This window comes from Acinetobacter kanungonis (genome assembly GCF_009939195.1).
GTDB lineage: Bacteria > Pseudomonadota > Gammaproteobacteria > Pseudomonadales > Moraxellaceae > Acinetobacter > Acinetobacter kanungonis.
On record NZ_JAACKC010000001.1, the window covers coordinates 749,729 to 865,071 of the forward strand.

101 protein-coding genes and 3 pseudogenes (2 of these 104 running past the window's edge) are annotated in these 115,343 nt (G+C 42.5%); 31 read left to right on the top strand and 73 right to left on the bottom strand.

Features of this window, described 5'->3' with window-relative positions; genetic code table 11:
• On the top strand, positions 1-46 hold the 3' end of the coding sequence (locus GWK51_RS03325) for a 1-aminocyclopropane-1-carboxylate deaminase/D-cysteine desulfhydrase (RefSeq protein WP_161932643.1). It extends 824 nt beyond the left edge of the window; 46 of the gene's 870 nt are visible here — the last part of the coding sequence; its start codon lies beyond the left edge, outside the window; the stop codon is at positions 44-46.
• A 64-nt stretch (positions 47-110) separates the two neighbouring features.
• Positions 111-1,310: a BaiN/RdsA family NAD(P)/FAD-dependent oxidoreductase gene (locus tag GWK51_RS03330; protein ID WP_161932644.1), complete on the top strand. Its 1,200-nt coding sequence runs from the start codon at positions 111-113 to the stop codon at positions 1,308-1,310.
• Positions 1,311-1,397: 87 nt separating this feature from the next.
• Here the strand turns inward: GWK51_RS03330 and GWK51_RS03335 are convergent, their stop codons facing one another.
• From GWK51_RS03335 to eat, 6 genes are all read right to left on the bottom strand, one after another.
• Positions 1,398-1,547, bottom strand: coding sequence for a hypothetical protein (locus GWK51_RS03335; RefSeq protein WP_161932645.1), 150 nt, complete (start codon positions 1,545-1,547; stop codon positions 1,398-1,400).
• 152 nt (positions 1,548-1,699) lie between these two features.
• Positions 1,700-1,855, bottom strand: coding sequence for a hypothetical protein (locus tag GWK51_RS16445; RefSeq protein ID WP_171519125.1), 156 nt, complete (start codon positions 1,853-1,855; stop codon positions 1,700-1,702).
• Between the two features lie 65 nt (positions 1,856-1,920).
• Positions 1,921-3,603, bottom strand: coding sequence for a mechanosensitive ion channel (locus tag GWK51_RS03340; protein WP_161932646.1), 1,683 nt, complete (start codon positions 3,601-3,603; stop codon positions 1,921-1,923).
• A gap of 613 nt (positions 3,604-4,216) precedes the next feature.
• Positions 4,217-5,038, bottom strand: coding sequence for an ethanolamine ammonia-lyase subunit EutC (gene eutC / locus GWK51_RS03345; protein WP_161932647.1), 822 nt, complete (start codon positions 5,036-5,038; stop codon positions 4,217-4,219).
• A gap of 14 nt (positions 5,039-5,052) precedes the next feature.
• Positions 5,053-6,438 carry an ethanolamine ammonia-lyase subunit EutB gene (locus tag GWK51_RS03350; protein ID WP_161932648.1) on the bottom strand — a complete coding sequence of 462 codons (1,386 nt, stop codon included), beginning with the start codon at positions 6,436-6,438 and terminating at the stop codon, positions 5,053-5,055.
• Between the two features lie 12 nt (positions 6,439-6,450).
• Positions 6,451-7,896, bottom strand: coding sequence for an ethanolamine permease (gene eat / locus GWK51_RS03355; protein ID WP_161932649.1), 1,446 nt, complete (start codon positions 7,894-7,896; stop codon positions 6,451-6,453).
• A 250-nt stretch (positions 7,897-8,146) separates the two neighbouring features.
• Here eat and GWK51_RS03360 point away from each other — a divergent pair, with 250 nt between their 5' ends.
• On the top strand, positions 8,147-8,569 hold the full coding sequence (locus tag GWK51_RS03360) for a hypothetical protein (RefSeq protein ID WP_142769351.1): 423 nt from the start codon (positions 8,147-8,149) through the stop codon (positions 8,567-8,569).
• Positions 8,570-8,649: 80 nt separating this feature from the next.
• Here GWK51_RS03360 and GWK51_RS03365 read toward each other — a convergent pair whose 3' ends face one another.
• A complete protein-coding gene (locus tag GWK51_RS03365; protein WP_161932650.1) occupies positions 8,650-9,411 on the bottom strand; it encodes a ferredoxin--NADP reductase in 762 nt (253 codons plus the stop codon).
• A gap of 85 nt (positions 9,412-9,496) precedes the next feature.
• Between GWK51_RS03365 and gigC the strand changes: the two genes are divergently transcribed.
• Positions 9,497-10,375, top strand: coding sequence for a LysR family transcriptional regulator GigC (gigC, locus tag GWK51_RS03370; RefSeq protein WP_100242498.1), 879 nt, complete (start codon positions 9,497-9,499; stop codon positions 10,373-10,375).
• Positions 10,376-10,425: 50 nt separating this feature from the next.
• Here the strand turns inward: gigC and GWK51_RS03375 are convergent, their stop codons facing one another.
• From GWK51_RS03375 to ndhC, 16 genes are all read right to left on the bottom strand, one after another.
• Positions 10,426-11,184 carry a cold shock domain-containing protein gene (locus tag GWK51_RS03375; RefSeq protein ID WP_161932651.1) on the bottom strand — a complete coding sequence of 253 codons (759 nt, stop codon included), beginning with the start codon at positions 11,182-11,184 and terminating at the stop codon, positions 10,426-10,428.
• A gap of 103 nt (positions 11,185-11,287) precedes the next feature.
• Positions 11,288-11,581 (bottom strand): cold-shock protein, encoded by a 294-nt coding sequence (locus GWK51_RS03380; protein ID WP_161932652.1) that lies wholly within the window; start codon positions 11,579-11,581, stop codon positions 11,288-11,290.
• 83 nt (positions 11,582-11,664) lie between these two features.
• On the bottom strand, positions 11,665-12,300 hold the full coding sequence (gene upp / locus GWK51_RS03385; protein ID WP_100242495.1) for a uracil phosphoribosyltransferase: 636 nt from the start codon (positions 12,298-12,300) through the stop codon (positions 11,665-11,667).
• Positions 12,301-12,422: 122 nt separating this feature from the next.
• Positions 12,423-13,916, bottom strand: coding sequence for an NADH-quinone oxidoreductase subunit NuoN (nuoN, locus tag GWK51_RS03390; protein ID WP_100242494.1), 1,494 nt, complete (start codon positions 13,914-13,916; stop codon positions 12,423-12,425).
• 3 nt (positions 13,917-13,919) lie between these two features.
• A complete protein-coding gene (nuoM, locus tag GWK51_RS03395; protein ID WP_171519141.1) occupies positions 13,920-15,527 on the bottom strand; it encodes an NADH-quinone oxidoreductase subunit M in 1,608 nt (535 codons plus the stop codon).
• A gap of 7 nt (positions 15,528-15,534) precedes the next feature.
• Positions 15,535-17,424 carry an NADH-quinone oxidoreductase subunit L gene (gene nuoL, locus GWK51_RS03400; RefSeq protein ID WP_161932654.1) on the bottom strand — a complete coding sequence of 630 codons (1,890 nt, stop codon included), beginning with the start codon at positions 17,422-17,424 and terminating at the stop codon, positions 15,535-15,537.
• Entirely contained in the window at positions 17,421-17,729 is a 309-nt protein-coding gene (nuoK, locus tag GWK51_RS03405) for an NADH-quinone oxidoreductase subunit NuoK (protein ID WP_044740950.1), read from the bottom strand. Before nuoK ends, nuoL begins: the two co-directional genes overlap by 4 nt.
• Positions 17,729-18,247, bottom strand: a complete 519-nt coding sequence (nuoJ, locus tag GWK51_RS03410; RefSeq protein WP_171519142.1) for an NADH-quinone oxidoreductase subunit J — start codon at positions 18,245-18,247, stop codon at positions 17,729-17,731. The genes nuoK and nuoJ overlap by 1 nt, the downstream gene beginning before the upstream one ends.
• Positions 18,247-18,789 (bottom strand): NADH-quinone oxidoreductase subunit NuoI, encoded by a 543-nt coding sequence (gene nuoI, locus GWK51_RS03415; RefSeq protein WP_100242490.1) that lies wholly within the window; start codon positions 18,787-18,789, stop codon positions 18,247-18,249. The genes nuoJ and nuoI overlap by 1 nt, the downstream gene beginning before the upstream one ends.
• A gap of 18 nt (positions 18,790-18,807) precedes the next feature.
• Positions 18,808-19,824 carry an NADH-quinone oxidoreductase subunit NuoH gene (nuoH, locus tag GWK51_RS03420; RefSeq protein WP_100242489.1) on the bottom strand — a complete coding sequence of 339 codons (1,017 nt, stop codon included), beginning with the start codon at positions 19,822-19,824 and terminating at the stop codon, positions 18,808-18,810.
• Between the two features lie 3 nt (positions 19,825-19,827).
• Positions 19,828-22,506 carry an NADH-quinone oxidoreductase subunit NuoG gene (gene nuoG, locus GWK51_RS03425; RefSeq protein ID WP_161932656.1) on the bottom strand — a complete coding sequence of 893 codons (2,679 nt, stop codon included), beginning with the start codon at positions 22,504-22,506 and terminating at the stop codon, positions 19,828-19,830.
• A gap of 11 nt (positions 22,507-22,517) precedes the next feature.
• Entirely contained in the window at positions 22,518-23,849 is a 1,332-nt protein-coding gene (gene nuoF, locus GWK51_RS03430) for an NADH-quinone oxidoreductase subunit NuoF (protein ID WP_161932657.1), read from the bottom strand.
• Positions 23,846-24,355, bottom strand: a complete 510-nt coding sequence (gene nuoE / locus GWK51_RS03435) for an NADH-quinone oxidoreductase subunit NuoE (protein ID WP_016166025.1) — start codon at positions 24,353-24,355, stop codon at positions 23,846-23,848. Before nuoE ends, nuoF begins: the two co-directional genes overlap by 4 nt.
• A 13-nt stretch (positions 24,356-24,368) precedes the next feature.
• On the bottom strand, positions 24,369-26,156 hold the full coding sequence (nuoC, locus tag GWK51_RS03440) for an NADH-quinone oxidoreductase subunit C/D (protein ID WP_100242486.1): 1,788 nt from the start codon (positions 26,154-26,156) through the stop codon (positions 24,369-24,371).
• Positions 26,157-26,243: 87 nt separating this feature from the next.
• Positions 26,244-26,921: a NuoB/complex I 20 kDa subunit family protein gene (locus tag GWK51_RS03445; protein WP_016166027.1), complete on the bottom strand. Its 678-nt coding sequence runs from the start codon at positions 26,919-26,921 to the stop codon at positions 26,244-26,246.
• 6 nt (positions 26,922-26,927) lie between these two features.
• Positions 26,928-27,476 carry an NADH-quinone oxidoreductase subunit A gene (gene ndhC / locus GWK51_RS03450; RefSeq protein ID WP_142769358.1) on the bottom strand — a complete coding sequence of 183 codons (549 nt, stop codon included), beginning with the start codon at positions 27,474-27,476 and terminating at the stop codon, positions 26,928-26,930.
• Between the two features lie 529 nt (positions 27,477-28,005).
• Between ndhC and GWK51_RS03455 the strand changes: the two genes are divergently transcribed.
• Positions 28,006-28,362 (top strand): hypothetical protein, encoded by a 357-nt coding sequence (locus tag GWK51_RS03455; protein WP_100242484.1) that lies wholly within the window; start codon positions 28,006-28,008, stop codon positions 28,360-28,362.
• Between the two features lie 89 nt (positions 28,363-28,451).
• Here GWK51_RS03455 and bfmS read toward each other — a convergent pair whose 3' ends face one another.
• Both bfmS and bfmR read right to left on the bottom strand, forming a co-directional pair.
• Entirely contained in the window at positions 28,452-30,113 is a 1,662-nt protein-coding gene (gene bfmS, locus GWK51_RS03460; RefSeq protein WP_161932658.1) for a sensor histidine kinase BfmS, read from the bottom strand.
• A gap of 33 nt (positions 30,114-30,146) precedes the next feature.
• Positions 30,147-30,863 carry a response regulator transcription factor BfmR gene (gene bfmR, locus GWK51_RS03465; protein WP_016166031.1) on the bottom strand — a complete coding sequence of 239 codons (717 nt, stop codon included), beginning with the start codon at positions 30,861-30,863 and terminating at the stop codon, positions 30,147-30,149.
• 587 nt (positions 30,864-31,450) lie between these two features.
• Between bfmR and GWK51_RS03470 the strand changes: the two genes are divergently transcribed.
• From GWK51_RS03470 to GWK51_RS03480, 3 genes are all read left to right on the top strand, one after another.
• Positions 31,451-34,285 carry a ribonucleoside-diphosphate reductase subunit alpha gene (locus tag GWK51_RS03470; RefSeq protein ID WP_161932659.1) on the top strand — a complete coding sequence of 945 codons (2,835 nt, stop codon included), beginning with the start codon at positions 31,451-31,453 and terminating at the stop codon, positions 34,283-34,285.
• 129 nt (positions 34,286-34,414) lie between these two features.
• Positions 34,415-34,543, top strand: coding sequence for a preprotein translocase subunit YajC (locus tag GWK51_RS16575; RefSeq protein ID WP_100242481.1), 129 nt, complete (start codon positions 34,415-34,417; stop codon positions 34,541-34,543).
• Positions 34,544-34,686: 143 nt separating this feature from the next.
• Entirely contained in the window at positions 34,687-35,970 is a 1,284-nt protein-coding gene (locus GWK51_RS03480) for a ribonucleotide-diphosphate reductase subunit beta (RefSeq protein ID WP_161932660.1), read from the top strand.
• Between the two features lie 66 nt (positions 35,971-36,036).
• On the opposite strand, the gene GWK51_RS03485 is transcribed toward GWK51_RS03480, so the two are convergent.
• From GWK51_RS03485 to GWK51_RS03545, 11 genes and pseudogenes are all read right to left on the bottom strand, one after another.
• Positions 36,037-39,699, bottom strand: a complete 3,663-nt coding sequence (locus tag GWK51_RS03485) for a type I secretion C-terminal target domain-containing protein (protein WP_456236802.1) — start codon at positions 39,697-39,699, stop codon at positions 36,037-36,039.
• Between the two features lie 259 nt (positions 39,700-39,958).
• Positions 39,959-40,501 (bottom strand): annotated as a pseudogene (locus GWK51_RS16800) (Ig-like domain-containing protein); the annotation flags it as partial.
• Between the two features lie 1,329 nt (positions 40,502-41,830).
• Complete coding sequence (locus GWK51_RS03505) at positions 41,831-42,778, bottom strand: OmpA family protein (RefSeq protein ID WP_161932665.1); 948 nt, start codon at positions 42,776-42,778, stop codon at positions 41,831-41,833.
• A gap of 417 nt (positions 42,779-43,195) precedes the next feature.
• Positions 43,196-44,434 (bottom strand): HlyD family type I secretion periplasmic adaptor subunit, encoded by a 1,239-nt coding sequence (locus GWK51_RS03510; RefSeq protein ID WP_142769364.1) that lies wholly within the window; start codon positions 44,432-44,434, stop codon positions 43,196-43,198.
• A gap of 32 nt (positions 44,435-44,466) precedes the next feature.
• Positions 44,467-46,755 (bottom strand): type I secretion system permease/ATPase, encoded by a 2,289-nt coding sequence (locus GWK51_RS03515; protein ID WP_161932666.1) that lies wholly within the window; start codon positions 46,753-46,755, stop codon positions 44,467-44,469.
• Positions 46,756-46,845: 90 nt separating this feature from the next.
• Entirely contained in the window at positions 46,846-48,102 is a 1,257-nt protein-coding gene (locus GWK51_RS03520; protein WP_161932667.1) for a TolC family protein, read from the bottom strand.
• 640 nt (positions 48,103-48,742) lie between these two features.
• Entirely contained in the window at positions 48,743-48,979 is a 237-nt protein-coding gene (gene acpP / locus GWK51_RS03525) for an acyl carrier protein (RefSeq protein WP_016166057.1), read from the bottom strand.
• An 87-nt stretch (positions 48,980-49,066) separates the two neighbouring features.
• The gene (gene fabG, locus GWK51_RS03530; protein ID WP_100242237.1) at positions 49,067-49,801 is read right to left on the bottom strand and encodes a 3-oxoacyl-ACP reductase FabG; all 735 of its coding nucleotides are present in this window, start codon (positions 49,799-49,801) and stop codon (positions 49,067-49,069) included.
• A complete protein-coding gene (gene fabD / locus GWK51_RS03535) occupies positions 49,798-50,784 on the bottom strand; it encodes an ACP S-malonyltransferase (RefSeq protein WP_100242236.1) in 987 nt (328 codons plus the stop codon). Before fabD ends, fabG begins: the two co-directional genes overlap by 4 nt.
• A 160-nt stretch (positions 50,785-50,944) precedes the next feature.
• Complete coding sequence (gene rpmF, locus GWK51_RS03540; protein WP_004922151.1) at positions 50,945-51,130, bottom strand: 50S ribosomal protein L32; 186 nt, start codon at positions 51,128-51,130, stop codon at positions 50,945-50,947.
• Positions 51,131-51,204: 74 nt separating this feature from the next.
• Positions 51,205-51,762: a YceD family protein gene (locus GWK51_RS03545; RefSeq protein ID WP_100242235.1), complete on the bottom strand. Its 558-nt coding sequence runs from the start codon at positions 51,760-51,762 to the stop codon at positions 51,205-51,207.
• A 97-nt stretch (positions 51,763-51,859) separates the two neighbouring features.
• On the opposite strand from GWK51_RS03545, the gene GWK51_RS03550 reads away from it, so the two are divergent.
• From GWK51_RS03550 to rluB, 5 genes and pseudogenes are all read left to right on the top strand, one after another.
• A complete protein-coding gene (locus GWK51_RS03550) occupies positions 51,860-52,522 on the top strand; it encodes an elongation factor P hydroxylase (protein ID WP_161932668.1) in 663 nt (220 codons plus the stop codon).
• 77 nt (positions 52,523-52,599) lie between these two features.
• Positions 52,600-53,217, top strand: coding sequence for an L-threonylcarbamoyladenylate synthase (locus GWK51_RS03555; RefSeq protein WP_161932669.1), 618 nt, complete (start codon positions 52,600-52,602; stop codon positions 53,215-53,217).
• A 343-nt stretch (positions 53,218-53,560) separates the two neighbouring features.
• Positions 53,561-54,352, top strand: a complete 792-nt coding sequence (locus tag GWK51_RS03560) for a segregation and condensation protein A (RefSeq protein ID WP_216071671.1) — start codon at positions 53,561-53,563, stop codon at positions 54,350-54,352.
• On the top strand, positions 54,349-54,933 hold the full coding sequence (gene scpB / locus GWK51_RS03565) for an SMC-Scp complex subunit ScpB (RefSeq protein WP_161932670.1): 585 nt from the start codon (positions 54,349-54,351) through the stop codon (positions 54,931-54,933). The genes GWK51_RS03560 and scpB overlap by 4 nt, the downstream gene beginning before the upstream one ends.
• A 41-nt stretch (positions 54,934-54,974) precedes the next feature.
• Positions 54,975-55,859, top strand: a pseudogene (gene rluB / locus GWK51_RS03570) (23S rRNA pseudouridine(2605) synthase RluB); the annotation flags it as partial.
• A gap of 277 nt (positions 55,860-56,136) precedes the next feature.
• Here the strand turns inward: rluB and GWK51_RS03575 are convergent.
• The 6 genes and pseudogenes from GWK51_RS03575 to GWK51_RS03600 all read right to left on the bottom strand — a co-directional run bounded on the left by GWK51_RS03575 (position 56,137) and on the right by GWK51_RS03600 (position 65,573).
• Positions 56,137-57,873, bottom strand: a complete 1,737-nt coding sequence (locus GWK51_RS03575; protein WP_161932671.1) for an ABC transporter ATP-binding protein — start codon at positions 57,871-57,873, stop codon at positions 56,137-56,139.
• Positions 57,874-57,886: 13 nt separating this feature from the next.
• A complete protein-coding gene (locus GWK51_RS03580; protein ID WP_161932672.1) occupies positions 57,887-59,029 on the bottom strand; it encodes an ABC transporter permease in 1,143 nt (380 codons plus the stop codon).
• 7 nt (positions 59,030-59,036) lie between these two features.
• Positions 59,037-59,975, bottom strand: coding sequence for an ABC transporter permease (locus GWK51_RS03585; protein ID WP_161932673.1), 939 nt, complete (start codon positions 59,973-59,975; stop codon positions 59,037-59,039).
• A gap of 11 nt (positions 59,976-59,986) precedes the next feature.
• Complete coding sequence (locus tag GWK51_RS03590) at positions 59,987-62,002, bottom strand: M3 family metallopeptidase (protein WP_161932674.1); 2,016 nt, start codon at positions 62,000-62,002, stop codon at positions 59,987-59,989.
• 24 nt (positions 62,003-62,026) lie between these two features.
• A pseudogene (locus tag GWK51_RS03595) lies at positions 62,027-63,748 on the bottom strand (ABC transporter substrate-binding protein); the annotation flags it as partial.
• 100 nt (positions 63,749-63,848) lie between these two features.
• Complete coding sequence (locus tag GWK51_RS03600) at positions 63,849-65,573, bottom strand: ABC transporter substrate-binding protein (protein ID WP_161932799.1); 1,725 nt, start codon at positions 65,571-65,573, stop codon at positions 63,849-63,851.
• Positions 65,574-66,359: 786 nt separating this feature from the next.
• Between GWK51_RS03600 and GWK51_RS03605 the strand changes: the two genes are divergently transcribed.
• From GWK51_RS03605 to GWK51_RS03630, 6 genes are all read left to right on the top strand, one after another.
• The gene (locus GWK51_RS03605; RefSeq protein WP_171519126.1) at positions 66,360-69,041 is read left to right on the top strand and encodes a TonB-dependent receptor; all 2,682 of its coding nucleotides are present in this window, start codon (positions 66,360-66,362) and stop codon (positions 69,039-69,041) included.
• Between the two features lie 163 nt (positions 69,042-69,204).
• The gene (locus GWK51_RS03610; RefSeq protein WP_161932676.1) at positions 69,205-69,912 is read left to right on the top strand and encodes an energy transducer TonB; all 708 of its coding nucleotides are present in this window, start codon (positions 69,205-69,207) and stop codon (positions 69,910-69,912) included.
• A gap of 28 nt (positions 69,913-69,940) precedes the next feature.
• The gene (locus GWK51_RS03615; RefSeq protein WP_161932677.1) at positions 69,941-70,813 is read left to right on the top strand and encodes a MotA/TolQ/ExbB proton channel family protein; all 873 of its coding nucleotides are present in this window, start codon (positions 69,941-69,943) and stop codon (positions 70,811-70,813) included.
• Between the two features lie 16 nt (positions 70,814-70,829).
• The gene (locus GWK51_RS03620; RefSeq protein ID WP_161932678.1) at positions 70,830-71,255 is read left to right on the top strand and encodes an ExbD/TolR family protein; all 426 of its coding nucleotides are present in this window, start codon (positions 70,830-70,832) and stop codon (positions 71,253-71,255) included.
• Between the two features lie 21 nt (positions 71,256-71,276).
• On the top strand, positions 71,277-71,699 hold the full coding sequence (locus tag GWK51_RS03625; protein ID WP_161932679.1) for an ExbD/TolR family protein: 423 nt from the start codon (positions 71,277-71,279) through the stop codon (positions 71,697-71,699).
• 262 nt (positions 71,700-71,961) lie between these two features.
• Positions 71,962-73,086: a hypothetical protein gene (locus tag GWK51_RS03630; RefSeq protein WP_161932680.1), complete on the top strand. Its 1,125-nt coding sequence runs from the start codon at positions 71,962-71,964 to the stop codon at positions 73,084-73,086.
• A gap of 55 nt (positions 73,087-73,141) precedes the next feature.
• Here the strand turns inward: GWK51_RS03630 and bioD are convergent, their stop codons facing one another.
• The 5 genes from bioD to GWK51_RS03655 all read right to left on the bottom strand — a co-directional run bounded on the left by bioD (position 73,142) and on the right by GWK51_RS03655 (position 77,771).
• Positions 73,142-73,783: a dethiobiotin synthase gene (bioD, locus tag GWK51_RS03635; RefSeq protein ID WP_161932681.1), complete on the bottom strand. Its 642-nt coding sequence runs from the start codon at positions 73,781-73,783 to the stop codon at positions 73,142-73,144.
• Positions 73,780-74,559 (bottom strand): malonyl-ACP O-methyltransferase BioC, encoded by a 780-nt coding sequence (bioC, locus tag GWK51_RS03640; RefSeq protein ID WP_161932682.1) that lies wholly within the window; start codon positions 74,557-74,559, stop codon positions 73,780-73,782. Before bioC ends, bioD begins: the two co-directional genes overlap by 4 nt.
• Before the next feature lie 9 nt (positions 74,560-74,568).
• A complete protein-coding gene (locus GWK51_RS03645) occupies positions 74,569-75,726 on the bottom strand; it encodes an 8-amino-7-oxononanoate synthase (RefSeq protein ID WP_161932683.1) in 1,158 nt (385 codons plus the stop codon).
• A complete protein-coding gene (gene bioA, locus GWK51_RS03650) occupies positions 75,723-77,006 on the bottom strand; it encodes an adenosylmethionine--8-amino-7-oxononanoate transaminase (RefSeq protein ID WP_161932684.1) in 1,284 nt (427 codons plus the stop codon). The genes GWK51_RS03645 and bioA overlap by 4 nt, the downstream gene beginning before the upstream one ends.
• Positions 77,007-77,093: 87 nt before the next feature.
• The gene (locus GWK51_RS03655) at positions 77,094-77,771 is read right to left on the bottom strand and encodes an alpha/beta fold hydrolase (RefSeq protein WP_161932801.1); all 678 of its coding nucleotides are present in this window, start codon (positions 77,769-77,771) and stop codon (positions 77,094-77,096) included.
• A gap of 302 nt (positions 77,772-78,073) precedes the next feature.
• On the opposite strand from GWK51_RS03655, the gene GWK51_RS03660 reads away from it, so the two are divergent.
• Positions 78,074-78,646, top strand: coding sequence for a peroxiredoxin (locus tag GWK51_RS03660; RefSeq protein ID WP_161932685.1), 573 nt, complete (start codon positions 78,074-78,076; stop codon positions 78,644-78,646).
• A gap of 67 nt (positions 78,647-78,713) precedes the next feature.
• Here GWK51_RS03660 and ftn read toward each other — a convergent pair whose 3' ends face one another.
• Positions 78,714-79,178, bottom strand: coding sequence for a heteropolymeric bacterioferritin subunit Ftn (gene ftn, locus GWK51_RS03665; RefSeq protein ID WP_100242220.1), 465 nt, complete (start codon positions 79,176-79,178; stop codon positions 78,714-78,716).
• Between the two features lie 571 nt (positions 79,179-79,749).
• Here ftn and GWK51_RS03670 point away from each other — a divergent pair.
• Complete coding sequence (locus tag GWK51_RS03670; RefSeq protein ID WP_161932686.1) at positions 79,750-80,817, top strand: SDR family oxidoreductase; 1,068 nt, start codon at positions 79,750-79,752, stop codon at positions 80,815-80,817.
• A gap of 273 nt (positions 80,818-81,090) precedes the next feature.
• Here GWK51_RS03670 and ligA read toward each other — a convergent pair whose 3' ends face one another.
• The 5 genes from ligA to GWK51_RS03695 form a co-directional block, all read right to left on the bottom strand.
• Positions 81,091-83,133 (bottom strand): NAD-dependent DNA ligase LigA, encoded by a 2,043-nt coding sequence (ligA, locus tag GWK51_RS03675; protein WP_161932687.1) that lies wholly within the window; start codon positions 83,131-83,133, stop codon positions 81,091-81,093.
• Between the two features lie 90 nt (positions 83,134-83,223).
• Positions 83,224-84,183, bottom strand: coding sequence for a cell division protein ZipA C-terminal FtsZ-binding domain-containing protein (locus GWK51_RS03680; protein ID WP_161932688.1), 960 nt, complete (start codon positions 84,181-84,183; stop codon positions 83,224-83,226).
• 1 nt (position 84,184) lies between these two features.
• Positions 84,185-87,637 carry a chromosome segregation protein SMC gene (gene smc, locus GWK51_RS03685; RefSeq protein WP_161932689.1) on the bottom strand — a complete coding sequence of 1,151 codons (3,453 nt, stop codon included), beginning with the start codon at positions 87,635-87,637 and terminating at the stop codon, positions 84,185-84,187.
• Positions 87,638-87,647: 10 nt separating this feature from the next.
• Positions 87,648-88,343, bottom strand: coding sequence for a GntR family transcriptional regulator (locus GWK51_RS03690; protein ID WP_100242215.1), 696 nt, complete (start codon positions 88,341-88,343; stop codon positions 87,648-87,650).
• A gap of 156 nt (positions 88,344-88,499) precedes the next feature.
• Positions 88,500-89,309, bottom strand: coding sequence for a sulfite exporter TauE/SafE family protein (locus GWK51_RS03695; RefSeq protein WP_161932690.1), 810 nt, complete (start codon positions 89,307-89,309; stop codon positions 88,500-88,502).
• Between the two features lie 28 nt (positions 89,310-89,337).
• Between GWK51_RS03695 and GWK51_RS03700 the strand changes: the two genes are divergently transcribed.
• Entirely contained in the window at positions 89,338-90,096 is a 759-nt protein-coding gene (locus GWK51_RS03700; RefSeq protein ID WP_161932802.1) for a biotin--[acetyl-CoA-carboxylase] ligase, read from the top strand.
• Positions 90,097-90,105: 9 nt separating this feature from the next.
• The gene (locus GWK51_RS03705; protein ID WP_161932691.1) at positions 90,106-90,852 is read left to right on the top strand and encodes a pantothenate kinase; all 747 of its coding nucleotides are present in this window, start codon (positions 90,106-90,108) and stop codon (positions 90,850-90,852) included.
• A gap of 64 nt (positions 90,853-90,916) precedes the next feature.
• On the opposite strand, the gene ffh is transcribed toward GWK51_RS03705, so the two are convergent.
• A complete protein-coding gene (gene ffh / locus GWK51_RS03710; protein ID WP_161932692.1) occupies positions 90,917-92,326 on the bottom strand; it encodes a signal recognition particle protein in 1,410 nt (469 codons plus the stop codon).
• A gap of 138 nt (positions 92,327-92,464) precedes the next feature.
• Between ffh and GWK51_RS03715 the strand changes: the two genes are divergently transcribed.
• Positions 92,465-93,274 (top strand): cytochrome C assembly family protein, encoded by an 810-nt coding sequence (locus GWK51_RS03715; protein ID WP_016165316.1) that lies wholly within the window; start codon positions 92,465-92,467, stop codon positions 93,272-93,274.
• 164 nt (positions 93,275-93,438) lie between these two features.
• On the opposite strand, the gene GWK51_RS03720 is transcribed toward GWK51_RS03715, so the two are convergent.
• Genes GWK51_RS03720 through GWK51_RS03730 form a run of 3 tightly spaced genes read right to left on the bottom strand, consistent with a single transcriptional unit; the run spans position 93,439 to position 96,229 of the window.
• Positions 93,439-94,140 carry a GAD-like domain-containing protein gene (locus tag GWK51_RS03720; protein ID WP_161932693.1) on the bottom strand — a complete coding sequence of 234 codons (702 nt, stop codon included), beginning with the start codon at positions 94,138-94,140 and terminating at the stop codon, positions 93,439-93,441.
• Entirely contained in the window at positions 94,140-95,828 is a 1,689-nt protein-coding gene (locus GWK51_RS03725; RefSeq protein ID WP_161932694.1) for a polymorphic toxin type 15 domain-containing protein, read from the bottom strand. The genes GWK51_RS03720 and GWK51_RS03725 overlap by 1 nt, the downstream gene beginning before the upstream one ends.
• Positions 95,828-96,229 carry a hypothetical protein gene (locus GWK51_RS03730; RefSeq protein WP_161932695.1) on the bottom strand — a complete coding sequence of 134 codons (402 nt, stop codon included), beginning with the start codon at positions 96,227-96,229 and terminating at the stop codon, positions 95,828-95,830. Before GWK51_RS03730 ends, GWK51_RS03725 begins: the two co-directional genes overlap by 1 nt.
• 78 nt (positions 96,230-96,307) lie before the next feature.
• Between GWK51_RS03730 and GWK51_RS03735 the strand changes: the two genes are divergently transcribed.
• Positions 96,308-97,030 (top strand): hypothetical protein, encoded by a 723-nt coding sequence (locus GWK51_RS03735; protein ID WP_216071672.1) that lies wholly within the window; start codon positions 96,308-96,310, stop codon positions 97,028-97,030.
• Positions 97,031-97,157: 127 nt separating this feature from the next.
• The gene (locus GWK51_RS03740) at positions 97,158-98,093 is read left to right on the top strand and encodes a tRNA dihydrouridine synthase (RefSeq protein ID WP_328703725.1); all 936 of its coding nucleotides are present in this window, start codon (positions 97,158-97,160) and stop codon (positions 98,091-98,093) included.
• A gap of 56 nt (positions 98,094-98,149) precedes the next feature.
• Here the strand turns inward: GWK51_RS03740 and GWK51_RS03745 are convergent, their stop codons facing one another.
• The 13 genes from GWK51_RS03745 to GWK51_RS03805 all read right to left on the bottom strand — a co-directional run bounded on the left by GWK51_RS03745 (position 98,150) and on the right by GWK51_RS03805 (position 106,111).
• On the bottom strand, positions 98,150-98,596 hold the full coding sequence (locus tag GWK51_RS03745; RefSeq protein ID WP_161932696.1) for a YybH family protein: 447 nt from the start codon (positions 98,594-98,596) through the stop codon (positions 98,150-98,152).
• Positions 98,597-98,931: 335 nt separating this feature from the next.
• The gene (locus tag GWK51_RS03750; RefSeq protein WP_100242202.1) at positions 98,932-99,267 is read right to left on the bottom strand and encodes a YegP family protein; all 336 of its coding nucleotides are present in this window, start codon (positions 99,265-99,267) and stop codon (positions 98,932-98,934) included.
• 210 nt (positions 99,268-99,477) lie between these two features.
• Positions 99,478-99,852: a 5-carboxymethyl-2-hydroxymuconate Delta-isomerase gene (locus tag GWK51_RS03755; RefSeq protein ID WP_161932697.1), complete on the bottom strand. Its 375-nt coding sequence runs from the start codon at positions 99,850-99,852 to the stop codon at positions 99,478-99,480.
• 115 nt (positions 99,853-99,967) lie between these two features.
• The gene (locus tag GWK51_RS03760) at positions 99,968-100,312 is read right to left on the bottom strand and encodes a zinc ribbon domain-containing protein YjdM (protein WP_161932698.1); all 345 of its coding nucleotides are present in this window, start codon (positions 100,310-100,312) and stop codon (positions 99,968-99,970) included.
• 123 nt (positions 100,313-100,435) lie between these two features.
• On the bottom strand, positions 100,436-100,786 hold the full coding sequence (locus GWK51_RS03765) for a DUF488 domain-containing protein (RefSeq protein WP_161932699.1): 351 nt from the start codon (positions 100,784-100,786) through the stop codon (positions 100,436-100,438).
• 35 nt (positions 100,787-100,821) lie between these two features.
• Positions 100,822-101,166 carry a DUF2004 domain-containing protein gene (locus GWK51_RS03770; RefSeq protein ID WP_100242198.1) on the bottom strand — a complete coding sequence of 115 codons (345 nt, stop codon included), beginning with the start codon at positions 101,164-101,166 and terminating at the stop codon, positions 100,822-100,824.
• A gap of 9 nt (positions 101,167-101,175) precedes the next feature.
• Positions 101,176-101,625, bottom strand: a complete 450-nt coding sequence (locus GWK51_RS03775; protein WP_161932700.1) for an SRPBCC family protein — start codon at positions 101,623-101,625, stop codon at positions 101,176-101,178.
• A gap of 109 nt (positions 101,626-101,734) precedes the next feature.
• Positions 101,735-102,103, bottom strand: coding sequence for a ribonuclease E inhibitor RraB (locus tag GWK51_RS03780; RefSeq protein WP_161932701.1), 369 nt, complete (start codon positions 102,101-102,103; stop codon positions 101,735-101,737).
• Positions 102,104-102,185: 82 nt separating this feature from the next.
• On the bottom strand, positions 102,186-102,851 hold the full coding sequence (locus GWK51_RS03785) for an RluA family pseudouridine synthase (protein ID WP_161932702.1): 666 nt from the start codon (positions 102,849-102,851) through the stop codon (positions 102,186-102,188).
• A 126-nt stretch (positions 102,852-102,977) separates the two neighbouring features.
• The gene (locus GWK51_RS03790) at positions 102,978-103,679 is read right to left on the bottom strand and encodes a DUF1003 domain-containing protein (protein ID WP_142770079.1); all 702 of its coding nucleotides are present in this window, start codon (positions 103,677-103,679) and stop codon (positions 102,978-102,980) included.
• Positions 103,680-103,775: 96 nt separating this feature from the next.
• Positions 103,776-104,018, bottom strand: a complete 243-nt coding sequence (locus GWK51_RS03795) for a DUF6868 family protein (RefSeq protein ID WP_161932703.1) — start codon at positions 104,016-104,018, stop codon at positions 103,776-103,778.
• A 41-nt stretch (positions 104,019-104,059) separates the two neighbouring features.
• Positions 104,060-104,617, bottom strand: coding sequence for a DUF4256 domain-containing protein (locus GWK51_RS03800; protein ID WP_161932704.1), 558 nt, complete (start codon positions 104,615-104,617; stop codon positions 104,060-104,062).
• Between the two features lie 606 nt (positions 104,618-105,223).
• A complete protein-coding gene (locus GWK51_RS03805; RefSeq protein ID WP_161932705.1) occupies positions 105,224-106,111 on the bottom strand; it encodes a DMT family transporter in 888 nt (295 codons plus the stop codon).
• 426 nt (positions 106,112-106,537) lie between these two features.
• On the opposite strand from GWK51_RS03805, the gene ygfZ reads away from it, so the two are divergent.
• The 3 genes from ygfZ to GWK51_RS03820 all read left to right on the top strand — a co-directional run bounded on the left by ygfZ (position 106,538) and on the right by GWK51_RS03820 (position 110,646).
• The gene (ygfZ, locus tag GWK51_RS03810; RefSeq protein WP_161932706.1) at positions 106,538-107,263 is read left to right on the top strand and encodes a CAF17-like 4Fe-4S cluster assembly/insertion protein YgfZ; all 726 of its coding nucleotides are present in this window, start codon (positions 106,538-106,540) and stop codon (positions 107,261-107,263) included.
• A gap of 449 nt (positions 107,264-107,712) precedes the next feature.
• On the top strand, positions 107,713-109,065 hold the full coding sequence (locus GWK51_RS03815; protein ID WP_161932707.1) for an OmpP1/FadL family transporter: 1,353 nt from the start codon (positions 107,713-107,715) through the stop codon (positions 109,063-109,065).
• Positions 109,066-109,404: 339 nt separating this feature from the next.
• Positions 109,405-110,646, top strand: a complete 1,242-nt coding sequence (locus GWK51_RS03820) for an OmpP1/FadL family transporter (RefSeq protein ID WP_161932708.1) — start codon at positions 109,405-109,407, stop codon at positions 110,644-110,646.
• 61 nt (positions 110,647-110,707) lie between these two features.
• On the opposite strand, the gene thrH is transcribed toward GWK51_RS03820, so the two are convergent.
• On the bottom strand, positions 110,708-111,325 hold the full coding sequence (gene thrH, locus GWK51_RS03825; protein ID WP_100242187.1) for a bifunctional phosphoserine phosphatase/homoserine phosphotransferase ThrH: 618 nt from the start codon (positions 111,323-111,325) through the stop codon (positions 110,708-110,710).
• Positions 111,326-111,526: 201 nt separating this feature from the next.
• On the opposite strand from thrH, the gene GWK51_RS03830 reads away from it, so the two are divergent.
• Together GWK51_RS03830 and GWK51_RS03835 are read left to right on the top strand one after the other, a co-directional pair.
• On the top strand, positions 111,527-112,258 hold the full coding sequence (locus GWK51_RS03830; RefSeq protein WP_161932709.1) for a phosphoadenylyl-sulfate reductase: 732 nt from the start codon (positions 111,527-111,529) through the stop codon (positions 112,256-112,258).
• Between the two features lie 176 nt (positions 112,259-112,434).
• Positions 112,435-113,814 carry a WS/DGAT/MGAT family O-acyltransferase gene (locus GWK51_RS03835; protein ID WP_161932710.1) on the top strand — a complete coding sequence of 460 codons (1,380 nt, stop codon included), beginning with the start codon at positions 112,435-112,437 and terminating at the stop codon, positions 113,812-113,814.
• Between the two features lie 59 nt (positions 113,815-113,873).
• Here GWK51_RS03835 and GWK51_RS16450 read toward each other — a convergent pair whose 3' ends face one another.
• Both GWK51_RS16450 and rng read right to left on the bottom strand, forming a co-directional pair.
• On the bottom strand, positions 113,874-114,047 hold the full coding sequence (locus GWK51_RS16450; RefSeq protein WP_374531483.1) for a PA1571 family protein: 174 nt from the start codon (positions 114,045-114,047) through the stop codon (positions 113,874-113,876).
• 141 nt (positions 114,048-114,188) lie between these two features.
• Positions 114,189-115,343: the 3' portion of a ribonuclease G gene (rng, locus tag GWK51_RS03840; RefSeq protein WP_161932711.1), read on the bottom strand. Its footprint extends 300 nt past the window's final position; 1,155 of the gene's 1,455 nt are visible here — the last part of the coding sequence; the start codon falls outside the window, past its right edge; the stop codon is at positions 114,189-114,191.

Genomic DNA, 115,343 nt, shown 5'->3' on the forward strand with positions numbered 1-115,343 from the left:
AGTGATTCATACAGGTGGACTACAAGGTCGTTTAGCACAACTTTAGATAGTCCTGAAAAAGCAAAAAAGATGGTCTATAATGCCCTGCTTTATTCTCCCGTGAGTATGCCATGTCCACAAATCAATATGATGTCTTAGTTTTAGGTGCAGGTGCATCTGGGTTAATGACAGCCTATATGGCAGCTCAACGTGGACGTAAAGTGCTGGTGGTTGAAAAAGCCAATAAAGTCGGCAAAAAAATTCTAATGTCGGGGGGCGGTAAATGTAACTTTACCAACCTGTATGTCGAACCAAGCAACTTTATTTCACATAATCCACACTTTGTAATTTCTGCCCTAACCCGCTATACCAACTGGGATTTTATCGGCTTGGTGTGTACCTATGGCATTGAATACGAAGAACGTAAGCACGGTCAGTTATTCACCCTGAATGGCGCTAAAGAAATTTTAGCCATGCTATTGGCGGAATGTGAAAAAACAGGGCTGGTCGAGATTAAAACCAATTGCGAAGTCAAAGCCATTACTGCACTGGATGATCAAGGTTTTCAGACTGCGACCACGCTGGGATATTTTGAAACCGAATCTGTAGTGATTGCCTCAGGCGGTTTATCCATTCCAACCCTAGGCGGTTCGGGAATTGGTTATGACATTGCCAAGCAGTTTGGACATCATGTCTATCCAACCCGCGCAGGTTTAGTGCCGTTTACTTTCTCTGATCATTTCAAAGAAGTCACCACCAAACTTAGTGGTAATGCGGTCGATGCGACTTTATCCAATGAATTGAATAGTTTTACCGAAGCACTGCTGTTTACTCACCGTGGACTGAGTGGACCAAGCTCGCTGCAACTCTCAAACTATTGGGATGTCGGACAAAGTTTTAAAATCAACTTTTTACCTTATCTCGACGTGCTTGAATTCTTAATGCAGAAGAAAAAGAGCCAACCGAAAGTGCTACTCCGCACCCTTTTTGCCGAACATTTGCCAAAGAGTGTGGTGGCTGAACTACAAAATCTGATCTGGTTAGAACAAGCCGAAACAGCGATTGGCAATCTCAGCGATGAAAAGCTACAACAGATTGCCAACCGTTTACAAGCCTTTGAAGTCAAGCCATCTGGTACTGAAGGTTATCGTACTGCGGAAGTGACTTTAGGTGGTGTAGATACCACTGAGGTTTCATCCAAGACCATGGAAAGCAAAAAGCAGAAAGGACTGTACTTTGTCGGTGAAGTACTCGATGTGACTGGGCATTTAGGCGGTTTCAACTTCCAATGGGCATGGTCATCAGCCCATGCAGCATCACAATACGTTTGATCACTTAAAACGAAAACAGGCAGAGTCATTGACCCTGCCTGTTTTCGTTTTCTAGTGCATAGAATTATCTATGCATGAATTCCACGATTATTCTAAATAGTCAGTACGCAATAAATTCACTTGCGAATTAGTATCTACACGCTCAATCGCTTTTTGCATTTGGTTTAAACACTGTTGTTGTGTGTTAGTCGCAACTTCGGCCACTAAATTTAAGCGTGACAAGAATATTTTTAACATGATGATCCCCTTCATTATTGTTGTTTCTACGTCCAAGTATGCTTGCAGAATATGTCAGCAGTATTAAACTAAATACACGTTTATGCTGAATATTTTCTATAACTATAAATAGCACAGTAAAATTTAAAATGCGACTCTCTCAGCATAAAGTATTAGAACCATTGTTCCTCTGAATCTTCTACTTCCGCTGCTTGCTGCGGCTTCACCTGTGTTGCAAAAATAAATTTGTAAGCGCTGGCTAAAAATCCAAAGGTAATTCCCGCAATAATGATTGGGGCAATGATTTTATTAGGTGCTTTATTTTTCATTGTCTATCCTCATTCCAAAAGATCGATCTGCCTAAGCATGATCGATCTGAATAAAATTGAACACGTTATTTCGGGTCATTTTTTGGCTGAACATCCACATCCTGTTCGGCTTCACCCGTAGAACCATAAGGATTATTCAATGGTTTTTGCTCAGGGTCGACCAGCAACTCATCAGGAACCACCTGCTCACCTTGAGACGGCGATTGAGATTGCGACGTTGTCGAACTGGTCATCATCGGTTCTGTTTTTAGCGTCTGATCTGTATTGTGTTGTTTCGCCTGTTTTTTGGCACAGTCTATCAAATCGCTAAGAATGCGTTCCGCAGGTTGACGTCCACCTAAACCGAAGGCTAAGGCAAAGGCGACAGCCACGGCTCCCAGCGTTAAACCAAAAGCAAGATTAACAATGGAGTCGGCAATGCCCATGGCTTTTAAACCCATGGCAATCACCAGTCCCATAATCAGCACACGCACCAAATTGGCTAACCATAGCGAACTTTGATATTCACCACGTTGCACAATATTGGCCACCAGATTTGCCAGCCAGAAACCAATCACCAAGATGACTGCACCCAATAGAATATTGGCACCAAACTGAATAAACATGGAGATTAAAAGACTGACTTGCTCTAGCCCCAAACGGTTCGCAGCTTCGGATACTGCAAACAGCATGGTGAAAAATACAATCAGATAACCCACGATACATGAAATTTTGGTCGAACCCAGAAAGCGCTGAATATCCAGTTTTGCTGGAATGTCGTCGACACCTGTTCCTGCCACCACATCTACCACCAAATTGGCGACAAAACGTGACACCACATAGGCAATAATCAGAATCAGACCCGCTGCAATAATCTGCGGAATCGCATTCATAATTTCGTACAACATTGCAGTTGCAGGTTGTGAAATGGAATCAATTCCGAGTGCTTCAAAAGCAATGATCAGTGCCGTAATAATCACGATGGCAAATACAAATGAACCCAGCACTTGCGCCAAGTTCGAGTTTTTAAACAGCCCGATTTTTTGTGCTTGGCTTTGCAGATCTAGACTACGTACCAATCCCTCTAAAATGCCGCGGACAATCTTCGCCAAAATATAGCCAACAAAGACAATCACAATGGCAATAAACAGATTTGGTAGATAGGAAATAACTTCATTCAACATATTTTGAATTGGGAACAGCAAGCCCGTCAAACCTAAAATTGACAGCACAATTGGAAGAAATAATAACAAAATCAACCAATAGACAATCTCGCTGATGTTCTGACTGATGGGACTGACACCGACATCTTCACTCAGTTTTTCATCCAGTTGCGTCCGATCCAGTAGCTTTTTCAACCCGACTTTCACTAAATTGGCAAAAATCCAGCCAATAAAAGCGACCGCAGCCGCAGCCAAAAGCTGAGGAATAAACAATAAGAACTGTTGAATCATGTTACTGAATGGACCACTGACACTGGTCAGGTTCAAGGCATTTAACGCACCAATCACGGCGATCAACAGCACAATCCAAAACACAATTCTGGAAACGATATTTTCAATATTGGAACGGTGCCCTGTCGCACCTGAGAGTTTTTGATTGGTGCCCAATTTGGACAAGACCTTCTTCACCGCAGCGGCAATGACCAAGGCAATCACCCAGCCGATCAGCAAAATCGCAACTGCCGCCAAAATAGGATAGAACTGGTCCCAGAAATACCAGCCATGCATTTCAGGATTTCGCATCCCACCGTCAAAAAAATCATTCATGTGATCTTCCCTCTTTTTTATTTCTGCAAATTTTTCAGCTCATTTAAGGCTAAATTGTTATCTTGATTTAAAAGTCACGAGGTACTTATCCACCTTAGGATTTGTACTTTTTTTAATCAACACACATATGCATAATTACAACAAAAGGGAACACCCCAATAGCAAAAAGCCCCAACTGGTTCAGTCAGAGCTTTTGTATCATCAAATTTAGAAACTTAAAAATATGCGTTTAACTCAAGAAAATTCACCGTGAATACTTGCATCGAACCCCATCCTCGTTTTCAAGGACAATCCCCGTTGCACATTCCTAATTTGGCGTTCCGCTTGAGAGCATGTACACCACAAGTGCTAAGAAAAAGATACCGACTAAGATAAGCATGTACACTGGTAAGCGTTTTTTTTGTCTTATTTCTTCAGCACTCGTGACATGAGGCGGTTTATTGAAATCATGTACCATGGTCCCCTCACTATGTTCATCCCTTGTTGAATTTTTATACTATCAACAAAAAATATAAAGTTGTGTGAAGAAGCATTATGAGATCGTGAGCGCTTGTAAATCATTTGTAGATCAAGCAGCTTCATGAATTATCACCGCTGACTTTAGTCACTTATTTCAAAAAATACCATACGGTAATTGCACTTGCCCCTGCTCAATCACCATTTCATGCTCATCTTTTAAATCGACCCCAGAAAGCTGCAGTTGTTCAGACTTGCGCATCAATGCCATTAAGCGTTGCACGGCGGTCACTTCATCCAGTCCTGCAGGGCGGACATTGGAAATACAGTTGCGCATGGCATCATGACACCCTTTTTGGGCTTGCCAGGTATAGTAGATGCCCATGCTATCTGGCGAGCTCAACCCGGGGCGTTCCCCAATCAGCATCACCAGCATTTTCGCCTGCAAGATTTGTGCAATTTCATCGCCCAAGGCAACGCGGCTGCCCGTCGCAATGACCACAGGTGCAACTGTCCAGCCTTGCTGTACACACGCGGCTTGCAGTTTGACAAGCAAACTGACGGCATTATCTTCAATTGCCCGTGCAGACAAACCATCACCTGCCACAATCAAGACATCAAAGGGCTGTTGACCTGTTTCGAATTGCATCGTTTTAAGCATTTGCCTTGAAACTTCGGATAGCTCTCGTCCTAAATCGGGACGTTTCAGATAGGTGTCTTTATCTAGCGCACAACTGCTGACCTGTACGAATGTGATCTGCTGTTGTTGCAACTGCTGACTTAACATCTCCAGATCTAGCGGTTTTAATACGGCATCTTTGGCTTGGGCATGTGCCAATTGAAACTCTAACAGTGGACGCGTCGGCAGGCTGCCCCCTGTCCGCCCCAACGCAATTCTGGCATCGGTAAACTGTTTCAGTTGTTCCCAACTGTTTTTCTCAAACCGCGGGGTATATTGCACATCATAATGTAGTTTCATCAAGCTCCCCCAAACTATGACAGCAGCAAGCGCGAGAATTTTTCGGGCATCTGCTGTGGCCATTCCAGCAGTGAAGATTGCTGTTTCAAAATGCCTTGCTGTTCTAACCAGTATGCAAATTCAGGTGCGGGCGATAGCCCCAACAACTGGCGAATATAGAGGGCATCATGGAAAGAAGTGGTTTGATAATTCAGCATCACATCATCTGAACCCGGAATGCCCATAATAAAGTTAATCCCCGCATTGGCTAAGAGGGTCAGCAATACATCCATATCATCCTGATCGGCATCGGCATGGTTGGTATAACAAATATCACAACCCATTGGCACCCCCAGTAACTTGCCGCAGAAATGATCTTCCAAACCTGCCCGAATAATCTGTTTACCGTTATAGAGATATTCTGGACCAATAAAACCTACCACGGTATTGACCAGAAAAGGATGATATTTACGTGCCACTGCATAAGCTCGGGCTTCGATGGTTTGCTGATCTACCCCATGATGGGTTTGGCTGGACAATGCACTGCCCTGACCCGTTTCAAAATACATGACATTCTGACCCACCGTACCCCGTTTTAAGCTCAGGGCTGCTTCATATCCTTCTTGCAATAACGCTAGATTAATCCCAAAAGCGCTATTGGCTTGTTCCGTGCCTGCAATGGACTGGAACATCAAATCAATCGGCACATTTTTATTGGCCAGTTGAATACCCGAGCTGACATGGGTCAGCACACAAGACTGGGTAGGGATGTCGTATTCATGAATAATGTAATCCAGCAGCTTGAGCAGTTCTGACAGATTCTGCAAGTTATCTGTGGCAGGGTTAATGCCAATCACGGCATCGCCATTGCCATACATCAAACCATCCAAAATGCTGGCAGAAATTCCCAGTACATCATCGGTCGGATGATTGGGCTGTAAGCGGGTCGAGAGGTGCCCTTCCAAGCCAATGGTATTGCGGAATTGGGTAATCACACGGCATTTTTTCGCCACCAGAATCAAATCCTGATTACGCATAATCTTGCTGACGGCTGCCACCATTTCTGGCGTTAAACCCATCTGTAGCGCAGTCAATTTTTCAGTCGTAGCATCCGCACTCAATAACCAATTCCGCAGATCTCCCACCGTGAAGTGGGAGATAGGATAAAATGCCTCGGCATCATGTTCATCTAAAATTAATCGGGTCACTTCATCCTGTTCATACGGAATCAAGGCTTCGTTCAAAAACTGTTTTAAGGGGACATCTGCCAAGCACATTTGCGCCGCGACACGTTCCGTCGCATCTTGCGCAGCAATGCCTGCTAACTGATCTCCCGAACGTTCAGGTGTGGCTTTGGCCATGAGTGTTCTCAAATCTGCAAAAACATAATGCTGATGTGCGACATTAATCCGATAGCTCACTCCCCACACTCCTTAGCTATTTAATTCTTGTTCTGCGGCTTGGATATTGGCAAATTCTTCTTCTGGGGTGCCTGCGACCAAATGATGACGGCTGTAGATCAAGAAATACAGGATAAACACCGCATAAATGGCTGCCGCCATAAACCAGACTTTCGGATCCACCACAAAGCCTGCAACCGTCGCAATTGCCGCCAAAACCAAAGCAATTGAAGCGGTCACAATCCCGCCAGGTGCTTTGTAGGGACGGGGCAGATTCGGTTTGGCAATTTTCAATTTAATGTACGCCATCATCATCAATACATAGGAAATGGTAGCACCAAAAACTGCCATCAAAATCAGTAAATCCCCCTCTCCCGATAAAGACAGCATAAACCCAATCACCCCAGGAATAATGATGGCTAAATGAGGTGCGTGGTTTTTATTTGTTAATGAAAGTTTCTTTGGTAAATAACCTGCACGGGACAGGGCAAAAATCTGACGGGAATAAGCATAAATAATCGAGAAGAAACTGGCGATCAAACCTGCCAGACCCACAAAGTTAACAAAACCTGCCAGCCACGTATTTTCCCCATACACCACTTTTAAGGCATCAACCAAAGGTGCCCCTGATTCTTTCAGGCTATCCGCGCCTGCTGCACCTGCGCCCAAGAACAAAATTGCCAAAGCAAACACCGCTAAAATCAGCATTGAACCGATCAAACCACGCGGTAAAGATTTATGCGGCTCCTTGGCTTCTTCTGCCGCCAAAGGCACGCCTTCCACCGCTAAGAAAAACCAGATGGCATAAGGCACAGCCGCCCAAATCCCCAAATAGCCCAAAGGTAAAAAGGCACTTGCCCCAGCCGCATCGGCTTTAACAGGAATATCCAATAATTTCTGACTGTCAAAATGAGGGAACATTGCTGCAATAAAGACCAACAATGCCACGGCTGCCACTGCAGTTATGATGAAGATAATTTTTAAGGCTTCCCCTGCACCTTTTAGGTGAATCCCCATGAAGAATAGATAGCAGAGTAAATAGACGAACCATCCGCCAATCCCAAATAGAGATTCACAATAGGCACCGATGAATACAGCAATGGCTGCGGGTGCGATGGCATATTCAATCAGAATCGCAGTGCCTGTTAAATAGCCACCCAAAGGTCCAAAGGCAGTCCGTGCAAAGCTATAGCCTCCACCTGCCGTCGGCAGCATGGTCGACATCTCCGACATGGCTAAACACATACATAAATACATAATTGCGACAATGATGGTGGCAATGAACATGCCGCCCCAGCCACCTTGTGCTAAGCCAAAGTTCCAGCCAGCAAAGTCACCCGAAATGACATAGGCAACCCCAAGCCCAATTAACAGTAACCACCCTACCGCGCCTTGTTTGAGTTTGCGCTGTGCAAAATACTCACTATTGGCATGATGATGGGGATTAGCTTCTGCAACGACACTTTTAACATTTGACATAAGCACCTCGACCTCGCTAGATACTTAAATCCAATGCATAAGCTGTACCAGTTTTGACTTTTAGGTCAAAATGATTTGGATTTATACGAGAAATCAGTGTCTTATCTTAGATGCCAAAATTCGCGCTTTTTCCTCGCGTGTGAATGACTCAGGGAAGCCCAGCACCCACAAAGAATATGTAACCAATCTGCCGCATGAATGTGAAATTGGAGTATAATCACGCACCTCGTTTTGAATGCTCCTAATCCTTATGGCGTATAGTCAACAGAGTGTCACACTTGATCTTGACACCGACGTCACACATCAATGTGCACTACACTACACACGTGATCAGCATCTGATTGGTATTATTGAATTTACCAAGCCAAGCTATGTGCTGAAATGGGGTGATTTAGAATATTTCCGTCGTCGTACCGAAGAATTTTCCGTCATGCCATTCCCAGAATGTGTGAATGCCATGATTGTGGATATTCGTAATATCGCCGCATTTCTGGACAATGAAGTTCCGATTCTGCCGTGGCGTTTAGTGGAAGAAGAATGCCCTGTCCGTTTAGTGGTTCCGCATGACCGTTTGGAATATTATGCGGGCTTCTTTGAACCAACATGGCTCAGCACTGATTTAGACAGTGCCATCTATGAAATCCGAGATTTCATGGATATGTTTGTTCACTAAGTTTAAGCAATAAAAAAATCCTCCATTTGGGAGGATTTTTCATTTTAGACTCAGCCATTCCATCTGAATGACTTTGGCACTTACCAGTAATTTTCGACCGCAATATTGCCTTCACCACGGCGATTCATGGTTAAACCGCGTGCTTTTAATGCTTCTTTGGTGTCTTCCACCATTTGCGGATTACCACACAACATCACATGACTGGTTGCAGGATTCAACTGGCAGCCAACTGCCTGTTCAAGTGCACCATTCTCAATCAATATCGGCAAACGCTCATGTAAAGCCGCTTGCGGATCACGGGTCACAATCGGCACAAATTTAAAGCCTGTATGCCCTTCACCAAAAGTCTGCGCAATCTCTTGAATACGCTCTACATAAGCCAATTCGGAAGCAGTGCGAACACTATAGACCAAATGAATATGTTGATATTTGCTCCATGTGTCAAAGTCTTGCAGCATGGACACAAAAGGCGCCAAGCCCGTGCCTGTCGCCAACAGCCATAAGTCCTGAGGCAATGGCAACTGATAACGGGTCAGCGTCAAGAATCCGTAAGGGATTTTCTCTAAATACAGTTCATCGTCCACTTGCAAGTGTTGCAAGTTGGAGGTAAAGGCCCCATCGGGTACCACGATTGAAAAGAATTCCAAGGTTTCGTCAAACGGTGAGGACACAATTGAATACGCACGAACCACCAATTCATCCCCGACTTTTAAACCAATACGGGCAAATTGACCTGCGGTAAACTTAAAATGTGCAGGACGTGTCATGGTGAAACTAAATAAAGTATTGGTCCAACGCTGAACAGATAAAACCTTTTCTACGCTAAATTTTTCAATTGACATGATTTCGACGTGGCATCAAAGACTGCGCTCATGTTAGCATGACAATATAATTTATTAATATTTTTTAAATGTTAAGGCTACATTCATGCGCATGACTTTACGCCAATTGGCTGTTTTTGTAGCAGTCGCTCAGGAAGGCACCGTGACTAAAGCCAGTGACGCGGTGAAGTTGACTCAAAGTGCTGCAAGTATGGCACTGGCAGATCTGGAAGATGGTTTAGGGGCGCCACTGTTTGACCGCTTAGGTAAACGTCTGCAATTGAATGATTTAGGTCGCTTTCTTTTGCCTCAAGCCCTTGAAATTCTGGGTCGCTGTGAAGCCTTTGAACAAGCGGCTAAAGGCGAGTTACAAAGTATCGATTTGCGTTTAGGGGCAACCTTAACCATTAGCGATTACTTAATGCCTGACCTGATGGCCAACTTTTTACAAATTCAACCGCAAGCACATTTACAACTGCAAGTTGGCAATACTCGCCAGATGATTGAAGCGGTAAATCAATTCCAGTTGGATTTAGCCCTGATTGAAGGTTCTTGTCATTTACCCCAATTGCAATGCATCCATTGGCGTGATGATGAACTAGCGGTATGTTGTGCACCAGATCATCCTCTGGCTCGTTTGAATCGCGAATTGAGTCCTGCCGATTTTGATCATGTCGAATGGATTTTGCGTGAAGAAGGTTCAGGTACACGTGAGGTGTTTGACAATGCCATCTTGCAAGACTTGCCTGATGCCAATATTCGTTTAACACTTGGGCATAACGAAGCTATTTTAAAGATTGTGGCAGGTGGTTTGGGTATGTCCTGTATCTCGAAGCTTGCCATTGAACCGTTACAAGAGAAAGGCCAATTGGTGGTGCTCAATACCCCATTCTGGCAACTTTCCCGTCCTTTATTCATGTTAGTACATCGTCAAAAGTATCAAGGACCAGGCTTAAAAGCCTTTATGAAATTCTGTGAAGGTTAATCCGCTAGTGTAAAAATACTCCCAGCTGGGAGTATTTTTATGCTTGCTATTTAACGATGGAATTGACGTTCACATGGAATTCCATCCTCATCTCCATCCATTTCAGTACTTGGGCAATTTCTTAAGAAAAATACAGCTTCTTCATAAGAATGCATTTGGCTACAATGAGTTCGTCCATCACATGTGAATTTGGAAACCTGTTCGCTCTTTTGCACCGCGGCCAGTTTTGATGTTTCTAACGGTGCGGATGAGGTGGCACTCACCTGCTGTGTATTCACGGCATAGCCCACCGTATCTAAATTCTTACGCCCCTGCGCTGACAGAATTCGATCAGGCAAATGACCCAAAGCCTCTCGCTGTTGCTCCACAATTCGCTTTTGTTCTTGAATAAGTTGTTCCGCTTTTAACTTTTTGGCGACACGATAATCCTGAACTTTTTGATAGGTCACAAAACCTAATCCAGCAATCACAATCAGAACCAATAAAATAATGTATTTTAAGTGTGATCTTGGTTTCTTGGGCAGAATGATTTTCTCTGCAGGCGGCACCGATTGGTAACTAAAGCTCTGCTTCTCAAAAAGTAGTTGATCATCCTCTGGTTTTAAATCAAGCCGCACAATATCGGATGCCTTAAATTTTCCTTGCTCTTCGACAATGCGGAACTTGAGCTGCTCTCCCTCATTCGGCTTGATGTGCCAGCTCGGGAAATCCTTAATGTGGAAAAAGACATCTTGTGGCTCATCCTCAACCTGAATAAAGCCAAAGCTACGTGCAGAGTTGTAGTGCTTGATCTTCCCCTCTAGAAACATAATACGCCCTAAACTTTTTATTTTTTTCTATTCTAATCAATAAAAAAGAGACCCTAAAGTCTCTTTGTTTAATTCGAAAAAAAATAATACCCTTGCTTCGTGATCAACGTCTAAAGTTTGTCAATAAAGCAGAAGTAATCGATTTATTGTGCGTAGACACTTTTGATTTCTTGGCTTTCGCAGAGTTATCTTCTACACGCTCAATTTTAATGGCTTTCAGCTTATTGCCATTTTCAACCACTACAAATTTTACGCGTTCGTTACGTTTCGGCTCACCATCGGCAAGCGGAAAATCAGAGATATGAAAGAAAATATCCTCTTCAGACGTCGCGATAAAACCGTAACCTTTATCTGCGTTGTATTGTCTAATTTTTCCTTGTTGAAACTCAGACTTCATTCATTTTCCCCTTTTCTGGAAATAAGCGAGCTAGCACATAAAAAAGAGGCTATCACAGCCTCCCATTTAGGCTATAGCCATCCTTAATCTTTTTGTACCGAACCAAAGATTTTATCACCTGCATCGCCTAAACCAGGCACAATATAACCTTGCGCATTTAGACCTTCATCCACTGATGCAGTAAAAATCGTCACATCTGGATGTGCATCTTCAACTTTTTTAATGCCTTCTGGTGCCGCAACCAAAACCATCACGCGAATGTCTTTACAACCGCTGGCTTTCAATACATCAATCGCTGCAACCAATGAAGAACCTGTAGCAAGCATTGGGTCAATGATCATCGCAATACGGTTTTGGACATCTGGAACCAATTTTTTATAGTAAGTACGCGCTTCTAAAGTCTCTTCATCACGCTCTAAGCCCAATACTGAAACTTTGGCACTTGGAATCAGGTTTAAGAAACCATCCAACATACCAATACCCGCACGTAAAATTGGCACAACCGTGATTTTTTTACCAGCAATGCGTTGGGTTGTCACTTTACCCGCCCAACCATCAACCTCATGATCCACCACTGGTAAATCTTTAGTGGCTTCATAGGTCAGCAACATGGTCACTTCCTGAGCCAATTCACGGAAATTCTTGGTACTAATATCAGCACGACGCAATAAGCCAAGTTTATGACGAATCAGTGGATGACGAATTTCATGAATAGCCACGGGAGTACACCTAAAAAGATAAAAACATAATTCCTATTATTATAAATGTTTTTTATAAATCTTATAAGAAAAAAAAGCCCCCGACTGGCGAGGGCTTTTTGATTAACACGATAATTTTACAATTATTGACGCGTTAACATGAAATGTAATGGCGATAAAATCTCAGCTTGCAATGCCATTTTGATAATTGGATCTGGATAGATACCGATCACCAATACAGCCAATGCCGCAAGTAATACCATAATACCACCCACTTTTTGACCCCAATGATCAACCGCGTCAATACGTGGCGTATCTGGTGGTGTCATGTACATTACCACCATTACACGAAGGTAGTAGTACAAACCAATACCTGAACCCACCACAATCATGGCAGCCAAGAACCAGTGCTGAGTCGTTACTGCAGCCATCACCACCAAGAACTTACCAATGAAGCCAGCAGTTAATGGAATACCCGCTAAAGACAACATCATGACAGTTAGCGTTGCAGTTAACACTGGACGACGCCAGAATAAACCACGGTAATCCGCCAAACTTTCTGCTTCATCAACATTGTTGTATGGGCTAGACATCAGCGCGACTGCACCGAATGCACCAATCGTCGTTAACACATAAGTGATTACGTAAACTGATACGTTGCCTAAGCTTGCATAGGTCATGCTGATTAAACCAATCAGTAAGTAACCGAAATGTGCAATCGATGAATAACCGAGAATACGCTTCAAGTTCACTTGACGTACTGCCAAGAAGTTACCCACTAGAATTGAAAGCACAGCAATAATCGTAATGATTGTTACAAGTGACTCGACCAACATTGCACCAGAAGTCAGTAAGAAACGGACAAACAAACCAATGGTCGCAACTTTCGCAGCGGTTGCAAGGAAGGTTGCAATCGGTGCTGGTGCACCTGCATAAACGTCTGGCGTCCATTTGTGGAATGGAGCCAATGAAAGCTTAAAGCCTACTGCAAAAATAATCAGTGCTAAACCAAGGAGTACCATTGGTTGACGGATATTTTGCATTAATGCTTGGAAAGATTCATAGAAAGACAATGAACCGGTATAAGCATAAATATACGCCATACCCATTAACAACATTGCCGAAGCTGTTGCAGAAAGCACGAGGTATTTAATACCCGCTTCTAATGAGTTTGCACGCTGATGCGTATACGCCAACATACCGTAAACAGGAATCGACATTAACTCTAAGCTAATGAAGAAAGATGCATAGTGCGAACTTGCCACCATTAACATTGCGCCCGCGACCGAGCACAGCATTAAGATATACAGTTCTTCACGGTTATCTTTATAAGTTTCGATATAAGCATGTGACAACGTACAGCATGCAAGCGAAGCAATTAAGATGACCAATTGATAGAGCATGGTGAACGGATCCACCATGAACATGCCCATCACGTTTGATGGTGCAAATTGCCCACCAAACATGTTCAATAAAATATTTGCCGCAGCAAGGTTTAAGCCGACCACAGAAGCTGTTGCGATTAAATTATGGTTACGTTTAATCGAAGTGAGAATCATCACAACGACCGCGGTCAACGCCACGATCATTACAGGAGCTAATGGCATAAGCTCAGAAAAAGACATTGTGAAGTTCATGGCTTATTGCATCTCCACATTTTCGAGTTGAACAGATGCTTGATGCACAACGTCAACGACTTCTTGAACTGGAATATAGCTGTTTGCTAACCACGCCATGCTTGAATTTGAAATATCAAGGAAGGTTTGTGGGTAAAGACCAAGCCAAAGCAGACCAAATGCACAAATGAGCAAGATACCAACTTCACGCGCATTCAAATCTTTAAGTGGATTTGCATAATGTTGTTTTTGCTCTTCATTTGGCGTACCAAATAAAGCTTTGTGAATCAAAATCAGACCATAAAGACCAGCGAATACTAAGCTGATTGCAGCCAAAATCGTGAATACAGGGAACTTCGCATAAGAACCCATCAAGATCAGGAACTCACCAATGAAGTTACCTAAACCTGGAATACCGACTAATGCTGCCACGAAGAACATAAGGAAGAATGAAAGGTATTGGAATTGACCACGAATACCACCCATCAAACGCATGTCACGTGTATGTAAGCGCTCATAAACCTGACCACACATAATGAACAGTGCAGCAGAAGATAAACCATGCGCCAACATCATGATCATCAGACCTTGGAAGGTCAAAATGTTACCTGCATACAATGCAAGTAAGATGAAGCCCATGTGAGAAATTGAAGTATAAGCCAACAGACGCTTCATGTCGGTTTGCTGGAAAGCACACCAAGCACCGTAGAAAATACCAATTAAACCCATGATGATTGCGATGTCTGCAAACTGTGCAGAAGCCGCTGGGAAGAACGGAATAACGAAACGAAGTAAACCGTACGCAGCTGTCTTAATCAAGATACCCGCTAAGTCTACAGAACCTGCTGTAGGTGCTTGCGCATGTGCATCTGGTAACCAGCCGTGTAATGGAAACACAGGAAGTTTTACTGCGAAACCTACAAACAAACACAACATAAATGCATAAGCAACCGCTGGAAGCTGAGCATCAAGCGTATTCGCTACACCTAACAAGTAGTTGTAATCGAAGCCGATCATACCTGTCATCATGTATCCATAAACCACAAGGCCTAGAATACCAATCAGCATGATTAAACCAGCAACCTGCGTATAGATGAAGAACTTGGTTGCAGCGTAAACACGTGATTTACCATCTGCACCACGATGTCCCCAAAGTGCAATCAAGAAGTAGATTGGAACAAGCATCATCTCCCAGAAGAAGAAGAACAAGAACATATCAATCGAAATGAATACACCGATGACGCCGCCCAATGACCATAAAAGGTTCAAATGGAAGAAGCCTACGTTCTTTTGAATCTCGCCCCAAGAACAACCAACTGCCAAAATACCCAACAGCGCAGTCAAGCCCACCATCAATAATGATAAGCCATCAATTGCTAAGTGAATATTGATGCCGAGGGTTTGAATCCACGGCAAGAAAAACTCTGCAGACCATGTTGGGACTTTTGCACCCAATTCATAGCTGTAAGTACCCGTTTGCCATAAAGCGACAGTTAAGCCCAAAGTAACGAGCATACCCACGAGCGCAATATAGCGTGGTAGTTGTTGGTCGAGCTTGTCGACCAACCAACATAAAAAACCTGCAATGAACGGTACGAGGATCAGCGCGGGCAAAACCATGTTGTTTGTGATTTCCATCTTATTTCCCCACTACCTGAATCACAACTAAGATCATCAGTAGAACCACAATGCCCAGTGACATGCTCGAAGCGTATTCACGCAATGAACCTGTTTGACGAGAGCTTGTAAAGCCGTTACCAGCTTTCACAATTGCAGGTAATACCAGCCATAAACCATCAATTGGGTCACGGCCACAAATCTTAGCAATCAGTAAATATGGTTTTACGAAAATCAGGTCATACAAAGTATCGAAACCGAGTGCATTACGACAAATATTCGCCAAACCTGCACCCAATGAAGTTTTCGCAAAACTTTTCACTGCACCGTAAGCAAAAGCAAATAAGATCACACCAATCACAAGACCAGCAAGCGCAATACCCACGGCCATATGTTCTGCACCGTGTACACCCGCTTCCATCGCTTCTGGAATAATGACCGCTGGAATTTTTGCAGCATTCAAAATGCTTTCTACAGGTGCTTTAAGTGCTGCACCAACGAAAGTTGAAAGCGTTGCTAAAATTGCCAAAGGACCCCAGTAAGTCACGCCTTTGATTTCGTGATATGGCGTATTTTCTTTTCCAAAGAATACAACCCAGATTAAACGGAATGTATAGATTGAAGTTAAGAAAGCACCTGCAACACCTGTCCAGTATAAGCAGTCATATAATGCAACCGCCTGACCTTTCATCCATACTGCACCCAAGATTGCATCTTTCGAGAAGAAGCCAACCGTGATGAATGGAATTGCAGCCAACGCACCGCCACCAATCGCGAAGCAAGCAAACAGGAATTTATTCTTGTAGAACAAACCGCCCATTTTGAAAATGTTTTGTTCGTGATGGTAAGCCAAGATCACTGCACCAGAAGACAAGAATAATAATGCCTTAAAGAATGCGTGAGTCAGCATGTGGAACAGACCCGCTTGGTATGCTTCAGCACCGACAGCCATAAACATATAGCCCAACTGACTCATGGTTGAGTAAGCCAAGATACGTTTGATATCGGTTTGAACCAATGCAGCAAAACCAGCCACCAACAAGGTCACAGCACCCGTAATCGAAATGAACATCATCACTTGAGGCGCCATTTCAAATACAGTGAACATACGGCAGCAGAGATATACACCCGCTGTTACCATTGTCGCTGCGTGGATCAATGCAGATACTGGTGTAGGACCAGCCATCGCATCTGCCAACCATGTTTGCAGTGGAATCTGTGCAGATTTACCTGCAGCACCAAGGAACAACATCAATGCTGTCCAGATGGCCATCGATGAACCTTGCGTTAATACTGTAGGCGCCGCAGCAACCACTTCAGCAATGTTTAATGTACCGAACTGTTGGTAGATTAAGAACAATGCAATCAGTAAGAACACATCACCAACACGCGTTACTGTAAATGCTTTGATTGCCGCAAAACCATTTTCTGGGTTTTGGTAGTAGTAACCAATCAGCAAGTACGAGCACAGACCTACGCCTTCCCAACCTAAGAATAACAATGCCAAGTTATCGCCAAGAACCAGCAACAACATGCTTGCAACGAATAGGTTGAAGTAAGAGAAGAAACGTGCAAAGTCTTCTTCACCACGCATGTACCATGAGGCAAAGATGTGAATCAGGAAACCGACACCTGTAATCATGCCCATCATCAACAATGATAAGCCATCTAAGTGCAAGCTAATGCCTGGTGCGAAATCGCCAACTTGGAACCAAGTCCACAAGTGTTGTACTTGTGGCGCAGAACCATTGTTAACGAAATCCATCCCCGCAATAAGGGCAAATAAAGCAGATAAACCTACAGCCCCAACGCCAATAATCGCTGCAACTTTCTCAGGTAAATTCTGGCGCCCCGCCGCTAATAACACAAAACCGATTAGCGGGAATAAAACTGTTAAATATAAATAACTCATCCGCGCATCTCACTAGCAGCATCCACATCCAAATGATGGAAGCGATGATAAAACTGAAGGACGATCGCAAGACCGATACAAGCCTCTGCCGCAGCAAGAGTCAAAATCAGAATGAACATGACTTGTCCATCTGGTTGTGCCCATGCGCTACCCGCCAAAACGAATGCCAACGCAGCGGCATTCATCATAATTTCAAGGCTCATTAACATAAATAATAGGTTGCGTCGCACCATTACACCGTAAAAACCCAGTGCAAAAAGAATGGTTGCAACGATCAAACCATGTTCTAAAGGGATGTTGCCCATTATTCTTTGTCCTCTTCTGCACTTGGCTCACGTTTACCTAAGTGGAATGCTGCAACCAGTGCTGCAAGCAATAACATCGCGGCAACTTCTACCAATAATAAGTAGTGAGTAAAGAGTGCTTGACCAACGACTTTCGGACCAACAATTTCAGTGCCCATTACAGGACCTGCTGTGGTGTAGTCTGAGCCTAACATCCAAACCAAAACCAGGCCCATCAGGAAGCTCATAAGTGCTGGATAAGCCCAAGCAGATGATGTTAACCATTTGCGCTCTTGATCAACGGTATGTTGACCAAGATTCAGCATCATCACCACGAACACGAATAACACCATGATCGCGCCAGCATATACGATAATTTCCAGTGCACCCGCAAATGGTGCACCGACAATCATGAACATTCCTGCAACAGCAAGCAAAGACACGATCAAGCTAAGTAACGCATGTACAGGGTTCGCGTTAGTAACTACACGAACCGTAGAAACGATGGCCACGAGTGCCATCAAATAAAACGGCCACATCATGGTAATAGACTCCGTACATCAACAGGTGCGCTTTCACGTTGCGCCTGACCTTTTTCTTTACCTGTTACAGCCATACCTGTAACACGATAGAAGTTGTAGTCTGGGTATTTACCAGGACCTGAGATGAGTAAGTTTTCTTTCTCATATACAAGGTCTTGACGAACGTACTCACCTAATTCGAAATCAGGTGTCATCTGAATTGCAGTGGTTGGACACGCTTCTTCACACATCCCGCAGAAAATACAACGCGAGAAGTTAATACGGAAGAATTCTGGATACCAACGACCATCTTCTTTTTCCGCTTTTTGTAGTGAAATACAGCCAACTGGACACGCAACAGCACATAAGTTACATGCTACACAACGCTCTTCGCCATCTGGGTCGCGCGTCAATACAATACGACCACGGAAACGTGGTGGTACGATTTCTTCAGCTGGTACTTCTGGATATAAAATCGTGTCACGTTTACGCGTCACGTGGCTGAATACCATCCACAATGAACGTACAATTGACCCAACTCCAGCTAGAAACTTATACATTTTGTTCTCCCTGCTGTCTTAGGCCTGATTCATCAGAATCACAGCACCAGTCACAAGTAAGTTGACCAATGCCAATGGCAAGCAAATTTTCCAACCAAAGTTCATTACTTGGTCATAACGTGGACGCATTAAAGAACCACGCGCCAATACAAACATCATTACGAAGAATGCTGTTTTGATAATGAACCAGAATGCTGGTGGAATGAACGAAATCTCAAGGTTGAATGGCGCTAACCAACCACCGAAGAATAAAGTCACGATAAGTGCAGAGATTAAAACGACGTTGACGTATTCCGCAACGAAGAACATCCCCCATTTCATACCGCCATATTCGACGTGGTAACCTTCAGCCAATTCTTGTTCTGCTTCTGGTTGGTCAAATGGATGACGGTGAGTTACCGCAACACCTGCAACCACAAAGATCATGAAGCCTAAGAATTGAGGAATAACAAACCAAACATCACGTTGTGCTTCTACAATTTCACGCATGTTGAATGAGCCTGCAATTGCAACCACACCCATGAGTGAAATACCCAAGAACACTTCGTATGAAATTGTTTGCGCAGCTGAACGCAGACCACCGAGTAATGCATATTTGTTGTTTGAAGCCCAACCACCAAATAACACTGCATACACTGCAATCCCTGCCATTGCCATAAAGAACAATAAGCCGATGCTCATGTCTGCTACACCCATATAAGGGCTAATAGGAATGACCATGAACGACAGGACCGCAGTTGCCATCGCAACTGCTGGTGCTAAACGGAAGGTTAATTTGTCCGCAAATTTTGGTGTCCAGTCTTCCTTAAACATGATTTTCAGCATGTCGGCAACGATCTGGAACATACCGCCAGGACCTACACGGTTTGGACCGTAACGGTCTTGCCATAAGCCGAGCAAACGACGCTCGACAAATGACATCAATGCTGCAATAAGAACCACCACCAATAAAATGACAATGGCTTGAATCACAGAGTACGCAATCGGCCAGTTCTCAGCCCAGAGCGGTGTTTGACGTATAATTTCTTGATTCATGAATTACACTCCTACCGCGACTGAAACTGGTTCTGCTAAAGAAACAGTCGGTGCAAGACCAATTGGATAACCGATATAACCTGCTGGTAAATACTCAATAACTTGAACTGGCAAGCTAATGCTTGTTTCACCCGCTTTCACCGTCATTTGCTGTCCATCTTGAACATTCAAACGTGCTGCATCTTGTTCACCCATTGCAAACACGGCTTCAGGAATACGCGATTCCATTGCTGGTGTTTTAATGGTGAATTCGCCTGAACCAAAAATATGGTGCATCGGCACAAGACGGAAGCTTTCAGGGTTAACTACAACCGCTGAAGGTGCAACATAGCTACGTGCTGGACGTTTCGGTAAACGGTCGAATAAACGCACGCCCGAATCACCACCTTTTAAGTGACCGCCAACATTGTCTTGGAATTTATTCCACGCTTGTGGAGAGTTCCAACCCGCTGACCATGCAAATGGCACAAGTGCAGACGGAGTTTGCGTACCCACATAACCTTCCATCGAGAATGTTAATGCTGAGTCAATGTCAGTTGGCTGTTTTGGCTCGTGAATCGACAATGGTGCACGAATCGCAGTACGACCAGAATAACGACGTGGTTCACGCGCAACTTTCAAGCCATGAACACGGAAGCCTGCATCTGGTGCAACATCTTGAATTGCTTGTAATGCTGGAACGTTTTTCGCAACCGTTTCAATCACATCATCAAGTAAAGTCCAAGAAATCGCCTTACCTTTCACACCAGTTTCAATGGCATGTAACCAGCGCCAAGATTCTTTAATTGCATATTCAGGTTTGTAGTAACTTGGGTCATACACTTGGTAGAAACGTTGTGCACGGCCTTCTTGCGATACGACAGTACCATCACCTTCAGCGAAGCTTGCAGCAGAAAGTACAATTGAAGCTTTCTTCACAGTTTCAGTTTCAGAGTGATCAAGTACAATCACTTCTTTGCCTGAAAGCGCAGCATTTACTTGAGCTGCTGGCAAACGACGGTAAAGATCATTTTCAACCACAATCACGGTGTCATAGTCTTGCGCAAATGCTTGCTCTAAGCTTTGACCACCCAAAATTGCCAAGCCCATTGAGTTCACTTCAGGAACGGTCAAGGTCAAGCCAGCGTTACCTAGGTTTTGCGCCACTTGTGCAGCCGCTTCCATGATCGCTGGATCTTGCAAGCTAGTACCTGAAATCACCAATGGTTTTTTCGCTGCTTTTAACGTGTCTGCAATGGTTTGTGCAAATGCTTTGGCATCGTCAGCAAGACCAGTAACTGTTTCACCTTTCACTGCAGCAGCAACCGCAAAACCTAAACGCGCGATGTCATTTGGAGAAGCAACCACTTCACCTGTCACGACGTCAGATAGACGGGTTTGCGTTGCAGCCAAGATATAAATTGGAGATTTTGCATCTTGTGCAATACGTTGCACAGGCTCAGCCAACCAATCTTGGGTACGACGTTCTGCCGCCATTTCTTTAGCTTTGTTTTTCGCCGCTTGACGAACAGACAACGCCATACGTGGTGCAGTTTGAGTTAAATCTTCACCCAAAATCAATACAGCATCATAGCTTTCAATTTCACGCATGTTCGGGTTGTAAACACCCTCGGTTTGCATGATTGAAGCAGCCAATTCAACCAAGTTTTGCTCTTTTTGAGACATACCCGTTGAATAGTTGTCTTGACCGACCAACTCACGCAGTGCGTAGTTAGATTCAAGTGATGCACGTGGAGAACCAATACCCAAAACTTTTTTACCTTGGATATTTGCAATCACGGTGTCTAATGCTTGGTCTACAGAAACAGCAGTTGCTTCAGCACCATCACGGAATTGTGGTTGACGCGGACGATCTGCACGGTTGACATAACCTGTACCGAAACGACCTTTGTCACACAAGAAGTATTGGTTGACTTCACCGTTGAAACGGTTTTCTACACGACGTAATTCACCATAGCGTTCACCTGGAGAGATGTTACAGCCTGAAGAGCAGCCTTGGCATACGCTTGGCGCATACTGCATGTCCCATTTACGGTTATAACGTTCAGAGTGAGTCTTATCAGTGAATACACCTGTTGGACATACTTCAGTCAAGTTACCTGAGAATTCAGATTCTAAAGTCCCTGATTCTGGACGACCGAAGTAAACGCGTGATGCATTGGCATAAACACCAAAGTCCGTACCGCCAGCGTAGTCTTTGTAGTAACGAACACAACGGTAACATGCGATACAACGGTTCATTTCGTGTGAAATGAATGAGCCAAGCTCTTGGTTGTAGTGTGTACGCTTGGTGAAGCGGTAACGACGACGGTCATGTTGCGTCATTACAGTCATATCTTGTAAATGACAGTGACCACCTTCTTCACAGACTGGACAGTCGTGCGGGTGGTTGGTCATCAAGAATTCAACAATCGAAGCACGGAAATCAGTTGCTTCTTTGTCTTCAATCGAGATGTAGGTATTGTCAGATGCAGGTGTCATACATGACATGACCAAACGACCACGCGTATCTTCTGGATTCGCGTATTGGGTCACAGCACATTGACGGCATGAACCGACAGAACCTAAGGATGGATGCCAACAAAAATATGGGATGTCGATGCCAAGGCTTAAACATGCTTGCAGCAAGTTTTCTGAGCCGTTGACTTCATACGATTTTCCATCGACATGAATTGTAGCCATAGTCGAATTCCTTAAGCTTGTTCTACGTTGCTAGTTCGAGCAGCGGCATCAACCACTTTTGCATCAAACTCGCTACGGAAATATTTAAGTGCGCCCATTAATGGTTCCATTGCACCTGGAGCATGTGCACAGAAAGTTTTACCAATCCACAACTTACGCGTTAGCTCTTGTAAATGATCGATATCTTCTTTTTTACCTGTACCATCTTCCAATGCTTTAAGCGCTTTAACCGCCCAAGGTAAACCATCACGACAAGGCGTACAGAAACCACATGACTCACGCGCAAAGAATTCTTCTAAGTTACGTGTAGCAGAAACCATACATTGAGTTTCATCAACCACCATGAGTAGACAGGTACCTAAACGTGAACCTGCTTTCATGATGCTTTCGGCATCCATCGGAAGGTCAATGTGTTCAGCTGCCAAGAAGTCAGTCGATGCACCGCCTGGTAACCAAGCTTTTAATTTAAGGCCATCGCGCATACCGCCAGCATGCTCTTCAATCACTTCACGTGCAGTCGTACCAAATGGAAGTTCCCATAAACCAGGGAATTTCACCTTACCTGATGCACCATAAATTTTGGTGCCTGGATCTTTCGATTTGCCTGCAGATAAGTTGATATACCACTCAGGACCACGCAACATGATTGCTGGTAAGTTGTTGTAGGTCTCTACGTTGTTGACAATCGTAGGACGACCCCAAGCACCTGCAACTTGCGGGAATGGTGGTTTGGTACGTGGGTTGGCACGGCGACCTTCAAGCGAGTTAATCAATGCAGTTTCTTCACCACAGATATAACGACCCGCACCCGTATGCACGTGCATTTCGAAGTTCCAGCCAGTTCCGAGGATGTTTTCACCCAAGTAACCTTTGGCACGGATTTGCTCTAATGCTTCATTTAAATATTGAGCAGCTTCGATGTATTCACCACGGATGAAGATATAACCATGCGTTGCTTCAAGGGTATAACCCGCAATCAACATCCCTTCGATCAATTGATGAGGAAGTTTTTCCATCAACAAACGGTCTTTGAAGGTACCTGGTTCCATTTCATCGGCATTACAAATCAGGTAACGAGGACCTGAGTTGTCATTTGGCGCCATCAGTGACCATTTGATCCCTGCTGGGAAACCTGCACCACCACGACCTTTAACGGTTGCAGCCTTAATGACTTCAAGCACGTCTTTCGGTGGCATGGTTAATGCTTTTTTAAAGCCTGCATAACCTTCAAGCGCTTCGTAGTCATCTGCACTACGAACAAACTCTTGTTTACTCAAACGCCAAGTTAATGGATGAGTTTCTGGGTTACCGTCGCCATAAATTGGTTTTGGTTCGGTATTCATACATACTTCTCCAATAACTGTTTCACTGAAGTCACTTCAACCAGACCGTGAGTGTCTTCATCAATCATCAAGGTAGGACCTTTGTCACAGTTACCTAGGCAGCAAATTGGCAACAAGGTAAAACGACCATCTGCAGTCGTTTGACCAAATTGAATGCCCAATTCACGTTGGAATGCTTCAGCCAAAGTTTCTGCACCCATCAAGAAGCACGCAATCGAGTCACAAAGCAAAATTACGTGACGACCTACAGGTTGACGGTAGATACGGTTATAGAATGTTGCAACGCCTTCAAGATCTGCAACGCTCATGCTAAGCATTTGAGCAATTGCATTCATTTGCGCATCATCTACCCAACCATTACGGCGTTGTACACACTTCAGCGCATCAAGACAGGCTGCACGTGGGTACGGATAGTGATCAATGTGATGTTCGATATCGTGAATTTCTTCCGCAGTCAAAATTCCTTCAACGTTCACACGTGGCTTTTTATCAGTCAAAATCATCATAATGCGTTACCCCTTAGCGATCCACGTCAGCCATTACGACGTCAATTGTCGCTAAATAAATGATCAAGTCAGATACCAGACTGCCGTTAATCACTGAAGGCATTTGCTGTAAATGGGTGAAAGTTGGTGTACGAATACGGGTACGGTAACTCATGGTCGACTTGTCAGAAGTCAAGTAGTAGTTACTTGCACCTTTCACCACTTCAGCCATCACAGACGCTTCACCAGCAGGCATTACAGGACCCCAAGATACGCTTAAGAAGTGCGTAATCAAGGTTTCAATATCTTGTAAAGTCTTGTCTTTTGGTGGTGGAACAGCCAATGGGTGATCCGCTTTATATGGACCAGATGGCATGTTATCCAAGCACTGTTTGATGATTTTCAATGACTGTTCGATTTCACGGTAGTGAACGATAACACGCGCATATGCGTCGCCTTCGTACTCTACTGGCACTTCGAAGTCATAGTTTTCATAACCACTGTACGGACGGTATTTACGAACGTCAAAGTCGATACCAGTTGCACGAAGACCTGTACCTGTTACACCCCAAGCCAATGCAGATTTTGCATCGTATTGCGCAACATTACGGGTACGACCTTCAAATACAGAGTTTTTCAGCGCTGCAGTGTGGTATTCCTTCAAACGTTTCGGCATCCATTCGAGAATTTCACGAATCAGATGCTGCCAGTTGTTTGGAAGATCATGTGCTGTACCACCGATACGGAACCATGCTGGATGCATACGGTAACCGGTGATCGCTTCAATTGCGTCATAGATTTTTTGACGGTCAGCGAACATATAGAATACAGGGGTCATACCACCCGCATCCTGAATTGCAGTACCGATATATAACAAGTGGTTATTGATACGGAACAATTCAGACATCATGACACGGATACATTGCGCACGATCTGGAACCGTAATTCCTGCAAGCTGCTCAACACCCATCACGTATGGCATGTTTTGCGCACAACCACCTAAGTAGTCAACACGGTCTGTATACGGAATGAATGAATGCCAAGTTTGACGTTCAGCCATCTTTTCCACACCACGGTGGTGATAACCGATATCAGGCACACAGTCTTTTACTTCTTCGCCATCCAACTGCAAGATTACACGGAACGCACCGTGCGCAGATGGGTGGTTAGGACCCAAGTTCAGGAACATGAAGTCTTCGTCAGCATTACCACGTTTTAGACCCCAATCTTCCGGGACAAAACGCAAGTGTTCTTGCTCGAAGTCTTGTTTCGCTTGGTTTTGCATGTACGGTGTATATTCCGTCGCACGTGCAGAGTATTCCTTACGTAGCGGGTGACCTTCCCAATAAGTCGGTAACAAAATACGACGGAGCATTGGATGCCCTTCGAAATTGATGCCGAACATATCGTAAGCTTCACGCTCATACCAGTTTGCATTTGGCCAGATATTGGTTGCTGTAGGAATATTGAGATCGCTCTCATTCAAAGCAACTTTAATACGAATATCCGTATTGCGCTCTAATGACAATAAGTGATAGAACACTGTAAAGTCAGACGCAGGCAAACCGTCACGGTGAGTACGCAAACGCTCATCTACCGCAGACAAGTCAAACAGCATCACGTAAGGACGTGACACTGTACGCAAGAACATGAGAACTTCTTGTACACGTGCGCGCTCAACCCAGACCGTTGGAAAATCTTCACGAGTCGTTTGCACATAGAAGTTCTCACCAAATTTGGTTTTGAGCTCTTCTATAATTGCAAATGCTGGGCGTGAATCAACTGCTGTTGATTCTGGCATAGCAATGTCAGTTTCAGCCATTGGCTTGGCTTCCTATTTAATACAAATTCAGTCAACCTTAACGACAACTACACCCATCTCGGGTGCATCAAACATTCATCGTTAAAATTATTTAATTTCATCCATAGAGCGTAAGTTCTTCACCGCAATACGCTGTGCATTCTTACGATCGCGTTCTGGCATCATCTTTGGCTTATACACTGGCTGAAGATCATCACCAATTACGGCAGATAGCGGACGACGCTCTAATTGAATTTGGTCCTGTAGCAACATTAATGCTTGGATTAATGCTTCTGGACGAGGTGGGCAACCTGGGATGTACACATCGACAGGAATGATTTTATCGACACCTTGTACTACTGAATAGATGTCATACATGCCACCTGAGTTCGCACAAGCACCCATTGAAATCACCCATTTAGGTTCTAACATTTGCTCGTACAAACGCTGAATAACAGGCGCCATTTTTACAAAGCATGTCCCTGCGACAATCATCAAGTCCGCCTGACGCGGTGAAGCACGAATTACCTCGGCACCGAAACGTGATAAGTCATGCACACCTGTTAAGGTCGTTGCATACTCTACGTAACAGCAAGATGTACCAAAGTTAAACGGCCAAACTGAGTTCTTACGTCCCCAGTTTACTGCTGTGTGTAACACATCCTCTAAACGAGTCATGAACACATTCTTATTCACTTCTTCTTCAAGCGGATCGGTAACGATCTGGCGCTCCTGAAGTGGATATTGATCAGCATTCGGATTCGCACGGGTTAAGGTATATTTCATCCCGAGTTACTCCTTGTCAGATGAGGCAGTCGGTGATTTTGGTTTCACGCGACCAGATGATTGAGCTGGAATATGACCAGTTGGGTCTGTTACCAATTCTTCAATAGAGTTAAAACGTGTAATGTCAGCAATGTTCATATTAGGAGAGCCAACTTTAATCGCTTTACCAGCAGCTTTACGACGATCTGTAGGTGCCCAATTTAATGCACCAACTGACACTGCATAAACCAATGCAATCAATAAATCGACCACAAAAATTACAACAGTTGTAAAACCTAACCAGCCTACTTCACGTACAGAGGTAGACCATGCGTAAAGATAAAGCGCTTCTAAGTCAAAAACTACGAAGAAAATAGCAACCAAATAGAATTTTGCAGACAAGCGAATACGTGCACCACCTGCACCCACTACGCCTGACTCAAACTGCTCCTGCTTAGCACGGCCCCATGACTTACCCCCAAGGAGTAATGGAACTGTGAGCATAAAAGCACAAAGAAATGTAACGCCGATCACGAAGGCAATAATTGCCCATTCGTATGGAGTAATGGCACTCATGCGGGGATAACTCCTGGCAGGCCTATTTATTAACAAAGAATGTATGTATTGGCCTTCAAATACACCAAACACAAAATTAATCCCGCCAATTGTACCTGATTTATGATTTCACTTGCTAGTTTATAGGTCTTAGTCTTTTGGATGATTTTTTGAGCTTTTTTCAGTATTTCCACAGATAAAACACTGAAACACACCCCATTATCGCTTTATTGAATTAAAAAATAATTTTTCATCATTTTTTTCAACATTACTTCCATTTGATGTGGTTTTCTGCCCTGCAAATTTCTGCTGAAATGCTTTATTTTTCTCATAAGAGCTTGGATAAGATAACCACAAATTGTTTACGCACAATTCAATACAACAGCGTTAAAAAAACATAAAATAGAATAAAAAGCACGCCAGCCAAATGCGGCAAACTTAGAAAAAGTGTAATTTCATTTACAACACTGCTACACGACAAAATTACCTGATGATCACGATTATGGTATTCCTATATCATCATGTAAAACAAATAATAAGGAGCAATTATATGAATCTAGAATTCACTCACAAACCCAATTATTACTTGTTTGCACAACTGCTTATCCGTCATATTGAAAACTACATTTTCAAACATCCAGATGCGAACAATGCAATATTTGATCTCCGTGATATCTATGAGTTATTTCGCCAAGATCGTGCCTCGACCACCACCAACCTAGATGGTATTTTTGATATTGTGGATGATTACAAAGTAGAAACCCTGAATGGCGATCAAAAACTAATTGTTGGTCATTCCATTGATACACTTAATAATTCTTTATTGGTCGATTTTAATCAGGAAGCCCTTGCAAGCTTAAAAAGCGGCAAACCAGTTATTGAACCCGATGCCAGCATTATCGATTGATTATAAGCCCTGCAAGATAAAAGCCCAGCTTATTCCCTCGCAAGAATAAATCTGGGCTTATCTCTAACACTAATTTAAAAACATTCCGCTTAACTACCCGAACCTTCCTTAGTACCAAGTTTTTTCTTGGTATTGCTCTTGGCAAAGCGTTTTGCAGGCCAGCTCATGGTAAATCGTGCACCTTTTAAGTTCGGACTCGCATCAACTTCAATACGACCACCAAACCAGTATGCAATACGACTCACAATCGAAAGTCCCAGCCCATAACCACCCGAAGCACGGGTACGACTATCATCTAAACGCGCAAAAGCCTCAAAGATACGTTTACGATCTTCTTCTGGAATACCCGAACCATCATCTTCAACGCAAACATAAGCCATGCCCGCCTCATTCACCCCACCGCTGATTACAATTTTGTGGTCGCAATAACGCACCGCATTACCGACCAAGTTTTGTACCACCCGATGCAAGTAACGACGCTCAGCATCTGCCACTACACTAGGCAATGGCGCTTTGACTATAATCTCTTTTTGGGTTTTGAGTGCTTCCGTTTCAGTTGCGACTTGCTCAAGCACTTCCGCCAGTACGATTTTCTCAAAATCGAGTGAAGGCGTACCCTGCTCCAACTTGGCATATGTCATGATTTCATCAATTAAGGTATTCAATGCCTCAATGTCTTTATCAATCATGTCGACTTGCTGAATGCGATATTCGTAATCGTCTTCTTCCGCCAGCATTTCCATACCAAAACGGATTCGCGCCACTGGGGTACGCAACTCATGCGAAACCGCCCGCATTAACTCGCGCTGCGCCTCAATCAAGCGTTGAATATGATCCGACATGCTGTTATAGCTGGATGCCAAACTCGCCATTTCATCCGTACCATCCACAGGTAAACGCAAACTTAAATCGCCCGACTTCATACGATTTAACGCGTAGTTCACCTCACGAATTTTACGCTGCATCGGCAGAATCAGACCATAGACTCCTAAACTCAACACAAACAGACTCAGCAAGGTGATACCTGCTGCCAACTGGAATGGCATCCAGTTAAACAAAGGCACAGGACCCAACACCAACACTTCTGATGGCGAACTTGGAATTGGAGAAACAATCGAAATGGTTGTACCGCGTACGGTTGCACTGTCACGGTACAAGATAATACTGTGATCTAATCTTAAACGTCCGATTTGCTCGGAATCTAAAGGTAAATTCTGTACCTTTTCAATTTCAATCGGATATGAGAAGTGCTTTTGAATTTTCGCCAGATATTCTTTTTCCTGACCTGGGTAATACACCAAATAATCCAGAATAAAGATTGGCAATGCCTTCATCTGACGCTCACCAATTTTATCTACTTTGACATAGAGATAATGATTGGTGTCATTTTTCAGTCCGATAATAATGTAGGCAATTGAATTTTGCGCATCATAACGCACTGCTGCTTTTTGCTGACTAATGCGTTTTTGTTCCGCTCGCGACAAATCTACCTTATTGGCATCGACATAATAAATTGGCAATTCCAACAAGTCAGAAGCATCTGAAATCCAGTCGACTTTCTGCTGAACGGTTTGCTGACGTGCAATCCCCTCACTGATAATAAAGGAAATGCCATCAGTTAAAGACTCACGATATTCTTGCGCGCGCTGATAGTTAATGATTTGCACCAAGAGGTAACCAAACAGCGCCACGATTGCAACCAGCACAACCAGACCTGCATAGATGCGCAAGAATATACTGTGTTTAAACACGCAAATGTCCTGTGTTAATAAAAAAGCAGTGAATTACATTCCGTTGGTTTCTTTCACGAAAAGATAACCTTTACTACGCACAGTCTTAATTCGTTTTGGATTTTCTGGATCATCGCCAATTTTGGGACGAATACGAGAAATACGCACATCGATTGAACGGTCTTGACCATCGTATTCAATCCCACGCAGACGCTCGAAAATGTCTTCACGCGATAGAATGCGGCCCGCATTCGAAGCCAATAACCAAAGCAAGTCATATTCTGCACTGGTGAAATCAACCAGTTCACCATTTAAAGTGACAGAACGACCACCGTTATCAATCACCAAGTCATCAAATTCAATACGCTGTGCCACTTCATCTTCTGGTGCTTTGTCTGTACGACGTAACAAGGCACGGATACGCGCCAATAACACACGCGGCTGAACAGGTTTAGCCACATAGTCATCTGCACCCATTTCCAAGCCAAGCACCTGATCCATATCTTCAGTACGAGCAGTGAGCATTAAAATTGGTTGATGATAATGAGGGCGCACTTCACGACAAATGGTTAAACCATCTGCACCTGGTAACATGACGTCGAGCACCACCAAATCTGGTTGCTCTGCAATAATACGACGAATGGCACGATTACCATCTGGCTCAACCCCAACTTCCAATCCGTTACGGATTAAATATTCTTGGGTTAAACGCGCAAGACGCTCATCATCTTCAACAATTAAAATTTTCGGTAACTTTTCTTCTTGGCTCATAAACTGCCCCTTCAATAGGATGAAGCGTATCTTTTAAAAATCCGACAGATACGACGTAATATAATTTTGCAATATACACACGTTTACATTGTAAACAAGATGCCATTCACCAAACTGATACATCTAAGTAGCTTTTTGTAATATTTTTTAATCGTTGAATTAATTGGCTTTTTAAGATTGTAATTTTTGCAGCACTTGCCATCACATCTCGTTACAAAACGACGATTAATTCACCAAATCAAGCTATTGGTCAGAAACTGACTGATCAATTTTATTCTTTTTTACTTATCCACAAGTTTATCTATAAGCAGATAAATAGAGCTTTGCTATGCTATGCCCTTGTCTAATAAGGCTTAAACTAGAAAGACAAAAACAGGGAAATTTGAGCTATCTTTTTTTGACAAATATCAGAAAAATTTTTAGTAAAATGTCAATATTGATCTACCCTCAATTTTCCCGTATCTTGTGTTCAATTCAATCTTAAACCACTAAGTCTTGTGTTTATTCCTCAAACACTGTGGCACACTTTTTGCCCAGTTCAAATGGTCCATAAACATAACAATAGATGACAATGGAGCTATGCTGACATGAGCGTAATCACATCCACCCCTGGTCAACTTCAGGTGATTAAACGAACTGGTGACGTTGCAGCTTTTGATGCCGAAAAAATTTCTGTCGCAATTGGCAAAGCCTTTTTAGCGGTAGAAGGACAACAAAGTGCCGACTCTAGCCGTATTCATGATCGCATTTCACAACTTACTGAAATGGTCATGAATACTTTTAACCGTCGTTTACCTTCTGGCGGTACGATTCATATTGAAGAAATCCAAGACCAAGTGGAATTGGCTCTCATGCGCACTGGCGAACAGAAAGTTGCGCGCTCCTATGTCATTTACCGTGAACAGCGTGCGTCTGCTCGTCAGCAAACAGGTGCACACCATCACCCGACATTACAAATCACAGCACAAGACGGTCAACTTAAGCCTTTAGACTTGAGCGCGCTCCAAGCGAAAGTAACTAAAGCAGCTGAAGGTTTAGAAGGCATCGATGCACAAGCGATTATCGATGAAACAGTAAAAAACCTTTATAACGGTGTAAAAGAGTCAGACATCTCAACCACAATGATGATGGCGACACGTACCCGTATTGAACAAGAACCAAACTACACTTACGTGACCGCGCGTTTATTACGTGATGATCTTGTTGCGACTGGTTTAGAATTCCTAGGTCTTTCGACCGACACTTTAGAAAATGATGCGCTTGAAGCATTCTTGAAAAAAGGTGTTGAGTTAGAACTTCTTTCAGCAGACTTGCTTGACTTTGACCTTGCGAAGTTAGCAGCAGCGATTCAACCAGAACGTTCAAACCAGTTCACCTATTTAGGTCTACAAACTTTATTTGACCGTTACTTCATCCATTCAAATGGTATTCGCTTCGAACTTCCACAATTGTTCTTCATGCGTGTATCGATGGGTCTAGCGCTGAACGAAGAAAACCGTGAAGAACGTGCTATCGAGTTCTACAACTTATTGTCGAGCTTCGATTATATGGCGTCTACTCCGACGTTATTTAACTCAGGGACTTTACGTCCACAATTATCAAGCTGTTATTTAACAACGATTGATGATGACTTGTTTGATATTTATGGCGCAATGCGTGATAACGCCATGTTGTCTAAATGGGCAGGAGGTTTAGGGAATGACTGGACGCCAGTACGTGCCTTGAACTCTTATATCAAAGGTACAAACGGTAAATCACAAGGTGTTGTACCGTTCCTAAAAGTTGCCAACGATACTGCTGTTGCAGTTAACCAAGGTGGCAAGCGTAAAGGTGCAGTGTGTGCCTACCTTGAAACTTGGCACTTGGATATTGAAGAATTCCTAGAACTTCGTAAAAACACAGGTGATGACCGTCGTCGTACCCATGACATGAACACAGCGAACTGGGTTCCAGACTTGTTCATGCAACGTGTATTTGAAGATGCTGAGTGGACACTGTTCACCCCTTCTGAAACACCAGACCTACACGACTTAATGGGCGTAGAGTTTGCTGAGCGTTATGCGTACTACGAATCTGTAGCAAAAGAAAACAACATGCTACACAAGAAAGTACGTGCAAAAGACTTATGGCGCAAAATGCTGTCTATGTTGTTTGAAACAGGTCACCCGTGGATCACATTCAAAGACGTATGTAACTTACGTTCACCACAACAACACGTTGGTGTCGTACACTCATCTAACTTATGTACTGAAATTACGTTAAATACCAATAAAGACGAAATTGCAGTATGTAACTTGGGTTCAATCAACCTTGTACAACACGTTCAAGGCGGTGTATTGGATCGTGAGAAACTTGCTCGCACCATTAAAACAGCAGTCCGCATGCTCGATAACGTAATCGACATTAACTACTACGCTGTTCCACAAGCGAAAAACTCGAACTTGAAACACCGTCCAGTGGGTATGGGTATCATGGGCTTCCAAGATGCTTTATATGAAATGGGCATGGCGTATGGTTCAGATGCAGCAGTAGATTTTGCTGATGAATCAATGGAAGTGATTAGCTACTACGCAATCCAAACATCTAGCGACTTGGCTGTGGAACGTGGTGCTTACTCAACATTCAAGGGTTCATTGTGGGATCAAGGTATTCTGCCAATCGACTCATTGAACAAAGTTGCTCAATCACGTCCTGAACGTATGTTCGAAGTAGATCGTACACAACGTTTAGACTGGGATTCTTTACGTGCGAAAGTACAAAAAGATGGTATGCGTAACTCAAATGTGATGGCAATTGCTCCAACGGCAACCATCTCGAACATTTGTGGCGTGTCTCAATCGATTGAGCCTACCTTCCAAAACTTGTATGTGAAATCTAACCTTTCTGGTGAATTCACTGTGATTAACCCGTACTTGGTACGTGCGTTAAAAGAACGTAGTCTTTGGGATTCAGTCATGGTCAATGACTTGAAACACTTCGAAGGTTCGGTACAAAAGATTTCACGCATTCCAGAAGAGTTAAAAGCAATTTTTGCAACTGCGTTTGAAGTTGAGCCACGCTGGATTGTAGATGCTGCTTCACGTCGTCAAAAATGGATTGACCAAGCGCAATCGCTGAACCTTTACATTGCTGGTGCAAATGGTAAGAAACTTGACATCACCTATAAGATGGCATGGTTACGTGGTTTAAAAACCACTTATTACCTCCGTGCATTAGGTGCGACTTCTGCAGAGAAATCGACCATTAACACGGGTGCATTGAATGCAGTTAAACCAACTACTGTTGCAGCAGCTCCTGTTGCAGCAGTAGCGGAAGAAAAGCCTGCTGCAGCACCTGCAGCGGAAGATGAAGGTTTTGAACAAGCGGCTCCAGTGCCAATGGCATGTTCAATTGACAATCCTGATTGTGAGGCTTGTCAATAATAACCTCCCCTAACCCCTCCTAAAAGGAGGGGAATTACACCAAACTTATCGAGGTGTGAAAGTCCCACTTTCTTAAAGAGGGATTTAGGGAGATTAAGAGTTTTGAAAGAAATTTAAAAGGAAAAGACCATGCTCCATATGACTCATAACTACATGTTAGGACTCGCGGTTCTGGTTTTTTCCTTTGTTTTCTTTTACGTGCCAATGGTCTACGCGTTTGTAGCCATTCGCCATCAGAAGCGTAAGCAAAATAAGTAGTGGGGACACTTGCTCTACCGAACAAAATTAGAGCATTTATCGACAAAACTTAATTTTGCTTACACAAATTGAGCGTATAGTAGGACATCTTCTTGGTTGAGATGTCTTCATAAAAGATATAAAGCAACGAAGAGAGAATTGATATGTCTATCCTAAGTTGGGACGATTTAGAAGATGATTCGCAAAAACCGGCTGCACCTGAGCACAAGTCTGCGCCCGTCGAACCGCAAAAAGCGCCTGCTGCGCCGTTGGTATCTGATGCAGAGCAACCACAGAAGAATGTGGCAGCTCCACAATCCGCTGGAACCCGTCCAGTGCGAGCAACAGATTCAGCCGATCCGTTGGCAAGAGCATCTGCTTCCCTAGAAACTTTGGACGTTGCGCCTGGTCTTGAAGAACTTGAGATGGGTGCACAGCGTGTACAAGTTGACGACAAAGCCATGATTAACTGTCGTGCTGACTTAAACCAGCTTGTACCGTTCAAATACGAATGGGCGTGGCAGAAATATCTAGATGGTTGTGCAAACCACTGGATGCCGCAAGAAGTCAACATGAACCATGACATCGCACTTTGGAAGTCTGAAAATGGCTTAACTGAAGATGAGCGTACCATTGTTATGCGTTCTTTAGGTTTCTTCTCGACTGCGGATTCATTGGTTGCAAACAACTTGGTATTGGCAATTTACCGTCATATTACCAACCCAGAATGCCGTCAGTACATCTTACGTCAAGCTTTTGAAGAAGCGATTCACACCCACGCTTACCAATACTGTATCGAATCTTTAGGGATGGATGAAGGCGAAGTCTTCAACATGTACCGTGAAGTTCCATCTGTAGCGCGTAAAGCGGCTTGGGGCTTAAAGTACACTCAATCTTTAAGTGATCCTTCGTTCAAAACAGGTACACCTGAAAACGACCAAATTTTGCTTCGCAACTTGATCGCGTTCTACTGTGTTCTTGAAGGTATTTTCTTCTACTGCGGTTTCAGCCAAATTTTGTCGATGGGTCGTCGTAACAAGATGAACGGTGTTGCAGAGCAATTCCAATACATCTTGCGTGATGAATCGATGCACTTGAACTTTGGTATCGATATGATTAACCAAATCAAGATTGAAAACCCGCATCTTTGGACGGCTGAATTCCAAGAAGAAATCATTCAGATGATTCTTGAAGGCACCATGCTTGAAATTGAATATGCACGTGACACAATGCCACGCGGTGTATTAGGCATGAATGCAGGCATGATGGAAGAGTACTTGAAGTTTATCTGCAACCGTCGTTTAAGCCAGTTGGGCTTACCTGAACAGTTTGCTGGTGTGAACAACCCATTCCAGTGGATGTCAGAAATGATGGACTTACGTAAAGAGAAGAACTTCTTTGAAACTCGCGTAACAGATTACCAAACTGGTGGCGCGTTAAGCTGGTAATTAATTTATAAAAAATCCCGCCTTGATGGCGGGATTTTTTTAATCTAATCAATCATGAAAAATGACTTATAAAATAATCTGTTGATTGGTAATTAACTCAATCAAAGTGGTATCAACACCTTTTAGAACTACCAAATCAGTAGACTGATACTGCCCACCTGCTCCGTCACGATCAATACGAATGGTTGTATCAGTTCCATCGCTATTCACACTTAAATAGTCACTTAATGAAGCAGCACTACCATCACCTGAATAATCCACCAACAAATCACTGATATCGATTTTGTCGGCTTGGTCATCCGTAGTTGTATTTCCTAAATGGAAGTCTAGCCATGTATCTGTTCCATTGCCACCAGCATTATCGCTTTCCTCTCCATCCAGAACTTGGAACATAACGGTATCTGAGCCAGAACCACCTGTAATCGTGTCATTTCCAGCTTCGCCAAGAATTCGATCATTGCCAGCACCGCCATCAATAATATCATCCCCCAAACCGCCGAAAATCACATCATTACCTGAGCCTGCATTTACAGTATCGTCACCCGATCCAGCACGAATCCAATCATTAAAGTTACTACCAGTAATGACATCATCGCCATCATAGGCATAAATTCTTTGTCCCATAGATGCAGCAGATTGATCTATTAACTCACTGATATTTGTACCTTCAGTAATAAATTCATGATTATCCCCCAAGTCATTGATCACATTGGCACCTAATAAGTTAGTACCTGAATCAATATACTCCGCCCCATTAGTATCTGTGACCGTCATGGTCATAGACTTCAATACATTCAAACTTAAGGTACTACTATTCAGTAAAGTTCCACTCTCGTTAGCCAACTGAACTGTTGCCAATAATTCATTTAATTTAACATTATCAATTGCTCCACCATCCAGCGCCGTCACGGTTAAGGTATAAGAATAGTTAAGTAATGAAAGCGTTCCATCTGTAGATGAATAACTCAATTTCAATCCAAATTCTTGCGCCAACCGCTCAGAGGCTTCTAAAGTCAATTTGGTGAGGCCAACATTCACAATGGGCTGATAGGTTATTTCTACTTTTTCAATATTATTATCTAAATCAAAAGCACCAAAGACCTGCTGATCTAAATCAATAAGTCCTAATGCTCCAACATCAATAATACCCAATAAGTCTCGATCGGCATAAAATCCGAACGGTGCTGAATTATCTGATGGATCTACCAAATCAGTTTCCGGCTCTACCATTGTGCTGTCTAAATTCACAGTCGTTGTAGATGAACCATCACTCAACTTGGTTGCTACATCTAAGTCATTATCAATGGCTGTAAAATCAATTTCCAAAGACTCTTGCGAACCAACTGAGCCATAAAGATCATCAACAATTAATTTTCCTTTAGACAATAACTCTTGAATTATCTCTGCATCCGTTCGCGTATCAGCAGCATAATCGACACCTGACAAAATAATTTTCTGATCAACTTTGCTACTTTCAGATGCATCATAACCACCTGTGAACTCACCTGTAGTACTGATCCAAATTTCGGTTTGATTGTTTACCGTTTCAAAGTGAATATATGCAGCGAGATTACCAACTAAATTTCCTATTTTGCCTTCGCCTTGTAGCAAGCCAGATAAATCTAGAACATCTCCGCCAATCGCAGCACTGGCTGTATTAAAATCTGTAATGGTATCTATTGTTGGATCCGCTGTTGCCCCCCCATCACCTTGCTCCCAAACAAAGACATCTGTGCCGTCATTACCTGTTAATTCATCATTACCAGTTCCACCATAAATCAGATCATTACCATTGCCAGCAACAATCGTATCATCCCCACTACCACCACGAATTAAATCATTCCCCGAACCACCAGTGAGCGTATCGTCTCCAGCATAGCCATAAATGCGCTGGCTGGTCGTTTCTGCTGATTTATCGATTGATTCACCTCCAGCAGTTCCTTCGGTCAGGAATCCACTGGTATCTGAACCTAATAAATTCCCCAGCAATGAAACATTTGCTATATCCGTGCTCACCTCTGTATCGGACTGTGCCAAAGAGTCCACCACATTAAGTGTATAAGTTGGAGCTAAACTTAAATCAGCAATATCACCTAAGAATGCATCATCTACAGTAATTGATGCTAACAACTCATTAAAAGCCTGAGTCGAAACAGGATCAGAATTTGTTAGTGTAAACGTGATTGTTTGACCATATACATAACCACCAGAACCATCTGAAATAAAAGATTCGTCACCAATAGTGATTGTTATACCCAGTTCTGTTGCTAAATCTTGAGATGCAGTTAATCCATAAGAGGTTAAGCCTAGAGCACTTAATAAACCGCCAAGCGTTCCACCAAGAATATTAATGACCGCCCCAAGACCGATAAAATCAATCGCATCACCTAAAGGCAATACTATTGTATCGTCTGGGTCGAAGATTGTTATTAGGTTTGGAATTCCTGTATCAATATTTAATGCATTAATTAATGCATCACCCAAATTCGTCGTTAGGCTTAAAGAAACTGAGGTAATATCATTATTGGCATCAGCAACCGTAAACTTCTGGTTTGCAGTTAAATCAATTAAATCAAGTGCATTCAATCCAACAGAGCCTAACAAACCACCTTGATCGGCAATCATGGCCGTCGGAGCAACTTGAGCTGGTTCTGTCCCGATACCTTCGCCTGTACTTTCTACAGAATACTCACCTGTTTGAAAGTTGATTCGGATTGAATCACCAAAATTAGTGGTTAAGCTTAAAACCCCATCTTCAAAACTATAATTATCTGGGTCAAATTGCGTTGTTGATCCTGTATAAGTAATTGAATCTGCCAAAGCATCGTAGGTATAAATAACTCCATTAATCGTCGCTGTAGTTAAATGTCCACCATCAGCACCAAATGAATCTACTGCATTACCAAAGTAAATGGATGGTGTATCTCCAAAATCATAAGTCACATTTTCTGCAAGAATTGGTACATCATCGATGACATCTACACTAATTTTCTCTAGAACAGGACTACCACTATCTTCCAAAGTAAAGATTAAGCTTTCGACATCCCCTGCATGATCAATACTGTCGAGTAGCTCGACCTGATAACTCCAAGCATTTGATGAGCCAGTTAAAGTCACTATCAACACATCATTTTGTGTAGTGGAACCAGTTAAGGTTTTTCCATCAGAAGATAATGTCCAAGTGATTGGATTACCTTGACTGGATAAAGAAATATTAGGCACTACCAATGCTAAATCTGTATATGTTCCAGTTAACTGACTTGTTACCTCAGCCGAGCCTTGGCTAGTTAATAAAGCCTCATCCAAAGTTACAGATAGTGTTGTTAAGTCTAAAGTATAGGATTCTGTTGTATTTACTGCTGTTGGATTACCTGCAGCATCGTGAACTATAGCACTAGCCTCTATAGTTAAATCACCATCATCTACAAGCTCACTCCCTGGCACAGCGACACTCCAAACTCCTCCACTTTGGATTTGTGTAGTATAGATTTGATTATTAATTGTCAGTGTCACCTCATCACCAATTTGATATTCACCACTCACTGAACCACTAACGTTAATCGTACCGACTGCCTCTGATAGTGTTATAACGTTGTCACTGGTAATTGGGTTGATATCTATGCTGGCTATTGGCTCAATCACATCAACGGCAAAGTCCACTTCATTACTTGGATCACTGCTGTTCCCCGCCNGCATCACTGATTTGGGCCACAACACTGTAATCGCCATCTGCTGGGATTTGTGTATTCGGGATGGTGATGTCCACACTGCCTGCAATCAGATCTCCTGCTGTCACGGTATGTGTCACCGTGCTGCTGCTCAGATCTGGATTGGTGATGGTCAGGGTGATGGTATCGCCCTCTTCAGTTCCTGCCGGCAGGCTGACATTGGTTTGGATGCCATCCGAAAGTTCATCGGCATTGACGTAACCATCGGCTGCTTCGGTAATGGTCAGGANTTGGTGTAGTCAAGTTAATGATCAAACTACCCGTATCTGTACCCTCATTACCCGCCATATCAGTCGCAGTCACAGTGATTGGATAGGTCGCTTCCGCTAGACTTGGCAAAGTATTATCCACCAAAGTCCATGTGCCATCACCATTATTGGTTGCAACATAGTTATTACCATCGACAGTTACAACTACCGTAGCTGTTGGATCATCAACTGTTCCTGTCAGTGCTGGTGTTTGGTCATTAGTAATTAGATCATTCAAGCTGACTACTGGGGCAATAATGTCTGCTCCAAAACCATCAGTGCCATCAAGANATCTTGAGTAAAGGTCGCTGTCCAAGTGATATTATCTGTCGTGGTCAGTCCTGTTAAGCTCCCACCAGTCACTGTAATATCACTGCTATTAAAGCCTGTCACCGCTTCACTAAAGCTGAATGTGATCGTTGTGCTTTCACCTGCAGCAAGATTTAAGTCTGCTGCACTGATCTCTAGGGTTGGGGCAATAATGTCTGCTCCAAAACCATCAGTGCCATCAAGAGCATCACCTGTGCCTAGGTTACCTGCAAGGTCAGTATACGTATTGTCTGCCACACCGATGCTTGGCGCTGTCGCTGTACCNACCTGCAGCAAGATTTAAGTCTGCTGCACTGATCTCTAGGGTTGGGGCAATTAAATCCGCACCTTGAGTATCCGTTTCATCAGTTAATGCTGTATCGCTATCACTGGCTGTATTGTCATACGCATCTGTGCCAGTCGAAGTTACCTCACTACCATCTTTCACCGCGTCAGGACCAATGGCAACGATACCTGTAGTTGGATCAATCACCACGTTAGCAGGTGTGTTATCTAAACTCCAAGTACCATCTTCACCTTTAGTTGCCGTTAAGGTCACAGGATTATCTGATTCATCTGTATAAGTAATGACCTGTTTAACATTATCCTCACCCGGTTTAACAGCAACAGCACCCGTCGCCAATGCAGTAACATCAGGAGCATCCGCAGATGTTGGTGTGCTGTCATCCACCTTGGCTGTATCACTATCAGTCGCGGTATTATTACTCGAATTGGTCCCTGCAGAAGTCACAGTACTGCCATCTTTCACCGCCTCCATACCAATAGTGACTTCACCCGTGGAAGGATTAATCGTTACCCCAGTAGGTGTTTGATCGAGGCTCCATGACCCATCAGAACCCTTGGTTGCCGTTAAGGTTACAGGGTTATCTGATTCATCCGTATAAGTAATGACTTGTTTTACATTATTTGAACCTGGTTTAACCGTAACTTGACCACCATCTAAAGCAACAACATCAGGTTTGTCTGCAGATGGAGTAGATGTCCCGCCTCCACCACCTCCACTGCCCCCTCCAGCAGCAGCCAATCCAACAATCGGAATCAATGCCAACAACCAATAAGGATTAAATTCATATGCCGCAGACGTTAAAGCTTCTCCACCGAGAGCCTGCCCCGCACTCATTTGATCTGCGAGCATACTGACCGCATTTTGTTGCAAACCACTTTCTGGGACATAGGCATAGTAATTGCCATTTTCATGCAGACCGATCAATAGATTGGTAGTATTGCCATCCGTTCCGTAATAGCCTTGAATAATCAAGTCAGGATCAAGCGCACTATCCCCATCCGCTTCAAAGCTAATATATAAATCATCACCCATTCGCTGAATCTTAATATTTTCTGGTGCAAATTGAGTGGCATCATCAATCAGCTCGTAATTGATGCCTTTTTGAGCTTGAATCGTAACTGGCTGGTCATGGGTTTTCGTGACTTGAAATGCCGAAATAATGGTTTTCGCATCATGCAATTTTATTGTTACTGTTTGATTTGGCATGTTATTTATCCTTTTCTTATAGCTTGATTCTAAAAATAGTGAATAAATGAAGGGAGCGAGTCTTATTCAGCTTTCATTCCGTAGGTAATAATTTCTACGCGCCTATTCGGTAAATCACACTGCTCACGTGCTGCCTTATCTTTTGCGTATTTCTGCTCACAATCCTTGACCAGCAGCTCTTGTTCGCCACGCCCTTCAACCAAAATATTCTTTTTCACGACGCCATTTTGAACCAAGAGCATGCGTACCGTTTCCGCACGACGCTGCGACAATTGCTGATTGGAGTTTTCAGACCCCACAGGATCTGTATAACCAATCACTGCAATATGGCTAATCGACGCCTGATCACGGGTAATTTCTGCTGCAATTGAAGCAATCTCTTCACGACCTTTCGGTGTTAAATCATTCGGTCCAGATTTGGCATAACCAAAAACCGTGCTTGCCTCCAAGGTATATTTCTTCAACTCTGATTTCACAGGCACCTGAACATAAACTGGCTGAGCACATGCTTCGACCTCTCTTACCCGAGAAACAGTGTTCACTTCTTCTTTTAAATTAGATAAAAGCGCTTGCGCCTGACTCTCGCTCACGGCTTGAAGTTGAATGTTCTGACCCGTTCCATTCACTAAGCGGAAATATTGCGTAGTTCCCTCAGTGAGGTTTTGCTGAGCATTCAGATTTCGGGCACTAATATAATTAAAATCACTCTTGGTATACGCTGCATTGATTCGCGTTGGGTTCGCGCACAACTGAACCGCCTTAAACCCACCTGGCAATAAAGATGTTAAATAATGCCCATTCACAAATACATTTGCAGCAGGACCCATTAAACCCTCTTTATCACGAATAAAAACAACCTGTGTTTGACCTGATTTAATGAGTTTAGGCTGAGTATAAGTATTAGAACCAAATAGATTCCAATGCTCTAATGGCGGTTGTTTGTTTACAGATGAGCATCCCACCCAAAACACCGAACAACCCAGAATTAATATTAATCTTTTTGACTTCATACTCATGACCTCTTTTATTTATATCTCAATATTATTCACCCTAATCTAGGATGGTTATTCTTAATTTCAACATAAACCCTTATAAAAAATAAGTATTTATGCAATTTTTTTATAATACTTAATTAAAGAGAATATAAAAAATTGAGCAAAAAACAATAGCTTTAATCAGGTTTTTTTGAATAACATGAACCAGTTCACAAATAAAATTTAAATTCTTATAATTATTTTATTTTTATTATTTAAAACAAAAAAACCATATTTTAAATATGGTTTTAAGCATTTATTTATTATCAAAAACATAAAACATATATTTTAAATCTATATTATTTTAACCACTCGACATTATTTTAACCATAGCTATGGACCATTTATATCGATAACAAAAAGCTTAATATTTTTTGTTTTAGCTAATATCGACTATCGCTCTTGTAGTGCTTGTTTCATACGCGTAATCGGTTTAATCAAATATTGGAATATGGTTTTTTCTCCTGTTTTAACGTCGACGCTGGCAATCATGCCGGGAATAATCGGCATCGGTTGACCATTTTTATCCGTCAGCGAATTCTGATGCGTTTCGACCAGAATGCGGTAATAGGCTTCTTCAGGATTGAGATTCAATTCACTCGGGCGAGTTTTATCTCTCAGTGTATCTGGGCTAATGAGCGTAACCTTACCCTCCAAGCCGCCATACAAGGCATAGTCATAAGCCGTAATTTTGACAATCGCGGCAAGCCCAGGGTGCACAAAAGCAACATCTTGCGGACGGATATAGGCTTCGACCAGCAGCTTGTCATTCAAAGGCACAATTTCCATGATGTCTTGCCCGGCCTGAACCACCCCACCGACCGTGTTGATCTTGATGTTTTTAACAATCCCTTTTAAGGGTGCTCGAATCAGGGAACGATCTACTGGATCTGCCCGCATCGCCATATTTTCTTTGGCTTGCGCAAGTTCAGACTCGACTCGCACCAACTCATTATTGGCATCCGCTGCATATTGATTGCGCTTTTCATCAATTTGCAGTGCCAAATCGGAAGACTGGCGTCGCATACGCAGCAACTCCACCTCAGACATCACTCCTTCTGCCACCATCGGTGCGGTGATGGCAATTTCACGATCCAACATAGCCTTGCTGGTTTGCAAGCCTGCAACCGCTTCATCCACTGCACGTCGACGCGCAGTATAGGCCGCACGCTCACGATGTTTTAGTGACTCGCTAATTCCAGTCGGAAATTGAATCGAAGTTCCATAAGATTCTGCTCTTAAGCGTGCCGACATGGCTTCAAGGTTGGCCACCTTGGCTTCGCTTTCTCTTAAGATAGCTGAGCTACGGGTATCATCTAAACGCAGTAGAATTTGCCCTTTTTCAACGATGTCTCCCTCTTTGACCAGCATTTCTTTAATGGTACCTGGGTCCAAGCTTTGTAAGATTTGTTCTCGGCTGGTTGGAATAACACTGCCTTGTCCACGTGTCACTTCTTCGACAGGACTGTGATAAGCCCAAAATACAAATACGATTAAAAATACGAACAGCAAAGCAATCGTCCAGAAAAGCCCTGTATGCTTTTCCGTTTGTAAGGCAGCATTCAAGTCGTTGAGCAACTTTAAGTCTTTGGACTGTACTCGCTCTGCGGATGGGTTCTGATAATCTTTCATAAGCCTCACTTATCTTGATCTGCTCATTGTTGTTATAGCGATTCAATATTCTGTTCTTGTAATGATGTTTCTTTTATCTGCTTGCGAACTGTTGCAGCATTGTCGGGCTGAATCACAATGGTTCGCCCCGCTGCATTGCCTGTTTGGGTCGCGGAAGTTACTGTTTGAGCTGCCGTAGCTGCACTTGGTGCAGTGGTTTTCTTTTGTTCATTTTGAGCCAGTTTTTTCAATACCTCATCTCTCGGACCATCCATCACCACTTGTCCTTGATCAATCACCACCACACGACTCACAATACTCAATACTTGAGTGCGATGCGTGACCACCACCAAGGTCTTGTCTTTGCTCCATTGATGCAAAGCATTCAGAGTTTGACGTTCAGTTAATTGATCGAGTCCATTGGTCGGCTCATCCAGCAACACCACACGTGGGGAACGCAATGTGAGTCGTGCCAAGGCAATAATCTGTTTTTGTCCTCCCGAGAGTCCTAAACCATCTTCACCCAAAGGCATATCCAAGCCACGCGGATGATTTTGAATCAGGCTCTCCAGACCAAAACGTTTTAAGGCAAGTAATAGCTCCTGATCTGACGAAAAACCATCTTGTCGCGCCAAGTCGAGGTTTTCACGCAAAGTTCCCAAAAAAAGCCGTGGTGCTTGACCCAACATCGCCACCTGATTACGCAGATAATTCGGATCGAGCTGACGTAAATCCACACCATCGAGGGTGACATTCCCCTCTAAAGGTTCAAACATGCCGCTGGCAAGTTTCAGAGTGGTGGTTTTACCACTGCCAATTTTCCCCAAAATACCCACTTTTTCACCCGCAGCAATATTCAAATTCAGCGCTTTTAACGCTGCGGGAATATCTTGTTGATATTTAAAACTGACTTGCTGGAATTTAAGCTCGCCTTTGACTTGATCAAGGCTGATATATTGCCGATCTGGATGGCGTTCAATTTTGCGCTCAATAATACTTTGCAACCCTTGCAGCCCAATTTTGGCTTGCTGGAAACGAATCGCCAAACTCGAAATTTGTGCCAAAGGCGCCAAAGCACGACCAGACAAGATCACCGAGGCAATCAGTGCTCCCATGGTAATTTTGTGATTAGGATCTGGACTATGAATCAGATAAGTTCCGACAATCACCAAAATCACGGTATTTAATTGCTGCACCGCAACTGAAAAATTGACCACAAAATTACTCAAATCACGCGTTTTGGTGCTCGAAGCTGCATTTTTGGCGGTGTAATAATCCCATTTCTGCTGCGCCCAACTGGTGGCGTTGTTGGCTTTTAAGGTTTCAATCCCTTCAATTGCCTCGACTGCCAAGCCTTGACGTTGCGAAGACTCTTTCATAGATCCATTGATATAGTGTGCCAAAGGTGCCTGCGCCAAAATCCCGACAATCATTACGATTGGAATTAAAATTAACGGCACTATAGCCAATTGACCGCCAATCATCCAAATCACGGTGATAAACAGCAATAAGAACGGTAAATCCACCAAAACCAGTAAACTGGCACTGGTCATAAACTCCCGCACCGACTCAAATTCGCGCAAGTTATTGGCATAGGAACCTGAAGATGCTGGGCGTTCCGCCAAATCCAGACTCATCACGCGGCGAAAAATAGCGGAACTGATAATGAGATCTGCCTTTTTCCCCGCAATATCGGTCAAATGCCCACGAATCATCTTGGCAGCAAACTCAAAGCTAATGGCCAGAATAACCCCGATACTAAGTACCCATAAAGTTTCATAAGACTTGTTTGGAATCACACGGTCATACACATTCATAACGTAAAGCGAGCTGACCAGCGCCAAAAAGTTGATGATAAATGTCGCCAAAATCACTTGTGCATAATAAGCACGAAACCGCCAAACCACTTTCCAGAACCACGCTTTAGGCAAGTGATACTCAGGTAATTCAGAGCGCAAATCATGCGCGAGTTTCGGTTTAATAAACCAGCAATAGCCCAAATACAACTCGCTTAATTGTTGCTGCGTCAGACGCTGCTTTAAACCATCGGTTTGTTGTATTTCATATACACGTTCGTCTGCACCGCCTTCTATTCGTGTGATGACTGCTGCTTGATCTTGCTGCAATACAATCACGACGGGTACCGCCAAAGCAGGAATGTCATGCAATACTTTTTGCGTTAAGGTATTTTCGAAACCGTGACTTTTTAATACTTCCACCAAAGAAGCATAATTCACATTTAAATGCTGATCATGCGTCACCTGCGCCATTAATGTCGCGACAGGTAATGGACTCCCTAATAATCGGGTTGCCAATGCAATATGTTCTATGATGGATTTCATTTTCTTTATGTCATCCTTTTTTTAATTCTTCGACCTCAAGGTCATTGATGCATCACCCACATCCATTGTGGAGCAGCAGTGTGTTTCTTCTTACTGCCTTACCCAATTGCTTATATTGGCTTGCGCACGCAAATAGGCCAGTGCAGCCATGCGATAATCATTTTGTGCCGAGACATACGCCATTTCGACACCCGCCAATTCGTTATACGCATTCAGCACATCAATCAGGCTTTTTCTTGCGATTTTGAACTGTTTTTCGTTGTCACTGACCACCTTGCGTGAAGCAATAATTTGTTCTTGTGAAATCTGCATTTTTTGTTGGCTTTGAAACATATCAATTTCTGCGGTTCGCGCACGCTCTTCAATATCGCGCTGAATTTGATCCAGACGTGCTTTGGCAGCAACGGCCGATTGCCCACTTTGTTCGACTGAATATTTCGCCCCCTGATTCAACAGATCCCACGACATATTCAAATACACTTGACGATCCTCCGTCGTCACATTGCCTTCTAAGTTAATACTTGGATAACGCTTAGCTTTACGATATTTAATTTCTGAGCGAATACTGTCCAGTTCCGCTTCTTGGGCTAAATATGATGGATGTTGAGTAACTTCACCCAGTTGGTAACGGGTAATAAATTGCGATGGTGCCAGCCCTGCAAAGGGATCACTCAAAGTATCTTGATCAATCACTTCGGATGAATACTTTCTCAGATGACTGAGTGCAAAGCCCAAATCACGCTGCAAGCTACTGATGGTGTGTTCAACCTGCATTTGCCGTGCGCGCGCTTGAGTTAACTCAGAACGACGTCCTGCATCATATTGCACGATGACACTCACATCTTGGGTAAACTTGTTGTGGCGCTCCAAACTCCGCATCTGCACTGCAAGAGCTTCATGTGCATTTAGGGCTTTTAAATATTCCGAACCGATGTTGTATCCCAACTCCTCCGCGGTCTCACCAATCTTCTGTTCAAAATACTGTGACTTTTTCTCATCACGCGCCACTTGCGCACTAATAGCACCAAAGGAATACAGATTCACACTCCCTCTAATACCAGGCGTAAAATCCTCACTCACATAGTCATATTGACTTTCATGTGATTGTTCCAGAATCTGGTTGGCTGTCACAGCCAAGGTGGGATAATGCAGCGCTTTCGATTCTTTTACCTTGCTGAGTGCAGCTTCTTCATTGGCTTGTGCTTCTAACATCATTGGGTCTTGCTCCAAAGCTGTTTTCAACAATGTCTTTAACTGAACGGCATAAACAGATGTGCTACATAAAAGTGTGACTAATAGAGCAATCCGTTTACTCCAACCCATTGCTTGTGCTTGTTTAATTCGCATTCTCATATTTTTTACTAAAGTATTTCTTATATGCACATGACACTGTGACTTATCTCTCACCTAGAATATAAGCAATTAATTTCAATAAGTTAACCCATGCTTAGCTGTAGAAATGTACGCCAATTATTTAAGATAGGCTTAATAATATGCAAAATTCAGACATGAATATTTTTCTTTCAAGATCAAAGAAAGATGAAGTAAATAAATTGAATTTACTTTTTGATGAGTTAAAATGTGATGAAGTTCATTAAATATTTAAGATAAGATTATTTTTTATGCATATGTATTAAAATTATAATATTTCATTCTTATTATCTATTTTGCTTATTTTTAAAACAAAACTAATCACACTGCATAACCAAGTGTTTTGGTATACATTTATTGTTACAAATAAACCAACCATAATACTCAACTTTAACGGACTTGCTTAACGTTTTTTCTATTCTAGTTTTGCAAGTTTTCATTCTGATGTATTCCATTAAATTAAAACTCGCACCTCAAAAGCACTATCCCTATTTCTAGGTATATTTCAGCGCGTCAAATTTACATGAAGAAAGTCTCAAACATGCCCCCTTCAAACAGGCATTAAAAAAGCCACCTAAAAGGTGGCTTTTCTTTCAGCTATGCTGAACATCAACAATTAACCAAGTTTCTTAGAAACGTAGTCAATTGCAGATTGAACTGTAGTGATTTCGTTAGAATCTTCATCAGGGATAGTGATGTCGAAATCATTTTCGAAAGACATTACAAGTTCAACTAGGTCTAGAGAGTCTGCACCTAAGTCATCCATGAAAGATGCTTCGTTTTTGATCTCTTCTACTTTAAGACCCAATTGTTCTGCAACCGCTTGTTTAACGCGTTGTTCGATATCGCTCACAGGAATTCTCCTCATTGCTTGTGGCGTTTTTAAATGCCGTTAGTTTAATTGAAACTCTAATTTTTTGAAAGTTCATACATCAGCCAATTAGCTCATGTATAAACCACCATTTACGTGTAAAACCGTACCTGTAATATAACTTGCCTTCTCAGAAGCCAAGAAACTTACAGCATTCGCGATATCTTGTGGTTCGCCTAAGCGTTGAAGTGCCACTTGTTCGCTCATTTTTTTACGAATTTCTTCGCTTAACTGTTCTGTCATTTCTGTTGCAATAAAACCTGGTGCAACGGAATTCACAGTAATTTGGCGGCTACCCATCTCTTTTGCAAGGCTGCGGCTAAATGCCTCAATACCTGCTTTAGCAGCTGAATAGTTTGCCTGGCCTGGGTTTGCGAAATGCGCAACCACAGAACTGATATTGATAATTCGTCCAAAACGAGCTTTGGTCATGCCTTTAAGAACGCGTTTTGATAGGCGGTAAACAGCTTTTAAATGAATGTTCAGAATATCATCCCAATCATCTTCAGACATACGTAGCAACAAATTATCACGGGTAATTCCTGCATTATTTACAAGTGCAAGAACTGGACCATAATTTTGTTCGATATCTGTAACTAAAGCATCAATTGCAGCGCCATCACGTACATCAAGTACTTTACCTGCACCATTTTCACCAAATGCTGCTGATAATTTTTCAGCACCCGACTCTGAAGTCGCAGTACCCACTACAAAATAACCGTCTTGAATCAATTGTTGAGCGATGGCAGCACCAATCCCTCGACTTGCGCCTGTCACTAAAGCGACTTTGCGTTCTTGTGTCATGCAATTTTTCCTTCTGCCACTAAAATGGCATTCAGTGCATCCTCCATACGACCTTTAGTATCGATTGGGAATGCTTTTTCTATATTTGGCAAACGTTTCGCAAGATTGGCAAGTACATTACCAGGACCACATTCAACAATGAATTGAATTCCTTGATCTTGTACAGACTGCATGGTCTTGGTCCATTGCACAGATTGATACAATTGCGCAGTCAATGCCTGACGTAATTGCGCCACATCTGTCGCGATTTCCGCGTTGACATTTTGTATTACAGGAATGCTAGGTAGCTCAATGGCAGTTTGTTCCAAAGCAAGTGCGAATTGCTCGGCAGCTGGTTTCATCAACGAACAATGTGATGGAACAGACACTGGAAGTGCAATCGCTTTGCCTGATTGTTCTTTTGCAATTGCCATCACCGCTTCTACAGCAGCCTTCTCGCCTGCAATGACCACTTGACCTTGCGCATTGTAGTTCGCAGCTTGAACAGAACCCTGACCTTGTGCTGTAACTTCGGCACATAACTCAACAACTTTGGCATCTTCTAGACCCAAAATTGCAGCCATTGCGCCTTTACCTTGAGGCACTGCATCTTGCATGAGCTTGCCACGCAAGTTCACCAACTTCACAGCATCGCCCAATGACATGGCACCAGCAGCAACCAATGCACTGTATTCACCAAGTGAATGACCTGCAAGGTATTTCGGTGCAACACCGCCCAACTCCAACCAAACACGCCATAAAGCGATACTCGCTGTAAGCAAGACTGGTTGCGTAAATTCAGTTTGGTCTAAGCCTTCACCGCTTTGGGCAATATGCCACAAATCAAAACCAAGGGCTTCAGAAGCTTCCGCGAACGTGTCACGAACACCACTAAACTGTTCAGCAAGTTCAGCCAGCATGCCAGCTTTTTGCGAACCTTGACCTGGAAACACAAATGCAGTTTTTGTTGCTTGAGCTGCTTGTTCGAGTGGTCTAGCAGACATATAAAAAATCCTTTATGAAGTCACTGCTCATTCTTGGGACGGAAATTTAACACTTAATTTCGTGTTTGGTAATTGCGAAATACAACAAAAATTGGAGACAAAAAAAGGGAGCTTACGCTCCCAATTTTTCCACTAAGCTCATCGCTTAATGCTTCATCAATTATTCAGCATCAGCTGCTTTAGCGAATAATTGACGACCACGGTAGATACCATCTTTAGTTACGTGGTGACGACGGTGCGTTTCACCCGTAGTTTGGTCTACAGTTAATGCATTCTCGGTTAAAGCGTCATGTGAACGGCGCATGTCACGGCGAGAGCGACTTTTACGGTTTTGCTGAACGGCCATGATGGCTCCTTACAAATCGAAAAAATGGATCAGAACAAATTCAGTTGTCTTAACTTAACAGTATAACACAAAAATTAGTTAAGTTTACCCTTCAAACTTGCCAAAACATCAAACGGATTATCCCGTTTTTCTTCGACAACGTCCTGAACGGCAGGTTGATGCTTATGCTCACAAGCGTCATGCTTAGGAGACAAAGGCACCAACAATAACAATTCATCTTCTATGAGTGCGAGTAAATCGGCAGTGGAAGGATTTGGATATTCTCCTTTCGTTGTCGCTTCACTTTCACCTAGTACGATGAAATCAGCATCCTCATCCAAGCGCTCTATCAGTGACTCATCATCAATCAGAGCTAGATGAAAATCTGAAACCAATTCAATTTCTACAGCGCCTAAACAGCGCTGACATTCCATTGGGACTTTGGTTTCAACATGACCATCCAACCATACAATACGATGATACGCATCCATTGATAGCTTACAGTCTATGTTGATCAATTGATTATCAATTGATCCAACAGCTTCACGAGCAATACGAGCAAAGCGAGACAATGGCAGGGTACCTGACCATGTAAAGCCTTGTTCAGCCCATTTAAACGGCTCAATCTGTGCCGGAAAGGTATTTGCTGACATAATTAAGGCGGCAATTCTACAAATTCATCAGTACTCTGTCAAAGATTAAGATACAATTTTGTACTTATTTAGACAGACCAATTGGGTAACTTAAGTCATGCATCTGTTGCAGCCGCAAACAGAAGTGAATAAAAAATCACTTGTTAGCACACTTTCAACTGTCCATTCTGACATTTCACCAGACCAAGTGCAACGATTGGAATGGGCGAATTTACAGACAGAAACTGAACAAGTTGACTGGCTCATCTTACACTTTAATTACTGGTTTTCCCACCTTAATGTGAATTTGATTCGCGGTGAGCATGAACCTGAATATTTTCCAGCGACACACGAGCAACCTGCGCGCATTCAATTTGCGCATGGTTTCTTTAATAGTGCGCTGCATGAAATTAGCCACTGGACCATTGCGGGTGAACAACGTCGTCTCCTTCCCGACCTAGGTTACTGGTACGCACCCGATGGTCGTACTCAAGAGCAACAAGCGCTGTTTGAACAAGTTGAAATTAAGCCACAAGCCATTGAGTGGATGTTTGCCAAAGCCTTTGGACGTAAATTCCGTGTCTCATTAGATAATTTGACCGGCGACGGCGGCGACGGTTCAAGTTTTAAAGATAATGTCTATGCACAAGTTCAACGCTATTGTGCTGGAGAAATGAAGCTGCCACGCGATGCCCAATACTTTATAGATTGCATTTGTACTTGTACCAGAAGTGGCAAAAGATTACAAAGTGGCGAGTTTCAACGTGAAATGCTGGATTAATTACAGAAATTCATCAAAGTTAAATGACAACATGTTGTAATTTCAGCAGATAATAGATAAAAAATCAGGAGAAAAATATGTTGCACTTAAGAATACATCCTGATAATCCACAACTGCGCTTAATCAGTCAGGCAGTGGAACGCATTCGTGCGGGTGACGTGGTGGTCTACCCGACCGATGCTGCTTATGCCATTGGTTGCCAAATCGGGAATAAGAGTGCCATGGAACGCATTTCGCAGATTCGTGGCTTAGGACCGAAACATCAGTATGCGATTATCTGTTCCGATTTATCCGACATTGCCACCTATGCCAAAGTCGACAATGCCATGTATCGTTTATTGAAAAACAATACCCCCGCAGTGACTACTTTTATTCTGCCTGCTACCAGTGAAGTCCCGAAACGCTTAATGCATCCAAAAAAAAGAACTATTGGTCTACGCATTCCAAGTAACCCGATTTGTCAGATGCTGTTAAAAGAATTGGGCGAGCCACTATTGACCAGCACCTTAATCTTGCCAGGCATTGCCGATCCACTCGACGACCCTTATGAAATTGAGATGCAACTGGAAAAACGCATTGATGTATTTATTGATGGTGGCTTGGGTACTTTAAGCACCACCAGTATTGTGGATTTATCGGGCGATCATCCTGAAGTGATTCGTAAAGGCGTGGGCGATGTGAGTGCTTTTGAATAAGCTCATTCATCAGAGTTGAGGGAGCTTTTATCCTCCGACTCTGATACCCTGCTCTTTTAAACTGTGTATCTTATTGTTTAAACATACTTTTATTCATTTTTTGACGCATTAAAAATGCATAAAAGACCACTTTATTCATCATCACACAAATAAATACTCTGTATTTATTTGGCGCTTTTTTTGTTATTTAAACGGTGAAGTAATTTATTCACACCCGAATATGCATTACACTAAGCCCTATTAAAATTATGTATTTTTTAATCGCCTCTACTTTCTCTCCCTTAAGTACTGATTCGAAAACACATAATCATGCCTTTGAAAATTCGCGTGGCCAATAACTGTAATGAATCAATCCGTCCATAATGCCATGGAAGATACGCCCCACATTCGTGTTCTGGATGAGTGGCATGACTCCATCCCTGAGGATTTATATATTCCTCCAGCTGCATTTGAAATTCTTTTAGAGCATTTCGAAGGACCACTCGACTTTTTAATTTACCTGATTCAAAAAAATGGCTTTGACTTATTACAGTTAGATATTGCACCAATTGCAGCCCAGTATCTGTCGTATATGGATGCCATGAAGTCACTGAATATTGAGCTCACCGCAGACTATATGGTGATGGCAGCATTATTGGCAGATTTAAAATCTCGTTTGTTACTGCCGAAACCTAGCAGCATTGCCGTGGAAAAAGATCCCAAGCAAGAACTGATTGACCGCTTAGAAACTTATCTTCGCGTCAAGCAGGCGGCGGAACGCTTGGGTCAAATGAGTGTGCTTGAACGTGATACCTTCGAAACCAATGTCAGTCTGGGCGATATTGCGGTGCGTCATGAAGGTTTTTCGGTCAATCTGTTACATGATGCCTTGTTTTGCGTGTTTAACCGCCCAGAACCTGTCATGCATAAAATTGAGCAAGAACCCGTCTTGCTGGAAGAACGGATTGCCTTTATTGAACAAAAGCTGCAAGCAGGCGAAGTGTTAGAATTTAATGAATTGCTGAAACCGAGTCAGGGGCGTATGGGCGTGGTCGTGACCTTTATGGCCGTGCTCGAACTGACGCGTCAGCAACGCATTCATATTATCGGTTCAGGCATAGAGGTGCCTCTTAGTGTTCAAGGAGCTCAAGCATGACCGATGTTGATCTGTTTTCACAAGCTGAAATGCAGCATGAAATGTTAATGCAGCTAGAGGCGATTATTTTCGCCAGTGATGCACCTGTGTCGCTCGCGCGCCTGAAAGAAGCATTTCAAGATCAATATTCCAAATCTGAACTGCGCCAGCTGATCCAACAATTAATGCTGTTACAACATGGCCGCTCGATTGAACTGGTTGAAACTGCTCAAGGTTTCCGTTTTCAAGTGCGTGCCAAGTATCGTCAGATCATTACTCAAACTTGGCCTGAGCGTCCAACACGCTTATCGCCTTCTCTGCTCGAAATCTTGGCGGTGGTGGCTTACCATCAGCCCGTGACTCGTGCGGACATTGAACAAATTCGTGGAGTCTCGAATAATAGTCAAATTCTGAGAACCCTATTTGACTGGAACTGGATTAAAGAATCTGGTTTTCGGGAACTCCCTGGAAGACCCGCGTTGTTGGTTACAACGCCACAGTTTTTAAATGCTTTTGGCCTAACATCCATTGGTCAATTGCCTCCCCTACAGGATGCCAAGGAAGCTTTTATGGCTCTCGATGCGCAAGCAGCGAAGTCTTAAATAGGCGAACTGTTGATGATAATTTCTAAGGTTATGCTGTCATGAGTGAAAAATTGCAAAAGGTGCTCGCACGCGTTGGTTTAGGCTCTCGCCGTTATATGGAAGAGGTCATTGCTGCTGGTCGTGTGAGTGTCAACGGTCGCGTTGCTCAAGTGGGCGAACGTATTGAGCCAGGCGATGAGCTTCGCATCGATGGTCGTAAAGTGCAGTTCCAAATTGAAGACGAAATTCGTCGTCGCGTTCTGATTTACTACAAACCAGAAGGTGAAATTTGTTCACGTAACGATCCTGAACAACGCCCAACGGTATTCGATAATTTACCTGCGATTGCCAATGATCGCTGGGTGATGGTCGGTCGTCTGGATATCAACTCTACAGGCTTGTTACTGTTCACAAATGACGGCGAGCTTGCCAACCGTTTGATGCATCCATCGAATGAGATTGAGCGTGAATATGCCGTACGTGTGATGGGTGAAGTCACACCGCAAATCCGCAACAACATGTTACGTGGTGTGGTGTTGGATGATGGTCCTGCTAAGTTTGAATCGTTCTCTGAAATTGGTGGTGATGGGATTAACCGTTGGTATCAAGTGGTAGTAAAAGAAGGACGTAACCGCGAAGTTCGTCGTATTTTCGAATCACAAGGTCTAAAAGTAAGCCGCCTATTACGTACCCGTTATGGCACTGTAATTTTGCCACGCGAATTACGTACAGGTCGCTGGATGGAACTCGACAAAGCCGACATCGACAACTTAACCAAGTCTGTTGAATTGAAGCCACGTCAAGGCACAGGTTTATACGGTATGGCAAAACGTCGTACTGAACGTATGCAAGACAAACCATTGGCAGCACGCCGTGGCGGTTTCTTACGTCAGCAACGTCGTGATAATGAAGATGAAGGTCAACAAAAACCAACCTTCAACCGCGAGCGCCGTGAAAACCCAAATGGTCACACACACCGCCGTCAGGACAATGCGCAATCAGGTTACGGTCAACGTGAACAACGTCAAAACACGGGTTATGCACAACGCGACAACCGTGGTGACAACTTTGGCAACAAAGGCACCTATGGTCAACGTGACAACCGTGATGAACAAGCGCCGCGTAAGCCATTTGGTGCAAACAAAAGCTTTAAGAAGTTTTAATCCACTTCTGACAGATCAATAAAAAACCGCCTCAGGGCGGTTTTTTTACAACTTAGAATTAAGAAACACTGTGCTCAATCCCTTTGGGAATCGCCCCCAGCAGTCGTTTGGTGTACTCATGCTGCGGAGTCTGATACAGATCATCAGAGTTGGCAATTTCAACAATATCACCATGATTCATCACCATGATCTGATCGGAAATATATTTCACCACCGACAAATCATGTGAGATGAAAATATAGCTGAGTCCAAATTCATCCTGTAAATCTTGCAACAGATTCAGCACTTGTGCCTGTACTGATACATCCAGTGCCGACACCGATTCATCACAAATCAGAATTTCAGGCTTTAAGGTCAAACAGCGCGCTATCGCAATCCGCTGCCGCTGCCCGCCAGAAAACTCATGCGGATAGCGATGAAATGCCGATGCAGGCAAACTGACCCGCTCCAGTAAATCCAAAGCGATTTTTTTCCGTTCTGCATCGTTGGCACCAATGCCATGCACCTGCATCGGTTCTAGCAAAATTTGTCCGACGGTAAAGCGTGGGTTTAAGGAGGCATAAGGATTTTGGAAAATGATCTGAATTTTACGTTGGAACTGGGCAAACTGCTTGTCCGACATTGCCAAAATGTCTTGTCCATAAATCCGCGCCGATCCACCTGTGGCCTGCTGTAAGCGCATGAGCAATAGACCAATGGTGGTTTTACCCGAACCCGACTCTCCCACCAAGCCCAAGGTTTTGCCTTTCGCCAGTTGAAACGACACCCCTTTGACCGCTTGATATTCCTCGCGACCAAACAGCCCTTTGCGGCTATAAAAAGACTTTTTCAGGTCACGTACATCCAAAATGATTTCTTCATTGCCTTTTAAGCCACGTTGCCGCTGAGGTCGTGACTGCTCTGCCAGCCCTTGCTTTTCGACCCAGTCCTGCCCCTGTTGCTGCATAAAGTCACTGATCATCGGCAAGCGAAACGGACGCTGTGAAAATTGCGGACGACATTGTAATAAGGCACGAGTATAGATATCTTGTGGTTGTTCCAGTACCGACTCGACTGCACCTTGCTCACGAATTTCACCATGACGCATCACAATGACTTGATCGGCAATTTCGCTGACCAAAGCCAAATCATGGGTAATAAACAGCATCGACATTTGACGGCGTTGCTGCAAGTCCTGTAATAAATCCAGAATCTGCTTTTGAATGGTGACATCCAGTGCCGTCGTCGGTTCATCCGCAATCAGTAATTTTGGTTCACAGGCAATCGCCATAGCAATCATCACCCGTTGTTGCTGCCCTCCTGAAAGCTGGCTGGGATAGGCATCAATTTTGGTTTCTGGCAAAGGAATTCCCACTTCTTTGAGTAGCTCCAAAGTGCGTGCTCTGGCTGGCTTACGTCCCATTGCTAAATGCAGTCTAAGTACTTCCGCAATCTGATCACCCACGGTAAACACAGGATTGAGTGATGACATCGGTTCCTGAAAAATCATCGCAATGTCTTTACCACAAACCCTACGCATCTCGGCTCGTGATAAGGTGAGTAAGTTTACGCCTTCGAATAATATTTTACTTTCAGCAGCAATTTGACTTTGCTCTGGCGGCAACAAGCCCATGGTTGCCAGTGAGGTTACCGACTTGCCACTGCCCGATTCCCCCACCAAGGCAACGGTGGTATTGGTCGGAATGGCAAATGAAATTCCTTTGACGGTTTCAATGTATTGCTTATTTTCAGCTTTAAAACTGACTTTCAAATTTTCAACTTTTAATAAGATTGAATTTTGCTGCGGCTCGGTCATGTTCATACACCTCTTATTTTAGTTTTGGGTCCAATGCATCACGCAACGCATCGGTAAACATGGAAAATGCGGTGACCAAGATGGCCATCGCCACCGAAGCCGCGACCAGTTGCCACCATTTACCTAAAATCAATTCACTTTGCGCTTCATTTAACATGCTGCCCCATGACACCACGCCCACAGGCACACCAAAGCCCAAGAAGCTAAGAATGACTTCGGACTTAATGAATGCCACCACCAGTATCGAAATTTGTACCAACGCAATGTGACTAACATTCGGGAATATATGCACAAACATGCGTCTAAAATGACTAACCCCAATGGCTTTCGCCGCCAGTACATATTCACGTGAGGTATGTTTCATATACTCGGCTCGAATCAGTCGATAAACTCCTGTCCAGCCTGTTAAACCGAGAATCAATACAATCGAGACAATGCCTTTTTGCTGTAGTACCGCTGCAATGGCCAAAATCAGCAACAGATATGGAATGGAGGTAAAGATGTTATAAAACCAGTTCAAGACATCATCGACCCAGCCACCAAAATAGCCCGAGATTGCTCCAAGCACCGTACCAATCAACACAGCTAATAACGCAGCCACAACCCCGACAATAATGGACGTTTCAGCACCTTTGATGGTTTTTTGCAGGACATCTTGCCCCCACTTGTCCGCACCAAAAGGCAAGGTCTGCTTGAGTTCTGCCTGTTGGTCCAGTAAATGCCCATCCAGTTGCTGGTCAATCGCCTGCATGTCCTCTGCCAATGGATCAGTTACGCCATAATAATCAATCGCACCGCCTGTAGCCTGCTCCTTGGCAATTTCGGCATTCAGCTCACGCATCACATCTTTTAAAGGATCGACAGGATTTTCAGGTAAAGCCTGTGCTTGAGCAGTCTCTTTTTTGATTGTTTCATTAACAGGATCAGCGCCCATAAAGGTCGGGGGTGCATAACTGACTGCGACCTCTTTATTCCAGTTAGAGGCAATCACCCCCGTCATAGACAACAGCAACATCAGAAAATAGCACAGCACCACAAACAACGAGATCATGGCAATTCGGTCCGCCTTTAAACGGCGCATGGCCAGTTGCCACAGCCCAGAAGACGCGGTTTCTTCAGTATCTAATGCTTTTCTTTTAAATATCACACTTAGCATAGTTCACCTACTTCAACTGTACGCGCGGATCGACCAGCTTATACACCAGATCGGCAATCAGGTTAAAAATCATGGTTGCTGCTGCCACATAAACGGTGATGGCTTTAATCACGGGAAAGTCACTACGCTCAACAGCGATAATCACTTCGCGCCCAATGCCCGGAATACCGAAAAAGCGTTCAATCAAGAATGCCCCAATGAGCAAGGCAGGCAAGGTCGCCATCACATCGGTAATAATCGGAATTGAAGCATTGCGCAGGACATGCACACCCAAAATGCGGCGCTCACCTACCCCTTTGGCACGTGCGGTATGGACATAGTCCTGATTGACTTCATCCAGCACAAAACTACGGTAAAGTCTTAAGGTTGGTGCAATACTAACCACCAGCATAATTAAAATCGGCAGCAAGGCATATTTAAACAGGTTTTCACTGAAACTATCGCTCCAGCCCTGCACGGGGAACCAACTCAGTTGATACGCAAATACATACTGAAAAACAATAATGTAGACCAAAATACTGATCGACATACCGATGGTACACATCATCATGACCATACGGTCGGTTAAGGTGCCGCGTACCGCAGACACCGCCAATGCCAGAATGATCGAGATCACGGTTTGTAAAATGGTGAGTGGAATCAATAAGGTCAGCGATGGACCTAACCGTGTGGTGATAATCTGTGAAACCGACTCTCCTGTACTCCAGCTTAGACCATAATCAAAAGTCAAAATCTGCTTGATGAAAATCCACAACTGTACATAGTAGGGTTGATCCACCCCCAACTGTTGGCGAATATTTTCAATCTGTTCTGGATTGGACATTTTACCCGCCAGAATATAGGCAGGATCCCCACCCACCCAGTTAAACAGAAAGAAGATCAGCAGCACGACTCCGAGCATGGTCGGAATCATCTGCCATAGGCGACGTATGATATATGCCAGCATCTTGATGCCCCCTATTTAACCCGTTGACCAGTAATTTCATCAAAAAAGGCTTTATTGTCTGGTTTACGCCCCAAGAAATCCTTGACCAAATCTTCCGCAGGCTTCTGCCCGCCTTGCGATAAAATGGTCTGACGATAACGCTGCCCCACTTCGGGATTATTCAAGTTATTACCAAATGCCGACAGCATGTCTAAAGCCAGAACTTCAGACCACATATAGCCGTAATAGCCCACTTGATAGCCACCCATGATGTGCCCAAACTGCCCTGGAAATGCCGTCGTTGGAACATAGCCCAATGCGGTTGCTCCTTCCATCTTCTTCCAGACCTCTAAGGGCTGAACTTTTAAGGCATCACTACCATGTAGTGCCATATCGTATTGGGCATACAGGGTTTGACGGGCATAGTGCAAACCACGACCATAACTGTGTACTGCATTCAGTTTGGCAATCAGCGTATCATCCACGCGTGGACAAGCAGGGTTACAGTAATCCGCTACTTTGGATAAGGTTTCTTTGCGACGCGCCCACTCCTCATACATTTGCGAAGGTGCTTCAACAAAATCACGCTCTACTGAAGTGCCTGATTGTGCTGAATAGCGGGTGTTCGACAAGATACCATGTAAGGCATGCCCGAACTCATGCACAAAAGTTTCCAGCTCATCACTGTTTAAACCTTTACGATTGAAGTTGGTGACCAAGGCTGAAATCGGTTTGCGTCCTGTGAGACTGCTGCCACCATAAACACCCCACACCGCGGCATGTCCGTATTTGCCTTCACGTGGGAATTTATCGACATACAAGCCCCCCAAAAGCTGTCCAGTTTTTTTGTCGGTCACATCGTAGTACTCAACTTCGTTTTGCCAAACACCGACTTTGATAGGCTTAAATTGAATGCCATACAGATTGGATGAAATCGCAAATAGCCAGTCCTGCGCCGCTTGGGTTGGGAAGTACTCGCGCATTTTTTCTTGATCGACCTGATACTTGGCTTTACGCAGCTTTTCACTCCAATAAGCCTCACTCCAACGCTCAATCTTGGCTTGTGCTACAGGAACATTTAGCGTTTTAGCTTGAAACTCACGCAGTGTTTCCACTTCTTTTTGCTCTAAAGGCGCAACCGTTGCATGTACCTCTGACAAGAATTTATTCACGGTTTCAGGGGTTTCCGCCATACGTTTATGCAGTGCCCACTCGGCATAACTGGATTTTCCAAACAATTGTGCCAGTTCATATCGCAAGTCCATGGCTTGTTTCAATAATGCCAAATTACGCTCGCCACCACGGCGGGTATAGGCAATTTGATAACGCTTGCGTGCCGCATCGTTGTCTGCCAATTCCATGAACGGGCGATATTCAGGATATTCAAACCCAAGTAAATAATTGCCTTTGTCATTCTTTTTTAAGGCATCGATATAGCTTTGTGGTAAGCCTTTTAATTCAGCAGGCGTAAACTCCAGTTTTTGTGGATTATCACGTACATTGCGTGCATATTCCTGCTCAATCTTCGCCAGTTCAGCCAAAATTACTTTTAAGCGTGCCTGCTTTTCGACACTCAACTGAATCCCTGTTTTTTCAAAATCGTTGAGTAAGTCTTCACGAAACTTGCTATCAATCGCATCCTTGGCTTGGGTGTTCTTAATTTGTTGATAGAGTTTTGGATTTTGATAAATATCGGTCTGGAACTGACTAATCTTGATTTCGCAATCTTCAGCCGCTTTACGCAGTGCCGCATCTGGCGAAACATTGCTGTATAAGCCAATGGGTCCATAAAAATCTTCAAATGAAGCAAAGATACGATCCCATTCTGCAAGTACGGGCGCTGCATTCTGCTCTGCCGACATCGGCTTAGCGGCAAAAATCTTTAACTGTTTATTAATGTCCTGAATTTTGGCATCACACAAAGCAGGAATGTCTTGGGCTTGAAATTGCGGCAAGGTCTGACGCGTGGGAGAATCTGCAAAAGCAAACTGCTGTACAGCAAAAGTTAAAACGCCGAGTGCGGTCAATTTAAAAGTCGGGTGATTCATCATTACTCCAGTTTTATTTAATTTCTATTTCTTCATGTCAATATCGATGTACATCCATTCCGCAGGCAGAATCGGATGCTTTTTAAAACCAATCACACGTGGTTGTGCCAAGACATTGCGATAACGTGCGCCAATGATCTGCACGGGCATATACACCTCAAGCAAACGTGACATTTTCCGATACAGGGCATCCCGCTCTGGGCTTGGTGGCATTTTCTGAGTCTGCTCATACAAGCGGTCATATTCAGGAATTTTCACGCAGGCATTGTTGGTCACATTGATGTTTTTGCCATAGAACAACTGCATAAAGTTGTCGGCATCTGGATAATCGGCAATCCACGCTGAGCTTTTAAACATGGTCTTGCACTGTTTTTCCAGCTTTAGCGCTTCGGCAAAAGGCAAAGACTGGGTACTCATTTTAATGTGGATGCTATCCAGCGTTTTCTTCCAAAATTCTGCCTGTTGCTGACTGCGTGCATTATTGCCCGAGATAGTCATCTCAATTTGCAAAGGTTTGCCATTCGGCAAAGTTCGCCAACCATCTGCACCGACTTTATAGTGATAACGGTCTAACAGCAGATTGGCGGCTTTGACGGAATAAGGAATGCTGCTTTTATAGTTGGGGTCATAGCCCACTACACCATTTGGAATCGGGGCTTGCAAGCGTTCAGCATCGCCTTTTTGCAAAATATTGATGTAATTTTCAGGAGAGAATGCCATTGCCATGGCACGACGCAACGCGATTTTGTCTTTACTCATGCCACCCACCACAGGGTTTTGCATGTTCCAATAATGATAATCAATGGAAGGATCGGTAATCCGTGACAGTTGAACGCCTTTTTTCGCCAGTTCGGGTTTGAGTTTGCCATTTTGCAGCGCCTGAACGGTTAACTCACCATCCAAGGCAAACAGATCAATTTCATCTTTAATAAACGATAACCAGCGAGATTGCCCTTCTTCCATCACCTGAATATCAATCTCGCCAATTTGCGGCATTTTTTTGCCTTGCATGGCTTTCACAATTTTCTGATCTTCTGCACTAGATGCTTTAAAGTTCCAGACAAAACTACGAAAATCAGGATTGGCCTTTAAAATAATCCGTGAACCCGGTGTCCAGCGGGTCAGCAGATACGGCCCCGTCCCGACAGGATGCCCCATCACAAAACCTGCTTTGTCGCGATATTTTTCAATCACTTCACGTGCCACAGCCCCCGCAGGCTGATGTGCCAGCAGCATTGGAAAGTTTTGATCTGGACTGGTTAACCGAATCACCAAAGTGTAACGGTCTGGGGTCTGTAAACCAGCAACAGGTTGATCGTAATTAAACTTGCCTGTTTTTGCCGCCTGTTTCAGTACCGCATCCATTCCTAAAATTCGTCCATCCAGTAACCAGCTATTAGGTGAACGCAAGTTCGGATCAAGCAAGCGCTTAAAGGTATAGACATAATCAGCTGAGGTCAGCTCACGCTTTTTACCTTTAAACACGGGATCTGCGGCAAAATAAATCCCCTTTTGCAGGCGTATGGTATAAGTCAACCCATCTGCACTGACTTCGGGTAAAGCAACTGCGGTACGCGGCACCAGCTTTGCGGGTGATACCAAATAATCGTAGGTAAATAAAGTCTCAAAGATGGAACCATTGACATGCGCCGAATACAGATCATGCACACCTGCGGGATCAAAACCCGTTTCAGCTACGGGAAACACATAACGTAAAACCTTGTGCGGATCGGCAGGGCTTTGTGCCCAGACACTCACAGCGCTGCTGATTAAAAGGCTGCCCGCGAATATCCCTTTTACCCAATGTTGCATTTGTTGATTCAACTGTTTCATGCTTCTTCCAAATTCATTTATTTTTTTCAGGCTGTATATCCAGATATTGCCAATTGCTATTCATCATCGGATGGGCTTTAAAACCCTGAACCTGCGGATGCAGCAACCAGTTACGAATACGGCTGCTATGAATAATCCATGGGTTGTCGGCTTCAATTTGACGGCTTAATTTTTCATAATACGGCAGGCGTTGTTGCGGTGCTAAACTCAACATTTGCAAATACAACGCATCATAAGTTTTGGATTGATAGCAACTTAAATTGCCCTGTGCGGCATTCGGTCCATACAGTAACTGGGCAAAATTTTCCCCTTCAGGATAATCTGCAATCCAAGCACCGCCCCAGACCATATATTTGCATTGAGTGGCAGCCTTTAAGTTATCGGCAAAATTACTGACCTGAAAATCGACCCGAATGCCGATGGCATCTAGATTCTTTTTCCATAATTCCGACTGTACCACCGAACTAGAACTGTTCTCGGTCATAAACTTTAAAGTCAGCGGTTTGCCCGTAGGTAAAGTGCGATAACCATCTGCACCTTTTTTATAACCAAAACGATCCAACAGTTTATTCGCCAAGACCGGGTTATAAGCCAGACTGCTGCGGTAATTCGGATTGAAGCCCTGAACCCCATCTGGAATCAGCATTTCCGATTTTACCGCCTGCCCCTTGTAGAGTTGCTTAATCGCTTCGTCTTGATTAAATGACAAACTAATGGCACGACGTAAGGCAATTTTATCGAGACTGAATCCCCCTACAATCGGGTCTTTCATGTTGAACATGGTGTAGGTAATTTCGGGATCTTTATTGGGATAATGCTGAATGCCTTGCTTAACCAATTCAGGTTTCAGTTTTTGACCATCCAATGCCTGTGGCACAGCATTTGAAGTCAATTTATCAAAGTCGAGCTGTCCTGTTTTAAATGCCAGCCAGCGCGACTGCTCTTCTTCAATAATGCTGACCTCAACTTTGCCAATTTGTGGCATCTGTTTGCCCGACATTTGCTGAACCAGTTTGTTGTCCCAAGCTGTGCCTGTCGATTTAAAATTCCAGACAAAACCACGGTAATTGGGATTGGCAGTCAATTCAATTTTACTACGCGGCACATATTTACTCAGTTGATAGGGTCCAGTCCCGACAGGATGCTGTGCAATCCGATCTCCATAATATTCAACCACTTCCCGTGCAGTCGCGCCAAAAGTCACATAAGCCAGAATGTATTGAAAATTATAATCAGGACGGGTCAGGGTAATTTGTAAGGTATAGGGATCGAGGGCTTTTAAACCTGCAATCGGAGCATCGTAATTAAACTTGCCTGTTTTCTTGGCCAGTGCATTGGCTTCATTACCACCTACAATTTTTCCATCAATGAACGAGTAAGTGGTAGAGCGGTTTTTCGGATCTAAAATGCGCTGAATGCTGTAAATATAATCTTGGGCTTTCAGTTCACGGTGCTGCCCTTTAAACGCGGGATCAGGTGAAAAATAAATCCCAGATTTAATTTTAAAGGTATAAACCTTGCCATTCTGTTCAATGAGAGGCAAAGCCTGTGCGGTATTGGGAACCAACTGCACGGGTCGCGCCAGATAATCATATTTCAGCAAAGGTTCAAAAATGACTTCGGCGATTTTTCCACTGTAAAAATTGTAGGTTTTGACCATATCAAAACCATCATCAGGTGCTTCCATCGCCACGTGTAAAATCTTGTTGGACTGTGCCGCAGCATTGGCTTGCAGCATACAGCCCGATGAAATCAGCAGGGTCAAAATGGCGATTCTTAAATTTTTGGCTTCCAATTTTTACCTTTCCCGTGATACCCGCATAAGTGCTGGTTTATTCATTGTTTTTAAACTGATGTGTTTGTTGTTATCCATTTTCCATTTAAGCAAATTCTTTCGCATTCGTCCTCTGCTTAAGTGATGAATCGACAATGATTTGATCCTAAAGCGAATTCCGTGCCATCCCAAAAAACTTGCCAGTATTTTAAAAAGTCGCTTAATTTAAAGTTATTTTTTATTAGATATTTATCGTAATTTTATCTAACACTTTTCTTTGTCTTATTGACCAAAAACTACAACCCATCAGCACACAAAACACCTTTACACAACGCACAAAAAAAACACATATATGATTCATAATTGCACACACCTTATTTTTTTATAACAAAAAATATAATCAAATATATGTTTTTTATTAATTTTATTAATTATACGTTTCATAAAAATAATTTATCATTAAGATAAAACCGAGAGTTTTCGTTTGTTTTTTGAACAAAAATTAAAAATATTAAAAAACACCTCTGACTTTTAGTTCCAAATTGACGCATTTTCATCCTCACCCATCATTTCAGCTTTCCTACTTATATAGCTAATATATTTTGTGAGTAAAATCACATTTTAAAAATGTAAAATACATATATTTCAATGATTTAAAATTTAAACATGTGTACAAAAACAAATTGGCATCTGAATTGCTTAAACCACCCCAGCAATCTTGCTAAATACAAAAAAAGGATTACTTTTACTATGATAAAGAACAAAAGTGCTAAGGTGGCGGCCAAGCCGTCAGTTAGCAAAGCAATTCTTAAATTAAGTACGCTTAGTTTAAGTATGATGTGCTTGTCTTTAGCTCATGCCGAAGAAACCGAAAGTACAGAAATACAAGAACAACCCGTAAAAGTTGCTAAAGTCACAGTAACAGGATCTTCCATTAAAGGGGTTGCCGCACAAAGTGCCTCTCCCATTACCATTATTAAAGGTGAAGACCTGACCAATCAGGGGATTACCACCGTAGAGGAAGCCTTAACCAAGGTCAGCGCCAACCAAGCAGGTTATTCAACTTCTCAAAATGTCGGGGCAAGTAGTACCGAAGGCTCATCTGCCAACTTACGCGCGCTTGGTACAGATAAAACCTTGGTACTTTTGAATGGTCGTCGTCTTGCCTATAGCCCATTTAGTACCTCAACCACCAACCTGAATATCATCCCGATGGCGATGATAGATCGAATTGAAATTCTGCGTGACGGTGCTTCCGCAGTCTATGGTGCCGATGCGATTGCAGGGGTCATCAACTTCATTACCAAAAAAAGTTATGAGGGTTTAAGCATCAGTGGTGGTCTGGTGCAACCTGAACAGTCAGGTGGCGATAAGCAGGACGTGCAAATCTTTGGGGGTTATGGCGATCTGGATGAACAAGGCTTTAACGTCTTTGGTGTGGTAGATTATCGTCGCTCCAATGACATTATGGCAAAAGATCGTAAGGTCAGTGCGCGTGGCGGCGTTTTACCTGAGCTCGGGATTGATGCCAGCTCTGCCAATGGTTTCCCTGCGAACTTTTACGACCTGACCAGCGGCACCTTGGGCAATCCCTATGGTAATAGCAATTGTAATAACACCCCGAATGTGGTGGCGGATGGCGGACTGTGTTACTTAAACACCCAAGCCTTGATTGGGATTGTACCTGAAACTGAAACCATTTCTGCCATGGGGCGTGGCACACTCAAACTGAGCGATACCTTTAACGCGATTGGGGAATATATCTATTCTCGTAGCGAAGTCACCACCTCCATTGCACCAGATGTCTATAGCCGCTCCGTTACTCTCCCGTCCACCAGCCCTTACTACCCGGGTAATGGTATTACCCCTGCAGTCAGCGGTTTAAGTGGTGATCCACTGCAATTGTACTTACGTTCTCAAGGCGGCAATCGTGTTTCACAATCGGTGAATGAATCGCATCGTGCCTTTGCTGGTATTGAAGGTGAAGCCTATGGCTGGGACGTCAATGCAGGCGTCACGTATGCCAAAAGTGAAGCCACCGATAGTTTTGTCAGCGGTTACTTGAACCGCAGCAAATTACAAGCTGCTTTAGATGATGGCTCGATTAATCCCTTTGGTGCCAGTGCTGACTCGAGTTTATGGAACTCATTTTCCGTCAGTGGTGAATCGAATGTCGCTTCTTTAGATTCCACCACGGTAGATTTCACCTTCAGCCGACCAATTTTTACTTTACCAGCGGGTGAGGTCGGTTTTGCCATTGGTGGTAGCTTTACCACGCAAGACTGGGAATCCAAAGTCAACGCTGAAATCGTGAGCCAAGTCCCAAGTAGCGGAATTGACCCAGATGAACCCGTCAATACAGGCGACCGCGACATCTCTGCTGTCTTTACTGAATTCCAGATTCCAATTACCAAAACTTTAGAAGCACAACTGGCTGCCCGTTATGACGACTATAGCGACTTTGGCGACACCTTTAACCCAAAAGTTGCCTTACGCTGGGAACCTTTAAAACAACTGATGTTCCGCACCTCATACAGTACAGGCTTCCGAGCACCAAGTTTATGGGAAATGAATGCACCACAAAGTGAGACGTACACTGGGGCGAAATACAATGACCCTGTGCTCTGCCCTGGCGGTAAAGCAACATCTTCGCAATACCAGACTGAATGTAATACCCAGTTTAAACAAATGCAGGGCGGCTCATCGGACTTAGAGCCAGAAGAATCAACTTCATTTAATGCAGGCTTCGTTTTTGAACCTGTCAAAAATCTGGTCTTCACGCTCGATTACTACAATATCGAAATTGATGGGTTAATCGACACGATTGATGAAGCAATGATTTTTGCAGATCCAACCAAGTATGCGAGCAGTTTTGTTCGTGACTCAGAAGGACGCATTAAATACATCAACACCACACTGGTAAATATGGGCGGTATTAAAACCGAAGGTTTAGATGTTTCTTTAAATTACCAAACCCCAATGACGGCAACAGGTCGTTTTGGCTTCGGCATTGATGGGACTTATGTCATGAAATATGACAAACAAGAAGAAAAAGGTGGTGAATGGGTTGGCAAAGTCGGCACCTATGATGATCCAGCCATTCTACGCTGGAAACACGTTGCTAACATTAACTGGAGTTATGAAAACTGGAAGCTGATCTTTGAGCAAGAATTCTACCGTGGTTATGACGACCAAAATGCCACAGGCGATGATGCTTATGATCGCCACAAAGTCAGCGACTACACCCTCTACAACATTTCAGGTACTTACAAAGGCTTTAAAAATCTAGAGCTGACTGCGGGAATTAAAAACATGTTTGACGCAGAACCTGCAGCATCAAATGTACTGGATAACTTCCAATACGGTTATGACCCTCGCTATAGCGACCCAACGGGACGCGCTTACTTCTTGCGAGGTACTTACAAGTTCTAATTGGCATTCTGTCCATAGCGTCTTGAATACCTCCAGCAAGACGCTATGGGCAAAACATTTCATCTGTCGTTTAGCCAAACAACAAATGCCGTCAATCCGTCCATCTTTCATGAGCAGCGATGCGTGAACGATTTCTTGTTTGTCTCAAATTTCAGGAGTAATAATGGGCACGAGTTTCACAGCGTTAGAGAACAATTCAGCCAAACGCCTGATTGGTATTGGGGCAGTCATTTTTCTGCATCTTATTATTTTCTATGCGCTTATGGCGGGTTTGTCTAAAACCATGCATAAGCCAGAAGAACAAACGGTGGAATTGATGATTATTCAAGATCAACCACCCGAACCCGAAAAGCCGAAACCTAAAGAGATTCCTCCCGTGCCACCAAAACTGGTCAAAGAGGTGCTGAAAACGGCAGAACCTGAAAAACCTGTAGAAAAGGTTGAGCGTGTACAAAAGACAGCTCCTGTCACACCAACTCAGCCCGTTAAAGCAGCAACGCCAACTCCAGCAGCACCCTCTCCAAGCCCTGTGGCAGCACCTGCTCCCGTAGTGGCGGCTGCAACGCCTGCACCAGCCCCCAAACCTGCGGGAGTGACTCGCGGTGTTTCACGTGGAGAAGCGGGATGTAAATCGCCAGATTACCCGCGTGACGCACTGATGAATGAAGAACAAGGTGCGGTCACGATTTCAGTTTTGGTCGGCACCAATGGCAACGTCATTGACACCAAAATCAAAAAATCCAGTGGCAGTAAAAATTTAGACCGTGCGGCATCCAAAGCCTTCAGCCTTTGCAGCTTCAAACCTGCAATGAAAGACGGCGAAGCGCAAGAGTCTTGGTATGACATTCCCTATGAATTTGTCTTGAACTAATGAATGAAACAAAAATTGGAGCATATACATGAATAAAATGATGAACCCTGTAAAAAAAATCGCAACCGCGAGCTTAATTGCGGCAAGTACCCTTCTCCCAATTCATTCGGCATTTGCAGAAGATGCCGCCCCTGCAACCACCACAGCGGTGACTTCGAGTGAAAGTCCTACAGCACCACAACCACCTGCCAAAGCGGATGCTTCACCTACGTACAACCCCTATGGCTTAGAGGCCATGTGGAAAGAAGGTGACATGGTGGCAAAAACCACCCTGTTTATTTTGGTGATGATGTCGATTGGCACGTGGTACATCATGATTACCAAACTGCTGCAACAGTCCAAAATCAAAGGACAAGGTCGCAAAGCCGATGCAGAATTTTGGGATGCCAGCACCCTCGAAAGTGCAACCGATAGCTTAGATAAAGACAGCGTGTTCCGCTTTATTGCTGAAAAAGGCATTCATTCCACCAAGAACCATGAAGGCACGCTATTAGAACGTATCGACTTCAATACTTGGGTGACCATTTCCATTCAACGTGCCATCGACAAAATTCAAAGTCATTTGAGTGGTGGCTTGGCTTTTCTGGCGACCGTTGGTTCAACTGCGCCGTTTGTAGGTCTGTTTGGTACGGTCTGGGGAATTTACCATGCACTGACCGCGATTGGCATGTCAGGACAAGCCTCGATTGACAAAGTTGCAGGTCCCGTAGGTGAAGCACTCATCATGACGGCAATTGGTCTGGCCGTAGCTGTGCCTGCAGTACTGGGCTACAACTGGTTAACTCGTCGTAATAAAGCAGTGATGGAAAATGTCCGTACTTTCGGCTCTGACTTACATACTGTTTTACTCAGCGGTGAAATCAGCAGTAATCCAAATCATAAAAAAGTCGTGAATAAATAAAAAGAGGACATCAACCATGGGCATGATGGTCAGTTCAGATGACAATGAAGATGATGTAATCGGAACCATTAATACAACCCCGCTGGTTGATATTATGTTGGTTCTACTGATTATTTTTCTGATTACCGTACCCGTTGCCATACATACGGTCCCCGTAAAATTACCCGAGGAAAAAAATACGCCTTATGCCAACAAGCCTGAAAACATTCAACTTGCGGTGAATAAAAATGGCGATGTGTTCTGGAATGAAAAATATATTGGAAACAAAACAACTTTATTCACGCGATTACAAGCCGAGGCACAAAAACGTCCACAACCTGAAGTGCATATTCGGGGTGATCAGCTCACCCGCTTTGAAGCAATTGATCAGGTCATCAATGCAACCAAACAAGCTGGGATTGGCAAAATCGCTTTTGTGACCACGCCCCCAGCTTCACCATAATCGGGTCAGAAGGAGCAAGTTATGGGTATGAATGTTGGCTCAAATGATGACGATGATGTAATGCTCGATGTCAACATGACACCGTTAATTGATGTGATGTTGGTATTGATCATTATGTTTATTATCACCATCCCCATTCCTAATAATGCCATCAATATCAATTTGCCGAATGGTGCTCCACCACCACAAAGCAATGAAAAACCACCTGAAATCATCAATCTTAAATTAGATGCACAAGGCAATATCTTCTGGAATGATCAGCCTGTAGAGAATAAGCAAGCTTTAGAAAACTTGTTGATGACAGTGGCAAAAAAGTCAGAACAAGACCAAATCAAACTGCAGCCTGACCGTATGACCGAGTACAAACAAGTCGCAATGGTCATGGCGATGGCACAACGTTTGAATATCACTAAAATTGGGATTGAAAGTAACGCATCACTTTAATCTTGTCGAAAAAAATCCGCATTTCATGTTATCTGAAATGCGGATTTTTCTTTTAAAAATATAAACACTGTCTTAAGCCCATTTAACACTATCTTGGTAATCCTGTTTTAGAATTTACATGTAAATAAAAAATTCAACCTATAAGCATGCTTCAAAAATAAATTAATGAATAAAAAATATTCACTATACAAACCATTCTGTATATAATGCGCTTCGAAATTTAATACTTAATAATTCAATAATTTAACTTAGAGTAATACTAATGAAAAAACTAACTGTTTTAAGCCTTGCTATGTCATTGGCATTTTTAAGTGGATGCGGAGGGGGTTCAGGTGATTCTGTTGCATCTTCAATTTCATCAGATTCAAGCTCTACAGGATCAACTGTATCTCAATGTAATCGAGGTATCTTGCTCAACTCAAAAATTACAGGAACAACAATTTTTGATGAACCTTTATATACTTTTGATTATGAATATCAAAGTATAGTCAATACACCAACTTATGTGACCCAATTATATGCAGATGTAATTCAAAGAAATGGACAAATGCTCTATGTGAACTATGTACCTATTTATAATGTCACCGCAGATGAGCTAGATAAAATTACCGCAGAAAATGAAGAGATTAACGATGGCTATATTTTAAATAACCAAGGATTATATACCCAAAAATACTTTCAAAAAAAAACTAATGGTTGGCCATACTTTTATCTTTCTTCAGCTCAAGGGCTACAAGTTTCAACAGCACTATTTAATGATGAATGTAGTTTGAATGCTGGTAAACAGAATTATGATTATGAAAAGATTGATCTTTCTGGTAAAAAAATAGCAGATATTTTCCCTTCTAATATCCTCACAGGATATCCAAAAACTCAGGATTATATTTACGTACATAACCAAATCGGAATGGCTCTAAAAGGAAACAAGGATGCTTTAGCCGCTTTACTTTCAAGTGGTGCAACATTCCCTTCTGGTTCTTTTGTTTATGTCCCTAAATCTATTGTTTATGATGATTATCAATTTTACTTTTCTGAATCCACTGTAACTAATGCAACTAGTTTAGAAGACTGGGTTCAAAAATATTATGGTCAATTAAATTACAACTATAAGATTGATAAAATTTCTAATCTAGATGTGGCATATAGCGTGGATGCTGCGGGCAATCCTGTATATGAAGCTGGTGCTGATCCTGCAATTAAAAAAGATGGAAAAATCTATGATGGGGAATGGGACGTTAAAGGTGACATACTTTCTCCTGAATATGGCATGCTTTTGAATGGTGAATTAGTCAACTATGAATCAAAAGGAAGTTTTACGTTGTTTAATAAATCAAGTTTTGAGTTTATCTCTCAACAGATTAAAAACAACTATCAAAGCATTAATTAAATTTTAAGCAAATAATAAAAGAAGAGTTATTAAAAATTAACTCTTCTTTTTACTTTTATAGCACAGGAATATCAATCCATAAAGCATCAGGAAAATTCTTCGCCAAATAAGCTTTGAGGTATTCAGAAGTATCTTTGGAAATTAACGGATCTTGCGATTCGTCATTTAAGTTATACGCCAAAGCATATAAGGATAAACCACGTGCTTTTAAGGCTTCCAAACTGAGTAAAGTATGGTTAATACTGCCCAAACGCCCAGAACTGACCAAAATTACAGGAAACTTTTTCTGTTCCAAATAGTCAATCGTCAATAATTCTGTGGTGAGTGGCACCATTAAACCACCCGCACCTTCCAGCAATACTACTTCAAATTTTTCTGCCAATTGCTGGGTTGCCGCTGCAATCTTGTCAAAATCAATGTCACGACCATCAAGCTTGGTGGCTAAATGCGGTGATGCAGGATAGCTAAAAATTTCAGGCATGGTCAGTTTGCTTTCATCTTCAGGCAACCAACCTGTGCCCATAATTTCACGGTGTTGCTGAATATCTTCAGAGACATCGACATTACCCGTCTGAATCAACTTTTGCGTGATCACCTGCTGACCTTGCTCACTCCATAACTTCGCCAGATATCCTGTGGTATAGGTCTTACCAATACCTGTATCAATCCCACTGATAAAATAGATGTCTGCTGTCATGTTGTTCTCCGTGCAATACAATAAATCGGGTGATAGCTGAGTAGGTACTGTGTCTGCCCTTGCTGATCCGTCTCCGAAAATTGCTGATAATCATGATAAAACTGTTGTAACGAATGCTTGGTCCAACGATGTGCAGCACTGGTTGCTGTCACACCCGTGGCTTTTAAATGCTGTAGTACTTGCTTGGGATGCGAGAAATGCAAGGTCTTGATCTGTTCACTCAGATGTAACACATCAAAACCAGTTTGCGTTAAGACCTGTCGCAACTCAGACAAGCTATGATATTCAAGACCCTGCCCCGTTAAGGCTTTAATTTCTTTTAAGTTCTGCTGTCCAAAAATCGAAAAACAGAAAAAGCCTTGTTGTACCAAAGCGTATGCTATTTTGCTAAAAACGGCCTGTAAATCGGTCATCCACTGCAAAGCAGAACTTGATGTGACCAAGTTTAATTGTGTCGGAAGTTCAAGCTGCTCGATATCGCCAATTCGCCATTCAATTTGTTGCTGCTGCGCAAAATGACGCTGAACTTCAGCATAAATGTCATTCAAAATTAGCTGATCAATTTGCATATTTTGCAATAACAGATGACTTAAATTGCCAGAACCACAGCCAATTTCAAGAACTCGAGCTTGATGACGGGTCGGCAGATGCTCCAGCATCAATTGCATCAGATGCTGGCAAATTTGCTTTTGCGCGATGGCATGTTCGGTATAGCTTTGTCCCGCTTGTGCAAAACGCAGCGCCACGCGAGACTTATCTATTTGAGATGGATTCAACGCTAAAACTCATAACAAAGCGATAAACTGATCCAGTTCATCTTGCTGAAATTGGGTATTTAAACAGATACGTAAACGCGAGCTTTGCACAGGTACTGTGGGTGGACGCACAGGCATAATATAAAAACCTGCCTGCTGTAACTGTACCGCAGTATCGACCGTTTTTTGCGACTCGCCAATAATGACAGGCACAATATGGCTGGTCGATGGACAAGCATACCCTTTTGCTTGTACAGCTTGTTGTAAATAAGCGCTTAATTGTTGTAAATGCTGACGACTGGCAGTCATCGTAAGCTGTTTTTTGAAGATAAAGTTGGTCCATGCCATGCAGATCGGAGGCTGTGCAGTACTGAAAATCAAGGAACGCATCCGATTAATCAAAAACTCTCGGATAATCGGATGGCAAATTAGATAGCCACCCACCGATGCCATGGCTTTACCAAACGTCCCGACCAAGAAATCAATCTGTTCGATCACTTGATATTGCTCAGCGCAGCCTAAGCCTTGTTCCCCGCGTACGCCAATCGCATGTGCTTCATCTACATACAGCATGACTTTGGCAAATTGCGATTTAATCCGAACCAGCTCAGCCAGATCAGTTTCATCACCATCCATACTGAAAATGGATTCAGTTACCACAATAATCCGATCAAAAGCATCATCTGCATGATATTTCTGCAACAGCTGCGACAGATGCTGTAAGTCATTATGGCGATAACGCACATATTTGGCAGAAGAAAGACGAATCCCGTCAATCATACTGGCATGTACCAGCTTATCCGCTAAAATCAAAGTTTTGGCATCGCTGACTGCAGGTAAAATCCCAATATTCATGTGATAGCCACTGTTAAATAACAGCGCTGCACGACCTGCAAAAGCCTGACTTAAACTGGCTTCCAACTGTTCATATTCAGGGAAATTCCCTGTCAGTAAACGAGAGGAAGATGAACTCATCACGCGATGTGCATTCGGCGTTTCATCAAAAAACTGTTCACGTAAACTGAGATCAGAAGCCAAGCCTAAATAGTCATTGGAAGCCAAATTCAACATACGGCGTTGCTGAATGTCAATCCATTTGCCTTGCTGGGTGTTTGAAGTGAATTGACGCAAATTGCCCTGCTGTTTCAGTTCATCCAGTTGTACAGCATAATGATCTAACAAATTCATGCCGCTTCCTCTTGCATATGGCGCACCACATCCACCAATTCAGTCAACAAAGTATCGAGTTGAGTTTCTGAAATCACATACGGTGGCATCACATAAACCAGCTTGCCAAATGGACGAATCCAGATGCCTCGTTTTACAAATTCTTGTTGTAGCGTTTTCATATCAACATTAAAGTTCAGCTCCACCACACCAATCGCACCCAATACACGCACATCCTGCACATAATTGAGTTGTGCTAATGGAGTGAGATGTTGCTGTAGCTGGTTGCCAATACGTTGGATGGTACTTTGCCAGTCTTGAGACACCAATAACTGTGTACTGCGTAACGCCACAGCACAAGCCAGTGGATTGGCCATAAAGGTTGGACCATGCATAAACACGCCTGCTTCACCTTTAGAAATGGTTTCCGCCACATGCTTCGAAGTTAAGGTCGCAGACAAGGTCATATAACCGCCCGTTAAACCTTTGCCGATACACATGATATCGGGTTCAACTTGGGCATGTTCCCAAGCAAAGAGTTTGCCTGTACGTCCAAAACCTGTCGCGATCTCATCAAAAATCAGCAGGATGTTATATTTTTCACAGAGCAGTTTGGCTTGTCGCAAATATTCAGGATGATAGAAGCGCATGCCCCCCGCACCCTGCACAATCGGCTCAATAATCAAACCTGCGATACGGTGATGATGCTGTTCCAAGGTCTGCGCCAGCTCTGCAATATCCGCAGAATCCCAAGTCTGGTCAAAACCGACTTGCGGTGCAGGCACAAAAATACGATTTGGCAAACTACGGCCAAAAATCTGATGCATGCCCGTCACAGGGTCACACACCGACATGGCATTCCATGTATCCCCGTGATAGCCCGAACGCGGCGTAACAAAATTGGTTTTTTCGGTATTGCCCTGTGAAGTCCAATATTGCACCGCCATTTTCAGCGCAACCTCAACCGCAACCGAACCTGAATCGGCATAGAAGATTTTATCTAAACTCGGCGGGGTAATCTCTAATAACAGTTTGCCCAGTTCAATCGCAGGATCATGAGTAAAACCACCAAACATAATATGCGACATATTTTGCAGTTGGTCGGTCACCGCTTGGTTCAAATCAGGGTGGTTATAACCGTGAATGGCACACCACCAGGAAGACATCCCGTCAATCAGTTGACGTCCATCATCCAGTTCAATCACAGCGCCATAGGCTTTTTTCACCTTAAAGGTTGGCAGCGGATTGGTCATAGAGGTGTACGGATGCCAGATATGCTCAAGGTCAAATAAATCGGTCATCCATAACTCCTGTGATGTCGTATTTTTTTCAATGTCGGCTATCTTAAACCTGCAAGTTTCTAAAAAACATTGCGAGAATGGTCATTCCTAGACAGCCTGAACGGGTTGCTTTAAAAAATCTTGAATAATTTGCACAGTTTCTTCAACTTCAAAACATGGAAAGCCATGTGAAACCTGTTCAATCACGACAATTTCTGCTTTTCCTGCAAGTAACTGCTGCATATTTGGAATAATTTCGCAAGGAACCAGTGCATCCTGCTGCGCAAACACATGCAATTGCTGTCCCGTATAATGCGCCAAATTTTCAGTCAAATTCAACTGCTCTAATAACACTAAACCTTGCTCTAAGAGTGAAACTGATTGTGGTTTAATCATTTTTTGCATTTGAACAAAATCTTTCTTGGCAGAATCTGTACCTTGGCACACCAAAAAACCAAAACGCTTTAAGGTTGCCACAGCATCTTGTTGGAAGGACTGTTTAAACTGAATAAAGGTATCCTCAGACATAGCTGATGACCAAGCCGGCTGCGCGACAAAACACGGATTGGACGCCAAGCTGATCAAGATTTTTTGTTCTGAAAATTGTTGTTCAAGCTGCTGTACTAGCAGCGTGGCAAGCTGTCCACCCAAGGACCAGCCCATAATCACATCAAAACGACGCGCAAGTTCCACATGCTGTTGCAAGATTTCAGCATCAAAAGCATTAAAAATATTGATCAGCTCAACAGTATGTCCTTGTTGTTGCAGTTGCTGTTGTAATGGCATTAGCAGTTGTGTACCGCCACCCCACCCCGTAATCAGTAAAATACTTGCTTTCAACGTTTTGCTCTAAAAATGAAACATTGCACAGCAGTATACCCACTTTTATTTTTATACTGAGCTGCATTTCCTATCATTCTGCAACTGGCAAGTCATGCTTGGCAACGCGTGATTTTTAAGCAAAAATCCAACTCAATTCAAGTTAGATCTGCTGGATTGCACTCATCGCAGCATCAAATTTTCATTCACAGAGCATGACGATAGTTTGCTAAGATCATGTTTCCATCGTATCGAAAAATCAGAAGAAAATGACTTTGCATACCTTGCTCCGTGTCAGCTTACTTGGCATAACCTGTACCTTCGGCACTTATAGTCTCAGCCATGCCGAAACTTCGGCTCTTTCCTCATCAGCATCTAGCCAGAAACAATGGGTGGGGCAACCTGCGCCTAACTTTAAGTTACAAGATCAAAATGGCAAATGGCATCAATCTCAACAATATCGTGGTCAATGGATGGTTTTATATTTTTATCCTAAAGATGATTCCCCAGGTTGCACCCAAGAAGCCAATCAGTTCAAAGCCTTGTATCCGCAGTTCTTAAAATCCAATGCTGTGGTACTGGGTGTCAGTCTGGATGATGTGAAGTCTCATCAAAAGTTTTCAAGTAAATTAGGGCTACCTTTTCCAATTTTAGCGGATCAGCAACAACAGCTTGCAGGTCAGTTCGGGATTGTACGGAATTTTGGCATTGCACAAATTGCCAAGCGCGAAACCTTCTTAGTCGATCCGCAAGGCACCATTGTTTATCACTATAGCAGTGTCAATACCCAAACCCATGCCAAACAGGTTCTAGCAGATATTCAAAAATTCTCTAAAAAGTAAAAACATGCAGCATGAAAAAAGGTTTTCAAACTGAAGTCTGAAAACCTTTTTTCATTGCATTCTGTGCTTACATTTGCGACTGAATATAATTTTGTAAGCCAATCAATTCAATTAAACGCATTTGCTTTTCTAACCAGTAGGTATGGTCTTCTTCGGTGTCGGACATTTGCTGACGCAACATATCGCGCGTCACATAGTCACCCTTTTCTTCTGCCAGTTTCACACCTTGTGCCAACTTTTCACGCACATGGTATTCCAGCGCCAAGTCTGCTTTTAAACAGGTCACCACGTCTTGACCGACATGAATATCATCACGGTTCATGTTGGGCGTACCCTCAAGGAACAGTACACGACGAATCAGAGCATCGGCATGCGCAGCTTCTTCTTGCATTTCATGATCAATACGCTCGAAGATTTTACTTAAACCCCAATCTTCATACATACGTGAATGAATGAGATATTGATCGCGAGCTGCAAGTTCCCCACCGATCAACATATTTAAATAGTCTACTACTTCTGGATTGCCACGCATCTCGTTATACCCCATACCTTTTTGAAATATTATGGCGACATTTAGCCAAGATTGCAAAAGTTAAATTTTGTAAGTTTATGATTTTTATAAAATTAAAATGAGAAACATACGCATTTGCAGTTTAAATTCGCCCATTTTCCACATATAAAATAAGCCTTTGCAGTATTTTGCAGATTAGGACAAAGGCTATTTCATACAAAATTTTGCTTATTTTAAAATTTGTAACTATTTAAAATGGTTCTTATTACACCATGTCTTTAAAACATCACGAAGTTAACAACCATCAAACCATTATTTTTATTATTAAAAATATAAATTTAATCTCAATTTAGAGCTACTCCCCCACTGTTGCATAGTCAGAGTTAAACAGATCTCCCAATATTTTTGATTGCTAACGTTATCTATATGGGCTAAGAACGTCGTATTTAGCTCGACCCATTTGGCTTTATAAGGTACATCAACTTATGCGTTGCAATGACGCATAAGTTAGATATCTGTTTCACCGAAGCAAAGACTTTCATCACATTCGCGCTTACACTATGCCCATACCTAAAACAACAACGGTTGATCTATGACAAACTTAGCAACACAAGCACCTGTACTGGTCACAGGTGCCTCGGGTTATATTGCCAGTTGGGTAATTCAAAAATTATTAACCCAAGGCTATACCGTACATGCCACTGTCCGTGACCTGAACAAAACGCAAAGCTTCGCGCATTTATCAAAAATTGCAGAAAGCAGCACAGGAACACTCAAACTCTTTAAAGCGAACTTGCTCGAACCCAATTCATTTAGAGAAGCCATGCAGGGCTGTGAAATTGTGTTTCATATGGCATCACCTTTCGTTGTTACCAACTATAAAAATGCCGTGAAGGACATCATTGAACCTGCTGTTTTAGGTACAGAAAATGTTTTAAACACTGTAAATGAAACAGAATCCGTCAAACGTGTGATTGTCACTTCGAGCATTGCATCGACCTATGGCGATGCCGTGGATATTTTAAAAACTGATCATAATACTTTTGATGAAAGCCACTGGAATACCAGCAGCTCTGAGACCCATCAGCCGTATCCCTATTCTAAAGTGATGGCGGAGCGTAAAGCTTGGGAAATGGCAGAGGCACAAGACCGTTGGCAATTGGTTTGCATTAACCCAGCGTTGGTCTTTGGTCGTTCATTAACCCCAAATACCCAGTCAGGTTCAATTGAGGTCTTACAACAATTTACCAATGGCTTAACGCTCGCGGGTGTTCCGCCCATGTGGAATGGTGTGGTCGATGTTCAGGATGTCGCCGAAGCACACCTACAGGCTGCATTTAACCCCAAAGCAGCTGGTCGTTACATCGTCAGTGGCGATACTTTGAGTTTGCTTGAAATTGGTCAATTACTTAAAGCACATTTTGGTTGGAAGTTTCCATTTCCACGCAATGAACTGCCTAAAGCTGCCTTTAAAGTGATTGGTCCGTTCATTGGTTTTAGCCGTGAGTTTGTTGAGCTGAATATGGGTTACCCGATTTATTTTGATGCGAGCAAGAGCCAAAAAGAATTAGGTTTACAGTATCGCGATGTCAAAGAAAGCTTGATTGAGCATTTTCAACAATTGCTCAACGACGGTGTGATCAAGCAATATATTCCTTGAAATAAACAACCAAAGTTTGACTTAAATATCTCTAGTTATTGAAAAAATGATCTAAGCGGAGTCTTATCAAGTTCTCATACCATTCCATCATTAGCCTGCAGCTGGCCCTACTTTTGTTTCGGCAAAAGTAGGCAAAACCATTGTCATCTGCAAAACCTGACCTCTTTTTGATGTATCAGAAATATGTCGCAGAAACATTATCTTATTTACACCATGCAGGTTGCAGATGACGTACCCAAGTAGGATATTTCTGATTTAACTTGAGTCAAAAATCTAAGCCTCTAACTGACCATAATCTTGCATCAGTTGAATAAACTCAGCTTCGTTGATCACAGCAATACCGAGCTTTTCCGCTTTATCCAACTTGGAACCTGCTTTTTCACCCGCAACGACACACTTGGTTTTACTCGATACACTGCCACTGACACGTGCGCCCAGTGCTTGCAGGAGCTGTGTTGCTTCATCTCGCCCCATGCTACTCAGTGTCCCTGTCACTACCCAACTTTCACCATTTAAAGGTTGGCGACTTGGTGCCACAGGCGCGTCCCAGTGAATGCCAGCAGCGAATAGACGCTCTAACACTTCCAAGTTATGTGGAGCTTGGAAAAAGTCATAAATCCATTCCGCAGTGATATTGCCCACATCTGGCGTCTTCATCAGTGCATCGATATCTGCCTGCTGCAGCGCTGCAAAAGTCTGGAAGGTATTGGCTAACATGCGTGCCGTGGTTTCACCGACACCGCGAATACCAAGGGCATAAATAAAACGTGCAAAAGTGGTTTTTTTGCTGTTTTCAATCGCATCAAACAGATTCTGAACCGATTTCTCGCCCATTTTTTCAATGGTCAGTAATTTTTCACGATGTTCATGCAAATGGTAAATATCGGCCACATCCTTAAGTAAATCTAGATGTAACAATGACTCTACCCATCGATCACCCAAACCCTCAATGTCTAAAGCCTTACGTGATACAAAGTGGCGAATTGCCTCAATTCGCTGTGCAGCACAATACAAACCACCCGAACAACGTGCTAAAGCTTCACCTTCAGGCATTATAATTGGTGAATTACATACAGGACAGCATGATGGTAATTCAATACGCTCATATTCTTTATTAGGTAAACGTAAATCAAACTTTACCCTTTTAACTTTAGGAATAACATCCCCTGTTCGATACACCTCAACTTTATCCCCAATCCGAACATCTAAACGATGGATTTCACCAATATTATGCAATGTCGCATTAGAGATTGTTGTACCACCAACAAAAATTGGTACTAAACGAGCAACAGGAGTCAAAATTCCAGTTCTTCCAACTTGCCAATCTATTTGTCTAATTTCTGTAGTCTTTGATTCAGCTGGGAATTTATAGGCTACAGCCCATCTTGGTGCACGACTAACAAACCCAAGAATTCTTTGTTGTTCAAAACTGTTAACTTTTACGACCATTCCATCAATTTCAACACTTAAATTTGGTCTTTCTACAGTTAACTGTTCATATTTAGCTTGAGCTTCCTCAATACTATTAACAACCCAGTGATTATAATTTTCAAATCCGAATTCTGTTAACCAATCTAAGCTTTTAGCAATGGTTTCAATTTTATTTTCAGGCTCACATTGTGCTATGCCATATGCATAAAATGCTAATGGTCTGGTCTTAGTGATTTGGCTATCTAACTGCCTTAAACTACCTGCAGCTGCATTTCGTGGATTCACAAATTCTTTTTCTCCACTTTTTTTCAACTGTTTATTAAGCTTATTAAAGCCTGCTTTAGGCATTAATACTTCACCGCGTACTTCTAACAGCTCAGGTACTACGCCTGAAGCATGGCTAAGTACTTTAGGCAAATTCCGAATGGTTTTCACATTTTGGGTAATGTCTTCACCCATTTCACCATCGCCACGGGTTACACCGCGCACCAGCACCCCATGTTCATACCACAAAGAAATTGCCAAACCATCGAACTTCAATTCGACATCATATTCAATCTTTTGATTCGGTAAGCGCTCTTCAATGCGTCGAGCAAAAGCAAACAGCTCTTCCTGATTAAACACATTGCCTAAAGACAGCATCGGCACGACATGTGTGACCGATTCAAATTTTGCTAAAGGCTTGCCACCCACTTTATTGGTCGGGGTATCCGGTTGAGTCCATTCTGGATATTGTTGTTCGAGTGCCTTCAATTGGTGAAATAACTGGTCATATTCACTGTCGGTAATGGTGGGCTGATCCATGACATAGTAGGCATGATTATGCTGTGCCAGAATCTGAATCAGTTGACGCATTTGTGCGACAACAGTGTTTTGCTGAGTCATAGTTTCACCATAAAAAAGGGCGGTGTGCTCCGCCCTTCAACAATCTTGTCTGCCTATTATAAAAGTCAGACGCTCATTTTCAATTTGATATTATACCGTTGCCTGTTGACCTGAACGATAGTCAATTGCTTGATGACGCCAGAATTCACGCGATTGAGCGGTCATTTCCTGTTGGTTCTGGTCGTAAATCGTGCCATCAATTTCACGCGCAATCAGGTTAGAAATACTCACCATGGTATCAAAAGCATTTTGCACATCGTGATGCGGCAATGCCAAGAAGAATGCCAAACCTTTGACTTGGTCATTGGCCAGCGTTTCCAAGTCAAAACCTGCAGGTCCTTCATCGGTAATCTGTAAAACCGAGAATGAAAGTCGCTCATGTTCTTCATCATAACGGTGGAAACAGGCCATCTCGCCATAACGTAAACCATATTTAAGCAAAACCTTTAAGGTTTTATCACCCGTCAAAATACGACGTTCAGGGTAAATATTGAAAACAATAAATTCTTCTGCCGTTTGTAAAACACTTTCTTCATCGACACGTTGTTGTTCGTGCAAGTGCTCATCTAAAATGCTGCTTTCTTCATTAAACTCAATAATTTCAGCTTTTTCGACGTGCGAGTGTAAATGTAAACCTTCTTCTACATTTGCTTCAGCTACAGTTTCGTCGACCTTAGCGGTTTCAGTTGCTTCAGCGCCAGCTTCTGGTTGTGCCGCTTCTGTCGATGCTTTCTCATCCTGATTGACAGCAGTTTCAGCAGCTTGTTCTTTTTCAGCGGCAAGCTTAGGCTCTTTTTTATCAGCTGTATCCGTAATCGTTTCGGCTTCATTTAAAGTCGGCTCAACACGCGCAGTCGATTCTTCAGCCGTTGGAGTTTGTAACTGGTCACGGACGTGACGCGGGATAATCGGCAGCTGACTGTCCGAATTCACCTGCAATTCACTTTCCAGTGACGGGCTGGCATCTGCTGGCTTTTTCAACAGCATGCGTAAACCCACTAAAATTATGATAACGGCAATAACAATACCGACTATTGTTGTGACTTCCATATTATGACTCCGCGACTAAACCGTATTCTTTTGCCTGTTCCAAATCTACACTAACGAGTTTTGATGTACCTGGTTCTGGCATTGTAACCCCCAATAAATCGGTGGCCATCGTCATTGCTAACTTATTATGTGTAATGTAAATGAATTGCACTTGTTCAGAAAGCTCTTTTACCAAATTACAGAAGCGACCCACATTGGCATCATCTAAAGGCGCATCCACTTCATCCAGTACACAAAACGGCGCGGGATTTAAACGGAAAATAGCAAAAACCAGTGCCAATGCAGTCAGGGCTTTTTCACCACCCGAGAGTAATGCCAGTGAACTGTTGCGTTTACCAGGTGGACGTGCCATGAGTTTGACCCCAGACTGCCAGTCATCTTCCAGACTTAAGCTGGCTTCACCACCTTCAAAGACTTTCGGGAACAATTCCTGCAATTCAGCATTCACCTGATCGAAGGTCGTCATAAACAACTTGCGTGTTTCTTGGTCAATGCTCTTCATTGCAGCTTGCAGTTGCGCTACGGTCTTTTCGAGGTCTTCAATTTGATGACTGAGTTCTTCAAAGCGCTTGGAAACTTCTTCATATTCTTCTGAAGCCGCCAAGTTGACTGCGCCTAATTTGGAAAATTGCTGCTGGGCTTTTTCCAACTTTGCCTGATGTGCAGGTAAATCAATTGCAAGACCAGTAATTAAGTCACTATCCATCGCTTTGAGCTGTTCGGAATAGTGCTGGAAATCCGATTTGGCTGCCTGCCATGCCAAGCGTTTTTCTTCCAGTTGCGTGCGTAAACGCTCGTCTTGCTGTTGCTGTTGATGACGTTGTTCGGTCACTTGCTGCTGCTTTTCTTGCACGCTGTTGAGTTCAAGCTGCCACGCATTCCACGTTTTCTGCAATTTTTCAGTTTGTTGAAATTGCTCAGCAAATTGAGATTCGAGAGTCGGTAATTCTAGCTGCACTGGATCGACAAACTTTTTCGCCTGTTCAATCTGCTGATTGATTTGCTGATTCTGGGCTTTCAGGAAAGATCCATCCTTTTCCAGCAAGGCAGTCTGTTGCTGTGTTTGTGTGCTTTGACGGCGTAACAGTTCCAGTTCTTGTTGTGACTGTATGCTTTGCTGCTGGGCAAACTCTAATTGCTCAGTCAATTCTTCCAGTTGAAATTGCGTGGTTTTATAGTGTGGTAATACCTGTTCCAGCTTCAAAGTCAGTGCATGCAGATCAATTTCCAGATCATCTTTTTGCATGGCATCTTCTTCAAGCTGCTCATCCAACTGTTGCAGTTGATCACGTAATTGCTGCTGCTGTATTGCAAAAGCCTGTGCACTACTTTGCAGCTTGGCAATACTGACATCCAACTGTTGTATGCTTTGTTGCTGCTGTTTGAGCAAAGCCTGCTGTTGTTTCAATTCAGTCTGATGCTGCTCAATCTGTTGCTGCATGCTCGGTAATTGCTGTTCAGCCTGCTCAAATTGCGCCTGTAGATTATTCAGTTCAATCTCAATACTTTCTAGACGAATACGATGACTCAGTGCACCTTGACCCGCTTGGCTGCTTTCATCATAGAGTAAGCCAATCACCCAATCTGCTGCGACATGATACCCATCCAAACTTAAAATCGACTGACCCTGTTTAAGCTGATCTTGATACGCCAATGCTTCGCTCAACGTCGTCGCAATCGCAACCTGATCCCAGAGGGAATGCTGTGCAGAGGCAATCCAGTCTGCCAGACAAGGCAATTGTGCCAATGCCAGCTTGCTACTGTCTAAATTCATTTTAAGTTGACGTGCGATACTGTCTTGGAATTCAGCATCCCCATCCAGTACTTCTGCTGAAAGCCATTTGGCAAGGAACTTCTCAATCAATTGAGCGTGAGGTTTGCCTTGCTCAGTCAATTTCAAAGTCTGCATCAATTGCACATTGGCGTTGTGCGATGCAGGGCTTTGCTTGACCAACAGTTGGGTCAGGTTTTTATGTTCAGATTGTAAAACCTGTATCTCAGATTTTAATTGCAACATCTGTGTTTTTTGCTGAGCCGATTGCTCCTGCAATTGCTCCAACTGCTGACGCTGCTGCTGAATCGCTTGCTCGGACTGCTCTATCTGAGTTTGCAGCAAGCGTTTATCCTGCTCCAACTGCTGAACATCTTCGCTCTGGGCTTGGTTTTGAATTTGAGCGGCTTGCAGCTGTAACGTCTGCTTCTGCTGTTCAATCCGCACCATATTTTTGCTCAGTTGCTCAGACTGCGCCAGCATTTGCATTTTTTGCTGTTGTTGCTTTTCTACCTGTGCCTTGACCTGTTCAAACTGCTGCTGAACTTGCTGCTGTTGCGCCTTTAAATCTTGATAGCTTTGCGTCTGTTGCTGGCTTATCTGTTCTTGTTGCTGCAACTGTTCCGTTTGCTGTTCTTGCTGTTGCAACAAGGTCTCAAGCTGCAACTCAATCAACTGCAAACGCTCTTTACTTTGTGCCTTTTGCTGTTCCAGTTGTGCCAGCGTCGAGGTGTTTTGCTGAAAAAGCGACTGCTTTTGCTCTAAAGTGATTTTGAGCTCAGCCAATTTCTTTTCGGCTTGTTGCCATTCACTTTGTAATGGGGTCGATTGCTGAATCAGGCGTTGAAATAACTCACTGGTTGAGCCTAAGTCATGCTCCAACGTGGTTAATTCAGAACGTACCAATTTAAACTGATCGCCCAGTTCATTCATCTGTACCGTATATTCCTGCTGCAAACGACTACTGTGTTCACATTGGAAAGACAGCACTTCCACTTTAATGGTCCGAATGGTTTTTTCTAATTCTTTGTATTGAATCGCGGTTTCAGACTGACGCTTTAAGGTTTTAAGCTGTGACTTTAATTCTTGTGCAATATCTTCTAAGCGAGATAAATTTTGCGCGGTATGATCCAAATGCAACAAGGTTTCACGACGACGTGCCTGATATCGGGACACCCCTGCCGCTTCTTCAATAAACACCCGCATTTCTTCAGGCTTGGCATCCACCAGACGGTTAATCATGCCTTGTTCAATAATGGCATAAGAACGCGGACCTAAACCTGTGCCCAAGAAAATATCAGTAATATCACGACGACGACATTTGGTACCATTTAAGAAATATTCAGACTTACCATCACGGGTGACCTGACGACGCACCGCCAGCTCATTGTAGGCATTATAGGCCCCACCTAACTTGCCATAGGTATTCTCAAAACGCAGTTCTACGCTAGCCATCCCCACAGGTTTACGCTTAGCCGTCCCCGTAAAAATGACATCCTGCATGCTGCCACCACGTAGTTGGCGCGCATTGGATTCACCCATGACCCAACGAATGGCATCAATGACATTGGATTTTCCACAGCCATTGGGTCCAACCACGGCAGATCGGTTGGCTTTGAACTGTAAAGTTGTGCTATCGGCAAAAGATTTGAAGCCTGAAAGTTTTAAACTGCTTAAACGCATAATGTCCTGATTAACGTCGTGAACGACGCGCCCATGCTAATTCGATTTGTTTCATGCGTGTTAGAGATTCCAACACCAAGTTACGCAAGTGTCGACAAAAATCATCCATAAATAAAGTGGCTTGTTGTGATTTTCGGATTAAAATTGCATCACTCACCAGTTTAAACAACTCAAACGACTCTTGTAACTCTCTTCTTGAAGTATTTAAGGTTAAGAAGTAACTGCGACGCACCGAAGGCAGCAGCTCCTGATAGAAATTCATTAAATAAGGATTCGCGACCATATCTTGCTGCTTGGCCAGATACTGAAAAATTAAATCATAAAATTTCTCAGTATGACCCTGACGGCACTCTTCCTGAATTTGTTCCATCAAGCGCTGAAACTGCTCCACTTCATGCTGACGCCAAGTTTCCGCAATGCGCTGTACAATTTGCCCCGACAGCATGGCACAACTATCAAACAGTGCCCGCACCTGCTGTGCTGACATTTCCGAGACAATTGCCCCACGGCGCGGAAAAATCTGGATCAGATGCGTGCGCTCCAATAACAGCAATGCTTCACGCACCGAGCCTCGGCTGACATCCAGCTCTTTGGCGATTCTTAACTCCTGAATTCGCTCACCTTCGACCAGTTCGCCACTAATGATTTGCTCACTAATATGTTTGGCAATCTGCTCGGACAGGCTTTCTATTTCTTCTTGTTGCATACTGTTCCTATCTTGTTTTTATAAGATGCAATCCACAATACATCACACGACTGAAGCAATAGTTGTAACTGATTTCAGCAGTCCTGCACCATGTGCATTGTCAGACAATATTATGTCTAAAAAGCCAATTAAAACAGCAAAAGTCATCACAAATCTTTAGAAAAATTTTGCAAATCCTTGGTAAATAAAATAAGCCCCTACAGTAGTAAGCAAACCTGCGAAGCATCGCTTCAACATTTCAGGTGACAATTGATGTGCAACTTTCGCACCAAGTTTAGCCGTGATAAAACTCATCAAACTGATGCCTAAAAATGCATAAACATGAATATAACCAATGGTATTGGGCACATTGACCTGCGCTTTGGCACCAAACCACATAAAACCGAGTGCACCCGCAAGCGCGATTGGCAATCCACATGCCGCCGAAGTTGCCACTGCTTTTTGCATCACCACGCCATGACGGTTTAGGTAAGGTACAGTAAGGCTGCCGCCTCCGATGCCAAAAATTGCTGAGGCAATCCCAATCCCGCCACCTGCCAACATCTGCTTGGCTGTCGAGGGTAGCTGCTTTGTGGTATCCACTTGCGCTTTCGCCCCTTTAAACATGCGGTAAGCGACCCAAATAGCAAAGAAACCAATAATCAACTGCAAACCCTGACCAGGCAGTAAATCTGCAATGCCTGCACCTAAAAATGAGCCTAATACCAAACCTGGGGCTAAATTGCGAAACACCGACCACAACACCGCACCCTGCTTGTGATGCGCTGAAACCGAACTCATTGAGGTGACAATAATGGTGGCAAGAGACGTCCCGAGTGCCATGTGCATAATCACGGCGGGATCATACTGAAGCTGGGTAAATACAATATAGAGAATCGGCACAATAATTAAACCACCACCCACACCAAATAATCCTGCGGTAAATCCTGCGATTGCACCAATCAGTAAATATATGATTAACTCCATAAATATTTTCCACTATGCTCAGATTCAAATGGATGTAGAAACTCGACAACTACAACAACGACTTCAGGCTGCTCAACAACTCCCTGAAGTCCTGATGCTTAAACCGACCACGACATCAACCAATGATGATGTCCGTGAAATTGCACAAAAAGGAATACACAGTGCATTGGTCTGCAGCGCACAACAGACACAAGGGAGAGGTCAGCGACAACGACAATGGGTGTCACCTGAAGGGAACGTGTATTTAAGCACATTGCTAAATACTCGAACAGCAATAGATGGGCGTTTAGCTTTAGAAGTTGCTTTGAATATTCTGCACATGCCCAGCCTTGAAGCCCTGAATTTGCAAATAAAATGGCCGAATGACCTGTACAGCGCACAAGGTAAATGGGGTGGCATTCTGATTGAACCGATTAGCCCAAACCAAGTAATTGTTGGGGTTGGACTTAATCTTGCACCTGTGTTAGATGACAGCATTGATCAGCAAATCACCTCGCTCACCGAACTTGGACTACAAGCCACTTCTCGTATTGATCTGATTGCCGAACTTTATCTGGCGATTCATCGTGCAGGCGAATGGTTTGATCATCAGAGCTATAACCTCGCGGCACGCTTTAATCGTTATGCTGCTTTCCAACAGCAAGCGGTGGAGTTTGAACACAGTACTGGCAGTTGCTCAGGCACCTTTGTGGGTATTCAGGATGATGGTGCGGTATTACTTGAAACCGAATCAGGCATTCAAAGCTTTTACCAAGGTCGTTTACGACTCAGTACAGCAACCGAATAGGATGATGTGATGAAAAGTTTATGGCTTGATATTGGTAATACCCGACTCAAATATTGGATCACTGAACACGAGCAAATTGTGGAGCATGCAGCCGAACTGCATTTGCAATCCCCTGCCGACTTACTGCTCGGTTTAATCCAGCATTTTCAAGGTTTGAACATTCAGCAAGTCGGCGTCTCATCGGTACTCGATCAAGAGAATAATCAACGTATTCAGTCCATTCTGAAACGCTTGGCTGTACCAGTCATTTTTGCCAAGGTACATACTGAATATGCAGGCTTAAAATGTGGCTATGATGATCCGAGACAATTAGGGATTGACCGTTGGCTGCAAGTTTTAGCGGTTGCGAATAACGCTAGCCAGAATTATTGCGTGATCAGTTGTGGTACTGCCCTGACCATTGATTTAGCGGATGGATTACAACACCTAGGCGGCTACATTCTGCCGAATCTGTATTTGCAACGTGATTCTCTAATTCAAAATACCAAAGGCATTAAAATCCCCGATGCAGCCTTTGAAGAACTGAGTCCGGGTCGTAATACCATTGATGCCGTGCATCATGGCATTTTACTGGGATTGCTGAGTACCATTGAACGAGTAATGCAGCACTCACCACGACAGTTGGTGTTGACAGGTGGTGATGCAGAGTTGTTTGCCCAACACTTAGAGCAGTACCAACCGATTGTAGAAGAAGATTTACTGTTAAAAGGATTACAGCATTACATTCAGCATCAAGCTGAAGCAGTGAAAAGCTGAAATAGTCATGCTTAAATGTTAAAAAAGGTGCATCTAGCACCTTTTTTAACATGGAATCAAACCATTATTTTTTCTGATCATTGTTTCCAAATAGTGGACCCATACCACCACCGCCACCGAATTGCTTTTGCAAGCCACCCAATGAACGCATCATTTTTGCCATGCCCGACGGATTAGCAAACTTCTTCATCATTTTCGCCATTTGCGCGTGTTGTTTGATGAGCTTGTTCACTTCAACCACATCCATACCACAACCAGCTGCGATACGTTTTTTACGGCTCGGGTTCATCAAGTCTGGGTTACGGCGCTCTTTAATGGTCATCGATTGAATAATCGCTTCCATTTTCTTGACCTGCTTTTCAGGATTCGCTTGTGCAATTGCATCTTGAATGCCTGAATTGCTCATGCCAGGCAACTTATCCAAGAAGCCCATCATGCCGCCCATTTTGTTCATTTGCTCAAATTGCATCAGCATGTCTTCAAAGTTGAAGCTGCCGCCTTTCTGCAATTTTTTCGCCATTTTTTCGGCTTTTTCTTTATCGATTTTGCGTTCAACTTCTTCGACCAAAGAAAGTACGTCACCCATACCCAAGATACGTTGTGCAACACGCTCAGGATGGAATGGCTCTAAGGCATCCAGCTTTTCGCCCATACCCAAGAATTTAATTGGCTTACCTGTAATGGCACGAACCGAAAGAGCTGCACCACCGCGTGCATCACCATCAGTCTTGGTCAGGATTACACCTGTTAAGGCTAAGGCATCATTAAAGGCTTTCGCTGTATTTGCCGCATCCTGACCTGTCATGGCATCAACCACGAATAGAGTTTCAGTCGGCTTAATTGCAGCATGTAGCTCTTTAATTTCGTCCATCATGTCATCATCGACATGTAAACGACCCGCCGTATCGACAATCAACACATCCGCAAACTGGATCTTGGCTTGTTCGATGGCACGGTTAGCAATATCAATTGGCTTTTCATCAGCGCTTGATTCAAAGAAAATCGCGCCAACTTCACCCGCAACCGTTTGCAGCTGTTTAATCGCAGCAGGACGGTAAACGTCGGCAGAAACCATGGCCACTTTTTTCTTTTGGCGTTCTTGCAAGAAACGCGCTAATTTTGCCGCAGTCGTGGTTTTACCCGCACCTTGCAAACCTGCAAGAAGCACAACCACTGGAGGTTTTGCCGCGAGGTCGAGGCTTTCATTGGCCTCGCCCATCATTTTGGTTAATTCGTTATAAACAATTTTAACGAAGGCTTGCCCAGGGGATAACTGTGTCATCACTTCCTGGCCTAATGCTTCTTCCTTAACTTTCGCGATGAATTCACGAGTTACAGGTAACGCAACATCGGCTTCAAGAAGTGCCATACGTACTTCACGTAACGTATCTTTAATATTATCTTCGGTTAGCTGCCCTGAGCCAGTAACATTTCTTAAACTCTGCGTGAGTCGTTCTGTTAAGGTATCAAACATTGCAAAATCCGCTTAAAATAGCCAGTAGCAAAAAAATCTTTCTTAAAATAGAAAATTTATGCATAAGATGCTATAGGATACTGTAGTTCGAGTCGAATTTATATAAATGAATATTCATCATCCTGAAAAAGGTTTGACATGATTAGTCTCCCCTTGGTTTATACCATTTTGGCTTTAATTGCCTATACCACCTCTTTTTGGTATTTATTCCTGCATTTAATGTCGAAACGTGAACCAAACCATTGGTTTATTGGCGTAATTTTGGGCTTGGGTCTACTGCTGCATGCAGGGGTGCTTTACCACGATATGATTACGCCGCTTGGGGTCAATTATGATGTTTTTGTACTCATGTCCTTTACCTCAGGCTTGATGCTGCTATTAAGCTTAATTTTTAGTACCTATCGCCCCATTCTGGCATTAAATTTAATTGGTATTCCTGTCGCTGCGACAGGGCTGATTTTAGGCTTTGCCTTTAGTAAGCCTAATCAATTTATTGAACAGCATTCGGTTAGCCTAGATATTCACATTATTCTGTCTTTATCAGCTTATGCCGTTTTGCTGATGGCAACCATTCAAGCGGTAATTTTATGGTTTCAAAACCGTGAGCTGAAAAACAAACAAAAGAAGCGTATTTGGGTTAATTTGCTTCCCTCTTTTCAAGCGATGGAATCGTTATTGTTTGATTTAATTCAAACAGGCTTTATTTTACTGACCACAGCATTAGTGTTTGGTTTCTTTACCATTGAAGATTTCTTTGCTCAGCATTTAGCGCACAAAACCGCGTTCAGTATTATTTCATGGTTTGTCTATGGTTCTCTGCTGATTGGTCATTATAAATTTGGCTGGCGTGGGCAAAAGGCTATTCGCTTTACCCTGATCGGTTTCTTCCTTTTAGCTGTTGGTTTTATTGGTTCTAAGTTTGTACTTGAAATGATCTTGGGAAGATAAAGACTTTTATTCAGTTTTGCTGTTTAGAAATGAGCAACGTAAAGACTCAATAGAAAAGCCCAGTTTGTATAAATTGGGCTTTTCTATTATGACTAATCCATTGATTTTAAATGAATGATATAGTGCATTTCGCATAGACTATATTATATTGATTTGAGTGAAACTTAATTCCTCGGTTTAATCCCTAAACGGTCAACTTCTTTAACAATATCCAACATGACTTGGAATTTATCTAGTTGAGCCACAAAAGGAATATATTGGAATAGATCAACTTTTCTTATGTTCTCAACAACTTGTGGCCCACCTAATACGACAGGAGGCTCAAAGGCATAGATTTCATTCTCTTTAAGCTCACCAAGATTTGTTAAACAGCGATCAAAAAGCAAATTCTCATTTTTATCAAAGATATCAATCGCTTTTTTTGTCCCTTTCATTGTTATAGAAGATAGAAGGGATCTCAATAAAGCCAACTCAGTATTGTTTTCATTGTCTCGAAGAGTTGGATAAATTCTTAAATTAACAATGTCTATAGTCAGTTTTGATCTGGTATTTTTTCCTACAGTATATAATTCACCGAAAGCACTTCGACCAATGACATAGAATTCATCGTGTTCAGGTAAGTTCGTATCTTTTAGGCAAAGTTCTAGAATATCCTCATACTCAGTAGGATTAACAAGCCAGAATCCACCATGTTCAAATGAGGCAAAACCGAGTTTATCCCAAATATAAAATAGATAATCAGGGAAAGTATGCTCATGTTGGGCTATAAATTCAGGCGTTGGTTTTTTATCGATTTTAATACTTGAAAAATGACTCTTAAAAAATACAAGAAATTCATCAACTAATTTTTTTGAATCTAATTCCATTACTTACATCTCTCTAATTTCACATTGAGTTTAGTCGTATCTTTAACACTCGGATCAACCCCTTTAACCGCATCATCAATTGAATCGACTCGACTTATTGACTCTCCTGCCGCTTTATTACCCCAACCACTCCCAATTGATGAATTGACATTCTTCAAGCCCATATCCATAGGCGCATCACTCATAATTCCTGCTGAGATCTGATCAGGATTATGGAGTGCAGCCATGGTTGACATAATATCTTTTGAATCTTGATCAGCTTTTTTACGTGCACTTATAGGGTCCATTGTTTCTAAGTTTTCTTCAAATTTTGAATCAGCCAAATCTTTCTCATAATTTTGCCTAGCCTGAACCTGATCCAGCCCGCTTCCCCGACCATTCTGCTTAAACAGCTCCCGACCTTTCTCATAATCCTTTGCAGTCATACCGTTTAATGCATTCTGCTGCATTTCTAACTGACGATCAGTTTCCCATTTCAGATATTGATCTTCTGACCATTTTTCACTTTTGGCTTTTGGCGGATGTCCTAAATCAATATTTTTACGAGCATTCGCTCGGGCTTTAGGGGTATTTACTGGATCAAAACAACCGACCTTATGCTCTTTCATTTTAGCAAAAGCAATCTTATTCGATGGCTGTGTATGACTTACTTTTGTCGGCTCATTTGGATTCCCACCAATATGAATATCCATCCCATTGCCATGACCACCTGCAATACTGAGTTTCGGTTGTCCCATGATCTCATGGCAAGCATTCTCAACTTGACGACATAAGTCATCAATATACTGACCAACCTGAGCCATAATACTTTTAAGTGAGGCTGCGTATTTATCTGCTAAGCCATCAAATCCAGTCATTTTAGCAGTATTACGACTGCCATACATTTCTAAAAGTGACTGTAATTTACCAAGATATTGATTGAGTACTTGTTTCGCATTTGTAGCTATTTCAGCCCAAGGTTTGGTTTTCAACCATCGTTCAGGGTTATCCCCCCAGAACGGCTTATAACCAAGTTTTCTAGAATACGACTCCAACTGCTCAATTGCTTTGAATAACTCATCTTTTGTTTTAATAACTTTGCTGGTAATTAACTTTGCAATAGTTTTAAACACAGAACCAAAAAATGGAATGACACCAATTCCAACTAATGCCAATCCAGTCCAATTCTCTGCTGTCCTTTGTTTTTCATCCGATAAAATAATAACGCTGGCTAACAAATCTCGAATATCACACACTTGATCCGCAACGGGAATCATACTAATTAAGCCACCGACAATGACCTGAGCAACAGTTGGATTTTTATTAAAGTCGCCACTCACAAATCCAAAAATATATTCAATATCTTCCATGTTTTCATCAAGTAATTGATTGATATTGTTTGCAAGATTAATATCTGTTTGCACTTTCACAGCAAATGCAAGTTGTACTGCATGTTGAAGCTGTTCCCAAAATCCTGCGGATTCAGGTAATGCTTCTATCGAAAAATTACTGGATACATAGACATACTGGGTTTGATCTTTCTTTTCTAAAGGCTCATGTTGCGCTACACCATATTCAGACTCACCGAGTGCAAGACTTAAAAAATCAGAAGCCTGAATAAACTCTTGTTGTATATATCCTGATTTATCACTTAATCCTTGCCAGAATTGCTCATTACCTGTTTCAGGAATTCCATTTTGTTGAACCATTATTTAACACCTTTGGTTCGAATAAAATTAGAAAACCAACTATCATCAACTGCACCGGACTGATCATTTTGATTAAATACTGTTTCGTAAAAAACCTGAGCTTTTCCAGCAGGAACATCATTTATAAAAGCTTGCCCTTTTTCATCTAAAAATCCCGTTTTTTTAGTGCCATCAGAAAGTGCCACTGTATATTTTGAACCTTTTGCAGGTGTACCATCAGCATGGAAATATTCTAAAAATAAATCTTGAGGTTTAGGTTCAAAAACGGGTAATGATGGCAAATTAGGCTGGACACTAGCACCACTGTTAAATAAATGCTGCCCAGCCTTTGCTTCAAACTTTGCAGGAGTAATAATTTTAATACCATCTTGATTAATAATGATCTGAGAACCACCAGCCATTGATAGATACCTATATTTTTAAGTGTATTTTTTAAGATTAGAAAGTAGATTTAGTTTAAAATAAGCATTTAATAATTAATGTATTATACTAAAATTATGACTTTCATTATTGCAATTCAGCTGCATGATAGCATTATTGTTGCAGCAGATACAAAAAAAGCAATTCAACAAGAAGATCAATCTATCTCCCTTTGCTCCGATCCAATTTCAAAGTTACATATCTGGAAAAATGGCATCATCACAGGCACAGGAGATTATCAGTTAATTAGTAGAACCATTGAAATATTTGAAAAAGTTGCATGTTCCCAGCTAAATTATTTACCTGAGTGTTTGAGAGTTTCTAGGCAGTTTCGGGAAAGAGAAGTCAGCACACCTTTCTCTCAAATCGAGCAAACAAAACTACTTTGTTCAAGCTATATAGAACAAGGAGTTCAACTATATAAAGTCGAACAATCTGATTTATCACAGCCCTATTATTTAGTTCCATTTGAAGTTAAGGACATTAATGTTTGGCTGGTTGATCTAAGTATAGAACCCATACTTTCAGATATTCAGTCCTTATATAACAACCTGAAGAATTATGCCGATTTTAGCAATCCTCTAGACTGGGTAAATTACTATGCCTCACAGATTGCCCCCATTTTTAAAAAACGCAGCCAGAAAGATTTAATGATGAGTCCAAGTTTTGATCTTTTTTGTCAAACCAGTAACCAAAGTTTGTACGGGCATATTTCAAATAGACCAAACTCAGCCAATAGTTTTAGTGAAATTATTCCAAATCCAATCGTTGATTTAAAGTGAAGCCTCTGCAACAACGTATGAATCTTCACCCTATTTCTAGCGACAATATTCCAAGCCCCTTCGCCTAGACAATCTGCACAAAAAAACGTATAACACCGTTTCTCAAATTTAACTGGCGATTCGAACCGTGAAACTCATCCTTGCCCCCATGGAAGGCTTAACTGACCCGATTATGCGTGATGTTTTAACATCCGTCGGGAGCTTCGATTGGTGTGTAACTGAGTTTATTCGTGTCACCAACTCCGTTTTGCCTGATCATATTTTTCATCAGTTTTGCCCTGAATTACTCAATGGCGGAAAAACAGCTGCGGGTACACCCGTGCATGTGCAATTTTTAGGTAATGATCCTGAAATGCTGGCTGCCAATGCCATTCGTGCCGTTAAACTAGGTGCACCTGCCATCGACATGAACTTTGGTTGCCCTGCTAAAACAGTAAACCGCCACCGCGGTGGGTCTGTATTGTTAGATGAGCCTGAAGTGGTACACGAATTGGTCAAAGCCGTGCGTGATGCAGTGCCTGAGCATATTCCTGTTTCTGCAAAAATGCGCTTGGGTTATATGGATCGTCATTTCATGCTCGACAATGCGCATGCTATTGAAGATGCTGGTGCGTCATGGGTGACAGTGCATGCCCGTACCAAGGCAGATGGCTATACCCCACCTGCCTTTTGGGATCAGCTAAGACCGATTCGTGAAGCCTTGAAAATTAACGTGATTGCCAATGGCGAGATCTGGACCAATGCCGATGCCAAACAGTGCCGTCTTGAATCAGGGTGTGAAGACTTAATGATTGGTCGTGGTGCTGTAACCACTCCCGATTTAACCCAGTGTATTCGCCAAAACTCAGATACACCTTTACTGAATTGGAACGACTTATTGGCTTTGCAAATCCGCTTTATTAGTGGCCCTGCCAAAACTGAAATTGGCATGCTGGGGCGCTACAAGCAATGGTTGGGGATGATGTCCAAACATTATCCTGAAGCGAAATTGCTCTGGGATGAAGTGAAACGGATTAAACAACTGCATGAAATTGTAGAAAAATTAGAAAAAACTGCCCTCTAAACATACAAAAAGTCATGAGGCATCTGCTATACCTCATGACTTGATCATCTATACCATTAACTCACTTCACTCAGTAAAATCGGCAGTCCCGTTTCTAGTTGTATCGGCATGGAAATATGTTGATGCGCGACTTTCCATGCTCCCTCGACTTTCTGAAAACAAATCGTGGTTCGGCACCAAAACACTTCTAAATTGGGGATTGCATCAATTTGATCGACCTTGGAAAAACAGTGCAATACAGCAAGTTCATGTTGAGCAATCAATTTAATGCCTTCACGATAAACTCGAATATTCCCGACTTTCACAGGAAGATAACGCTTCCATAATTGTTTGTATGCTTGAATACCCGTGAGATGGGTACTGACATCAATTAAACTCACCTCTTCGACACACAGATCCGCTAAAGCTTGAATATCCATGTTTGCCACCGCTTCATCCCAATGTTTTAGTATCGCGAGGACTTCATGGGCACTTTGCTCATCACCCGTAATTTCTATGCTCATCGTGTCATTCCTTTACAGTGTATCTACTTTTCATCAGCATAAGCCCTGAATTTGACGGCATCACGACTTGAGCGCATCTGCATACAAATTAAAAACATTCAGAGACATTTGCATTTTTATACACAGTCTTAGAAGGCGCACTCCCTACAGCCTCCACAAACCTACATCATGTGATTCCCATCACACTATAAAAACTATAGCGAAAATAATTTAGAGAATAAAGCTGTAATTTTATCGGACATCCAAGCCCTTCTTTCACGATCAGTTTTCATAAATCTTAGTCAATAAAAAAGCATGTCGATGGACATGCTTCTCAAGATTTATTCTGCATTCTGCTAAACCGTTAAGTCTTTAATGGTCGCGACCGAGCCATTATTTTTGACCGACTCTATGCCCTTATCACGTGACTGTTCAGAAGAATAAAACTGACTTGTCCCAATCACCTGATGATTGGCCGCTTTTAAGTTGAAATATGGCTTGCCATTACTGGCAGTCAAACGCTCATAACGATGATCATCTGCGCTATTTTTATGGACGGACTCTATGCCCACATGCGCAGAAGCTTTGGCTTTATATAGTTCGCTCGTTAAAATGACTTCCCCATTCCCCGCTTTAAGTACAAAGCGATATTGACCATCTTTTGCTTGACTTAGCTCAAACCATCCAGACATATTTTCATTCCTCTTGTTGTTTTCACTTTATTTATTGTTGCTTGAAACTATTTAAGTTCTAAGAAATATAAATGACTTTTAAACAACAAAAAAGAGCATTTTTAATCAAACATTCGCTCAGCAGCAATCATGAGGATTCAAACTGCCCCAAAACCATGCAGTTCAGGAGCAGTATTTAACATCTTCCAAATTCAGAGTAGATGAGAGCAATCAGGTTGCAGCCGCCGCTACGACGGTTTTCCCATAACAGGCTTTTTCCATTTCTAAAATTTCCACACAAAGCTGCACAGTCAAATCGGCCTGCTTAGGAAGTAACTGTTGTAAAGTCGAAAGGAGTTGATTTGAAATTTCGGTCTTGGTCTGTAAATCACGACCAGAAAGTAAGGAAACCTTAGCATGCACATAGGCTTGATTGGACTCACCAAAACCAATCAAATAATCACGTTGACAAATCGCTCGGCTTTTAATGTCTGCGGCTGCTTTGACATGACCTGTCGCGAAGAGTGCTTGGTTGAGACCCAACAAAACAGGTTGAGCTTGAAAGTCTTTTAAATTGTCAGAATATTCCAAATGAATATGTGGCATCTACGTGCAACCCAAACAGTGAAAACTGGGTTATAACATGTTTTGATTCGTCACTGCTGCATGAAAGTTCACTCTTTGCATCTTCAACCCTCAACAGTGACGTCGTGGCATACAATTACACTTTTTTCACATATTCTGATTTCAGTTTAATTGCACCAATCCCATCAATTTTACAATCAATATCGTGTCCATCACTGGCTTCAGGCAGTAAGCGAATATTCTTTACTTTGGTTCCAACTTTCACAACTGAAGATGATCCTTTAATTTTCAGATCTTTAATCACAGTGACCGTATCACCATCGACCAATAAATTTCCATTACTGTCTTTGATTTGGGTCACTTCTTCCGTTGAGTTCGTTTCTCCCTCTTGCCACTCATGAGAGCATTCTGGACAAATCAACAAGTCGCCATCTTGGTAGGTATATTCTGATTGGCATTTTGGACACGGAGCTAAAGACATAAATAAACTCGAAAAAATAAAAGAAGTTCAATGTGGCTCAGTTTACTCGAAAGTACGATAAAACCCTATACTCTGTAGGGTTATTCTCTCAAGATCATGCGTTACATTACCTAATCACATGCCTTACGCTGTGTGTTGTAATAGTGCTTGGAGTACCACAGCGTGATTCTGTGTTTCATTCTTTGCCGCAGTAATTAAACTCAGCTTATGTTGTTGAGCTAAGGAACGTAATTCAGCCAGTATTTCAGGATATTGCTCCAGTTCCAGCAAATATTTCTCACTAAACTCTTCCCAGCCTATTAACTCTTGGTGATAAGCCTGCCTGAGTGCTGTGGAAGGTGTGATGTCTTTGGGCCACAAATCAATTTTGGCATCTTCCTTTTTTATGCCTCTTGGCCATAAACGGTCGACTAAAATTCTTAATCCATCTTCTGCTGCAACAGGACTATAGACACGCTTGATCTGAATTTGCATTGATTTCCTTAGCCATGCCGAAATGAGTGATTGATTTAACTTTCCATACTGATATCTTCAACATTTCCATCTTCATCAAATGAAACACATAACACATAGTCGGTGACATTCTCAGGCAGACTAAAATCTATCGAATCATCATTTTCTTCAACAGAATGAAAATCGAGAAAGCGCTGAGTTGAAAGCAGCTCAATGACTTGTTTGGCATCGGGACGCGTCAACCCTGTATGATGCTGCCAATATTTAGGGGAAATTTCTTGCAAATGATGCTCAACATACAGACGCACCTGATTGTCTCGTGCCGTGTCTTGCAGAAAGCTTTGCCAAATCGCGTTTCTGGCTTTCTGTTCTCTTTCCTTGAAATTATTAAACGTGTGCATGGTCCTTGCCTATGATCCATCAGGGATTTCTGGAGTAACCAGCAGAGCCAGCAATTGCAAAGACTCTTGCCATCCTAAATAACATGCCTCTACTGGAATCACATCTGGAATACCTGATTGTGTAATCTTTATTTCGGTACCCACGGATACTGCTTTAAATTCAACCTTGACCTCAATTAAATCAGGCATATTCGGGTCTTCGAATTGGTCGGTGTAGCGTAACAGTTCATTCGGAATAACTTCATGATAGGTGCCACCAAATACAGTTCGTGTGCCTGTCGAAAAATTGGTGAAATACATGCGATATTTGCCCTCAGGCTTCACTTCAAGCAATTCCACATGTGCAGTAAAACCATGTGGCGCCATCCATTTCACCAAGGCATCCGCAGTGGTAAATGCACGATAAACACGCTCAGAGGGTGCATTAAAAACGCGATGTAATTGAACCGTATTCGACATGGGACACCTCTATTTTTATTATTTGCTGCTGTTAGTGTACGGTAAGCAGTGGAGACTTATGTATAACTTGAGTACAGATTACACAGCAGCCATCCACTGAAACATCTTATTATTCGTCATCATAATCATAGAGATAGCTGAGACAGCCCCAACCGTCATATTCACCGTGGAACATTTCGGCTATTTTAACAAACCACTCTTCCAAATCTTGGACATCCTGATATTCAGGAATCATATTAACGTGAATATTCAGCACCCATAAATCACTGCCGTCATTTTTAACTTCTTCTTGAAACAGCGAAACCTTTTGTTCTTCATGCAACAAATGCAAAGCACATTTATCAGCTTGTTCTTGTGTGGTGAACACAATTGAAAATTCAATTTCATGCAGATCGGTCAAGTCATTGCCGTCTTCATACATCTGCCAAAGTACATTACCGTTATCATCATCTGGAAATAATTCATAATTACGGCTCATTCTTATATCCCTGCTTTTTGCTTATTAATTAAACGTAATTTAGCATGAATTTATGACAGTTTAAGCCCTAAAATGGATATTTTTAGAAGGCAGGCAAACTTTGAATATCCACCAGCTCACCGCTTAAGGGTTGCGTAAATTTGAGATGGCTGGCATGGAGTGCCATACGTTTGAACGGACTCTTAAACGGTTCAGGATGATATAACTTATCCCCTGTAATAGGATGCCCAATATATTGCATATGCACACGTAATTGATGCGAACGTCCAGTAATTGGGGTAAGCAGTACACGACTGACATCCTGTGCTGCATCGTATTGCATGAGTTCAAACAGGGTCTTTGCCGCTTTACCCAATTCAAAATGCACAATCTGACGTGGACGATTTTCCCAGTCCGTGATTAACGGTACTTCCACACAACCTGATTGCTGAATCTGCCCCTGCACCAGTGCCTGATAATGTTTGGTCACTGTGCGTGCTTGAAACATTTTACTGACCGCCACCTCGGCATCTCGATGCTTGGCAAACATCAGAATTCCTGAAGTCGCCATATCTAGACGATGGGTAATTTTCGCCGCAGGAAACTGGTCTAATACGCGATAATAAGCACTATCATGATGTTCGGGTAAACGACCAGGCACTGACAATAAACCCGCAGGTTTGTTAATGATCACCAAGTCCGCATCTTCATACACAATCTGCAACGGTTCTTGTGGCGGCGTATAAACAAAGTGGTCATTTAAAGGCATGATGCAGCAGGCTTAGTAGCAAAGCGGGCAAAATATCAAGCCCAGAGAATGCTGTCAATTCTTCTGTTTTTAAGCCATTTATTGAAGTTCAAGAGACTGATTACATGCTCGATAACATCGACATTTTTAATGGCGCTTATTCATTTCAGTGAGCAAATCCAATTGAATTTCCTGAATTTGTGCCAACCGTTCCCATTGATGCGACAGCAAATGATCCATTTTTTCATGTAAATGTCGAATCTCTAATTCAGCTTTGAGGTTAATCTGATAATCGTGCTGTGAACGCAGGCGATCTTTGGCTTCCTGACGGTTCTGGCTCATCATAATAATTGGTGCCTGAATCGCTGCTAAACACGACAACACCAGATTCAGCAAAATAAAAGGATAAGGATCAACAGGATGTACCAATAACACCACAGTATTTAACAGAATCCACAGCACTAAAAAAATGCCGAAACAAATTAAAAAAGTCCAACTGCCGCCAAAGCTGGCAATTTTATCTGCCAGCTTCTCACCCACAGTCCAGTTTTGATCAAACTCGGTTTCGATGTTTTTCGTAATCAGTTCATGCCGTTGCATACTGCTGATCACTTCACGCTCCAAATCTGTCAGCTCTCCTTTTTCAGATTTAAGCAAAGAATGGACATACTGAATCCGATAATGGGTTAAGTCTGGACGACAAATAAAACTGTCGGATGACCATTCTGGATAGTCTTTTTTAATTTCATCACTGATGACATCCCGTATCACATGCCCCGAAACCAGCGCTTTATAAGGAAAAGGCTTTTTACACACAACGCAATGATGCGTTTGATTTTGTCTATCCATCATAGTGGTAACTTATTTAGTCTTATTTAAGCATCATAGCAATTTTTATCGAAAATGAAGAAAATTCAATCGATTCCAAAGCTCCCAATTTCCACTTTAAGTGATGATCGACAAGACGATCAATGGAACCAAATTGAACACCAAAATCAAAATTTTATAGACCGCCATTGACGCATAATGTATCGCATCAAAAGTTGGATCGTTCAACTTGAACCAGCGTCCATGCAAACTTTTCATCCAGCGCTTGGCATTGATAAACACAAAAAACCAAATCAATAAAATCAGATAATTGATGGCTAAAGACCAGCATAAAGCTTCACGTAAAAATTCAATATTCATGCTTATCACCTCTACGTTTCCACTGGAATAAAAGGAATGAACTAAAGCTTTAACGCGACACGAAAACCTCGTGCGGCATAATAAGACTCTGCACCATTATGATAGGTAAACACTTGCCCATATCTGTGATCACAAAACAAGGCGCCACCTAATGCCCGAATGGACGCTGGTGTTTGCACCCAACTTGACGTTTTTTGGTCAAAATTACCCAGTTGTTGCAAGATTCGATACTGCTGTTCGGTCAGTAATGCTGTTCCATTTTGCTGTGCCAAACGCACTGCACTATCCTGTGGCGGATTCTGTTTACGAGCCATCAATGCTTCAGCGTCATAACACAGACTACGGCGTCCTTTCGGGCTTTCTTCAGCACAATCGACAAAAAAGTATTGGTTTGGTTCAAATTGAATTAGATCTGGCTCGCCACCTGTTTGTTCCATCCAGTGCAGACTTTTTATTTTTTCAGGCTGGGTTTGCAGTTGAGACAATACATCCTGCCAGACAATATTGGGGTGTCTTTCAGGATATTGCTGAAAACGCTGCGCTAAACAAGTAAAAAGTGCTTGATCATCAAAGGGGTGATTGTGGTTGTTTGGACTCATTATTACTCTTCTTTTTATTCGATTATTTTCAGGAAGGTTCTCATTTCATGTTACTGAAACGACTCAAATAACATCGTCTAGATTTGTAAATTGAACAAGAAAAATCTGTATGAAAAAATAATTGGAGTTGAGAAATAAGCTGAATAATCGTGAGGGCTTTAAATCATTTTCTAGTTTATTATTTTATATTTATTAGATTTTATTCTAACTTAAAAATTTTTTAGGGTGTCAAGGGAAAACATCAGTGGTTTACTTCAACAACCATGACTTTGTAAATCATAACCTTGTGCCTATAAACTTTTGGTCTATAGCGTCCTAAGCCGAATCGAGACCTTTTGGGTAAGTACTACACTCACGTTGTACGCAACTGGTAGCAATCTACTCTTTCCGATCCCCATCACACCCTTGAGATATAGTTTAGGTAGTTTCGGCTGGGATTGTTTTCCTAAAAAAAAGAATTTCTTAATATTTTTAGGTTAATTTCCCACAAAATCATATTTACAGAGAATAAATTTCCAAGTTATAAAATTTAATCAATCATTAATTTCACTTTTACACATAATTTGCGTTTTTTTACCAACACAAGCTACAACAAAGCCTCATCCGCTATGCCCATATGACCATCATTGCTGCCAGAATGACCAAGAACAGCCCCATATGATCAGAACGTGCCAATTTCTCTTTAAAGAAAAAAGCCGAAATCAACAAACTAAATAAAATCTCAATCTGTCCGAGTGTTTTAACCAATGCCACAGTCTGCATACTCATGGCACTAAACCACCCCAAGGAGGCCAAGAAACTACACACACTGACTTTAAAGGTCAGTCCTAAGCGCAGTCGCATGTGATACAGGGTTTTTCGACTAAATAAACCCAAGTACAGCAGCATAATCACACATTGGAAGCTGATTAAAATACACAGCACCCATGCAGCACGATGTAAAAAAGGCAGCATGCCAAGCTCTAAGCTGGCTTCCCGTACCAATAAAGAAGTGATCGCAAAACATAACCCACTCCCCAACCCAATCAAGAGGGTTTTAAAAGAAAGTTTGGTCTGGCTACTGCCTTTGCTAAGTAAGAACACAGCTATTGCACCAATCAATACCCCGAGCCAGCCCCAAGCACTGAGGTGTTCTTGTAAAAACATCACCCCAATTAAAGCTGCCAGAATCGCTTCGCTTTTGGCCAATCCAATGCCAATGGCGTAATTCTTTTGTTGGAACAATTTGACCATTAAGGCGGTGGCATAAATTTGGCTGATCCCCGCAATCACGATATAGAGCCAAAAATGAGGAGAAAAACTAACGACTGCTGTGACAGGTTGATGCTGATATAAAAATGCGAGATAGCCAAAAGCAAACACAGGAGAAAAAAGGAAACGTGCCAAGGTCGTTCCATAGACATCAACGGTAGTACTGAGTTGCTTTTGAAAAGCATTCCGCCAAGCCTGCATAAATGCAGCCATAATGGTAAACAACACCCAAGCGATTGCCATAACAGTTACTTAATCTCTAACTCAGCCGTTAATTTACTCGCTTCAAGTTCACTTTTCGAGCTTTAGTTATTGTTTATTCTGATTAAATCATCAATGTTGTTGCGCTTGAAAAGGTGCATTCCCAATAAAACAGGATTCTAATAAACTACTTAAGCAGCCACATCATTAACAATCGGTATTTAGTTGCAACATTAAACTGCTCATCAGCTGTTAGAACTGATTTGTTCAAGGAACAAATCTCTAAGTTCCATTGCACTTAGCTTTTAACTTTGAAAAATCAAAGTCCCTACATCCATGAAAATATTGTTCTGTCTCCAGCTCACCCTGCTTTTTAGACATTCAGTAAAAGCAGATGTGCAATTTCAGGCAAAATAGTGGAAAATTAAGCGAATTAATTCTTCTATAAATTGTTGAAGTGAGCATTGCATGAGTACTGTTGCATTTACGGCTTTCACCCTTATTGGTGTAGACGCGCAAAAATTTCTACAAGGTCAAGTTACCGTTCACGTAGAACGTCTAATGGAAAACCAAACTCGCTATACCGCAATTTGTGATCTGAAAGGTCGAATTCATTTTGGTTTATGGCTTAAAAAAATCAATTCTGAAAGCTTTGAAATCATCACCACACAAGATCAAAGTGAAGAGTTTGCAAAACACATCAAAAAATTTGGCGCATTTTCAAAGATGAAACTCGAAGCCGTTGGCAGCGTGTTTCCTACAGTTGTCGACATTCATACTGAGTTTTCAGCGGCGGAAACCGATATTCAAGCTTGGCAATTACAAGCGATTAAAACTGGACAAGCTTGGATTTGCCAAGCAAGCGAACACGAGTTTCAACCTCAAGAATTACGTCTGCACCAACGTGAAGGTGTGCATTACGACAAAGGCTGTTATTTAGGTCAGGAAATTGTAGCGCGCCTCTGGTTTAAAGCTAAACCGAAACATTGGCTACATCTAATTCAAGGTCAAGGCGAGGCTCCTGCACCTGCAAGCCAGCTCAATAATGATGTTGAAGTTGTGAATAGTATCCAAACAACTGAAGGATATACAGCATTGGTGGTTGCAAAGCCTGCCGCTATTAAAGAACTAGGCTTACAAATTTTAGACCTTCCAGAAGCCTTAAATAGTGATGTGGCTCGACCAGGCAACTAATTTTGTATCCAATAGAACCAGAGATTGTATATAAAAACTATACAATCTCTTCACAATTCAATGAATTCTTATAAAAAATAAATACTTATTATGAATTTCCTCTTGTTTTAATCATTATTTGAGTGAAATTCATCTTTTCCACTAAAAATAAATACCTAGTTTTGGTTATTTTTCAACCAATCGAACCATGACTCAAAATCTGAAAATTAATACAATAAATTAATAAAATTCATTGAGTTATAATAAATCATGCAGTAAAAAATAGGCTTTTTACTCTATTTAGATTGTTTTTTGAACTAACCAGTTTTCTTAGAGCATTTACTCTTATTTTAATTGTGATATTTTTGTCACATGGAGTAACAAGATAATTTTGGTCGGACCTACCAAACAATTCCAGATTTTACATAAACATACTTAAAAAATCGTGTACCTCAAGGGAAGATGAAAGAATGAAATTAAAAGCGCTTACCACAGCAATGATTCTCGCAGCGTTACCAACAGCTGGAGCATTTGCAGCGGCACTTGACCGTTCAGGACAATCAATTTCTGCATTCTTGCAGCCTGGTAACTATTTTGAAGCAGGCGTTTCAGTACTTGATCCAGATGTATCTGGTAAAGACCGTTCAGGTAATAATGCTAGTGATATGGCGGGTGACTATTACTTCCCGAGTGCAGCTCTTAAATTACAGCTTACTGATCACTTTTCATTTGGTTTGCTTTATGACCAACCATACGGTGCAGAGGCTGAATATTCTGGAAAAAATGAATTTGTATCTAGTGCATCAGATGGCGTAATGCCAGGAACAGCTTTAACAGGTGGTCTTCCAGTTGTTACGGGTGGAACAGCTCTAGGGCAACCAATCATTGTAAATGGTCAACCTGTAGCAATTGGCTTAGCTACTCCAATTGAAGGTAATACATCTGTTGAAGTAGACACCCAAAGCTTAAACTTTATTTTAGGCTATCAACCGACTGCAAACTGGAACATTTATGGCGGTGCGGTGTACCAAACAATCAAAGGTAATGTACATCTACGTGGTACTACCTATAGCTTGTATAATGGATACGATGCGACAATTAAAGAAACAGGTGACATGGGTTGGCTAGCTGGTATTGCTTATCAAATCCCTGAAATTGCATTAAAAGCTTCTATCACCTATCGTTCTGAAATTGAGCATGATGTCAATGCTGTAGAAGATACTCCATTAATTGATCCTCTTGGTGCTATATTAGTTTCTAAAGGTATTGTTACTCAAAAACAAGTTGATGACATTAAAAATGCCGAAGGTAAAACAAATATTACTACTCCACAATCTGTAAATTTAGATTTTCAGTCGGGTATCATGGCGAATACTGTAGCATTTGCTAACATTCGCTGGGTTAACTGGAAAGACTTTAAGATTCAACCGACTCAATTTGGTGCATTATCACAGTTAGCGGGTAAATTATTGCCACAATTAAATAAACCTAATGGTTTTAATTTAGTTGATTACTCGGATGATCAATGGTCAGCTAATGTCGGTGTTGGACGTAAATTAAATGAACAATGGGCAGGTAATGTTTCTGTAGGCTGGGACTCTGGCGCAGGTAATCCCGTGACTACACTTGGCCCAGTTGAAGGCTATTGGAATGTTGGTTTAGGTGTTCAATATAGCCCAACCCCTGCAACTTTTATTGCCGGTGGTGTGAAATATTTCTGGTTAGGCGATGCTGATGCACAAACTGGTGCTCATTCAGCAGCAGGAACTTTCAGTGACAATGATGCACTTGCATACGGCTTAAAACTTGGCTATCGCTTCTAAGTTGAAAGCATCACTCAAAAAGACCATCTAATCAGATGGTCTTTTTTTTGGCAAAAAATACCAAAAATAAATTCATGCATTCTAACAAAGGACTTGAGTGTCTCTAATTTAAACACTTGGTTAAGCAATGAGTTATTTCTAGAATTAAATTAATTACTCTAATTTTTCATATAAAAATCATTAATATACAATCGTAACATTAGTACTTTTACTCTATTCAAGTCCTTTTTGTGCATGACTTAGTTCAATGAATGAACAGCGTAGTGCATTTACTCTTTTTTAAATTATGTTACCTTCCCTTAACTTTTAGTTACAAAGCGATATCAGGGAAAAATATCCATGAAGCTTAGCGTCCTCAAAAAAGCAATTTTACTCAGCCTTATTCCTACGACATCAACATTTGCCGCGGGTCTTGACCGTTCTGGTCAATCCATTGCAGCTTTCCTGCAGCCAGGAAACTACTTTGAAGCAGGTATTTCTGTATTAGATCCAAATGTTTCAGGCAAAGATAAGGATGGGAATCATACGGGTGACATGGCTGGAGACTATTACTTCCCTCATGCCGCTTTGAAAGTCCAAGCCACGGAGCATTTCTCTGTTGGTTTAATCTATGATCAGCCTTATGGTGCAGATGCAAAATATTCTGGAGATAGCGGTTTTGTAGAGAATGGCCCAGTTCCATTCAACGGTGGTACATCCGTTGTTGTAGACACCCAAAACTTAAATTTATTAGTGGGTTATCAACCGAATGAAAACTGGAACTTATATGCAGGTGCCGTATATCAAACAGTAGATGGAACAGTTTTACTTCGTGGTAAAACCTATAGTGTCCTCAATGGTTATGATTTTAGAACAGGTGAAGATGAGTCTGTCGGCTGGTTGGCGGGTATTGCCTATCAAATTCCTGAAATTGCCTTAAAAGCATCAGTAACCTATCGTGCAGAAATTAAGCATAAAATGAATGCTTATGAGCATTTTGGCGCAGCTGGTTATATTTCGATTCCTGGAGCAAAGCCTGTAGCCGATTTATTAAATCAAAAAATGGCTGCTCTAAATGCATCTTCAGGTGATGAAACTGAATTAACTACACCGCAATCAGTCAATATCGACTTTCAAACAGGTATCATGGCAAATACTGTGGCATTTGCCAATGTACGCTGGGTAGACTGGTCAAAATTCAAAGTTCAACCATATAAATTTGGTCAACTCTCACAAATCGTAGGCAATCTTCCTGGTATTAATAAACCAAATGGCTTTAACCTGATTGACTATAAAGATGACCAAATTTCTGCAACTGTTGGTTTGGGACGTAAATTCAGTGATCGTTGGAGTTCTAATATCTCTGTAGGTTGGGACTCTGGTGCAGGTAACCCTGTGACGACACTGGGTCCAACAGAAGGCTTCTGGAGTGTGGGAACTGGTGTACGCTTCTCGCCTGCTGAAAATTACTTCATCGGTGCAGGCGTGAAATATTACTGGTTGGGTGATGCAGATGCCGTTACGGGTGCTCATTCGGAAGCAGGAACATTTACTGACAACAATGCCATCGCCTATGGTTTAAATGTCGGCTATAAATTCTAAAACCTAGAATTTATATAAAAAAAGACGGACTTATCAGTCCGTCTTTTTTATTGAATATTATTTACGCTGGAATATCACGTACAGATGCGTTACGAATTGCTTCTTTTAATGCTGCATAGCCATTGATTGGTGGAAATTGTGGAAATTCAGCAATCACATTTTCTGGTGCATCAAACAAGAAACCATGATCAGCTTCACCCAACATAGTGGTGTCATTATAAGAATCACCTGCTGCAATCACACGGAAATTCAAACCATGAAGTGCTTTTACCGCCTGACGTTTTTGATCAGGTTGACGTAATTTATACGCTGAAATCATGCCTTGTTCATCTGTCTCTAACTTATGACAGAAAATCGTTGGCCAGCCTAATTGCTTCATGAGTGGATGCGCGAACTCATAGAAGGTATCTGAAAGAATAATCAATTGAAAATGCGTGCTCACCCATTCCACAAATTCTTTTGCACCTGGGAATGGCCCCATTTCTGCAATCACTTCTTGGATATCATCCAAACCTAAATTATGTTGCTTTAACAAATTCAGACGTTGCGTCATCAACACATCGTAGTCAGGAATATCACGTGTTGTCGCTTCTAGTTCTTTAATCCCAGTTTTTTTTGCAAAGTTGATCCAAATTTCTGGAACTAACACACCCTCTAAATCAAGACAAACGACTTCCATGATTACCCTCAACTGTCTATGAAAAAAATTTGGACTATAATAGCATCAACTTATGATTCTGTAGCTGCTGTTTTTTAAATCTATTTTTTTCATAAGCATTTATTTTTTAATGCTAAGTAGAAATATTCAATTCCATTAGAATATTTTTAAAATCTTTTAATATAGGTTTTGAAGTATCCAAGCCTATAGCCAGGAACTCTCATGACTGCTATCCCTACTGTCGATCATATTGATGCGCTTGCATCTGAATATGCAGATAAATCTCCAAGTGAAATCTTGGAACTTGCTCTGAATCAAGAAGGTGAAATTGCCATTTCTTTTTCAGGTGCAGAAGATGTTGTCCTTATTGATATGGCTACCAATTTGGGTAAGCCCTTCCGTGTTTTCAGCTTAGACACAGGACGTTTACATCCAGAAACGTATCAATTTATTGAAACTGTGCGTAAACATTACAACATCAATATCGAAATTTGCTTCCCTGAATCCGAAGCCGTGCAAGCACTGGTTAATGAAAAAGGCTTGTTCAGTTTCTATCAAGATGACCATAAAGAATGCTGTGGTATTCGTAAAGTCCAACCTTTACGAAAAAAACTGGCGACCTTAGATGGCTGGATTACCGGTCAACGTAAAGACCAAAGCCCAGGCACACGTACTGAAATCCCTGTGGTTCAATCTGATGTCGGTTTTTCTGGTCCAGGTAAACAGTTGATTAAGTACAATCCTTTGGCAAACTGGTCAAGTGCAGATGTCTGGAACTATATTCGCATGATGGAAATTCCATACAACCCATTGCACGAACGTGGTTTTATTTCAATTGGTTGCGAACCTTGTACTCGCCCAGTATTGCCGAATCAGCACGAACGTGAAGGTCGCTGGTGGTGGGAAGAAGCCACTCATAAAGAATGTGGTTTACACGCTGGCAATTTAAAATAATTATTTGTCAAGAAAAAGTCACTGAATCTACAGTGGCTTTTTTTTCGCTAGATTCAGCCAATAAACCCATAACTATTGTAAGTAAAAGAAGCTATACTCAAATCAAGTTTGATAATTCTAACAAGGTAACTCAGATAGGAGTTGCCCAAAGAAATTGCAGTGAGGCAATCAAAATTATGCGCCCATTACATCCGATAGACTTTATTTTTCTGTCTTTAGAGAAACGGCAACAACCGATGCATGTTGGGGGACTATTCCTCTTTCAAATTCCCGACAATGCACCAGAGACCTTCATCCAAGACCTTGTCGCAGATATCCGTAATTCTAAATGTAATCCAGTTCCACCCTTCAATAACAAACTGAATGGATTATTGTGGGATGAAGATGAGGAATTTGATCTCGATCATCACTTCCGCCATATCGCACTGCCACATCCAGGTCGAATTCGTGAATTATTGACTTATATTTCACAAGAACATAGTGCCCTGATTGACCGTGCCAAACCACTCTGGACCTGCCATATTATTGAAGGAATTGAAGGCAATCGCTTTGCCATGTACTTTAAAATCCATCATGCCATGGTGGATGGTATTGCAGGCATGCGTCTGGTTGAAAAATCATTGTCCCATGATCCAAATGCGAAAAGCATCGTGCCACCATGGTGTGTAGAAGGACCACGTGCCAAACGACTGAAAGAACCGAAAGCCAGCCGCATGAAAAAAATCTTCGGTGGTTTGATGCAACAAGTCGAAGCAACACCAATTGTGATGCGTGAACTGTCTAAAACAGTGATGAACGACATGGGACGTAATCCCGATTATGTTTCAAGCTTTCAGGCACCCAGCAGTATTTTGAATCAACGAGTCAGCTCGTCACGCCGCTTTGCAGCACAATCATTTGAGTTTGACCGACTGCGCCATATTGCAACCTCACTCAGTGTCACCATTAATGATGTGGTACTTGCCATCTGCTCGGGTGCATTACGCGAGTATTTACTGAGTCAAAATGCCTTACCCAAGAAACCTTTGATTGCAATGATCCCCGCTTCGATTCGTGATGATGATTCGGAGGTATCTAACCGCATTACCATGATTCTGGCGAACTTAGCTACGAATAAAGAAGACCCGCTTGAGCGCCTACAAGTCATTCGTCGTAGTGTTTTAAATGCCAAAGAACGCTTTAAACGCATGAATTCTAGTCAGATTATGAATTACAGCGCGTTTGTTTATACAGCAGCAGGTTTAAACATTGCATCTGGACTGATGCCAAAACGTCAGGCATTTAACTTGGTGATTTCCAATGTGCCTGGACCACGTGAACCTTTGTATTGGAATGGTGCGAAGTTAGATGCGCTTTATCCAGCCTCGATTGTTTTAGATGGACAAGCCCTGAATATCACCATGACCAGTTATCTAGATAAGCTTGAAGTCGGTCTGACGGCATGTCGTGTTGCCCTGCCGAAAATGCAGAACTTATTGACACATTTGGAAGAAGAAATTCAACGCTTTGAAAGTATTATTGGGGTGAAAAACCCAAAGTTGAAAGCGGTAAGTTAACCGCTGAAACGAATGACAAGAATTAAGTAGAATAAAATAAGGGGCTTCACATGAGCCCCTTAAGCTTTAATACTGCGACACTGTTTCAGTAACTGATGGCACACCGAACGAATCATGGCTGTTGTAATTTGGGTTTCTTTACCCTGTTCGTCAACGATATAACCTGTATGCACGGTTTTGTTATCTAGCACGTGCTTGATACCTTGTTTGATAATTTTTTCACTCATGCCCATATCACACCTCTTCTTGCTAAGACTAAATGTTCTCATCAGGATTCATTTAGTTTGGCTACTTGGTATGAGTAGTATTGAAAAAACCAGCTCGAAAGTAAAATTTCAGTTGTAACAAGTGTTTAACGATATCCTGTTACAATTTCAGCTCAAAATGATATCGTATTGCTCTTGCGTATATAAATTTTCCACCTGAAATTTAATGACACGATTAATAAAATGCTCCAAATCCGCCACTGCTGGGGCTTCTGCGGTCAATAGTCGATCAATAACGGATGGATGTGCAACGACAGTAAAGCCACTCTGTGATTCAAATGCACGGGTATATCGCAAGATTTCTCGAAAGATTTCGTAACATACCGTCTCTGCAGTTTTCACATAACCACGTCCCTGACAGGTCGGGCATGATTCACATAATAAGTGCTCCAATGACTCACGCGTACGCTTACGTGTCATTTCGACCAAACCTAACTCAGACACCTGAGTAATTTTGGTCTTGGCATGATCACGTTCCAACATCCGATCAAACTGGCTCATTACCTCTTCACGATGCTGAGCTTCTTGCATGTCAATGAAATCGATAATGATAATGCCGCCCAAATTACGTAAACGTAACTGGCGCGCAATCACCTGTGTCGCCTCCATATTGGTTTTAAACACCGTATCTTCCAGTGTTCTGCCGCCAACATATGAGCCTGTATTGACATCAATTGTGGTCATGGCTTCAGTCTGGTCAATCATGAGATAACCGCCCGACTTTAAAGCAACCCGAGTTTGCAAGGCTTTTTGAATGTCTTCTTCGACATTGTACAAGTCAAAAATCGGACGTTCACCTGGATAATGAATCAGACGATTTTGAATATTCGGGACAAATTCCTGCACAAATTCCTGCAATTTCGTATGAATCTCGCGCGAATCGACATAAATTTTTGAGGTGTTTTCATTGGCCAAATCACGAATGATGCGTTGCGGCAATGGAAGCTCTTCAAAAATCAATGAAGGCACCGCAATGCTTTTTTGTTTGCGCTGAATGTATTCCCACAACTTGGCGAGGTAAGCCATATCCTGTGCAATAGACGCTTCATCAATGCCTTCCGCAGCAGTACGGACAATGACTGAACCCGGCAATTCATGCTGTGCTTGAATTTTCTCGATGATAGAGCGTAAACGATCACGTTCTTCTTCAGATTCAATCCGTTGCGAAACACCAATATGATTTCCAAAAGGCATCAGCACCAAATAACGCGAAGGAATTGAAAGATCGGTACTGAGTCGCGCCCCTTTGGTTCCAAGCATATC

Coding starts and splice junctions, on each gene's coding strand:
- GWK51_RS03330 (WP_161932644.1), top strand. CDS start 111: ATGTCCACAAATCAATATGATGTCTTAGTTTTAGGTGCAGGTGCATCT.
- GWK51_RS03335 (WP_161932645.1), bottom strand. CDS start 1,547: ATGTTAAAAATATTCTTGTCACGCTTAAATTTAGTGGCCGAAGTTGCG.
- GWK51_RS16445 (WP_171519125.1), bottom strand. CDS start 1,855: ATGAAAAATAAAGCACCTAATAAAATCATTGCCCCAATCATTATTGCG.
- GWK51_RS03340 (WP_161932646.1), bottom strand. CDS start 3,603: ATGAATGATTTTTTTGACGGTGGGATGCGAAATCCTGAAATGCATGGC.
- eutC (WP_161932647.1), bottom strand. CDS start 5,038: ATGAAACTACATTATGATGTGCAATATACCCCGCGGTTTGAGAAAAAC.
- eat (WP_161932649.1), bottom strand. CDS start 7,896: ATGTCAAATGTTAAAAGTGTCGTTGCAGAAGCTAATCCCCATCATCAT.
- GWK51_RS03360 (WP_142769351.1), top strand. CDS start 8,147: ATGGCGTATAGTCAACAGAGTGTCACACTTGATCTTGACACCGACGTC.
- GWK51_RS03365 (WP_161932650.1), bottom strand. CDS start 9,411: ATGTCAATTGAAAAATTTAGCGTAGAAAAGGTTTTATCTGTTCAGCGT.
- gigC (WP_100242498.1), top strand. CDS start 9,497: ATGCGCATGACTTTACGCCAATTGGCTGTTTTTGTAGCAGTCGCTCAG.
- GWK51_RS03375 (WP_161932651.1), bottom strand. CDS start 11,184: ATGTTTCTAGAGGGGAAGATCAAGCACTACAACTCTGCACGTAGCTTT.
- GWK51_RS03380 (WP_161932652.1), bottom strand. CDS start 11,581: ATGAAGTCTGAGTTTCAACAAGGAAAAATTAGACAATACAACGCAGAT.
- nuoN (WP_100242494.1), bottom strand. CDS start 13,916: ATGAACTTCACAATGTCTTTTTCTGAGCTTATGCCATTAGCTCCTGTA.
- nuoL (WP_161932654.1), bottom strand. CDS start 17,424: ATGAGTTATTTATATTTAACAGTTTTATTCCCGCTAATCGGTTTTGTG.
- nuoK (WP_044740950.1), bottom strand. CDS start 17,729: ATGGGCAACATCCCTTTAGAACATGGTTTGATCGTTGCAACCATTCTT.
- nuoJ (WP_171519142.1), bottom strand. CDS start 18,247: ATGTGGCCGTTTTATTTGATGGCACTCGTGGCCATCGTTTCTACGGTT.
- nuoI (WP_100242490.1), bottom strand. CDS start 18,789: ATGTATAAGTTTCTAGCTGGAGTTGGGTCAATTGTACGTTCATTGTGG.
- nuoH (WP_100242489.1), bottom strand. CDS start 19,824: ATGAATCAAGAAATTATACGTCAAACACCGCTCTGGGCTGAGAACTGG.
- nuoG (WP_161932656.1), bottom strand. CDS start 22,506: ATGGCTACAATTCATGTCGATGGAAAATCGTATGAAGTCAACGGCTCA.
- nuoF (WP_161932657.1), bottom strand. CDS start 23,849: ATGAATACCGAACCAAAACCAATTTATGGCGACGGTAACCCAGAAACT.
- nuoE (WP_016166025.1), bottom strand. CDS start 24,355: ATGATGATTTTGACTGATAAAAAGCCACGTGTGAACGTTGAAGGAATT.
- nuoC (WP_100242486.1), bottom strand. CDS start 26,156: ATGGCTGAAACTGACATTGCTATGCCAGAATCAACAGCAGTTGATTCA.
- GWK51_RS03445 (WP_016166027.1), bottom strand. CDS start 26,921: ATGAAATATACCTTAACCCGTGCGAATCCGAATGCTGATCAATATCCA.
- ndhC (WP_142769358.1), bottom strand. CDS start 27,476: ATGAGTGCCATTACTCCATACGAATGGGCAATTATTGCCTTCGTGATC.
- GWK51_RS03455 (WP_100242484.1), top strand. CDS start 28,006: ATGAATCTAGAATTCACTCACAAACCCAATTATTACTTGTTTGCACAA.
- bfmR (WP_016166031.1), bottom strand. CDS start 30,863: ATGAGCCAAGAAGAAAAGTTACCGAAAATTTTAATTGTTGAAGATGAT.
- GWK51_RS03470 (WP_161932659.1), top strand. CDS start 31,451: ATGAGCGTAATCACATCCACCCCTGGTCAACTTCAGGTGATTAAACGA.
- GWK51_RS16575 (WP_100242481.1), top strand. CDS start 34,415: ATGCTCCATATGACTCATAACTACATGTTAGGACTCGCGGTTCTGGTT.
- GWK51_RS03480 (WP_161932660.1), top strand. CDS start 34,687: ATGTCTATCCTAAGTTGGGACGATTTAGAAGATGATTCGCAAAAACCG.
- GWK51_RS03505 (WP_161932665.1), bottom strand. CDS start 42,778: ATGAAGTCAAAAAGATTAATATTAATTCTGGGTTGTTCGGTGTTTTGG.
- GWK51_RS03510 (WP_142769364.1), bottom strand. CDS start 44,434: ATGAAAGATTATCAGAACCCATCCGCAGAGCGAGTACAGTCCAAAGAC.
- GWK51_RS03515 (WP_161932666.1), bottom strand. CDS start 46,755: ATGAAATCCATCATAGAACATATTGCATTGGCAACCCGATTATTAGGG.
- GWK51_RS03520 (WP_161932667.1), bottom strand. CDS start 48,102: ATGCGAATTAAACAAGCACAAGCAATGGGTTGGAGTAAACGGATTGCT.
- fabG (WP_100242237.1), bottom strand. CDS start 49,801: ATGACACAAGAACGCAAAGTCGCTTTAGTGACAGGCGCAAGTCGAGGG.
- fabD (WP_100242236.1), bottom strand. CDS start 50,784: ATGTCTGCTAGACCACTCGAACAAGCAGCTCAAGCAACAAAAACTGCA.
- rpmF (WP_004922151.1), bottom strand. CDS start 51,130: ATGGCCGTTCAGCAAAACCGTAAAAGTCGCTCTCGCCGTGACATGCGC.
- GWK51_RS03545 (WP_100242235.1), bottom strand. CDS start 51,762: ATGTCAGCAAATACCTTTCCGGCACAGATTGAGCCGTTTAAATGGGCT.
- GWK51_RS03550 (WP_161932668.1), top strand. CDS start 51,860: ATGCATCTGTTGCAGCCGCAAACAGAAGTGAATAAAAAATCACTTGTT.
- GWK51_RS03555 (WP_161932669.1), top strand. CDS start 52,600: ATGTTGCACTTAAGAATACATCCTGATAATCCACAACTGCGCTTAATC.
- GWK51_RS03560 (WP_216071671.1), top strand. CDS start 53,561: ATGAATCAATCCGTCCATAATGCCATGGAAGATACGCCCCACATTCGT.
- scpB (WP_161932670.1), top strand. CDS start 54,349: ATGACCGATGTTGATCTGTTTTCACAAGCTGAAATGCAGCATGAAATG.
- GWK51_RS03575 (WP_161932671.1), bottom strand. CDS start 57,873: ATGACCGAGCCGCAGCAAAATTCAATCTTATTAAAAGTTGAAAATTTG.
- GWK51_RS03580 (WP_161932672.1), bottom strand. CDS start 59,029: ATGCTAAGTGTGATATTTAAAAGAAAAGCATTAGATACTGAAGAAACC.
- GWK51_RS03585 (WP_161932673.1), bottom strand. CDS start 59,975: ATGCTGGCATATATCATACGTCGCCTATGGCAGATGATTCCGACCATG.
- GWK51_RS03590 (WP_161932674.1), bottom strand. CDS start 62,002: ATGAATCACCCGACTTTTAAATTGACCGCACTCGGCGTTTTAACTTTT.
- GWK51_RS03600 (WP_161932799.1), bottom strand. CDS start 65,573: ATGCTGCAAGCCAATGCTGCGGCACAGTCCAACAAGATTTTACACGTG.
- GWK51_RS03605 (WP_171519126.1), top strand. CDS start 66,360: ATGATAAAGAACAAAAGTGCTAAGGTGGCGGCCAAGCCGTCAGTTAGC.
- GWK51_RS03610 (WP_161932676.1), top strand. CDS start 69,205: ATGGGCACGAGTTTCACAGCGTTAGAGAACAATTCAGCCAAACGCCTG.
- GWK51_RS03615 (WP_161932677.1), top strand. CDS start 69,941: ATGAATAAAATGATGAACCCTGTAAAAAAAATCGCAACCGCGAGCTTA.
- GWK51_RS03620 (WP_161932678.1), top strand. CDS start 70,830: ATGGGCATGATGGTCAGTTCAGATGACAATGAAGATGATGTAATCGGA.
- GWK51_RS03625 (WP_161932679.1), top strand. CDS start 71,277: ATGGGTATGAATGTTGGCTCAAATGATGACGATGATGTAATGCTCGAT.
- GWK51_RS03630 (WP_161932680.1), top strand. CDS start 71,962: ATGAAAAAACTAACTGTTTTAAGCCTTGCTATGTCATTGGCATTTTTA.
- bioD (WP_161932681.1), bottom strand. CDS start 73,783: ATGACAGCAGACATCTATTTTATCAGTGGGATTGATACAGGTATTGGT.
- GWK51_RS03645 (WP_161932683.1), bottom strand. CDS start 75,726: ATGAATTTGTTAGATCATTATGCTGTACAACTGGATGAACTGAAACAG.
- bioA (WP_161932684.1), bottom strand. CDS start 77,006: ATGACCGATTTATTTGACCTTGAGCATATCTGGCATCCGTACACCTCT.
- GWK51_RS03655 (WP_161932801.1), bottom strand. CDS start 77,771: ATGCCATTACAACAGCAACTGCAACAACAAGGACATACTGTTGAGCTG.
- GWK51_RS03660 (WP_161932685.1), top strand. CDS start 78,074: ATGACTTTGCATACCTTGCTCCGTGTCAGCTTACTTGGCATAACCTGT.
- ftn (WP_100242220.1), bottom strand. CDS start 79,178: ATGCGTGGCAATCCAGAAGTAGTAGACTATTTAAATATGTTGATCGGT.
- GWK51_RS03670 (WP_161932686.1), top strand. CDS start 79,750: ATGACAAACTTAGCAACACAAGCACCTGTACTGGTCACAGGTGCCTCG.
- ligA (WP_161932687.1), bottom strand. CDS start 83,133: ATGACTCAGCAAAACACTGTTGTCGCACAAATGCGTCAACTGATTCAG.
- GWK51_RS03680 (WP_161932688.1), bottom strand. CDS start 84,183: ATGGAAGTCACAACAATAGTCGGTATTGTTATTGCCGTTATCATAATT.
- smc (WP_161932689.1), bottom strand. CDS start 87,637: ATGCGTTTAAGCAGTTTAAAACTTTCAGGCTTCAAATCTTTTGCCGAT.
- GWK51_RS03690 (WP_100242215.1), bottom strand. CDS start 88,343: ATGCAACAAGAAGAAATAGAAAGCCTGTCCGAGCAGATTGCCAAACAT.
- GWK51_RS03695 (WP_161932690.1), bottom strand. CDS start 89,309: ATGGAGTTAATCATATATTTACTGATTGGTGCAATCGCAGGATTTACC.
- GWK51_RS03700 (WP_161932802.1), top strand. CDS start 89,338: ATGGATGTAGAAACTCGACAACTACAACAACGACTTCAGGCTGCTCAA.
- GWK51_RS03705 (WP_161932691.1), top strand. CDS start 90,106: ATGAAAAGTTTATGGCTTGATATTGGTAATACCCGACTCAAATATTGG.
- ffh (WP_161932692.1), bottom strand. CDS start 92,326: ATGTTTGATACCTTAACAGAACGACTCACGCAGAGTTTAAGAAATGTT.
- GWK51_RS03715 (WP_016165316.1), top strand. CDS start 92,465: ATGATTAGTCTCCCCTTGGTTTATACCATTTTGGCTTTAATTGCCTAT.
- GWK51_RS03720 (WP_161932693.1), bottom strand. CDS start 94,140: ATGGAATTAGATTCAAAAAAATTAGTTGATGAATTTCTTGTATTTTTT.
- GWK51_RS03725 (WP_161932694.1), bottom strand. CDS start 95,828: ATGGTTCAACAAAATGGAATTCCTGAAACAGGTAATGAGCAATTCTGG.
- GWK51_RS03730 (WP_161932695.1), bottom strand. CDS start 96,229: ATGGCTGGTGGTTCTCAGATCATTATTAATCAAGATGGTATTAAAATT.
- GWK51_RS03735 (WP_216071672.1), top strand. CDS start 96,308: ATGTATTATACTAAAATTATGACTTTCATTATTGCAATTCAGCTGCAT.
- GWK51_RS03745 (WP_161932696.1), bottom strand. CDS start 98,596: ATGAGCATAGAAATTACGGGTGATGAGCAAAGTGCCCATGAAGTCCTC.
- GWK51_RS03750 (WP_100242202.1), bottom strand. CDS start 99,267: ATGTCTGGATGGTTTGAGCTAAGTCAAGCAAAAGATGGTCAATATCGC.
- GWK51_RS03755 (WP_161932697.1), bottom strand. CDS start 99,852: ATGCCACATATTCATTTGGAATATTCTGACAATTTAAAAGACTTTCAA.
- GWK51_RS03760 (WP_161932698.1), bottom strand. CDS start 100,312: ATGTCTTTAGCTCCGTGTCCAAAATGCCAATCAGAATATACCTACCAA.
- GWK51_RS03765 (WP_161932699.1), bottom strand. CDS start 100,786: ATGCAAATTCAGATCAAGCGTGTCTATAGTCCTGTTGCAGCAGAAGAT.
- GWK51_RS03770 (WP_100242198.1), bottom strand. CDS start 101,166: ATGCACACGTTTAATAATTTCAAGGAAAGAGAACAGAAAGCCAGAAAC.
- GWK51_RS03775 (WP_161932700.1), bottom strand. CDS start 101,625: ATGTCGAATACGGTTCAATTACATCGCGTTTTTAATGCACCCTCTGAG.
- GWK51_RS03780 (WP_161932701.1), bottom strand. CDS start 102,103: ATGAGCCGTAATTATGAATTATTTCCAGATGATGATAACGGTAATGTA.
- GWK51_RS03785 (WP_161932702.1), bottom strand. CDS start 102,851: ATGCCTTTAAATGACCACTTTGTTTATACGCCGCCACAAGAACCGTTG.
- GWK51_RS03790 (WP_142770079.1), bottom strand. CDS start 103,679: ATGGATAGACAAAATCAAACGCATCATTGCGTTGTGTGTAAAAAGCCT.
- GWK51_RS03795 (WP_161932703.1), bottom strand. CDS start 104,018: ATGAATATTGAATTTTTACGTGAAGCTTTATGCTGGTCTTTAGCCATC.
- GWK51_RS03800 (WP_161932704.1), bottom strand. CDS start 104,617: ATGAGTCCAAACAACCACAATCACCCCTTTGATGATCAAGCACTTTTT.
- GWK51_RS03805 (WP_161932705.1), bottom strand. CDS start 106,111: ATGGCAATCGCTTGGGTGTTGTTTACCATTATGGCTGCATTTATGCAG.
- ygfZ (WP_161932706.1), top strand. CDS start 106,538: ATGAGTACTGTTGCATTTACGGCTTTCACCCTTATTGGTGTAGACGCG.
- GWK51_RS03815 (WP_161932707.1), top strand. CDS start 107,713: ATGAAATTAAAAGCGCTTACCACAGCAATGATTCTCGCAGCGTTACCA.
- GWK51_RS03820 (WP_161932708.1), top strand. CDS start 109,405: ATGAAGCTTAGCGTCCTCAAAAAAGCAATTTTACTCAGCCTTATTCCT.
- thrH (WP_100242187.1), bottom strand. CDS start 111,325: ATGGAAGTCGTTTGTCTTGATTTAGAGGGTGTGTTAGTTCCAGAAATT.
- GWK51_RS03830 (WP_161932709.1), top strand. CDS start 111,527: ATGACTGCTATCCCTACTGTCGATCATATTGATGCGCTTGCATCTGAA.
- GWK51_RS03835 (WP_161932710.1), top strand. CDS start 112,435: ATGCGCCCATTACATCCGATAGACTTTATTTTTCTGTCTTTAGAGAAA.
- GWK51_RS16450 (WP_374531483.1), bottom strand. CDS start 114,047: ATGGGCATGAGTGAAAAAATTATCAAACAAGGTATCAAGCACGTGCTA.